Origin of the sequence: Acetobacterium malicum subsp. dehalogenans DSM 11527, from assembly GCF_000472665.1 — a bacterium.
GTDB classification, from domain to species: domain Bacteria; phylum Bacillota; class Clostridia; order Eubacteriales; family Eubacteriaceae; genus Acetobacterium; species Acetobacterium malicum.
Map to the genome: position 1 here is coordinate 1 of NZ_AXAC01000019.1, position 88,447 is coordinate 88,447.

Consider the following 88,447-nt stretch of genomic DNA (forward strand, 5'->3'; position numbering starts at 1 on the left):
GTCACCCGGCTGATGGTACTATCGGACATCTCGATCCCATAGAGATCTTTAATNTGCGTCTCAATATCGCCGGTGGTCATGCCTTTAGCATACATGGAAATGATTTTTGCTTCAATGTCCTGAGTTAGGGTATTTTTGTGTTTCGGCATCAATTGGGGTTCAAACTCCCCATTCCGGTCTCGGGGAACATCAATTTCCATATCACCCAGACTGGTATGGACTGTTTTCTTCGAATAGCCGTTCCGGCTGTTCTCAGTTTCCTTGTTTCGATAATCATAGCGGGTATAACCCAGTTCGTCATCCAATTCAGCGGTGAGACCGCCTTCCAGCACTTGGCGCATCATTTCCTTCATCAGTTCCTGGATGTCATTTGGATCTTTGATGGGATTCTCACTTAAAAAACTTTCCACTAATTTCCGACGATTCTTTTTTTCGTTACTTTCATTTCTTCTTGCCATAATAAAAACCTCCTGGCTAATGTATTTATTCTACATCAACCACGAGGTTTACACAATTTTTGAAACGGTCTCCAGTTTGTGGCCTATGATCCCCAGCTGGTTCTTTTGGATATTTCACTGCCGTTTTTTAACGGTTATCATTGGTGCGGTGAAATCCGCAAGATTTCAAAGGTGCCGATTATTTTTATCTCATCCACCAGCGACAACATGAATATTGTCATGGCCATGAACATGGGTGGGGATGATTTTATTGCCAAGCCCTTCGATCTAACGGTGGTGGTAGCAAAAATTCAAGCTCTGCTGCGGCGGACCTACTCCTTTCAGGGACAGGTCAGCCTGCTGGAACATAAGGGCGCGATTCTGAATCTGAGCGATGCCAGCATACTCTATGCCGATCAAAAAGTAGAACTGAGCAAAAATGAATTCAAGACCTTGCAGATTTTGCTGGAAAACAAGGGCAAGGTGGTATCCCGGGATGTGATCATGAAACGGCTCTGGGACAGCGACTGTTTTGTGGATGACAATACCTTGACGGTCAATATTGCCAGGCTGCGAAAAAAACTGGATGAGGCCGGGCTGATAGATTTTATTGCCACAAAAAAAGGCATTGGCTATTTAATTGGGGATTAATCGAGGTTAATATGAAAACAGTTTATCTATTTAGAGCCTACCTGAAAAGTCGGATCAGAGTAATAGCGGCCTTTGTTTTATTTATGCTGGTGTTTGCGATGGTCTACACCCTCTATCATCTGCCACTGGAGCCGGTTGTTTACAGCGCTGAACTGGTGACCGCGCTGGCAGTGATTTTTACCGGCCTGGATTGGTTGCAGTTTTATCAAAAACATCAGCGTTTGACAGTCGCGATCAATGCGGCGACGGCCGGGGTGGGGGAATTACCCAAGCCCCGGGATTTGCTGGAAAGGGACTATCAAACCCTGATCAGGGTGCTGGCCGAGAACCGGGCCGAGCTGATCTCTCAGTTTGATAATCGGCAAACCGATATGATTGACTACTACACCCTATGGGCCCATCAGATTAAAACCCCCATCTCGGCCATGGGGCTACTGCTCCAGACTGAAGAGGGCGACCGGGAACGCACCCGCGCCTATGGGCAGGAGCTTTTTAAGATCGAACAATACGTGGAGATGGTGCTCCAGTATTTACGGCTGGAAAGCATGTCCTCCGATTTGATTTTGTTCGAATATGATTTGGCTGACATTGTCAGGCAGGCCGTAAAAAAATATGGCATTATTTTTATCAATAAAAAAATATCGCTGGAGTTGGAAGAACTGAATTGCCGGGTTATAACCGACGAAAAATGGCTGGTCTTTGTGCTGGAACAGATTATTTCCAACGCCCTGAAGTACACCAATCAGGGAAGGATTTCCATTTATCTGGATGACCGGTCAGAAAAAACCCTGATTATTGAAGATACCGGCGTCGGCATCCGAGCAGAAGACATTGCCCGGATTTTTGACCGGGGCTTTACTGGCTACAATGGCAGAATGGATAAAAAATCCACTGGCATCGGTCTTTATCTGTGTCAGCAGGTACTTGATAAACTTTCCCACACCATCACCGTAACCTCCCAGGTGGGCCAGGGTACCCGGGTCAGCATTGATCTGGCGACGCGAGGGTTTGAAGCGTTATAAAGCAACCTTACAAAAGTGTAAGATTAACAGCCGAAATGTAAGGCAAAGCGATGGCCGCTGATGCTCTTTTTCGCTATACTTTGGTTATCGATAAAATGAAATTTTAGATCAGGGGAGAAAAATAATGCGATTACTCGAAGTAAAGAATTTAAAGAAAATTTATACCACCCGGTTCGGTGGGAATCAGGTCCAGGCGCTGTCCAACGTCAGCTTTTCGGTGGAGCAGGGCGAATATGTGGCGATCATGGGGGAATCCGGTTCGGGAAAAACAACCCTGCTCAATATTCTGGCCTCCCTGGATAAACCCACCAGCGGCGAAGTGTTTCTGGATGGTAAAAACATCGTCACCATCAAGGACAGTGAGATCTCGGCCTTCCGTCGCGATAATCTGGGCTTTGTTTTTCAGGACTTCAATCTGCTGGATACCTTTTCGATTCAGGATAATATCTTTTTGCCGCTGGTGCTGGCTCAGAAAAATTATCAGGAAATGAACAACCGGCTCCAGTCGCTGTCGGGGCGATTGGAAATCGAAGAGATTTTGCCAAAATTCCCCTATGAGGTTTCCGGTGGGCAAAAACAGCGGGCTGCGGTGGCTCGGGCCTTGATCACCAAGCCCAAACTGGTGCTGGCCGATGAGCCCACCGGCGCCCTGGATTCCAAGGCGGCTATGAATCTGCTGAAGATTTTTGCAAATATTAATAATCTGGGTCAGACGATTTTGATGGTTACCCACTCAGTGGCGGCGGCCAGTCATGCCAACCGGGTCTTGTTTATCAAGGACGGCGAAATTTAGAATCAGATCTATCGGGGTTCGATGAGCAACGACGATATGTATCAGAAGATATCCTTTACCCTGTCGGTGCTGGCTTCCGGAGGTGAGGAACTTGAATAAGTTTTTTTATCCTAAGCTGGCCTTGGTCAACCTCAAGAAAAACGGGAACACCTATATTCCCTATATTCTGACTTGCATCGGATCGATCATTGCTTTTTATACCATGGTTTCGATCCATAGCAACAAGGGGCTGGATCAAATGCCCGGGTCGATAAACTTGAAAACCATTCTTTTTCTGGGTATCATCGTGATTGGTATCTTTGCGGTTATCTTTCTTTTTTACACCAATAGTTTTTTAATCAAGCGCCGTAAAAAGGAACTGGGTTTATACAGCATCCTGGGTCTGGAAAAGAAGCATATTGCCTGGGTGCTATTCTATGAGACCATTTTTGTAACAGTCATCAGCCTGACACTGGGGTTGATCGGGGGGATTCTGATTGGGAAACTGCTGTTCCTGCTGCTACTGAATATCGTTCATTTCAAAAGTCCCTTAAGCTTTCATATTGATTATTGGGGACTGTTAATCACCGCCGGGGTTTTTCTGGCGATCTTTGGCCTGACCCTGCTGACGAACTTTTTACAGTTGAAACTCTCAAACCCCATCGATCTGTTAAAAGGCGGGCAATATGGCGAGAAGGAACCAAAGTCTTCCTGGATTGTCACTCTGATCGGGATTATTTCTCTGGGCACTGGTTATGGGATTGCTCTTTCGGTGGAAACCCCGCTTGCGGCGTTGCTGCTATTCTTTGTGGCGGTGGTGTTTGTCATCATCGGTACCTATGCGTTGTTTATCTCCGGGAGCATTACGCTGCTGAAACAACTGAAAAAGAATAAAAAGTTCTATTATCAGTCCCGGAATTTCATTTCGGTGTCGGGGATGATTTATCGGATGAAACAAAACGCCGTGGGTCTGGCCAATATCTGTATCCTGAGCACCATGGTGCTGGTTACTCTTTCCACCACCGTGTCACTGTATATTGGCCAGGAAGGGATGCGCCGGGATTTTTATCCGTTGGATGTCAGTATTGTTGGCGAAGTGGCCAATACTGATTTCGCTGAAATCAAAACGATTGTTGAATCAGAAAAAGATAAATTAAAGGTGACAAGCAATGATGAAATTTCTTTTGATCTGGCTCATTTTCGAGCTTTTCAGGAAGGCACTCACTTTCTGAAAGATATGGTTGAGGACGAAAGCACCGACGCTATGTATTACGAACGGATCTCAAACATAACCCTGATTCCGCTGGACGACTATAACCGTTTAACCGGTGGTAATAAAAGTCTGGCTGGGAATGAAATGCTGATTTTTTCGGTGGGGGATAATTATGGCGAACCGACCATCGTTTTTGGTGATCAGCAGTATCTAATTACCGAGCAGCTTGAAGCCATTCCGATGGACTTTAAAAAGACCCAGGATATGGGCCATACCTACTACCTGATCGTCAAAGATGCGGGGGTCATGGATGCCATTTACCAGACCATGAAAAACGATGATGATCCTCAGACGACCCTCCATGCCCTGATGTTTAATCTGGATGGGGATGAGGACACCCTCAACGCCTTTTCCGCCAATCTGCGGACAGCGCTAACCCAGAGCAATCCGGACATCAATATCCAAAACCTTTATGAAGCATTGACGGAACTTTATTTCTTCTTTGGTGGTTTCTTGTTTCTGGGCGTATTTTTGGGCTCTCTGTTTATGATGGCCACAGTGTTGATTATTTATTTCAAACAGATATCAGAAGGTTATGAAGACAGCGAACGGTTTGAGATCATGCAGAAGGTGGGGATGGATAAAACCGAGGTTAAAAAAACCATCGGCAAGCAGATCCTGATGGTATTCTTCCTGCCTCTGGCCGGCGCCATCGTTCACGTCGCCTTTGCCTTCCCGGTCATCACCAAAATGCTGGCCGCCTTCCGGCTGACCAACATACCGCTGATTTTTTTATGCACACTGGTCGGCGTCGTCGTATATGCCTTGGTTTATACCGGTGTCTATCTGCTCACCGCCAGATCCTACTATAAGATGATTCATTAAGAACAACTGCGGCAACTAAAAAATCCCCAATTTCAGGGGATTTTTGACTATCAAAAAAGATAACCCAGTACCGACAATTGTTACATCATGTTGTACGCATCAGGGCGGACATGGCAGCGCCTGTCCGATTCTTCGCGAAGGCAGTCGCCAATCACAAGCTTGCTTGTAGTTAGCGACTGCCCGCGACCAAAGCGAAAGTAGCGTAGCGGATTTCGCATGGCGCAGCGAACAACAGATTAACAATTGGTCGGTACGGTAGTTTGTGCATCTTCTATTTTAGGGGATTTTTTTCTAATAGCGCTTCCATGTCTTTGACGCACATCGGCTTGCCAAACATAAAGCCCTGGATGCAATCGCAGTTGTTGGCTTTTAAATAGTCCAGTTGGGTGCTATTTTCAATGCCTTCGGCAACGATATGGGCATCCAGGTTATGACCCAGCGAAATGATATCCCCGACGATGCGGATTGAGGAATCCTGATCAGAGAGATCATCAATAAAGGATTTATCAATTTTCAGAGTGTCGATGGGTAACCGTCTCAAATAGCTCAGGGACGAAAAACCGGTGCCAAAATCGTCCAGGGAAATTCGGACGTTTAACGATTTTATTTCATTGAGCATGTCGATGGTTTCTTCAATGTTGTCAATAAAAAGGGATTCCGTTATTTCTAATTCCAGCTGTTTGGGATCCATGTTGGTTTCGTCAAGAACGTTTTTTACAATGGCGACAAAATTTTTGTCCCGCATTTGCACCGCCGAAACATTCACCGAAATACAAAGATTCTGATCGAAACGATTATCCAATTCCTTGAATTTATGGCAGGCGGTCAACAACACCCATTGGCCAATACCGATGATCAGTCCCATTTCTTCAGCCAGGGGGATAAAGCTCATCGGGGCAACCCGGCCATAGTGGGGGGAGTCCCAGCGAATCAGGGCTTCAAAGCCGCGGATGCGATGATCCTCGGCATTGAACTGAGGTTGATACTCGATAAAGAATTCCTTATTCTCGTAGGCCTTTAAAAGCAGGGATTCCATCTGGATCTTATTGAGAATTTCTTCTTTCATATCCGGTCTAAAAAATTGAATGTTATTCCGTCCCAGTTCTTTCGCCTTATACATTGATGTATCAGCGCTCTTGAGCAGTTCAATGGGATCTTTGCCGTCCTGAGGAAAGACCGAAATACCGAAACTGGCACTGACTTTAAATTCTGAGCAGCTGGTTTTGATTTTATCGCAAAGTTCATTGCGCAGGCTTTCCACATAGTTATAGGCGGCATCTTCTTTAATATTTCGTTGGATGATCAGAGCAAACTCATCCCCACCCAGTCGGCCCAGTAAATCATCTTCATGGACGAGTTCCTGCAGACGTTTGGCAGTGTATTTTAAATAGTCATCACCATAAAGATGACCCATGGTATCGTTAATTTTTTTGAAATTATCCAGATCGATAAAGACAATAAAAAAGGATGACTTTTCATTTTCGGAAAGACTGACGAGTAAATGCAAGCGTTCCAGAATCATTTTGCGATTAGGGAGCTCAGTTAAACCATCGTAATACGCCAGAAAATGAAGGCGCTCTTCGTTTTTTCTTATTTCTTCATTGGAGTTTCGCAACTCTTGATTCTGGGTCGCCAGTGCTTGTTTTGTGTGGTTCAGATTTTTGTACAACTTGGCGATTTTTTCTTTCTGTGCAAGCACCGCGTTCAGCCTCTCCACGGCTTTGTCATAGCGGTTCAGGTTCAGGTAGAAGGTCGCGGTAGCTAGGCTGAATACAAAAAAGAACAGAACATTCTGGATTATAAAATAAACCGGGGTAAAGAGAAATCCATCAGTAGGCAGAAGAAAAGTCACATATAGTCCACAGAAAAAAGTTGTTGCCGCAATATAATATAGCATCGTTATTTTTAGCCGCATCATGGCAAGGATAATCATCACAAAAGCGACCGACCATACCGCCGGACCAATGATGTGGTAGTATCGGACCACGATAAAAGCCAGACAGATGGATTGGGAAAGGGAAAGCAGATGATCGAATAAAGCGCTGTCCAGTTCTTTCCGGGAAATCAGTTCAAAGGTTAAGCCGAGCAGAAAAAATATCCCGCTGTTTACCAGCACTACTGTCAAATCACCGCCCCAGAAAAAATAAACAATCACGATGTTGGCAATAGCCCCGAAAAAAAGCAGCGGCGAAGCAAGCATACAGGCTATAATATTTTGATAATATAATATTCGCGAAGGGTCGTCGGCGGCGTTTAATCGCTCAAACACAGCGGGCATCGTTCGTTTGAATTTAAAGTTATCCATCTCATTACCTCTTTAGTTTAAAGGATTACAGTTATTTTGCTCTATTGTAGCATTTCCCGGGCCTTAATGCGATAGTATTGAAGGGGATGTTTGAAAAATAAATACCCGGTAACCATTCTCAAAAGCCGTTTTTTAGCCTTAAATCATCTAAAAAAACCTGTACATTTATTATATCCATGTTATAATATAAACACAATTAAATAAGAAATGTAAAAAATCATTTAGGATGAGCAATTTTCATTGAGGGAATCTGGTTAGAATCCAGAACGATCCGGTCACTGTAATTAGTTATGTCTCCTTAATATGTCACTGGGCACGTTTTGTCTGGGAAGGCAAGGGGAATAAAAGCTATAAGTCAGGAAACCTACTAAAATGATGTACTAAAGTGTCCTTCCAGGGAAAAGGGAAGTTAGTAACATTAACAAAAGTTGGTTCTTTGGCGTTGAGTTATCGAATTGATGGATACGTGTAATGATGAAACCTTTTTTCCCATAGTAATGTGGGTAAAAGGTTTTTTTTTCGGCAAGTTATAAAAAATGGAAGGTGATAGTAAATATGAAAAAAGCAAAAAGAACCATGACCGTTGCCGGTATTGTGTTTTTTATGGTCGTTCTGGCATCGCAGCCGGTCAACGCCATGCATATTATGGAGGGTTTTCTGCCGATTGGCTGGGCTGTCTTTTGGTGGGTATGTTCCCTGCCGTTTATCGCATTTGGATTATTTCAGATAGGAAAAATATTTAAAGATAAACCCGAACAAAAAGTTCTCTTAGCCATTGCTACAGCTTTCACCTTTGCGCTATCGGCTTTTAAACTGCCTTCGGTAACTGGTAGCTCTTCTCATATGACCGGGATCGGTTTGGGAGCTATTGTTCTGGGACCCTTTGCAACCGTTGTGGTTGGTACCATCGCACTGTTATTTCAGGCGCTGCTGCTGGCTCATGGCGGGCTGACAACTTTAGGAGCCAATGCCTTTTCAATGGCAATTGTGGGATCTTTTGTGGCTTACGGAATTTACAAAGGGCTGTCAAAAATCAATGTGCCCAAAGCGTTAACTGTCTTTTTAGCAGCATTTATAGCCGATTTGGCAACCTATGTAACCACATCCATCCAGCTTGGCCTGGCTTTCCCCGACCCGATCGGCGGGATTGCAGCTTCAATGGTTAAGTTTTTAAGTATCTTTGCGATTACCCAGATACCGCTGGCAATTATCGAAGGCATTTTAACGGTACTGGTGGTCAATGCCATCTACCAATATAAAGAAAAGGGGATTATTTCCAATGAAACTCTCACCGATAACTAAAATTATTCTGGTTTTGCTGATTGGTGCCCTGATTGTTATCCCGCAGATTGTTTTACCGGACGCCGAGTTTTCAGGCGCAGATGATGCTGCCGGAACCGCCATCACCACGATTGATGGAAATTATGTGCCGTGGTTTGAAAGCTTGTTTGATCCCGGCGAAATGGAAGAAAGTCTATTCCATTTCCAACAGCTACTAGGCGTCGGCGGACTGGGAATCTGCTTTTTCTACCTTTATAAAAAATCGAAAAAAAATGAAAAGGCTGATAAATCAGTGTAAATAATGAACAACAGATAAAGCAGTACCGACAATTGTTACATCATGTTGTACGCATCGGAGCGGACACGGCGTAGCCTGTCCGATTCCGCAGCGAACAACAGATTAACAATTGGTCGGTACGGGAGTTTGGCACCAGCCTGAAGTCTGGTGACTTATATAAATACCAACAGCATCTTAGAAGGAGACTAACATGATTGATCGTTTTGCCCATACCAATAAGCTTAGCAATGCCAATCCTACTGTCAAAGTAGTGGTTTCATTAGTCATGCTTCTTTCGGTGTTTTTCATCAACGAACCCCTGTATATGGCAGGGGTTTTTGGTGTTATGGTGGGTTGTACCCTACTGTGGGCAAAAATTCCGGTACGGATTTATCTACATACGCTGATTTTTGATTCCCTTTTTATTATCCCCGGAGCCCTGGCGCTATTGTTTACTATCTCCAGTGGGACTAGTGGTAGTGGCGATTATTTATTTGCATTTGACTTTTTTCAGTTCACCATCGGCATCACCACCACCAATCTGGTGTTGGCCAGCCTGGTTTTCTGCCGCGCGATGTCAGGCGTTTCCTGTATGCTTTTTTTAATTTATACAACCCCAGTGATGCAGATTGCCGGAGTCATGAAAAAAGCCCATATCAGCAATACTTTTTTAGAAATATTTATTTTAACCTACCGCTTCATCTTTGATTACTGGGATAAAATTAAACTCATGGCAACCGCCCAGGAACTGCGGTTTGGCTATCGTAATTTAAGAGTCGCGATCCAATCCATCGCAATGATGTTAAGCAATTTATTTCTCATGGCCATCCAGAGCTACGAGGAGATGACCCAAACCCTGGAATTAAAGCAATATCAGGGAGACTTTCATGTAAGCTATAGGAAAGGTCTTAAAAATGATTAAAACAGAAAATTTGACTTATCAATATCCGGACGGCACCACCGCTCTCAAAAGTGTGTCGATTGACGGAACCAGGGGAAATTGCATCGCCCTTATCGGGGAGAATGGGGCCGGAAAATCGACCTTGATGTCGGCCTTGATTGGGTTGATCAAGCCCACCGCCGGAACCGTTTTTTTTAAGGAAGAGCCCTTATCCTATAAGAAAAAAAATCTCTATGAATTCCGCAAATCGATTGGGCTGGTGATCCAGGAATCCGATAAGCAAGTCTTTTATTCCGGAATCTATGATGATGTGGCCTTTGCCCTGAGAAACATGGGTATGGCCGCGGAGGTCATTGATCAGCGGGTGCAGGCGGCCATGGAAGCTACTGGAATCGCGCTGTTGGCCGACCGACCAGTGCATTATCTCAGCTATGGACAAAAGAAACGGGTGGCCATGGCCGGGGTTTTAGCCGTTGAACCGGAGATCATCCTGATGGATGAACCCACCCTGGGGCTGGACCCCAAAAGTAAGGCCGGGGTCAAAGCCATTATCAAAGGGGCTTTAACCAAAGGCATCAAGATTATTTTATCCAGCCATGATATGGATTTTATTTATGAATTTTGTGATTATACCTATGTGCTCCATCATGGCGGCGTGCTGGTGGAAGGTGAAACCACCGCGGTTTTCAAAAATACTGAAGCCCTGGAAACGGCCAGCCTGGAACAGGCAACGATGACCCGATTGGAACAGTGTCTGGGGATAAAAGGGTTTCGCAGCATTGCCGCCCTGGAAGAAGCGATCAGGAATCAGAAAAAGGAGGTTCAAACGGATGAAACTGGTAGTAGCGGGAATTAATCATAAGGATACACCTTTGGAAATTCGGGAAAAAGGGGCTTTTCTCCATCGCACCCTGAATGAGGCCATCCGGACCCTTTTGAGTGAGCCGGACATTGCCGAGGTGATCATTCTGTCAACCTGTAACCGCAGTGAGATCTACGTATCAACCCGAAATATCGACGCGGCCGAGAAAATTTTAACCGATTTTTATCTCAGTGAAAAATCAGCAGAACTGGCGCCCTATCTTTTTGTCAAAAAAGAGCGGGAAGCGATGGTCCATCTCTATGAGGTGGTTACCGGCCTGGACTCCATGATTCTGGGGGAAGATCAGATTTTGGGCCAGGTCAAGGATGCCCTGGAAAAATCCCAAGCCGTTAAGGGTTGTGGCAAATACCTGACGAAAATGTTTCGCGAAGCGATAACCTTTACCAAAAAAGTGAAAACCGACTATAAAATATCGGAAACCCCCTTATCCTTAAGTTCGACCGCGGTGAAGCATATCAAACGGGAGTATCCTGAAGATTATGGGGATAAAAAAATACTGATCATCGGGTCCGGGAAAATGGGCGTGCTGGCGCTGCGCTATATGAAGGCGGAAGGCTTTCAGAATCCCTATATGACCAACCGGACCTTTCATAATATGCATGAATGCGAAGCGATTCATGAAAATGTCCAGATGATCCACTATGAAGACCGCTATGCGATCATTCCCGAGATGGATGTGATCATTACCGCCACCGCATCGCCTCATGTTATTTTGAAGGCCGATGAAATGAAGCCGCTGGGCAAACCGCTGACGATAATCGATTTAGCACTGCCCCGGGATGTCGAAGAAGCGGTCGGCAATCTGGACAAGGTCGAACTGCTGACCATTGATGATTTTAAAAACATCATGGATGAAAAAATGGCTTATCGGGTCAAGATTGCCGAGAAAATAGCCGCCGAGATTCAGGATGAAATCGATGGACTGCTGTCCTGGGTGACTCACGCCAAGGTCGATAATATGGTCCGGGATTTGAACGAAACCTCCCGGCAACTGGCCGAGGAAACCATTGAAAACCTCTGTGGCCGCTTAAGTCTGACTGAAAAAGAAGAAGTGTATCTGGCCAAGGTGATCCGCTCCAAATTCCGGGAAATGGTGATGCCACCGATTAAACAGCTTAAGTCACTGGAGTGTGAAGAGGAAATTATCGGCATCGAAAAAACCGTGACCTACCTGTTCCCGGGAATCCAGGATAAAAAACCATTGGCAGAACAGAACCATGATGACACCGCTGTTATTTAATTTAAATAATAAAAAAGCCCTGGTGGTCGGCGGCGGCAAGGTTGCTGCCAGACGAATTGTCACCTTATTGGAAAACGGCATGCAGGTGATCGCTGTGAGTCCTGATTTTTCTGAGGCGATCATTAGAACCGAGAATCATCAGCTGACTCTGATCAATGCCTGCTATCACAAGGAACAGCTTGTTGATATCGATCTGGCAGTGGCGGCAACCGATAATCGCGAGTTGAATCAGCAAATCAAAATGGACTGCCAATCCCAAAAAATTTGGTGTAACCGGGTGGATGATCCGGATGATTCGGATTTCATTTTCCCCAGCGTCATTCGCCGGGGCGATTTAACCCTGTCGGTCTGCACCGAAGGGGCCAGTCCTTTTTTAACGAAGTGCATTGTCGATGAACTGGCCGACCGCTATGATGACAGTTACACTGAAAAAACAGCCTTACTGCGATTACTGCGTCAGGCCGTTTTAGCTGGCGATGGGTCGCCGCACGAAAAATCCGCAAAACTTAAAGAATTGTCCCGATGTTCTAATGTGGAACTGAGGTCAAAACTAGGAAATAACTGACAATTGGAGATAAGATAAATGAATATAAAAGTTGGAACAAGGGGCAGTACCCTGGCCCGCACCCAAAGCCAGTGGCTGATTGATGTGCTGGCCAAAGCTCACCCGCAGATAAACTTCGAAATGGTGATTATTAAAACAAAGGGCGATCTGGTTCAGGATAAACCACTTGATAAAATCGGCGACAAGGGCTTGTTTACCAAGGAGCTGGAAGATGCGCTGTTATCCGGTGAGATCGATATGGCCATCCACAGTATGAAGGATATGCCGTCAAAATTGCCGGAAGGCCTGGTATTGACGGTTCCACCCGTTCGCGAAGATCCCCGGGATGTCCTGCTGACACCCCATCAGATTACCACTCTGGATCAGTTGCCTAAGGGTGCAGTGGTAGCAACCGGCAGCAAGCGACGGATCTGTCAGTTGCAAAAACTGAGGCCGGATGTAGAAATCGTGGGGATCCGCGGTAATATCGATACCCGGATTCGCAAAATGCAGGAACAGCAATTGGATGGCATCATTCTGGCTGCTGCCGGCCTGAAACGGATTGGCCGGTTGGCAGACTCAGCCTATCAGACTGTGACTTTGCCGGAGAACACCTTTATCCCGGCGCCCGCCCAGGGAATTCTGGCGGTGGAAGTCCGGGAAGACAATGAAACGGTCAAAGAACTGATGGCCGCCATCAGTGATCCAGACACCATCATCCAGATGAATGCCGAACGGAGTTTTTTAAATGCCTTAAACGGCAGTTGTCATATTCCGGTGGGGGCGTTTTGTGAAATAACTGCAGACACCATTATATTATATGGACTCTATGGTCTGGAAGACGGCAGTCATGTGGTCACCCGATCGATTGAGGGAGCACCCGAGGAGGCAGAAAATTTGGGAAAACAATTAGCAGCAACATGTTATCAAGATGTACATACAAAACCGGGCAAGGTCTATCTGGCCGGCGGCGGTTGCGGGGATCCCGGTCTCTTAACCGTTAAAGCCAAAGATATTTTAACTAAAGCCGATGTGGTGGTTTATGATGCCCTGGTTAATGAAAGTTTTCTAAACGACGCCCGCGCCGATGCCGAAATTGTCTATGTCGGCAAACGGGCCGGCAACCATGCCATGCGTCAGGAAGATATCAATGCCTTACTCGTCCAAAAAGGCCTGGAAGGCAAACTGGTTCTGCGCTTAAAAGGTGGCGACCCCTATGTCTTTGGCCGGGGTGGCGAAGAAGGCGAAGACCTTTACGACGCCGGGGTACCATTTGAAGTGATCCCCGGGATTACCTCGGTTATCGGCGGACTGGCCTATGCCGGGATTCCCATTACCCACCGGGATTGTGTGTCTTCGTTCCATGTCATCACCGGGCATTTAAAATCCAACGCCTACGACGGCGCATCGGATTTGGATTGGCCGGTATTGGGCAAGCTCAAAGGCACCATCGTCTTTTTAATGGGCGTCAAGAATCTGGAAAAGATTTGCGACGAACTGGTTAAAAATGGCATGAATCCAGAAATGCCAGTGGCTGTGGTCCATCGGGCCTCCACCCCTTATCAGCGGGTCGTGACCGGAAACCTGACCACCATCTACGACATTGCCACCGCAGCAAAAATCACCGCTCCCAGCCTGATTGTGGTCGGGGAAGTCGTCAATAAACGTCAAAAATTGCGGTTCTTTGATGAAAAACCTTTGTTTGGAAAAAACATTATCGTCACCCGGTCCCGTGAACAGAGCTCCCAGATGGTTGAAAAAATCAGTGAGTTGGGTGGTAATGCCATCGAATTCCCAACCATCAAAATTGTCCCCATTAACGAAGCAGCCTGTGACGAAAAGGTAAAAGTCCTGAAAGACTACAGCCATATTATATTTACCAGCATCAACGGTGTCGAAATCTTCTTTGACTCCCTGGCCCGCTGCGGCAAAGACGCCCGCGCCTTTGGCAATCTGCATATCACTGCCATTGGGGAAGGTACCAAAAATGCTCTCTTAGCCCGAGGTCTGCAAGCCGATTTTGTACCGGATAAATATGTCGGCGAAGAACTGGTCAGTGGTCTGGCGCCACTGCTTAACAAAGACAGCCGGGTGCTGATCCCCCGGTCAAAAAATGCCCGGATCTATGTGGTCGAAGAACTATCGAAGATCTGCCCGGTCGACGAGGTCCAAAGCTACGAAACCATCCGCGAAGATCACGCCACGGTTGATCCGCTGGAAATGTTAAATAACAAAGAAATTGATTATATTACCTTTACCAGCTCCACCACCGTCGAGTTTTTTGTCGAAAAAATCGGCGCCGCCCACATTGACGCCATTAATATCGCAAAATGCGTCTCGATCGGCCATCAAACCTCAAAAAAATGTCAGGAACTGAGCATTGATGTCGACATCGAAGCTGAAACATATACCATCCAGGGCATGCTGGATGCGATTTTAAAGGATGCTCAGAAATAAGACTTGAGTAAAAGAGCTGAACGAGTACCGATAACAGATTAAAAATTGGTCGGTGCGGGACATGTAATTATCAAGAAGTAAATTAGGAGGTCAGCAATATGTTGCCAACACGATTACGAAAAAATACAGCGGTTCGGAATTTAATCCGGGAAACTTACCTTTCCATGAACGATGTGGTTTATCCGCTGTTTATAGTAGATGGACAGGGAGTGCGCAAAGAAATCGGCTCCATGAAAGATCAGTATCATCTGTCTTTGGATATGCTGGGGGCGGAAACCCTGGCGCTAAAAGAACTGGGCATCCGTTATGTCATTTTGTTTGGCGTTCCCGACGAAAAAGACAGCGAAGCCACGCCCGCCTTTGTGGCCGACGGTCTGATCCAGGAAGGGATTCGGGTGATCAAAAAGGTTGATCCGGAAATGTATGTCATCACCGATGTCTGTTTGTGCGAATATAAAAGTGACGGACATTGTTGTTTCTTTGAAGAAAACGGTGAGATCCGACGGGCTCAGACCCTGGAGACCTTAAGCAGAACGGCGCTCAGCCACGCCGAAGCCGGAGCCGATATGGTCGCCCCTTCCGATATGATGGATGGCCGCATTGACCATATGCGGGAAACCTTGGATCGGGCCGGTTATGAATCGATTCCGATTATGGCCTACTCGGCCAAATTTGCTTCCAGTTTTTATGGCCCCTTCCGGGATGCCGCCAACTCGGCACCATCCTTTGGCGACCGCCGCAGCTATCAGATGGATTCAGCTAATTCCCGGGAAGCGCTAAAGGAAATGGTTCTGGATATCGATGAAGGCGCTGATATTGTGATGGTTAAACCAGCCATGCCTTATCTGGACATTATCGCCAAGGGCAAGGAACTTTCCTACTTGCCAATGGCTGCCTATCAGGTCAGCGGCGAATACGCCATGATTAAAAATGCTGTCGATGCCGATTTGATGGATCGTCGGGCTATTTTTGAAAGCTTGATCAGCATCAAACGGGCCGGAGCCGACATCATCATCACTTATTTTGCCAAAGAACTGCAGGCGATGCTGAAGGATTATCAGTGACAGCAAATCATTTATAAGTCAGGAATCTATTTGTCAAAGCAAACGTAGTACCGACAATTGTTACATCATGTTGTCTGCATCGGAGCGAACAGGTGAATACCTGTCCGATTCTGCGCGATAGTAACGAGCCAATCACAAGCTTGCTTGCAGTTGGCGACTACCCGCGAACCAAAGAGAAAGAAGCGTAGCGGATTTCTCGTGGTTGCAGCAGACAACAGATTAACAATTAGTCGATACGGTAGTGATTGCATACCTGCGTTTTACATGATAGTGAAATAATTATTATTGGAGATATTATGAATCGAGAAAAATCAGAAAAATTATTTATCGAAGCTGAAAAGTATATACCTGGCGGCGTCAACAGTCCGGTGCGGGCCTTTAAATCAGTGGAAATGCCACCGGTCTTTATTGACCATGGCAAAGGCGCCAAGATTTATGATGTGGACGGCAACGAATATACCGACTATATCTGTTCTTGGGGGCCACTGATTTTAGGTCACGCCTCACCGGTTTACTTTGAAGGGATTCAGGAAGCGCTTCAAAAAGGAACTAGCTTTGGAGCTCCGACTGCCATTGAGGTGGAAGTGGCCAAACTGATTACCGAAGCCTATCCCTCCATGGAAATGGTGCGGATGGTCAGTTCTGGAACCGAAGCCACGATGAGTGCGCTGCGGGTCGCCAGAGGCTATACGGGACGGGATAAGATCATCAAATTTGAAGGCTGTTACCACGGCCATGCCGACGGACTGTTGGTTAAATCCGGGTCCGGCACCCTGACCTTCGGGGTCCCGACCAGCTCCGGGGTGACCCCGGGAACGGCCAGGGACACCCTGGTGGCAACTTATAATGATATTGCCAGCGTCAAAGCCCTCTTTGCCGAAAACCCCGGCGAAATTGCCGCCGTCATCGTTGAACCGGTGGCTGGTAACATGGGCGTTGTGCCACCCGATCTGGAGTTCATGAAAGAACTGCGGGCGATTACCGAGGCCGAAGGAACGGTGCTGATTTTTGATGAAGTCATCACCGGTTTTCGCTTAGCCTATGGTGGTGCCCAGGAAGTCCTGGAGATTAAACCAGACATGACTACCTTAGGGAAGATCATCGGCGGTGGGATGCCCGTCGGTGCCTATGGCGGACGTCGGGATATCATGGCAACCGTGGCCCCCTTAGGCGGCGTTTATCAGGCTGGCACCCTGTCCGGGAATCCGATCGCGATGAAAATGGGATTAAACACTCTGACCTACCTGCGGGATCATCCTGAAGTTTACACCGAAATGGAAGAAAACGCCAAGCTGTTAGAAGCCGGTTTTAAGGCCAACATCGAAAAAACCGGGGTCAAAGCCCAGATGGTCCGTTTCAAAGGGATGACCTGCTGCTTCTTTACCGATGTCCCCATCGATGGCTACGCCGCCGTCATGACCTCGGACACCAAGGCTTATACCAAATATTTCAAATCAATGCTGGATGCCGGCAACCTGATGCCGCCAGCCCAATTCGAAGGTATTTTCCTCTCCGCCGCCCATACCAAAGCGGACATCGAAAAAACCATCGCCGATCACTACCAGGCATTATTAAATTTAAAATAATATAATCGCAAAATTAAAAGAAACGAACAATAATTGCTTTGATGTCGGTTTCCGCAAACAATTTAGTAACGTGTAGGCGAACAGTCGGTAGACTGTACGCCGTACAGTGTAGAAATTGTTTCGCGCAAACCGGCAGCGAAGCTCACGGCACTTTAGTAAGGGCCTAAATAACATAAATAGGAGAACCTTTTAATGGAAAAAAAAGCGTTACTGGTCATCAGCTTTGGTACATCTTACCCTGAGACCCGAAAAAAAACCATCGAGGCTACCGAGAACCGCTTAAAAGAAGCATTCCCGGACCATGATTTTTATCGAGCCTTCACATCCCGAATGATCATCAACAAACTGAAGACCCGGGACAACGAAAGCGTGGATACCCCGCAAGAAGTCCTTAAAAAGCTTAAAGCAGCCGGTTATACCCACGTACAGTGTCAAACCACCCATATCATCAATGGCTATGAATACGACATTACGTTAAAAGAACTAAAGGCCTTTGAAAAAGACTTTGTATCCCTGACCCTGGGCCGGCCACTGCTAACCACGGTAGAAGATTACGAAGAAACCGTCGACATCGTGATGAAGCAGATGCCCAAGCTTAAAAAAGGCGAAGCCCTGGTATATATGGGTCACGGCAGCGACCATCATGCCAATTCCACTTATCCCTGCCTGGATTATATGTTTAAAATGAAGGGTTATGAGGATGTTTATGTGGGAACCGTAGAAGGTTTTCCGGAGCTGGAAAACATTGTGCCACTGTTACAGGAAAAGAAATATAAAAAGATTTATCTGGCGCCCTTTATGCTGGTAGCTGGCGATCACGCGATTAATGACATGGCCAGTGATGAAGAAGACTCCTGGCGAACCGTACTTGAAGATGAGCGGTTTAAAGTCGAATGTATCCTGGAAGGCCTGGGTGAATATGCCGGCATTCAGAACATGTTTTTAGATCATTTAAAGAAAGCACAACCCGTTACAGAAATGTAGGAATGGATTCAAAAGTGCTAAAATTAGAAATAAAGTTTAGGAGAAATTATTGATGAATACAGTGTATATGGTGGGTGCAGGCCCAGGAGATCCAGAACTGATTACCGTTAAGGGACAACGAATTGTTAACGAAGCAGATATTATTATTTATGCCGGTTCTCTAGTCAACAAAGCCATTATTGCCGGTCATAAACCGGATGCCGAAATTTTTAATTCCGCATCGATGACCTTGGATGATGTGATTGCCGTGATTAAACGGGGAACTGAAGAAGGCAAAAAAATTGCCCGGGTTCATACCGGTGACCCATCCATTTATGGCGCTATCCGGGAACAGATGGACCGACTGGATGAATTGGGAATTCCCTTTGATGTAATCCCTGGAGTCAGTTCCTTTGTGGCATCAGCGGCAGCCCTTAAAAAAGAATTTACCCTGCCAGATGTATCTCAAACGGTTATTTTAACCCGTTTGGAAGGTCGAACTCCCGTGCCGGAAAAAGAAAAGTTGGAAGATCTGGCCTCCCATCAGGCGTCTATGTGCATTTTCCTGTCGGTCCAAATGATTGACGATGTGGTTAAGCGATTAATGAAACATTATGCTCCAACCACCCCAATCGCCATTATCCAACGGGCAACCTGGGAAGATCAGAAAATTGTTATGGGGACTCTGGAAACCATTGCTCAAAAAGTTAAAGACGAAAATATCACCAAAACTGCTCAAATTTTAGTTGGAGATTTCCTCGGCGATGAATACAGCTTATCCAAGCTTTATGATCCCAGCTTTACCCATGAATACCGTCAAGGGGTTGAATAAAACCGTGAAAACAGAAAAGTGGGCCGTTGTCACCCTGTCCCAGGATGGCATGGTTTTGGCAAACCGGTTGGCAAAACATCTGGATGACCGGGAATGCCACATCTACACCAAAGAAAAATATGCCAACGAAACCACAAAAATCATCACCACCGATATTACTACCTTTATGGGCAGCATCATCGGGGAATACCAGATCATCTGCTGCATTATGGCAACCGGTATTGTGGTCCGGGCGATTGCCCCCCATCTGGAGCATAAATCTTCCGATCCGGGCATTCTCGTCATGGATACCAATGGGGAGTTTGTGATCAGTCTACTGTCCGGCCATTTGGGTGGTGCCAATGACGCGGCCCGGCTGGTCGCCAAACGATTGGGTGCGCAGGCGGTGATTACCACCGGCACCGATGTCAAAGGAACGATGGCCGTGGATGTATTGGCCCAGAAAATTAATTGCACGATAGAAAATTTTACCGATGCTAAAGATGTGACCGCGCTGATTTTAAACGGCGATCCGGTGGCCTTTGTGAATCAGGAAAATTGTGATTTAGATGCGGTTATTTTGCCTAATAACATCGAAGTGGTGACCGATTTAACTGATCTAAATAATTTAAATAATTTAAATAAATATCAGGGTATCATTATGACGACACTGGATACAAAAAAAGCAGATCTGCCAATTCCCAGTGTTAAGCTGATTCCCAGGAAGTTGGTGCTGGGTGTGGGCTGTCGCCGGGACACCCCGGGAGAACGGATCATCCAGGCCATCCAGGAGACTTTAGCGTCCCTGAATCTCAATGTCAAAGGTATTAAAGCCCTGGCTACCATCGGCTTAAAAGCCGAAGAACCGGGAATTATTGAAGCCGGTACATTCTTTAATGCAAAAAAAGTTATTATCCCCAATGAAATGGTGCAAATGGTTCAAAGCCGTTTTGAAGCATCGGAGTTTGTTTTTAAAACAACCGGCCTATACGCCGTTTCCGAACCTTGCGGTTTTGTCGCTTCCGGTTTTGGGAAATGCCTGCTGGAAAAACAAAAACTGGGTGGCATTACCCTGTCGGTGTGGCTGGATGAAAATTAAAAACATGAACAATTGTTGCTTTGCTGTTTGTTTCGTGCAAACAGACAACGATGCTCACGGTAGTATTGTAATAAAATAACCTTGTTAAAAAAGGAGAAAAAATGAGCAAAATTTATGTCACCGGGATTGGTCCCGGACTGTATGAACATATGACCGAGGCGGCCAAAGCCAGCCTGGAAGATGCCGATATTATTGTCGGTTACAAAACCTATATTGATATTATTGCTGATTTAATTGGCGATAAGGAAGTCCTGTCTTCCGGGATGCGCCGGGAAATTGATCGTTGTGAAAAAGCATTGGAACTGGCTGAACAGGGCAAAAAAATCTGTCTGGTCAGCAGCGGCGATGCGGGCGTTTTCGGAATGGCTGGCATTATGCTGGAAATCGTTGAAGCAAAGAACAGTGATGTCGAAGTTGAAATTATTCCCGGGATTTCGGCCGCCAATGCCGCCGCATCAACTCTGGGCGCACCGCTGATGCATGACTATGCCGTCATCAGCCTCAGTGACCTACTGACCGACTGGGCCGTCATCGAAAAACGGCTTCACTGTGCCGGCGAAGGGGATTTTATTATTACCCTCTATAACCCCAAAAGCAAAGGCCGTCCCCACAATATCGAAAGTGCTCAGGAAATTCTGCTGAAATATAAAGCACCGGAAACCCCGGTGGGCATTGTTCGTAATGCCAAACGTAAAGATGAGTCTTATGTGATTACGACCCTGAAAAAAATGAATGAAGCAGACATCGATATGTTTTCGATGGTTATAATCGGCAATTCCAAAACCTATGTGACCCGCGATCAATTAAAAATGATTACTCCGAGAGGTTATCAGCTTTGATTCTGGTATTGGGAGGAACCCTTGACAGCCGATTATTAACCGATCTTCTGCTTGAAGAAGGGAAAGAAGTCTGCTATTCGTCGCTGACCAATATTGCGGCTGATCAGATCTCGGAAAATCCCCTTTTGACAAAGATTTCAGGACAATTGGATGCCGGCACGCTGCGGGAAACAATCACCATTTACAATATCAATCTCTGTATTGATGCCACCCATCCCTATGCCCGGGAAATTTCAGAAAACGCTATTTGGGCCTGCGACGCCATGAATATTGATTATATCCGGCTGGAAAGACCATCGAATATCGATGAAGGAACAGATATTGTCGCTTATAACACCTACGAAGAAGCCCGGGATTATCTGATTGGGGCGATGGGAAAAAGCGACCGCAATATTCTATTGACCACTGGCAGCCGGCAACTAGAAGCCTTTGAAGGACTGCCCAAAGACCGCACCTATATCCGGGTTCTGCCCACGGCAGGGGTGCTAAAAAAATGTGAAAATCTGGGCTACAAGCCCCGACATATCCTGGCCCTGCAGGGGCCCTTCTCAGTGGAAATGAATGTCGCTACCATGAAAGAATACAAGATCGGCTTCGTCGTCACCAAAGATAGCGGTGACGTTGGCGGCATCCGTGAAAAGGTCGAAGCGGCCCGAATGGTCGACGCCAAAATTTTATTCATTCGTCGCCCCGCCGTCGCCTATCCGCGGTCTGTCTGCACGGTCGAAGACGCCGTTGTTTGCGCATTGAAAAATCATTAGAATTTTGACATAAATTTAAAAAGACGAACAAAGTACCGACAATGAATTAACAATTGGTCGGTACGGAGTTTTGATGATCTTAAATGATTCACCACAGAAAGTTAAGAAAAAAAGGAGAAAACATGGCAAAAAATATTATGTTTATGGGTACCGGGTCATCAGTTGGAAAAAGTCTCATCACTGCTGCCATGTGCCGGATACTCGATAACCACGGTTATCATGTGGCACCCTATAAATCCCAGAATATGGCCCTTAATTCGTTTATCACCAAAGATGGCAAGGAAATGGGTCGGGCTCAGGTGGTTCAGGCCGAGTGTGCCCGGATGGAGCCTCAGGTCGAAATGAACCCGGTGCTATTAAAGCCAAACTCTGATGTTGGTTGTCAGGTGATCCTGATGGGCAAAGCCGAATTTAATATGGATGCTATGGATTACCATGCCCATAAACCCAAACTGGTGGAGATCGTGGTTTCGGCCTATGACGCATTGGCTGAGGGCAAAGATGTGATTGTCATCGAAGGGGCCGGCAGCCCGGCCGAAATCAACCTACGGGACAACGATATCGTCAACATGGGACTGGCCGAATTGGTGGATGCGCCGGTGGTACTGATCGGCGATATCGACAAGGGTGGCGTTTTTGCCTCCATTTATGGTACGATTATGCTGCTGCAACCGGAAGAGCGAGCCCGGATTAAAGGCTTTATCATCAATAAATTCCGGGGCGATGTGGAACTGTTAAAGCCCGGCATCAAAATGATCGAAGACATGGTCAATGTGCCCTGTCTCGGTGTTATTCCCTACAAACGCTTTGTCATTGATGATGAAGACAGCGTCAGTGAACGGTTTGATAATAATTCCGAAGGTCTGATTACCATTGGCGTGGTCTATCTGCCCCATCTTTCCAATTTCACCGACTGCACCGCCTTTGAAATGCACCCCGATGTGAAGGTGGAGTATTACCGCAATCAGCGCGATCTGCAGCTGGCCAACCCAGATCTATTGGTTATACCCGGCAGTAAAAATACCATCGACGACACCTGTCATGTCATCAACAGCAAAATGGGTGATGAAATCCGGCGAATCCATGATTGTGGAGTACCGATTGTAGGAATCTGCGGCGGTTATCAACTGCTGGGCAAAGAAATAAAAGATCCCTTCCAGGTGGAATCAACCCGGGGTAGTATTGAAGGGTTGGGACTATTAAACATCGTTACGACCATTGAAGAAGAAAAGCGAACCGTCCGGACTTCCGGCCAGGTTCAGGGAAATTTCATGGGAATGGAACTGGTTGACATGGAAGTGGAAGGCTATGAAATTCACATGGGCACCAGCGAAGCGCTGGACAATGCCAAACCTTTTGCGATACTGGAAGACGGTACCGTGGATGGAGTGATCGCCGAAGATGGCACCGTGATGGGAACCTACCTTCATGGCATCTTTGACAACGATGGCTTACGGGAAAAAATCATTGAAGCCCTGCGGGTCAAAAAGAATCTCGAAGCCGGTCCGACGGCCTTTGATTTTAAGGCCTTTAAAGAAGAACAATATGATCTACTGGCCGAGACCGTGGAAGCGAATCTGGATATGAAAAAAATAATGGAAATCATTGGAGAAATAGAAAATTGAATCTAATTGAAGGACTTCCCCTGGGTTTAGGGGGAGGCTTTTGGTTTTTACTGATACTCATCGGCGTGTTGCTGGATTGGCTGATCGGGGATCCCCCCTGGCTGCCCCATCCGATCATCGCCATGGGGAAAACCATCGGCTTTTTAAATAAAAAACTGAATCATGGCAAGCATCGCAGAGCCAAAGGCTTTTTGCTGTTATTTTTAGTTCTGGGCCTGACTGGGGCCATTGTTTTTGGCCTGCAATGGCTGTTGTACAGTGTCAACATTTATCTGTATATGATCTTTAACCTTTATCTGATTGTAACCGCCCTGGCGGCAAAAACCCTGGCCATTGAAGTACGCAAAGTGATGACCGCCTTAATGGGTGGCGATATTGAAGTCTCCCGGGTTCAAGTCGGTTATCTGGTTGGTCGCGATACCTCAGAACTCAAAGAAAAGGAAATTATCCGGGCGACGGTGGAAACCACGGCCGAAAATACCATTGATGGGGTTCTGGCCCCGATTTTCTATATGCTGCTGGGCGCCTTGATACCGGTACCCTGGCTGAATCCGGTGATGCTGGTAATGCTCTATAAGGCCACTAATACCTTAGATTCGATGGTCGGCTACGTCCAGGAACCTTATAAGGACTTTGGCTATGCCTCAGCAAAATTTGACGATCTCGTCAATTTTATTCCGGCTCGACTGGGGAGCATCTTTATGCTGGTCGCCGGGATGCTTTTGGGATATACCTTTAACGATGGTTGTCGCATTTTCAAACGGGATCGTCACAATCACAAGAGCCCCAATTCGGCCCATCCGGAATCGGTGGTGGCGGGGCTGCTGGGGATACAGTTGGGGGGAACTAACCAGTATTTTGGTGAAATCCTGGAAAAACCCACCATTGGAGACGCCAAATCACCGCTGGAAATATTGGACATCCGCGAAACGATTACCATTATGTATGGCAGCGAGGTGGTCCTGATGGTTTTTGCGACCTTGATGGCAGTGCTTATTTATTCTTTTTAGCAAACAGAAAAATCATTGAATTTGCAAGCATTGAGTTTAAATAAAAGAATTTAAAATAATTGGAGTGTGCTATGAATAAACACGGCGGATATCAGGGTGAAAACAAAGAAATGCTGGATTTCAGCGTCAATATTAATCCCTTGGGGATACCCGCAGGAATCCGGGAAAAGCTGATCGCCGGGATTGATGAATTGGTGAAATATCCGGAGATCACCGGGGTTTCGACGATTGCGAAGATCGCCGACGATCTGGCAGTATTACCGGAAAATATCATTCTCGGTAATGGTGCCATTGAGCTGATCTATCTTTTTGCCCGCAGCATGGGACCGGGGAAGGCCCTGATTATTCAGCCGACTTTTAATGAGTATGAACGGGCCTTAAAGCTATACGGGTGGGATGTGGTCCATCATGTCTTAACAGCGGCGGATAATTTTACCATTAACCCAGAAACATTGGCGACGGTCATAAAAAATGAAAAGCCCCAGGCGGTATTTCTATGCAACCCCAACAACCCCACCGGCCGGGTTTATTCCAAGGACTTTATCAGAGAGATGTTAGAGCATTCGGATCTGGAAATCAGCTGGTTTCTGGATGAATCCTTCATGGATTTTTCTGACGAAAGCGGCAGTCTGGGATTGGTTAAAGACGCAAAACGGAAGGTCTTTATTTTAAAATCCCTGACGAAATTCTATGCCCTGCCAGGGCTGCGAATTGGCTATGGGGTTGGGGTGGCCCCGATTATTGCAAAAATGGAAGGCTTTAAGGAACCATGGACCATCAATGCTCTGGGCCTGATTGCGGCCACTGCGGTTTATGATGAAAAAGATTATGCTGCGAAGACCAAAACCTATATTCAGGGCGAACGTCAGCGGGTATTTGAAGCCTTAAACCAAATCGAAAGCCTGAAGGTTTATCCCAGTGGCGCTGATTTTCATCTTTGTCGGTTGTTACAAGGAACTGTGGCAGAGCTGCAGATGGCCCTGGAAAAAGAAGGCATGTCCCTTAGAACCTGCGAAGATTTTATCGGTCTGGATCGTTCACATTTTCGGATTGCGATAAAAAAAGCAGCCGATAACAACAAGCTTTTGACTTTTCTTAAAAACTGGAGGAATGAGTAATGGGACAGTTAATATTTGTCACCGGCGGGGCCCGCAGCGGTAAGAGTACCTATGCCGAAAATTTAGCCCGGGAATCAGGCAAGCCCGTCGCTTATATTGCCACAGCGATCGCCTTTGACGATGGCATGAAGGACCGGATCGCCAAACATCAGGCGCAACGGCCGGATCATTGGGGCACGATTGAACAATATAAGGATTTTCAGACAATCGCCGAGAACCCCATTTTTGAGCAAGCCGAGATCGTTCTGTTTGATTGTCTGACGGTGATGACCACCAATAATATGCTGGATTTTCCGGTGGATTATGATACTTGTACGATGGAAAAGATCGGCGAAATCGAAGCTGCCATAAAGATCGAAGTGGAGAAACTGCTGGATGTCTGTCAGGATAAAACTCTGATTGTTGTTTCCAATGAGGTGGGTTTAGGTTTAGTGCCGGCCTACAAACTGGGCAGTTATTTCCGGGACATCGCCGGACGGATGAATCAACTGGTGGCTGGCCGGGCCGACGAAGCCTATCTGCTGGTGGCCGGTTTACCGATGAAATTAAAATAAATGACAGCAGGAGCCTATTTGCGGTGGCAATCACGATTGCCGCCGCAAAGGGCTTTTGTTTTGTCTGAAATAACGGGGAGAAAACACAATGAATCAAAATGATTTAAAAGACGAGCTGTTGGCTTTAGCCGATGAAAAATACCGGAAATTTTCCAGCAGTCTGACACCGGGAACCGATACGATCTTAGGGGTACGCCTGCCGGCGCTGCGGAAGATCGCCAAAAGAATGGCCAAAGCGGACTGGCGGCGCTATCTGGAAACAGCCCGGGATGATAGCTTTGAGGAAACCCTGCTCCAGGGAATGGTGATTGGTTATATTGACGTGGAACTGGCTGAACGCCTGGCGCTGATTAAAGCCTATCTCCCCAAGATTGACAACTGGTCAGTCTGTGACAGTTTCTGTACTGGACTGAAGTTCACAAAAAAACATCAAGAGGAGGTATGGCTGTTTTTACAGCCATACCTTCAGTCCGATGAAGTTTATGAGATCCGCTTCGGGGTGGTGATGTTTATTACTTATTTTGTTGAAGATCGTTATCTGGAACCGATGTTTCGGAACTTTAATGCCATTGACTGTGACAACTACTACGTGAAAATGGCCGTAGCCTGGGCGATCACCAGCTGCTTTACGGTTTTTCCGGAAATGACGATGATTTATCTGAAGGCCAATGATCTGGACGATTTTACCTACAATAAAGCCTTGCAGAAAATCACTGAATCGCGACAGGTCAATCCGGAGATGAAGGTACGGATTCGCTGCATGAAACGAAAAAAGAAATGATAGTGAAGCGGGAATTCACAGTGTGCAGACACCGCGCAACATCGTTGTATAAAATGTATGGAACCCCCCATTTTTCGCTGTATATTTTGTAAATCAAATGAGGCCAGGGAGATTCGGGAGAGCATTCTAACCGCCGATAGCTGGCGCCACTTAACGTAAAATTCATGTTATAATGAACAAAATTAAAAGGTCTTTGGGTGAAAATGATGAGGATACATTTAAAATGGATTACGGCAATGATGACCCTGGCAGCTGCAACGGCGATTGGCATCGGTTTTTTTATGGAGATTGAGCTGGTCTGGGGTCTGGGAATCGGTTTAGGACTATTTTATTATCTATTACTTCCGGCACTTTATATCAGGGATAAAAACATGGGGCGTTTTGATCATGATCAAGTTCTGACAAGGTTTAATTATTCCCCAGATGAGACTAAACTGGTGGCGGCAACTATTCTTGACTGGCAGAAGAAACGTAGCCGGTGGATTGCACCATTCGCAGCAGGTTGCCTTGGAATGACGGGGGGTATATTTTTGGTGGTACTCCATGCTCAGTTTCCAGAAATACCTTTGTGGCAGTGGTTTTGGTTGCTCTTACCGGTCTCATTTCCTTTTATTATCCGATTTGTTTACTTTTTTTATTTAAGACGAATCATTTTGAAAGTTCCCTGTATAACTATCGTCGGTCGAAATTTTCTAAAATGGGGAAATATGATGCCTGTTTTTAATGAACGGGAAGACTTAAAAGCCATTGATGCCAGTTTGGTCACAAAAGACGATCGCCATTATGTGGAGGTTCTCTACCGGAGCATCTCACGGTTGCGTTATGGTGGTAAAGTGGAACATTGCGATCGGGTGCTGGTGCTGGTTCCTTTGGGCTTTGAAAGACCTGCTCAGAATTTGGTTGCCCTCATCCGCAGTGTAAAAGAAAAACAGTGAGGTTGATAGTGAGAATATGAAGTCCCGGTGCCAGGCAGTGCGGCCGAGCAAGGTCGTATCATAAAGAAATAATTTTATTCCATCAGAATACCAAAGGAACGAAGCAATGAAAAATTGGAATCACCTGCCCTCAGGCGAAATCGAACTCACCATTGAAAGTGAAGCCTATCTTGAGCTCGCAAAAGACGATCTTTTAATACACCAATACGATGATGCGCGACAGGAGCTTGAAGTTGCCGTCAGGAGCGCCAACCCACAGGCAGAATACCTGCTCGGGGCTCTCTATGAGCATGCGCTTGGTGTTGATAAGGACAAAGAAAAGGCGCTTTTATGGTACCTTCGTGCTTCAGACCATGGCTACGCACCCGCCCAAACTGCCGCCGCAACGTTGTATCTTGCTGAGGACGATGTGATGACGGATTATGGCGAGGCTTATCGTTTGCTTACATTGGCGGTGCAAAAAGAAGACGCTGATGGAAATGATGGGTCGCGGTCTGTGGACTTTCCTGATCCAGCGGAATGCTTCGATGAAGACGAGCGCTGGATGGCAGTGCAAGAAGGCTATGCTGAATACCTGCTGGGATGGCTACACAGATCCGGTCTTGGTGTGGCGATCGATCATGAGAAAGCCATCAGCTGGATCGAAAAGGCAGCAAAAAAAGGATGGCGGGCTGCTGTTTTTGAGCTCGCACAGAGAAGTGACTATGGTATTGATCGCAATGAAGTCTGGGCGAAAAAGGCGGTCGAGTATGGCGAATACGATCCACTTATTAGTGTCGCACTAAGATATCTAGAAGGTCATGGCACTCCGGAGGACAGCGAAAAAGGCCTGTCAATTCTCACAGCGCTTGCTGACAAGGGGATTGGTAGCGCACAGTTTACATTGGCTGAATGCTTGATCAAAGGAAAAAGTATGCCCAAAAATGCTGATAAAGCGCTTCATTATTTATCGCTGGCGGCCCAACATAGCGATGCGAAATTAATTACGGGTCTGGGCATCGCATTGTACAAGTCTGAAAAAACAGAGATAGACCCGGACTTAGCCGTAAAATGCCTGGAGCTGGCGGCTGCGGCGGGAGATGATGAGGCGCTGGTTGAACTCGGTAATTTGTACTTTGACGGTGCGGGGGACATGGCACCGGATCAGGAAAAGGCTTTTCGGTATTATCGCCAGGCCGCCGAGAAAGATGTCCCCAGCGGTTGGGAATTAGTGGGTTACTGTTTGTATGAGGGCAAAGGGGCGCCGCAAAACAGGCAAGAAGCCTTGGGGTGGTATGAAAAAGCGGCCGAGCAGGGTCTTTATAACAGTTATTACATGATGGGCATGATTTACGGTTATGATGAAACATTATTTAATTATGAGAAAGCGGTCAGCTATTTTGAAAAATCGGCAAAATTAGGGCAGACTGATGCGCTCGTACGACTGGGCACCATGCATTTACACGGCGTAGGTACGATACCACCGGATCAGGAAAAGGCTTTTCAGTATTTTAGCCAGGCAGCGCTGGCGGATAATAGCCTCGGATGGGAATGGGCGGCTTACTGCCATTACTGGGGCTGTGGTACTCAACAAAACAGGCAAAAAGCGCTGCAGTGCTATCACGCGGCGGCGAAAAAAGGTTCGTGCCACAGCCAGTATATGCTGGGTTATATTTATGGCTATGATCTCACACCGCCTGATCTTAAAAAGGCGGCCCGCTGGTTTGAAAAAGCAGCCCGGCAGGGCCACAGTGACGCCCAGCTTAAACTGGGCTTTTACTACCACCACGGGCGCGGTGTCAAGCAAAATGACAAAACGGCATTTAAGCTGTTTACCCAAGCCGCAGCTCAAGGCCATGCCACCGCTATGCACAATATTGGTGACGCCTATGAAAACGGGTATGGCGTGGAAAAGGATGAAAAACAGGCGTTTACCTGGTATCAGAAGTCGGCAGAATTGGGTGACAAGTGCGGGATGTTTGGTGTCGGCCGACTGTTGTTTGGTGGCATCGGCACACAACCGAATCGGGTAGAAGGCCGACGCTGGATAAACAAAGCCGCCAAAGCCGGTTTACAGGATGCCATCGAATGGAGACCACAATAGATGGCAGACGCTATTGCTTTAGTAGCCTGGCTCCTTAATTGATAAAAGCTTCATCCATCACTCTAAACCGAGCTTTGGATGAAGCTTTTAAATTTTCAGACATAATTTTGAAAAATATTTAATGCCGGTGAAGGAGTGCGCCTACTCATACCGCAGCGCATCAATCGGATCCAGCTTGGCAGCTTTATTGGCGGGATAAAAGCCAAAGAAGACACCGATCGCCATCGAGAAGCAGAGGGCAATGATCATTGGTAAAAATGGCGGACTGGTGGGAAATTTCATCAGCGTACTGCCCATTATTCCCAGGGCCGAGCCTAGACCGACACCAATGATTCCGCCGATCAGGCAGATAATGATGGCCTCAATGATAAACTGACTGCGGATCGCCGAATTACGAGCCCCTAACGCTTTGCGGATGCCGATTTCCTTGGTTCGTTCGGTGACCGACACCAGCATAATGTTCATCACGCCAATCCCGCCGACTAGCAACGAAATTCCGGCAATAACCGAGATTCCCAGGGATAAGGTAGCGAGCATACCGGTGGCCTCACTGGCCATCGCTTCCAGACTTTCAGCCTGAATGGTGAAGTCCGATAATGCCCCCAACCCCTTAACAAAATACTCCTTGGTGGTTAGCGCGAAGGCAGCTGAGTCGGTATTGGAAGTGGCCATGATGGTAAAGTTCTCATAGCCATTCAGATTGGTCGTATCCGGATTCAGGGATTTGGCAGTGGTGATGGGAATAAAGCACTCGATCCGGGTATCATCACCCATATAGAATAAGGGGTTATCGATCACCAGTTTTTCGTAGACGCCGATAACGGTGTAAGTCTCATTGGTAGATTTGGTATCGACCTGGATTTCTTTACCGATCACATCACCGTCAACACCGACCAGATTGTTTCTCAGGGTGGTATCGATGATGATGACATTTCGGGTTCCATCCATATCGCGGTCACTGATAAAGCGGCCCTGAACCAGGTTGATATTGTTGACCAGACCATAATCGGGGCTGGCGCCGGTGATGCTGACATCTTTATGAATGAAGCCGCTGTTCAGCTGGCCTGAGCCCATCCCGGTAGAAAAGCTGATGGCCTTGATCTGATCAGCATAGGTGCTTCTAAACGCATCAAGTTCATCCTGGGTAATCAGATCTTCTTCCTGAAGGGTCGACTGGGTATCATAATTTTTAGGCGACAGCGAAACCATAATGTTTTTGCCACCGATTTTATCCATAGTTTTGGTAACTGAGCCGGTCATGGCAGAACCGAGGGTAGAGATGGCCATCACCGAAGCAATCCCGATGATGATTCCCAGCATCGTTAACAGGGCCCGCATTTTATTGGCCCGCAAGCCCTCCAGGGCCAGCCGGACATTTTCAAACAGATTCATGGCAGGCCTCCAATTGATAATGACCGTTCATGCGGTTATCGACAATCGAACCATCCCGAAGCCGGATGGTTCGTTCGGTTTCTTCGGCCAGTTCGGCATTATGGGTAATCAGAATAATGGTTTTGCCCTGTTCCTGATGGAGCCGGTGAAAGATATCCATCACCAGGCGGCCGGTATGGGTGTCCAGGGCACCGGTGGGTTCATCAGCCAGAATGATGGCGGGATCGTTGGCCATCGCGCGGGCAATGGCTACCCGCTGTTTTTGTCCGCCGGATAATTCATTGGGGCGGTGATGGGAACGACCGCTCATCTCGACTAATTGGAGCAATTCAGCGGCCCGTCGGGACCGTTCGCTGCGGGGGACCCCGCCGTATAGCATCGGCAGAGCGACGTTTTTTAAGGCCGTGGAACGGGGAATCAGGTTAAAGGTTTGAAAGACAAAGCCGATTTTTTTGTTGCGGATTTGCGATAAGCCATCGTCCCGGACGTTTTCCATCGGCAGATGATCCAGATAATAGTGTCCTTTAGTTGGGCGGTCCAGGGCCCCAAGAATATTCATCAGGGTGGATTTACCGGAACCAGATGCGCCGACAATCGATAAGAATTCGCCTTCGTAAACGTCCAGATCGATACCGTGGAGAATTTCCAGCTCGTTGGGGGTTCCCAAATAATAGGATTTGACGATCCCCCGCATTTCGATAATTTTATTTCTCATCATTTATGCCCCGGCTTCCACAGAAACGACCATTCCCGGTTGAACAGTTTGCGGTTGAGAAATAATTACCAGACCCTCACTGAGCTGATCACCGGAGATTTCAATCAGCGAATCGGTTTCCAGACCCGTAGTTACCGGAATCGATTCGACCGTGAAAGAGCCCTGTTCGACGGGATTTTCTTTGGCCACATATATGCAGGATTGACCGGAATCATCCATCACCAGAGCCTCGAAGGGAACACAGAAAACATCGGCCCGTTCTTCACTGACAATACTCAGGCGGGTGGTCATTCCGATTTTTAACCCGGTGGTATCGGTGGGGAGATCAATTTCAACCTCAAATTCGGCCTTGGTGGCAGCGGCGCTCGCCGTGGTAGCTTCGCTTTTGATGGCTGTCGGGGCGATTTTAGTCAGGTTCCCCGGGAATACCTTATCACCGGTAGCATCGGATTTTACCAGCACTGGCATATTTTCATGGATATGATTCAAATCAGCTTCTTTAACCTTGCCCCGGACTTTAAGATCGTTGGTGTCCTCAATGGTAAAAAGCTCGCCATTGGCGGGGTTTCCTTTGACGGCATTCATCGCGGTGATGGTTCCGTTGGTGGTGGCCTTGACATAGCTGTAGCTGTCATCGGCTTTATTGTAGAGTTGACATAACCAATCGTCTTTGGCTACCCATTGACCAACCGAAACATAAATTTTTTCAATTTTATCATTGCTGGTATCGCTGATTTTGACCTTGTTGTAGCTTTCAATCACACCGGTGGCCGAAATTGTGTTTTGCAGGGTTGACTTTGAAAGTGGAGCGGTTTTAACTGCGACCGCCGGAGTAGGCTGGGAATTGGCATAAACATAGGCACCCCCGCCAACCAATAGGGCTACCCCAATCACAACACATAAAATAATTCCTTTTTTCTTCATAACTTCTCCTCTTTACTCTTTTTGTTTTTGGATTTAAAAAACTAGTTACTTGATGTCGCAACTCGTATTATTGTATTAAGTAATTAATACAATAATACGAGTTGCGGTGATTGTCAAGCACTTTATTTAATTTTACTTATTGTTTTGTGCAAATCGGCAACGACGCCCGCAGCAGTTTCGCCAATCGCCAACATGCATTTATTTATCAAGATGGTTTAAGTATAAGCTTTAATTATGAAGATCAGGTTACTCAAATTCTTAAGAATTTTTGACAATAAAAAAGACTCCGGACTGGAGTCTTAAATAGTATGAGGGCTACTGATGAATGGGCAGAATCAGTTCGACCTTGAATAGCTGGTTCAACTGATAGTAGTCGATGCGACCCTGATGGCGGGTGATGATTTTTCGGCAGGAGTCGAGGCTGGAACCTTCAGCGTCGATGACCTTTTTTCCGGCGCCATCCGGGTTATTAATCGTTTTATTACGAAGAATAATACAGAGTTCGTTTTTATTGAGGATCAGACCAAAATCGATAGGCTTGTCAGGGTCGGCGTACTTAATAATATTGGCCGTCAGATAGTCAAAAATCCGTTGCAGCTGCTCCAGATCAACCCACAGGGAGAAATCCCGTTCGATGCAGTTTTCCTGAACAACATCATATCCGGCTTCTTTTAAAGTCTGGGTGGAAGAATTCAGTAGCTGATGAATCAGGGGTTTTCCGCTATAAACTTTAAACTGGTAGTATCCTTTGCCGTTATCGGTAAAGGCATGTTCAAAAAGATCGTCAATAAAACCGATAACCTGGTAAGCTTTTTTCAGGGAGATCTTCAGGTAAGCTTCTTTTTTTGAAAAATCATGTTCATCAGGGTTCTGAATGCGTTCAAGGTAACCGATGATACCTGATAACGGAGCATGAATTTCATTGGAAACAGAGGTAATAATGTGATGATTTTCCATCTTGGCAAGGGATTCGGCCTTATTCTTAACCTCATATAAATCATGAATCAGATTGATGTTATTGGCAATATCGGTGAGTTCGTTATGGCCCTGAAGAGGGATATAAGATTCAAAGTTTTCAGCGGCGATATGTTCGGATCCTTTTTGAAGCGTTTTGAGATAGCTTAATTTCTGGCGAATTAAATGGGAGATCATAATAAAAACCAATAAATTGGGTATAATTATGAATAGAACACTCAAAAATAGGTTGTTATTAAAAATCGGCAACAGAATGAGATTCAGGGTGGTATTTAAGATAATCGCACCGATTAAAGCAAGACTCAGATATTTTATTAAGACCGAGACCAATTCCTCATCTGGTCGATTCTGGCTATTTTTTATTCCGGTCTGGTCTGGTTTGTTATTTTTCAATTCAATAATCCTTTCTTAATGGTTTTATCATATAATCATTGTAAACGGTAATGCGATTATAATCAACAGGAGCTTTAACTTAAATTTAATCATTCTTAAGTAAAACCGGCCTGGTGCTGTTAAAATAGAATATTCATATTAATAAAAAAAGATTTAAGGAGGAGAAAATGAAAAAAGGAATTAGTTTGGCAGTCGCGGTTATGTTGGTAATGGGGTTGTTTGTTGGCTGTAACAGTAGTGCCAAGCCGAAAACGGATGAACTGGCCGATAGTGTCAGCTTTACGGCAACCATCGATGAAGTCAGTGATACTGAGTTACTGGTAACGGTCCTCGATGATGAGAATTTTAATCAGGCTCGGGTTAACATGCAAGGTTTTGACAGTCTGGATTTTGTGCCAGAGAAAGGTCAGACAATTAAACTGAGCATAAAAAACCAGGTCGGGATGAGCGAACCACCTTTTGTTAATCCAATTACCATTGAACTGGTGAAGTAATTTAAGAGGTTGGTAAGAAAATGGTTTAACTCCCGGTGGTTTTGGGATATAATAAGACTAGATTACTATGAGGAGAAATTGAATGAGTTTATACGATGCGTGGAAAAACTACATAGAAGAGAATTGCAGCACCCAGGAAGAGCAAAATGAATTCTGGGAAAAATACTGTGCTGATGAAAAAGTTCTATACCAGAAAATTCTTGGTGAGAAAATAACCATCATAGAGGGTAAGGTAGAAGATCTGGTTAAAGAATCGAATATGGTTCCACCCCAATACATGGGTTTTCTGGACGGTATCAGTGATAGTCTGATGGCACCCATTGATCTTGAGATGATTGAACTGGATTCCGAAATCAAGCTGGAAATCGATTTTGCCAAGCTTTATAAAAATATGCTGGCAGTTCCGGCGGAATGGCTTTATACCCTGGATGAATGGGATAATTTTTTCACTGAAGACGAACGGATTGAGTTGGAAAAAGATTACAAGCGATCTAAAACCGTTGTGAATGAAGTGAAGGTAGGCCGAAATGATCCATGTCCATGCGGATCCGGCAAAAAATTCAAAAAGTGCTGTGGCCGTTAAACCATTAAAAAAAGAGCGAAAGCTCTTTTTTTAATGGTTTATTATTTCATGAATATAAAAAATAGTAATCATCGCAAGGGCGATATCTGGTGAAAATTTGCTCAAAAAAGTTGACATCCGCTCAGGACTGAGATCGCTCCGGATACTCAAAAATACGATGTAAAAGGTGATAAAATTATACCGCAGGAAATTGTTATTGGATGGGGTTAAAAAGGTTCCAATGATTTTAGGATTGTCCAAGAGGGTGAGGTTTTCATCCAAAAGCCGATTCAGCTCTTTGAGAATGGCCTGAATGAAGAAATCAATGGAATAGTTTTCCAAGCGGAACACACCCATACTTTTCCCCGTAATTTCCAGCATTGAAAGGCCAAGGGGCTGGTTTTTAAAAGCTGTTTTCCTTAACAGATTTTCAAGCGAACTTAATATATCGCTTTGAGTGGCATCGGCCGGTAGATTGAGTAGTGTCAGCATTTTTTGCAATTGTTTCTGATTTGATAGCGGCATCCCCAAGGTATTGATAAATTTCCTGAAAAAGGTATTGCTTTTATGGGTGCTCAGATAAAAATGTTTGCCATCCAGGACTCCAAATACCTTTAGGGCATCCAGATAACCCAACTGAATATTCTGTTCGATTTGTCGGGAATCGAAATTCATGATCCCCCCAAGATACTCGGAATTATTGATAGTAATGATTTCGGCATTTTTATCCCGTACCCATTTTCGCATTCCGGGAGCAGGAAATTCCACTGAAATAATCTGATTAAAATTCTGTTCGAGCATAAAATTTATTGGGACATTATCAAAAAAACCGCCATCGAGATAGGTTTTACCATCGATTTCCTGTTTCTGGAAAATGGGTAAGGCGGCACTGGCCAGTAAATAGTCAATCAACTGGCCTTCAGGGATATTTTCAATCATCAGCTGACGCGGTTTCAGGCTGGTGATATCAACCGTTACCAATCCGAATCGAATCGATGAATTCCGGATGGCTTCTTCAGAGACCAACTGGGTTAGATTGTAGCGCAGCGGCGAAATATCCAAACCGTCTGAAAAAAGAGCCGTTATAAAACCATTTCTGAAAACATCAAAGCTCTCTTTTGACCACTGCTCTACATAGGTGTTGGTCATTTTTTTATTTAAATCAAGAACCTGGTTAATGGTCAGATTGGACCAGAATTCCAGGGCAATTTCATAATCGTCCTGGGCAATCATGGCGGCGTTCAGCGCTCCGACCGAGGTTCCGATAACGGCCCCCAGGGAGTAATCACATTCTCGGAGGGCCTTCCAAACGCCCATTTCAAAGGCACCTTTGGCACCGCCGCCACTGAGGACCAGGCCATACTGTTGCTGTGACATTTAATGTTCACCTCTCTGTTTTAAGAAATGTTTTAAAGAGTCTTTCGAAACAAATTAGTAATACATGCCATTCATCAGACCACCAAGCATTCCCATACCGCCTAATCCGACGCAGGCTACGCAGGCAAAGATCATCAGCACCGTAAAGGCCATCCCGATGATGGAACAAATCAGACCTGCCATGGCCATACCGGTGGGCAGACCCTGAAGTTTTCGTTCCTTCATGGCAATCATCCCAAAAATAAGACCCACCGCACCGGTCAGCAAACCGCTACCGATTAAGGTGATAAAGCTGACAATTGAGAAGATCCCCAATGACAGCGCCAGAATTGATTTGGAATCGTAAGCTTCAGTAATGACTCCTTCTGGGTGACGTTCATCGTAAGCATCGCGATTGCGGATAATAAAGACAAAAATTGGGCCCAGGAAAGGAAAAATAATGCTGAGAACCAGATAAAGCACTCGGTGATCTTTATCATAAATACTGTAGAGCCAGAATTGAGCGGCATAATAGTAGAAGCTCAGCGCCAAAGATAACAAAATTCCCATAAAGGCGCCTAGATAGGGAATGAAGCTAAGAATCATCATGACAATGGATAAGGCCAGACCGATCAGAGGCAGAAAGAGCTTGGCATAGGGAATATGCCAGGTGCTGATGGAAACATCATCGTTGATCAGTTCACCCATCAGATAATTACTGGCCAGGGGAACCCAGGCTAGCCAGGGGTTATCAATATTTCGGTTTTTGGCCATGGTGTAAAGACCAAGGGAATTAAAAACATAACAAATCAGGCCGATAATAAGACTAACGACTAAAATAATGCCAAGAACTGACATAATCACCGGCATAATCGCCATAATACTGTCAGGCTGGGAAGAAATATCTCCCAGATAATCATCATACATATTCATAACAAAAACCTCCTAAAAAATCTAATACCCTAATTATACCCTAAAGTCATCTAAATAACTATTGTTTCAAGTGTTTTTCATAAAGCTGTTGAGGGATTTTCAGGATAAACAGAATCCCCAAACCAATGATCAGCAGGCTGATGAATTGGGATGTGGAGAGAAATCCGATCGCGCCGCGGGGATCGGCGCGAAAAAATTCATTGATAAAGCGAAAGAGACCAGAGGTGATTAAATAGAGCCCGGTGGTAAAACCAGGCGTGTCGCTTCTCCACAACACGGCCATCAGAAGCAGGGTGAGTCCAAAAAGAAAGGCCGATTCAGATAACTGCGCCGGAAACAAACCAATCCCGGATGGCGGATAGGCACCAACCGGATAATGAACAGCGCCGGGCCCCTCATAAGGAATCCCATAGCAGCAGCCGTTGAAAAAACAACCAATCCGCCCAAAGGCCTGGGCCAGGGCTAAGCAAGGGACTGCGATGTCGAAAAATTGGATTGAATCGAGGTGATAAATATGAGTGTAAAAATATCCCCCCAAAATCCCGCCGATCAGGCCGCCATAGAAAACCGCGCCGCCGGTAGCCAAGCGAATCAGGGCGGTTTCGGGGCTGGCGATCAGATTGGGCAAATCGACAATAATATACAGCAGTTTAGCACCACTGATGCCGCCGATGATACCAAAGAGTCCGAAAAACATGGCGTCCATGGTGGAAATGCTGTATTTTCGGGCAGTTTGAACGCCTAATAAAAAAGCGGCTCCAGTTCCCAGTAAAAATAAAACACCAAAGGTCGGGATCGAATAATTAAAAAAATGAATAACTGGATACATAAGACTCCTTTTAGAATAATAGTTGAAGAGTGGCTTTAAACAGGTCATTGACGGTGGTCGCTTAAAAAGTTGACGGTTTGAGGACTTCGGGTAAAAAAAATAGACGATGGGAATCGTCTATTTTAATACACTTGAATCAACTGAACATCGCTGCTGTGCCCAATAGTCCGACACAGGCCACACAAGCGATCAGAACAATTGCACATAGGGCAAGACCAATGATATTAAGGACCAAACCGGCAGTCGCCATACTGTTTGGTTTAAATCCTTCCAGTTCGCCGGCTTTGCGAATCTGGATGGCAAAAATCAAACCTACTATAGCACAGATAATACCAATAATGGTGAAGTAGCTCCATACGATGCTAACCAAGGATACGATTCCCAACACAAGGGAAGCAATGGCCTTATTGTTATACTGTTCCATATAAGCCTCCTAAAGTAAAATTATTTCTGTCTTTAGAATACTCCTGTTGGGAAAAAATGTCAAGATTTATGAATCTCTTTTAACTTATCCACCAAATCGAACGCAACATGATTGATGGTTTGCGAACCAGCCACAAGCACCAGATCATTCGGGCATAAATGGTCAGTCAGATAATTGACAATATCCGTAAAGGCTGAAATGGTAACTGTGGGGATGCCATATTTTGCTTCGATGGCTTTTTGCAGATCTTCGGAATAAATATTCCAGTCATTACCTTCCCGATCCGAATAAATATCGTTGAGAATGACGTAGTCAGCTTTGGCAAAAGCATCGACAAAATCATCAAAGAAAAAGAAAGTCCGTGAATAGGTATGCGGTTGAAAAACAACCCAGAGTTTATGGTGTTCATAATTAAGACAGGCATCCACGACCACCTTTAACTCGGTGGGATGATGGGCATAATCTTCATAAACGTTGATCCCGTTGACTTCGCCCCGGAATTCGAAACGGCGTTTGGCACCGCTGAATTTTGCCATGCCAGTGATCGAGGTTTCCACCGGAATGCTGAGGAAGTCGCCGCAGATAATGGCCGAAAGGGCATTGAGGACATTATGCTGGCCGGGAATAATCAATTGATAATGGCCATAAAGTGCCCCCTTTTTATAGACGTCAAAACTGGGCTTGCCAACCTTATCATAAACAATATTGGCAGGATACCAGTCGTTGGTTTGATCTAAACCATAGGTAGTTACCGGACAGGCCAAATCAGCTACCACATCGAGAACATCCTGGGAGTCACCATAAGCAATCATCAAGCCATCGGCGGGCAGGATTTTACCAAAATTGGTAAAAGATTCCTTGATCTGTTTTAAGCCACCTTTAAAATAATCCAAATGGTCTTCTTCGATATTGGTGATGATGCCGATGGAATGGGAAGTTGTCAGAAAACTATCCACATATTCACAGGCTTCCACGACGAAGAACTCTTTTCCGTCAATCACGGCATTACCGCCAAATTCATCCAGCTTGCCGCCAATGCTCAGGCTGGGCCGCATTTCGGCGTGCTGGAGCAGACAGGCAACCATGGAGGAGGTTGTCGTTTTGCCATGAGTTCCGGCAACGGCAATGGTTTTATCGAAGATGTGGGAAAAAAGACCCAGAAAACTCGAACGTTCGATTTTGGGAAGATTCAAATCCGTGGCTTTAACCATATCCGGGTTATCGTCATGAATGGCAGCAGAATAAACAACACAATCCGTGTCAGCGGGGATGTTTTCGTAGTTGTGGCCGATATGGACCTTGATACCCAGACATTCCAGTTTTTCAGTGTAAGATGAAGCAATCATATCAGAACCTTCAATGGAAAAACCTTGGGATAGAGACATCGTAGCCAGGCCACTCATGCTGCTTCCGCCAATTCCAATGAAGAATAATTTATTGATGGGTCGGTTGAATTTGTTTTCTAGTTGTGCTTTCAAATAATCAGCTCCTTTAATTCGGTAATAAAATCTTAATTATTTCTTAATGATTCAACTGAAAGTGTTTATTTGTTGGTTAAGAATATGCATGAAATAATCAAAATACCATTCAAAATCGGGAAAAACACTTTAAACCGAATTATAACACAGGTCTTTCCGCTGAGTAAAGATTAAAAAAAACTTGCACTTTCATTGAAATATGAATAATATTATAGATATTGAGAATAATGTTCGGATTTTAATCAAATCCTTCACAGGTGGAAAATGAAAAAGAATGAAAGAATCAGTGTGATCACAAAAATATTGTCAGACCATCCCAACGAGGTTTTCAGCTATAATTATTTTACCGATCTACTGGAAGCTGGAAAATCAAGTGTCTGCGAAGATGTGGCGATTGTCAAAAATGCCATTGAACTGACCGGTACCGGCTATGTCGAAACCTTTTCCGGGGCATCCGGGGGGGTGGTCTATCATCCCCAGGTGACCAGCGCAGAAGAAATAAGCATCCTCAAAGAAATTGCCGACCAGCTCCAGTCGCCGGCCCGAAAAATTCAAGGCGGTTTTGTCTATTACAGCGATATCCTCTCGAATCCCCGGTATTCTAAAAATATTGGCCGGATTATTGCGTCAAAATATGGTGAAATGGGGATTGAATATGTTGTCACCACCGAAACCAAGGGAATCCCTGTGGCCATGGAAACAGCTCACTATTTAAATGTGCCGATGGGGTTGATCCGACGTTCCAACCGGGTAACTGAAGGGGCAACCACCAGTGTCAATTATATTTCCGGTTCGTCCAATAAAATTAAAACCATGTACCTGAGCCGACGGATTGATCTGAAAGACAAAAAAGTCCTGGTAATTGATGATTTTATGAAGGGCGGGGGAACCGCTAAAGGCATGACGAATCTGATGGAAGAGGTTGGTGCCGAGGTGATGGGAATCTGCGTTATTTTTGTGACCCGATCCCCGGCGGAAAAACTGGTTGAAAATTTCACCCCGCTGATCTGGATGGATGATGAAAACCTGGAAGCTGGATTGCGGGTTTCGCTCCATTCGGAAGCTGAAAACTGAAATAAGCCCGGCGTCTAAAAACACAATGAGAAAGAATAAAACAGCGCCTTAAACAAAGGAAATTTTTTGTTTTTTTTAAACCCTTTTTGAAAATAATAAGAATGGAAAATATTTAAGGTTTTTGTTTTAATATAGTTGAATTTGTGTTAGTATATACCTAGAATTAGACATGTGACTTTATTTCAAAGGGGAGGCTTACGAGATGGAAATAACAGACGTAAGAGTACGGAAAACGTATCCAGAGGGAAAAATGAGAGCAATTGTCTCAGTTACTTTCGATGATCAATTTGTTGTTCATGATATTAAGGTAATTGAGGGTCAAAGCGGATTTTTTATTGCGATGCCCAGTCGAAAAACGCCGGATGGCGAATTCAAGGATATTGCACATCCCATTAACATGGGTACCCGTCGTGAAATGCAGGAGAGTGTCCTGCGAGCTTACGAGAAGGCCATAGAAGAGGATAATCAAGTAACCAATGAAGAAGAAGCAGCAGTTGAATTAGAAGTAGATTACGAAGAAGAATAAAAAATTTAAAAGTTAAAAGAAAAAGGGGAAGCGCTTCCCTTTTTTTGTTGTTAATAATAATTATAAAGTTGCGGAGATGAAAATGAACCATTCAAAAACCATCATATTAGCAGCCGGTGAAGGGTCCCGAATGCGGTCCCAAAAACCTAAGGTACTCCATCAGGTGTGTGGAGAGAATATTCTGGATTATGTGATTGCGGTTAGTAAGGCTTCGGGAATATCGGAGATCGGCGTTGTTGTGGGGTTTCAGGCCGAGTTGATCAAGGAAAGCCTGTCGCCGCAGATCGCGACCTATTTTCAGCCAGAACAGCTGGGTACTGGCCACGCAGTCCTGCAGGCGTTGCCCTTTTTTGAAGCACTCCAGGGAAATCTGATTGTGCTGGTCGGCGATGCCCCACTGATCCGACCAGAAACGTTGACCGGCCTGATTATGGCTCATGAAACCGGCGGTTATGCCGCAACGGTTTTAACGGCCGAATTTGAAGAACCCACCGGCTATGGCCGGATGATTAAAAACAGAAGCGGTGAGCTGCTTAAAATTGTGGAAGAAAAAGATGCCGCTGCGGCTGAAAAACAAATCAAAGAGATTAATTCCGGGATGTATTGTTTTGATGCCCAGGCTCTTATTGTGGCGCTGGCGGAATTAAAAACGGATAATGTTCAAGGTGAATATTATCTCACCGATGTCATCGAGATTCTGCGAAAAATGGGGAAAACCGCCGGCACCTATGTGACCCCGGATCCGGAAGACATCCAGGCCATCAATTCCCGGGTGCAGCTGGCCGAAGCGGAAGCAGTGATGCGAAAACGGATTAACCATAAACTGATGGATGCCGGTGTGACCATCATCGATCCGGCCACAACCTATGTTGGCGCCCGGGTTCAGGTTGGCCAGGATACGGTTCTCTATCCCGGGGTTATTCTGGAAGGTGCGACCGAGATTGGAAAAGATTGTGTCATTGGCGCAAATAGCCGGTTAGTTGACACAAAAATTGGGAATAATGTTACTATCCAGAGTTCCACAATTCTGGATAGCAGTGTTGACGATTTCACCACCGTCGGGCCTTACGCTTATATCCGCCCGGGGAGCCAGATCGGCAAGCATTGTAAAGTTGGCGATTTTGTGGAAGTTAAGAACTCTACCATGGGCGACGGCGCCAAAGCCTCGCATCTGACCTATATTGGCGATGGCGATGTCGGCGAAAATGTCAATCTTGGCTGTGGCACGGTTTTTGTAAATTACGATGGTAAGAATAAATACCGGACGATTGTCGAAAAAAATGCTTTTGTCGGGTGTAACACCAATCTGATTGCCCCGGTAACCGTTAAGGAAGGGGCGTACATCGCCGCCGGCTCGACCATCACTGACGATGTCCCGGAAGATAGTCTGGCGATTGCCAGAGCCAGACAGGTCAATAAGGTCGGTTATTTAAAAAAGTAACACATCACATCATTAACAAAAAATAGAAAATAGAGAAGATTAAGAAGAGGTATAAAACGCATGGATGGTAAGTATAGTGGAATTAAGATTATTGCTGGGAACTCGAATATTGCTTTGGCACAGGAAATTGCCGAATATTTAGAAGTCCAGCTGTGTAACGCTGAGGTGGTCTCCTTTAGTGACGGGGAAATCGGCGTGAACGTCTTTGAATCGGTTCGTGGTGCAGATGTTTTTGTTATTCAGTCCACCGGAACTCCGGTGAATGAAAATTTAATGGAATTACTGATTCTCATCGATTCCATGAAACGTGCGTCGGCCGGACGAATTAATGCCGTGATCCCTTATTATGGCTATGCCAGACAGGATCGCAAGGCCAAATCCCGGGATCCCATCACCGCCAAACTGGTAGCAAATCTGTTAACCACCGCCGGTGCCGATCGGGTTATCACCATGGATCTCCACTCCAACCAGATTCAGGGTTTCTTTGACATTCCCCTTGATCATTTATCAGGCAGCGCCCTGATTACAGAATACTATAAAGACAAAAAACTCGAAAATATGGTCGTGGTTTCTCCAGATGTGGGCAGCGTCAAGCGTTCACGAAAGCTGGCCAGAAGCCTGAATTGTCCGTTTGCGATCATCGATAAGGAACGGCCCCGTCCCAATGAAACAGCGGTTATGAATGTTATTGGGGATGTTAAAGGAAAAAACTGTATTATGATCGATGATATGATTGATACCGCCGGAACCATAACCTCCGGGGCTAATGCCCTGATTGAACTTGGTGCCAATTCGGTATTTGCGGCCTGTAGCCATGGGGTATTTTCTGGACCAGCGATCCAACGGATTCAGGATTCCGCCATTGAGGAACTGGTAACCCTCAACACTCTGATTATTCCCAAGGAAAAACAAATCGAAAAAATAAAAATTCTGTCCACCGGAACTCTTTTTGGTCGGGCTATTGACTACGTTCATTTTGGTCGATCACTGAGCAAGCTTTTTGTGGGAAGATACGTATAGGATTGCCGATGCATCTGATTGTTGGATTGGGAAACATTGGCAAAGAATACGATGGAACCCGGCATAATATCGGTTTTGAAACCCTTGATTATCTCAGTGGCAAAAAAGGAATCACCATCACCAAGAAAGAGCAACACGGCGTAACCGGCGTCTATCGTGAAGAGGGACAAAAAATTATGCTGGCCAAGCCGACCACCTACATGAATAACAGCGGACTGTGCGTGGCCGGGCTGATGAATTTTTATGATATCCCGCTGGAGAATTTGTTGGTAATTTATGATGATATCGACCTGGCTACCGGAGATGTGCGGGTTCGCCAGCGGGGCAGTGCCGGGACCCATAACGGGATGCGATCGATTATTCAACATTTGGGGAATCCCGAATTTTCCCGCATCCGGATCGGTATTGGCCGACCCCGGCTGGGTTCGGAACTGGTGCACTATGTCCTGGGGCGTTTTCCCAAAAGTGAATTTCCGGCCATGGAAAATGCCGTGATGGAAGCGGCAAAAGGGGTGGATATTTTTGTCAAAGATGGCGTTGATCTGGCGATGAACCGGATAAATGTCAGGAAAAAAGCCGATCAAAAGAAACACGCAGAAAAAAAACCTGATGAAAAAAAGACTGCAGAATCAAATGAACTGGAAAAATCAGAGTAGCAGACCATAAAAGATCACAACTTAGATATGCTAAAAAGAATACAAACAGGTGCCCGGGTTTAAAACCCGGGCTATCCGTGTTTAAAAAATGAAAGAAGAGATCATGGAATTACTTTATCAAAACCTTTTGAAGGTTGAATCGATCCAAACCATCTTGAATAATTTATCCCCGGGAGAGATCATTAATATCTCCAATATGAACACCAGCTTTAAAGAAGTGCTTACCGGGCTGATCTTCAAGCAGCAGATGAGCCGGATTCTTTATGTTACGGCAACCGATTATCAGGCCCAGAAAACGGCCCGGAATCTGCAGAAAATCCTCGGGGATCAGGTTCTTTATTGCCCGGCCGAACCGATTCATGACTATTTCGCCGATGTGCACAGTCAGGAAATCAATCATCAGCGGTTGGTTGTATTCGAACAACTGTTGTCAAATCAGTCCTTTGTGGTGGTGATGGGGGCGGAAACGCTGTTAAAGAAGCAGATGCCCAGAGAAAAATTTCAGGCTCTGGGTTTTTCCCTGGCCGTAGAGGACAGCTGGGATCCCATTATCCTGACCAATCGTCTTTTTGAACTGGGTTATGAACCGGTTTCCCAGGTCGAAGCGAGAGGGCAGTATGCCCATCGGGGCGGGATTATTGACGTTTTTTCTACTACTGGTCAGGAAGCATACCGGATTGAATTTTTTGGCGATACCATCGAATCGTTGCGCACCTTTGATCCCCAAACCCAACTGTCAACCGATTCGGTGGATCAAGTAATCATTCTGCCTGGTCGCGAGATTATTTTAGCAGCAGACGAACGGGCCAAAGCGCTCAAACAAATCGCCAAAAATTATGGCGATATTCCGGGTTATCAGGCGCTGATTGAACGAATCAGTGAAGACCCGGGGGGGCATGATGAAACGCTGTTTGCCTTTATCAGGACCGAGGGGATGCTCACGGATTATCTGGGAAATGCTCTGGTTATCTGGGATGAACCGCCCCGGATCAAAGAAGCGCAGACCGTTTTTATCAATAAGCTGCACAGTGATTTTCAGACCCTGATGGATGAGCAGCTGATGTTTCCGGAAGAAAAAAACAAATTTTATTCCTTTTCAAAAATTGAAAAGGCGCTGGAAAGCCAGACCCAGTTAAGGCTGCATTTATTCACATCCCGGGCTAAAAAAGGGCTCAGCCTGGATTTAGGAGTCAAGGAAAATGACTCGTTTTTAGGCCAGATCCCGCTATTTATTGAATATGTCCAAAAACAGTTGGAACAAGATGCCATCATCCATTTGCGGGCCCGGGATGAAGCGGGGCTGGAAAAACTGAAAAGCTTTTTAACCGATGCGAATATTCACCGCTTTACCAATGAGGCGTTGCCGGGAGTTCAGTTGGTCACTGGCGAAATCAGCGGCGGCTTTGAATTGACTGGAAAAAAGCTGATTTGTCTCAATCAAAGTGAGATCATCAAAGAATCTAGCCGGGGGAAAAAACGTCGTCGCCAAAAAGGACGAAAAATCGATTCCTTTACGCAATTGAACCAGGGCGATTTTGTGGTCCACGATACCCATGGTATCGGAGTCTACCGGGGCATTGAACAATTAAAAATCGATGAGACCATTAAAGACTTACTGGTCATCGAATATGCTAATGATGCCAAGTTCTACTGTCCGGTGGATCAAATGGACGCCATCCAGGTTTATGTCGGAACTGGCGAGAAAAAACCGAAGATCAACCAGTTAGGCACCAATGACTGGAGCAAGTCCAAATCTCGGGTTAAAGCGGCGGTTGAAGAAATGGCCGATGAACTGATTGCCCTTTACGCTAAACGGCAGAATTTAAAAGGTTATGCCTTTGGTCCGGATTCCAGCTGGCAGCAGGAGTTTGAGGACTCTTTTCCCCATGAGGAAACCAACGATCAGCTCCAGGCTGTCGATGAGATTAAGGAAGATATGGAATCGGCCCGACCGATGGATCGGCTGCTCTGCGGCGATGTCGGGTATGGCAAAACCGAGGTCGCCCTGCGGGCTATTTTTAAAGCGGTGATGGAGGGCAAACAGGTAGCCTTTCTGGTGCCCACGACGATATTGGCCCAACAACATTATCAGACCGCCTTGGATCGGTTCAAAAAATATCCGGTCAGCATTGGCTTGCTCAGCCGCTTCCGATCCAAATCCGACCAGGATAAAACCTTAAAGGATCTGGCTGCTGGCCAGGTGGATCTGATCATCGGCACCCATCGGCTGTTATCAAAAGACGTCATCTTCAAAGATCTGGGTCTACTGGTGGTGGACGAGGAACAACGGTTTGGGGTGGGTCACAAGGAACGGATCAAGCAGCTTAAAGAAAATGTCGATGTGTTGACGCTCAGTGCTACCCCGATTCCCCGGACCCTGCACATGTCAATGATCGGGGTCCGGGATATGAGCGTTATCGACGAGCCGCCGGCCGGCCGCCGGCCAGTGCTGACCTACGTCATGGAATACAACGAAGCCATCGTCAAAGATGCCATTCAACGGGAATTGGCCAGACGGGGACAGGTCTATTTTGTCCACAACCGGATCCACGATATTTTTGAAGTGGCCCGAAAAATTCAGAAGTTGGTTCCCGAAGCCCGGATTGTGGTGGCCCATGGCCGGATGACCGGTCAGGAACTGGAAGATATCATGGTCGATTTTTTAGAACGGGAGTATGATGTATTGGTGACCACCACCATCATCGAGTCTGGTCTGGATATTAAAAATGCCAATACCCTGATTATCGACAACGGTGATTATATGGGTCTGTCGCAATTATATCAGCTCCGGGGACGGGTGGGGCGATCCGATGTTCAAGGCTACACCTATGTGACTCATCGGCCCAAGGTGCTCTCAGAAATTTCCCAGAAACGTTTAAAGGCTATCAAAGACTTTACCGCCTTTGGTTCGGGTTTTAAAATTGCCCTTCGGGATCTCGAAATCAGAGGGGCCGGAAATATTCTGGGAGCGGCCCAGTCGGGTAATCTGGCGACCATCGGTTATGAACTCTATTGCCGGATTCTGGATCAGGCCATCCATGAACGGCTCGGTAAAGAAATGGATTTCTCAGCCAGCGAGCTGCTGATCAACCTCAATGTCAGCAGTTATATCCCCGAAAACTATATTTCGGACGAGGAACTTAAATACGATATTTATAAAAAACTGTCCTATGTTAAATCCAAAGACGATTACGACGAGCTGGAGGATGAACTCCTGGATCGCTTTGGGGAAATCCCCGATGGGGTCTATAATCTGATGGCTTTGGCGATGATTAAGCACCTGGGCCGATCACTGGGAATGACTGAAATTCGGGAACGGGGAAACAGTGTTTTATTCACCTTTGACAATACCAGGGAAATTACCATTCCCGATCCGGAATTGATGAAGGAACTGTTTAACACCTACAATATTAAGTTCAACGCCGGAAAGTCAGATCAGATCCGCTGGCGGATTGTTTTGAAACACGATCAGGATCAAGCTTACCTGAGAGCTTTAGGTGAATTCCTGGGACGATTAGTTTCGTCAAAGAATTAAGGTAAAGTCCAGTTGTCGTATGTTAAACTAGGCAAGGTCTTAATTTATATGATATTAATAAAGAAGAGGAGAACAACAAAGATGAAGAAATCTCGTATTCTGGCTTTGATGCTGACAAGCGTTATCTGTGTCAGTCTTTTTGCCGGAGGTTGTAGTTTGGTTAAGGTAAATCCTGAACAGGATAAGAAGGTGGAAATCGCAGTAATTGATGGAACCCCTTTGTTAAAAGAGAGTTTTAATAATTATATGGCATATTATCAGATGTATTTTGATGCCAGCGGCATGACATTCCCCACCGATACAGAGCTGACAGAGCTGAAAAAAGATATTCTGGATGACTTGGTTCGGGTTGAAACGCTCACCGCCAAAGCGAAAAAAGATGGCGTTACCGTGGATGAAACAGGGATCGCCGCCAATGCGACCAGCATGCTGGAATCACTGAAAACAACTCTGGGCGAAGAAAAATATGCCGCAGTTTTAGAAACATACAACACCGACTCTGCATCATTTGAAGCATTCTTGAATATGTTCCTGTTGGATTACAGTTATGCCAACACGATGGAAACAAACTATAACAATACCTTGAAAGCTGATCCCAGCAAAGAGTTAAGCACAGTTGTTGGAACTGTTGGTAAAGATGAGGTTAAAAAAGATGTTTATAATTATCGTCTGGCCAATGAAGAATTGCTAACCTATTACCAAACCCAGCAAGCTTTGGGAACCGATGATGAAACCATGAAAACCACCAATGAAACCATCTTCAATACCATTGCTGAACAAAAAGCGCTGGCCCAATATGCTGAAGAAAAGAAACTCACCGCTGATCAAACAAATATCGACAGCTATGTAACTACCCAGGAAGCATTTGTCAATTATCTGCTACCCGGTGATGAGGCATTACAACAATTCCTCGATGCTAAATTTTTGACGATTGCTCAATTTAAAGAATTTGTCAAACAGGATGCTACTGCATCGGCCATTTCTAAAGCGGTTCAGGCCGATTTGGAAAGCACGATAAAAGTTACCGATGGCGAAATCAAAAAATATTATGATGAAAATAAAGCCTCCTACGATACCAGCACGGTTTCAGCTAAACATATTTTAGCCACCGAGCAGGCACTGGCGGATCAGGTTTACGCCGAAGCTAAGAATGCCAAAACAGTCGAAGAATTTGATGCGATTATGGCAAAATACCAGACCACCGACGGGATTCAGGAAGCTGCTGATCTGGGTGCTTTCACCAAGTCAACCATGGTTACTGAATTTTCAGATGCTGCCTTTGGGATGGATGTGAATACGGTCAGCGAGCCGGTTAAAACCGACTATGGTTACCATGTTATTTATGTTTATGATAAAAAGGCCGGTGAAACACCAAGTCTGGAAGATAAAAAAGAAGAGATTACCACAACCTTAAAAAGCGAAAAAGTTACTGAAGAATTTGATAAGTTAAAAACCAAACTGATGAACAAATTTAAAGTAAAAATCAACGATATCGCAACTCCAGCAGCAACGTATCTGGAAGAATTAAAAACCGAGTTGAATGTTAAAGTTTACGAAAACAAAATCTAAATACAATTCAAACAGCACCGCAAAAAGCACTGAGTTTCAGTGCTTTTTGGTTGTGTATGAATAGTTGATAAGATATAATAAAAAACAATCTGCAAAGCGCCGTTGGGGATTTGCATAAATGCACAAAAGAGGTTTATCTATGTCTGAGCGAACATCAAATTACTTAAAGGGTGCCAGCATCCTGGTCGCAGCGGGGATCTTATCCCGGCTGCTGGGCCTCTTTTTTAAGATTCCCCTGTATCAGATGGTGGGCAGCTACGGAAATGGGATCTATGGAAATGTCACCAGTATCTATAACCTGTTACTGATGGTTTCGACCGTGGGTTTTCCGGTGGCGATCTCAAAAATGGTGTCTGAAAGTATTGCCAAAAATGAATATGCAACCGCCCATCGGGTTTTCAAACTGTCGATCGTCATTCTTGCAGTTCTGGGCACGTTATCCAGTCTATTTTTGTTTTTTGGGGCGGAATGGATCATTGAAACGGCTAACTGGACAGCGGAGAGCTATCCAGCCCTGGTGGCAATAGCCCTGGCACCCTTGTTTATTTCCTTTGTCTCGGCCTTTCGGGGCTTTTTTCAGGGTTTTCAGATCATGACACCGACCGCGGTTTCGCAGATTCTCGAGCAACTGGTCCGGGTTTTTCTGGGCGTCGTGCTCTGTTGGGCCTTTGTCGGTCAATTTGGCATCGGTCTGGGCGTTGGCGGGGCCGTTTTTGGGGCTACTGCCGGTGGCCTGGTGGCCGCCATTTTATTGGCCTATCTCTATTACAACTTTGCCGCTAAAAATAAACGTTTGCTGAAAACAAGAACCAGAAAACGGCAGATCTCCAACCGGGCACTGCTGAAAAGATTGGTGATTATCTCGATTCCGGTCACCTTGACATCAGCCCTGGTGGCGATGTTTTCGACCGTTGACTCGTTTATCTATGTATCCCGGTTGGGGGTAGCCGGCATCGATGAAATAACTGCTACGATGATGTTCGGCGATTTTACCAATGTTGAACAATTAATTAATATACCATTAATCATTAGTGGCAATCTGGCGGTGGCGATGATCCCGGCGATTTCCGAATCATTTTCAATGCGGGACCGGACAGCCATGAATGAAAAGATTGTGCTGGCCATTCGGGTGATCCTACTGGTGGCTTTTCCCTCCTGTATCGGTTTGTCGGTGTTGTCTTACGGCATCTTCGATCTGCTTTTCCCGGGATCGCCCTACGGCGGATTTATTTTAAGCACCTTTTCTTATGCGACAATTTTTATGATGCTTTCCAATACCTTTCAAAGCATCCTCCAATCCATCGACCGGTTTCGCATTCCGCTGATCAATCTGGGGGTGGCCATCATTATCCGCTTTATCACCGGTTGGATATTTTTGTCGATCCCCTTTTTCAACATTCAGGGGATTGTTATCAGCAGTATGATTACCTTTATTTATCTGACCGTGGCCAACTACGCATCGGTTAAGCGCTATACCCACATCAAGGTCGATTTTATCCATACCGCCCTGAAACCGTTGATGGCTGCCACGGTGATGGGAATTGCCGTATTTTTTGCCTATAAAGGGATTGCCGCCCTGCTGGGTGGATTTATGGGAATTATCATGGCGGTCATCATCGGCGTCTTTATTTACTCCTTTGTGCTGGTTTTGATCAAAGGGATAACGGCAGATGAAATAAGGGTGTTACCGGGAAGCCGGACCCTATTAAGTTTTTTTCGCCGGCTTGAGCGACTTGTACCCGGTCGCAAAAAACGGCGGATCAGACACGAGTAGTCAATTCAGAAAGGAAATAAAAGCATGCACCATATCGATATTGTCGGTTTGGGACCGGGCAGTCCAGGCCAGATCACGCTGGAAACATTAGCCTTATTAAAAGATGCGAGTCCCAATTTTTTTAGAACAAAGATCCATCCGGTGATGGATTTTATTGAGAATGAAGCCATCAGTTATCAAAGCTTTGACTGCTATTATGAGCAGGAAGGCTCGTTTGAGGCGGTTTATGATCAAATCGTCACAACGCTTATCGAAACTGCTAAAACAACTGAAAAGTTGGTTTATGCGGTGCCAGGCAACCCTTTGTTTGGTGAAAAAACAGTTGAAAAACTGATTGTTGCCGCAAAAGCGGCCGGCATCAACTACCGGATTTATCCGGGTGTGAGCTTTGTTGATGTGACCCTCAACAGTCTCGAAGAAGACCCGATCAATGGACTAAAAATTATGGATGCCTTTGATTGCGTCAAGAATCCGCCGGATCCCCGGATCGGGGCTTTGATAACCCAGGTTTACGATCAGCATATGGCTTCAGAGCTCAAACTGCAATTAATGGAAATGTATGATCCCGAAAAAAAGGTGGTTCTGCTGATCAATTCAGGAATTCCTGAGGCCGAAAAGTCACTGGAAATCTGTCTTTATGAGTTGGACCGAGTGGAGGATATCAATCACCTGACCAGCCTTTATCTTCCGGCCACAAATGAAGCTTATCAGGGCTTTCAGGGCACCATTGAGATGATGAAAGCCCTACGAGCCGATGAGGGCTGCTCCTGGGATCGGAGTCAGACCCATGAAAGTCTGCGAAATTATCTGCTGGAAGAGAGCTATGAGGTTTTAGAGGCCATCGACAATCAGGACTGGGATAATCTCGCTGAAGAATTGGGCGATGTTCTATTTCAGATTGTTTTTCACGCCGAGATTGCCAGTGAGGCTGGTCGCTTTAATATCAACCAGGTGATTGGCGGGATCAATGAAAAAATGATCAGACGCCATCCCCATGTTTTTATTGACAAGGCCAGCTTTAATCCAGAGCAGGTGGAAACCAACTGGGATGCCATCAAACGGATGGAAAAGGGTGAGTCGGGAGAAGTACAGGAAAGCCCCGGACTGGCAGCAGAAATGAAAAAATTACCGAAAGCTCTGCCGGCTTTGATGGAGGCCTATAAGGTTCAGAAAAAGGCCGCCAAAGTTGGCTTTGACTGGCAGGAGCCAACAGCGGCGCTGGAAAAAATCGATGAGGAAGCCCTTGAATTAAGAGCGGCACTGCGGGAAAATAAGCCGGAACAGGTCGAAGAAGAACTGGGTGACCTACTTTTTTCAGTGGTCAATGTGTCCCGGTTGCTTAAACTTCAGCCGGAGATGGTGTTAAGGAAGGCGACTGAAAAATTCATTGGTCGTTTTGAAAAAATGGAAAAAGTTGCCAGTCAAGAGAAAAAATCTCTAAGTGACTATACTTTTGAGCAATTAGATGAGGCCTGGAATCGGTCGAAAGGGCTTTAAGAGTGGAAAAAACGGAAAAAAGCAAAAAAAACTTGTAATTTGCAGGTGAACACGCTTATAATATTACAATAGAATACTGGAAACTATCAGATGGAGGAAAAAATGAACAAATCAGAATTAATTGCCCAAATGGCAGAAAAGTCGGGTTTATCAAAAAAAGATTCAGAAAAAGCATTAGGTGCTTTTTTAGACACTGTGGTAGATACCTTGAAAAATGGAGACAAGGTGTCATTGGTAGGTTTTGGAACCTTTGAGGTTAGAGAACGTGCAGCACGTACAGGTCTTAACCCACGAACAAAAGAGCCCATCGAAATAGCAGCCTCTAAAGCCCCAGGTTTTAAAGCAGGCAAAGGCTTTAAGGATGAAGTAAATAAGTAAGTAACGTTACAGAAGCCGGGGCAATGCTCTGGCTTTTTGTTTTATTAAGGGTTTTGTTTTAAGCTTTTTGATTTAGAATAACGAGGAATCCATGAGAATTGATAAATTTTTAAAAAATGCCAGAATTATCAAACGTCGAACTGTGGGGAAAGATGCCTGTGATGGGGGTCGTGTTTCCATCAATGACAATGTCGCTAAACCAGGAGACCAGGTCAAGCCGGGAGATATTATAACCATCCGTTATGGTGATGGTGAACAAAAGGTGGAGGTTCTTGAATGTCTGGAACATGCTCCTAAAGATAAAGCAGGAGACATGTATCGGGAATTATAAAACTGCTCCACCGGAAATGAAGAAAAGAAAATGAATGAAAAAACGAAAAGTCTGATCAGGCGTCGAATGATCATTGCCTTGGCAATCGTTGTGACGGTCCTGTTTACCGCCTACATCTATCTGGCCAATGCGATAAAAATCTACGAGCTGGATCAACAGAAGATCCAGATTGCACAAGAAATCGAAAACGAAAAAATAAGAAGCAATCAATTAGACGAACAGGTTAAACAAATGGGCAGCAAGAATTACGTGGAAAATTTTGCGCGTAAATATCTTGGTTTATATTATCCGGATGAAACCATAGTCATTGTGGAAACCCAGGAAAATGCTGCAGAAAGCGATGGGCAAACAGTTGAACAATAAATGTGATCGAAATTTAGATGGGACTGAACTTAATCGGATTGAACTAAAAGAAAAGAAACGACATCTGGCCGTGATTGATATCGGCACCAATTCGACCCGGATGCTGATCTTTCGAAATGATCAGGGGAAACTGGTGCGGGTTAACAAATCCGTGCGCTATACAAGGATGGGCCAGGGTGTTAATCAAACCGGGCGACTTCATCCCGATGCGGAAAAACGAAATATGGAAGCTCTGGAAGAATATAAACAGATCGCTGCTGATTATGAGGTGGAAGAATTTTATTTATTTGGTACCAGTGCCATGCGGGATGCCGATAATACGGCGGCCTATCTTGAGGCTGTCAAAGAAAAGCTGGGTTTTGAAATTGAAGTTATTTCCGGCGAAGCCGAAGCCGAGCTTGGTTTTGTGGGGGTATCCCAGTGCTTTGAAGAAAAGATTCTGATTTTTGATATCGGCGGCGGTAGTACTGAATTGATCTATGGTGAAGACAACGAACTAAAAAGAATGATGAGCATCAATCTGGGCTGTGTTCGCTGTACTGAAGAATTTATTTTTTCCGATCCGCCGACTTTTCAAGAACTGGAACGGATGAATGAAAAAATTTATGCTGAGTTTGAAAAAAGAACCCGGGGCTTTTTGCCAACCAAACCCTATAAACTCATTGGCATCGGTGGCACCGCCACCAGTCTTTCGACCATCAAACAGGAACTTAAGACCTATTGCAGTGAAATGGTACATGAGAGCACTATTACTAAAGACGAGCTGCAACGTATGATTGACAGTTTGGCCAGTAAAACCATCAAAGAACGGCAAAATATGGTGGGCCTGGAAGCAAAACGGGCCGATATTATTCTGGCCGGGGCTTTTTTACTTTTAAATATTTTTAAAATTACCGGCGAAACTATTTTTACAGTCTGTGATTATGATAACCTTGAAGGCGCAGCATACCGCCATTTTGTCATGGAAAAATAAATTAAAATAAATATTTCTAAAAAGCTTGACATTAGGTTTGAATGGGCGTATAATAACACTTGTCCCTTGAGCAAGGGAACAGACGAAAAAGTGCCGGGGTGGCGGAACTGGCAGACGCACAGGACTTAAAATCCTGCGGTCCTAACGACCGTACCGGTTCGATTCCGGTCCTCGGCACCACTTTTTAACTTAACACTTTTTAAAATTGCTCAATTAATTACATCGCGGGATGGAGCAGCTTGGTAGCTCGTCGGGCTCATAACCCGGAGGTCGTAGGTTCAAATCCTGCTCCCGCAACCAATTAAACAAATCCTTTTTTTCATGGCGGCGTAGCTCAGTTGGCTAGAGCATACGGTTCATACCCGTAGTGTCAGCGGTTCGACTCCGTTCGCCGCTACCATAAAAAAAATATACAATCTGTGGCCCCTTGGTCAAGCGGTTAAGACACCGCCCTTTCACGGCGGTAACAGGGGTTCGAGTCCCCTAGGGGTCACCACTTAATTTGTATAGTGACAATCAAATATTTTATCCAGTATTTTGTTCGTGGTCGCATAGCTCAGCTGGGAGAGCACCTGCCTTACAAGCAGGGGGTCACAGGTTCGAGCCCTGTTGCGACCACCATTTTTTTATTTACTGAGTTTTATTAATGAGTAAAAATAGAGAATTTTATTGAAGTGGTGAAACCATGGAGAAAAAAGTAATTGAATATATTGAAGAACAGAGAATTTTAGAGGCTGGCGATCATGTTCTCATCGGCGTATCCGGTGGAGCAGATTCGCTGGCTTTATTGTATTTTTTGGACAAATTTGCCGAACGGTTTCAGATTGCCATTGGCGTTGCCCATCTTCACCACGGTCTCCGGGGCCAAGCCGCCGATGCCGATGAAGAGTTTGTGAAAAACTTCTGTCAGCAGCGCAGCATTCCTTTTTTCTCAAGACAGCGGAACATTCAGGAGATTTCCCGAGCTAAAAAGATTTCCATCGAGGAGGCGGGCCGAAAAGAGCGTTACGACTTTTTTAGGATCATTGCCACGGATCAGGGGTACAATCGGATTGCCATGGGTCATCATATCAACGATCAGGCTGAAACGATGCTGATGCGACTGATTCGGGGGACGGGGGTTAAGGGTGTGTCCGGTATTAAATCCAGCCGCGACAATCTATATATCCGGCCCTTTCTCTGTCTGCAGAAAAAGGAAATCCTCAATTATTGTGAAATCCACAAGTTGGCGTTTCGCACCGATGCCACTAACTTTCAAAGAGACTACACCCGTAATAAAATTCGCCTGGATATTATGCCCATGATTTTAGAGATCAATCCTAGGGCAGAAGTCCATTTTAATGAATTTACCAAAATTGCCAATGAATATGAAGCATTTTTTGAGAAATATGTGGATCTGATTGAAGATCGGATTCTGGCCTTAAAAGATAATCGGGTCGTCATTGACCGTGATTTATGGTTAAGAGAAGAACCGGTCGTTCAGAAAGAAATTTTGCGCCGGTCTATTTTTAAATTTAAGGGTAGTTTAAAGGAAATTGAGTACAATCATATCACTGCTTTTTATAGTTTATTAAAGAGCGATAAAACGATATGGGAAATCCACTTCCCTTATGACATCCGAATAATACGCCGTTATGACCGGGTTATGGTGGCAGAGAAACAAAAAGTGGTGGCTTCGATAATACCGCCCAAACGAATTCTTCCCAATAAAACCTATCTTTTTTCTAAAGAACGTCTGATATTGGAGACAAAGTTCGTTACTCGGGATGAATTTAGAAAAAAAAGGTGCTTTTTTTCCAAAGAAACGGAAAATCATAGTGAAAAATATTTTGATTATGATAAAATAAAGGACATATTGGTTTTACGTAGCCGACAATCCGGAGATTATTTTTATCCCACCGGTCTGGCGGGCAAGAAATCCATTAAAAAGTATTACATCGATAAGAAAATCGACCGCAATCAAAGGGATGAAATTCCGCTTTTGGTGATGGGGGCCGAGGTGTTGTGGATTTTGGGCTATGCCATCAACCAACGATTTCTGGCCGATGATGATACAAAAAATATAATTAGGGTAACATACCTTATGTTAGGAGAAAAGTGTGATAGCCGATATTCAGGAAATTTTGGTTGATGAAAAGGCATTGGAAAAACGTGTCTCAGAACTTGGTGAAAAGATTACCGAAGACTACCGGGGGAAATACCCCATCTTGATTGGTATTTTAAAAGGATCTTCAGTTTTTATGGCCGATCTGATCAGGAAGATCCCGATTCCATTAGAGATTGATTTTTTAAAGGCATCCAGCTATGGTGCTGAAGCTCGTAGCTCTGGAGTAATTGAGCTGGAGGCCGATTTATCGATGGATGTGAAAGGCCGGAGTATTTTACTGGTAGAAGATATTGTCGATACCGGAAATACCCTGAAATATTTGCTGAACCGCTTCGAAAGCCTGGGAGCTGAAGAAGTGAAGGTCTGTTCGCTACTGGATAAACCAGAGCGGCGGGAGCAACGGGTTATTGCCGATTATATCGGCTTTGAAATACCCAACGAATTCGTGGTTGGATACGGCCTGGATTATGCCCAAAAGTATCGAAACCTCCCCTTTATCGGGATTTTAAAACGAGAAGTATATGAATAAGCATAGCAGTGAAAAGAAAAATTGGAACTTGAGAGGAGTGATGTTTTTTGAATAAATACCTTAAGATGATTGGGTTTTATTTAGTAATTCTATTAATCATTATTGTCGCAGTAACCTTTTTAAACCCCATGAAGGAAGAGGTTAAAACGATTGTTTATAGCGAGTTGCTCGTTGAGCTGAATAATAACCAGGTCGCTGAGATTGAAATAAACAACTCAAATGTCACCGGTGTTCTACGAAGTGGCGAAACATTTGAGGCAGTCGTACCGCAATATGTAATAGATGAACAGGTAACACCGTATATTTTAGAGAATGACGTGAAGGTAACCATTACCAAACAGCAGGATTCCTGGTGGATTTCTTTAATTCCGTCGGTGGTGCTGATTGTTTTAATGGTGGTGTTTTTCCTGGTCTTCAGCCAACAGGCTGGTGGTGGTGGCGGTAAGGTGATGTCCTTCGGAAAGAGCCGGGCTAAGCTTCACGTTGAGGGAGAAACCAAGGTTACGTTTAAAAACGTGGCTGGTGCAGATGAAGAAAAAGAAGAACTTGAAGAGGTTGTCGACTTCTTAAAAGCACCGGATCGTTACCGTAAACTGGGCGCCCGGATACCAAAAGGGATTTTATTAGTTGGCCCTCCGGGAACCGGGAAAACCCTTCTGGCCAGAGCCGTGGCTGGGGAAGCGGCAGTGCCGTTTTTCACCATCAGTGGTTCGGATTTTGTCGAGATGTTTGTTGGGGTCGGAGCTTCCCGAGTTCGGGATCTTTTCGAAAATGCCAAGAAAAACGCCCCCTGTATCATTTTCATTGATGAAATTGATGCGGTCGGTCGTCATCGTGGCGCTGGTCTCGGTGGTGGACATGATGAACGGGAACAAACCCTGAATCAGCTGCTGGTGGAAATGGATGGCTTTGGAATCAATGAAGGCATTATCATCATCGCCGCAACCAACCGTCCGGATATTCTGGATCCGGCCTTACTGAGACCGGGACGTTTTGACCGTCAGGTTACAGTTGGCGTACCTGATGTAAAAGGTCGGGAAGAAATTCTCAATGTTCACAAAAAAGACAAACCGTTGGCTCCCGAAGTGGAGTTGGGTACGATTGCCAAAGGAACACCGGGATTCACCGGAGCTGATCTGGAAAACCTGATGAACGAAGCGGCATTGTTGACTGCCAGACATAACGGCAAACTGATCACTATGGTTGAGCTGGAAGAAGCCATTAAACGGGTTATTGCCGGACCGGAAAAGAAAAGCAAGGTTGTCAACGAGGATGATTTGCATATTACCGCCTATCATGAAGCCGGACATGCGATTGTCATGCATCTTTTGCCCAACTGTGACTCGGTTCATGAGATTTCGATTATTCCTCGGGGAATGGCTGCAGGGTACACCCTGTCGCTGCCGGATGATGATCGTCAGCATATGAGTAAAAACAAATTGCTGGAAAACATCTGCGGTTTACTGGGCGGGCGGGCAGCAGAGAAAATTGCCCTGGATGATATCTGTACCGGTGCCAGCAATGACATTGAACGAGCGACCCACATTGCCAGAAGCATGGTAACCGAATGGGGTATGAGTGAACATCTGGGACCGATGACCTTTGGACATCCGGAAAGCGGCGAAGTATTTCTGGGCCGGGATCTGGGTAGATCTCGTAACTACAGTGAAGAAGTGGCGGCCGTTATCGATAAGGAAATCCGGACGATTGTGGAAAATGCCTATGATCGGGCTTGTTCTATTCTCGAAACACATCAGGAAAAGCTTGAAGAAATTGCGACCCGCTTACTCAGAGACAAAACCGTAACGGGTGAAGAATTCAGAGCGTTGTTTGAAGAACAGCCAGAAGCAGAAAAAATGGTTGAAGTTGAGATTGAAACTGAAATAGAATAATGATGATAAAAAAAAGCCGTTTTTATAACGGCTTTTTTTAAGATATTAAATAAAGAAATAGGATAAAATCGAGGTATAAAAAGTTGGAGGAAAAAATGGAAGAATTCAGAATTGGAACTTGTTATGAGAAGAAATTTTTAATTAATACAGAAGATACAGCATTAGCACTGGGCAGTGGTGGGGAAGAAGTTCTGGCGACACCTCGGCTGGTAGCCTGGATGGAGAATACCGCCTTTGAAGGAGTGGACATTATCTTGCCCGAAGAAAATACGACAGTCGGAACCCGAATTGATTTAAAACATATAGCAGCTTCTCCCGTTGGTATGGAAATCAATGTAAGAGCCACATTGGTGACTTATGAAAAAAGAGCCTTGAGTTTTGAAATTGAAGCATGGGATCAGACGGAAAAAATTGGCGAAGCTGTTCATCAACGTTTTATTGTTGATAAAGGCAGATTTCTAAAAAAGGTATTGAAAAAAACAGAAATGAACAACTAAATAAAAAGCTAAATAAAAAATGAATCATATAAAACTTTTTTATATTGGAGGTGCTTTGAATGAAAATCGTATTGGTTGGACAGGCGCTCTTTGGAAAGGACTGCCTGGAAGTTTTATTAGGCCAGGGCGAAAAAATAGTGGGTGTGATTACCATTCCAGATGATTTAAGGGGAAGGCCTAATCCGCTTAAAGATTTTGCACAAGAAAAAAATATACCGGTATTTCAGCCTCCGGGTAAAAGTCCGCGGCGACTTAAAGATCCCCAAGTGTTGGCCATCGCCAAAGATTTAAAGCCGGATCGTTTTGTATTGGCTTTTGTCAGCGATATTATGCCCTATGACGTTATTAAATTGGCGACTTTTGGAGGAATAAATTATCATCCTTCATTATTGCCTAAATATCGCGGGGGTGCAGCGATTAATTGGGCTTTGATCAATGGCGAAAAGGAAACGGGGATAACGATTCATTACGTTGATAAAGGGATTGACACAGGTGATATTATCTTTCAGGAAAAAGTCGAAATTTCTCCAGAAGATACGGTGGGGTCCCTATATTATGACAAACTCTATCCGTTGGGTTTAAAACTGATTGCTCAAGCAGTGGAAGGTATTCGAAAAGGCACCGCCCCCCGAATCCCCCAAGATTCAGACAAAGCGACCTATCAACCGATGATTACAGAAGATGATGTAAAAATTGATTGGAAAAATGGAGCCGCGGAGATTTATAATCTCGTTCGTGGTTCGAACCCTTCACCCGGGGCACTGACGATCTTTAGAGGTGAAAAAATTAAAATTTGGGATGTCCAAATCATCCCATCCGGTCCCGTTTTGGAACCTGGAGCAGTGGTTGAAATAGTGGAAGGCCAGGGTTTCAGCATTGAAACCGGCAGTGGGACGATACTGGTTAAAAAAGTACAGCGGCCAGGAGAAGCCAAGATATCGGCGGACCAATTTGCTAAACAGATTCAATTAAAGCCAGGGGAAAGCATGGCCGGATAAAGGGTGAAACTAACTTAACCTGATAAAATTGACTGAAATTTTATCAGGCGATGTAGAATTGACATAAAAGGTGTAGGAGGAAAGATGATTTTAGGTATTGATGTCGGAAACACAAATACAGAACTGGCAGTGTTGATTGGTGATGAAATCCCGTATTCCTGGCGATTTGTCACCAAAACACCGCGAACCTCAGATGAATATGGGGTGTTGATTAAATCCTTTTTTAGAAACTCGGAAATATCGGTGGAGGAAGTCAGCAGTGTGATCATTGCTTCGGTGGTACCCAACATTATGTACTCACTGACGAACGGCATTAAAAAATATATTGGTGTTGAACCGATGGTGGTGGGCCCGGGAATCAAAACTGGGATGCCAATTAACACCTCGGATCCATCCGAAGTGGGGGCAGATCGGATCGTCGATGCGGTAGCGGCTTACAGCATTTACGGTGGACCGGTGATTGTTACTGACTTTGGAACGGCAACCACCTTTGATTATGTCACTAAAGACGGGGCCTTTGCCGCCGCCGTAACCACCCCTGGGATTCAGATTTCGATTGATGCCTTGTGGAAGAATGCTGCCAAGCTGCCTAATATCGAAATCAAAAAACCGGCCTCGATACTGGCCCGAGACACGGTTACCAGCATGCAGGCTGGTTTGGTTTATGGTTATATCGGCCAGGTGGAGTATATCATTGAACAGATTAAAAAAGAGACCGGAGTCAAGGATATGAAGGTGGTGGCAACTGGTGGGTATGGCCGTCTTTTCTATCAGGAAACAAAATCCATCAACGTTTATGATCCGCAGCTGTCTCTTAAAGGGTTAAAGATTATCCACGACAAAAATTTCAGGTAAACAGGATAAACGATGAACATAAAAGCAGAACAAGTACAAAAAAATAAAGTACTGAAAATTGGGGATGTTTCAATAGAAACCCCTCTTTTTTTGGGACCGATGGCCGGCTATACCAATCTGCCCTTTCGGTTGATTGCCAAAGAGTTTGGGGCTGGGGTGGTTTTTTCAGAAATGATCAGCGGCAAGGGTCTATATTATAAGGATCATAAGACGGCTGATTTAATGCTGACTGGTGAAGCTGAAGCACCGGCAGGGATTCAACTGTTTGGTTCTGATCCGGATATTCTGGCCCAAGTGGTCAGCGAGACGATCAATGCCACCGATTACGCATTTCTGGACTTCAATGCCGGTTGTCCGGCCCCGAAGATTACCAAAAACGGCGAAGGTTCGGCCTTGTTGAAAACGCCGGAGTTGTTTTTTAAGGTGGTCAAAGCATTGGCAGAAGCATCAGCAAAACCGCTGATTGTAAAAACGAGAATCGGTTGGGATGATCAGAGCATTAATATCCGGGCCATCGCAGCCGGGATCGAGGAAGCTGGGGCGGCAGCCCTGACCATCCATGGTCGTACCCGGGAAGCTTATTATTCGGGCCGGGCTGACTGGGAAATTATTGCTGAGGTCAAGAAAAATGCCGGGATTCCGATTATCTTAAACGGCGATATCAACAGTGGTGAAGCGGCGCAAAAGGCCTTCGAATCCACCGGGGTGGACGGCCTGATGGTCGGCCGGGCGGCCATTGGCAATCCCTTTATTTTTCGCGAAATCAACCATTATTTAAAGACCGGCGCCGTCCTTGCAAAACCGACACCGGAAGAACGCGTTCAGGTCGCCATTCGGCACCTCGACTTGCTGGCGCTGCTGAAAAATGAAGACGCCGGGCTTCGGGAAATGCGTAAGCATCTGGCGGCCTATACCAAAGGTCTTCATCATGCCACGGTGATTCGGAACGAGCTCTTTCACGCCCCGGACAAACAAGCGGTAATAAAACTGTTGACCAGTGCGTTGACACAATAAAACAGGAGTGACTTCAAAAAAAGATTGTAGGGGCGATCCGCGATCGCCAGTAACGTTTGCTATGACCAGCTACGTTTACTGGCGATCATGGATCGCCCCTACTTTTTTAATTAACGGTTGTAAATATTTTAAAGCTGTTTTTTAGTTTGATAGTAAATTCTTTCGGATTAGGGTTCGGGCTTCACCGATCATGTACAGTGAGCCCACAAAAACATTCACCTCATCTTTTTTGGATAAGTCTATGCTGTTAACGGCGGCCTCCATGGTATCGTAGAAGTCGACGCTTTTTCCGTAGCTATTGTGAATCAGTGCGGCCATTTTTTCGGCTGGCATCGCCCGATCGCTGTTGGGGGTCAGGGTATGAATGGTGCTGGCAATGGGGACCAGATAAGATAGCGATTCTTCGATGTCCTTATCTTCCAGCATCCCAAAAAACAAGTTGACGGTGCGGTTGGGAAAGTATTGCTTCATATTGTTGACAAAGGCCTGAATGCCGTTGCTGTTGTGGGCCCCATCAATGAGGACCACCGGATTTTCCAGAAAGATTTCAAAACGTCCGGGAAAAACAACGGCAGCCAATGCTTTTTTAATATGCCCGGAGTTGATATCATAGCCTTTGCGATTAAGCAGGGCAATGACTTCCAACGCCGTCAGGCAATTCAGGGACTGATGGTCGCCCAGCAGTTTTAATTCAAAGCCATCAAGATAGAGATGATCACCCAGGTATTTCAGGGTCTGATTGTGGGTGGTGTGGCTTAAAACTGAAATATCATCCGGGTTAACCAAAACCAGATTGGCATTTTTCGTGGCGCCAAAATCAAGAATAACCTTTAAAGCTTCGGGATCTTGGGGATAAACAACCACATCAGAGCCTTCTTTGATGATCGATGCTTTTTCAAAGGCAATTTCAGCCAGGGTGTTGCCCAGGTAATCGGTATGATCATTGCTGATGCCCATGATCACAACCGCCAGTGGATCTTTGATGATATTGGTGGCGTCAAGTCGTCCACCCAAACCAACTTCAAGAACGACAAAATCGACTTGTTTTTGATAAAAATACTGGAGCCCCACCGCGGTGACCATTTCAAATTCAGTGGGATGGGGTTCGCCCTGTTCCATCAGGACTTCAATCCGTTCCTTGACAAAATTGGTGGCGGCAACCAGGCTGTCATCGTCAATCGGTTCGTTGTTTAATTGAATCCGTTCGTTAAAGGCTTCCAGAAAGGGTGAGGTAAACAAACCGGTGTTGTATCCGGCCGATGTTAAGATGGTGGCGATCATGGTGGAGGTGGACCCTTTTCCATTGGTGCCGGCAATGTGGATAAACTTGAGTTTATCCTGGGGGTTATCCATGGCATCCAGTAATAGGCTCATGCTTTCAAGACCTAATCGGGTGCCAAACTTATGGGTTGCTTCAATGTAGCTGATGGCTTCTGTAACGTTCATGTTAAATTAGGCCTCCTGGATGGGACAACAATTGACACATTTTTCGGTCACCATGAACTGGACACTTTTGTCATGTTCTTCCATGGGGATTTTTTCGAAAATAAAGTCTTCCCGAATCAGCGCAACGGTGACACAGTCGTCACTGATGGTTTCCAGAAAGCGGTCGTAATAACCGCCGCCAAAACCCATCCGGTGTCCCGATGGCGAGAATGCACAACCGGGAACCATAACCAGATCAAGTTTTTTAGGGTCGACAATCCGCATGCAATCTTCACGAACTTCGAGAATCCCGTAATGGCCCTCTTCCAGATCGTCGGGGAAATTAATGAGTTCTGACAGAGTAACCGTATGGTCTTCGATGTTACAGATAGGAACGACAATGTGCTTGCCATCGGCTAAGGCGCGCTTGATAAAATCATGGGTGTAAATTTCGGTCCCAAAGCTCACATAGGCCATAATCCAGTCGGCATTTTTATAAAGATCACTATCGAGGAATTGTTCGATAATTTTAGCATCGGTGTCGGCACAGTAAATTTTTTTACGACGTGCCAGAATTTCTTTTCGGAACAAACTTTTATCCATTTTTTTCTCCTAATATTAAGATTAATTGACGATGATATTATAACATAAAGTCGCTTAGCGACGAAAAATTATCGAGGGGAAATTTTATCTGAATTTTTTCTTGAAAACAAAGGATTCTTGGTTATACTTGGTATAGTGCAGAAAAATAGTCCATAAATAATACTCTTGGCAGAGTAAACAGAAAAAAGGTGTAAAAAATAAATGAAGAGATTATTAATCGCCTGTGAAACCATCCGGGATGAGGTTGAAATGGCGTTACAACGAACCGGAGCAGAATTGGAAACCGTCTGGATGTCCAATCTGCTTCATGACTCCCCGGAACGATTGAAAAATGCCCTCCAGGAAGAAATAGACAAAGCCGAAGCTGACTATGATCAGCTCTTGTTTGCCTATGGCAACTGCGGAAATGGGCTTTTGGGTTTAAAAAGTGAAAAAGCGACTCTGATTATTCCCCGCTATGGGGACTGCATTGATATCCTGCTTTCCGAAAAAGAAAACCTCGACCGCATCCGGACTTCTACCTATTTCTTAACCCAGGGTTGGTTAAGGGGCGAAAAGTCCCTTGATAAGGAGTTCCAGCACAATCTCGAAAAATACGGCGAAAGCCGGGCCAGACGGGTTATGGAGATTATGTTCAAAAATTATAAAAATTTGATGCTGATCGATTCCGGAGCCTATCCGGTGGCGGATCATCTGCCCCGGGTCAACGATATCGGTGAACTCATCGGTCTGGAGGTGGTGGTCGATCAAGGCAGCATTACCCCGCTGGAAAAACTGGTAACCGGGGAATGGACGGAAGGCTTTTGCATTATTCCCCCCGGTCAGGTTACTACCCATAATGATTTTGACGGGGTGGCGGTTCGTAAGGTCTAGGCAACTAAAGTATGGTTTAAATAAACACCCGGTTCAGTCAGCAATTGATTTTTCGGGTGTTTTTAGCGCGAAGGAGCGAAGCGGAATCATAGTTGCATCAACTTAGAAAAGTATGGTATAGTGAAAGAAAAGAACGATCCAGTAACAGAAAGGACAAAATATGAATCAGTTTAGAGAACCAATGAATGCTTTAACCCATTTGATTGGTGCGGTTTTATCCGTATTTGGGATCAGTGCGATGCTTGTTTTAATTATTGCAGAAGATAATGTGACCCCGTTGACCCTGGTTTCGGTGTTGGCCTTTGGGGTTGGGTTGATCTGTCTCTATGGCACCAGCTTTACCTATCATGCCTCCCAGGGTGATCAGGAAAAAATTTTACATCTGAAAAAATTGGATCATGCGATGATCTTTATTTTGATTGCCGGAACCTACACGCCGTTTTGTCTGCTATGCCTGACCGGAACCATGCGGGTGGCGATGATGGTGGCAATATGGGGCGTGGCCCTGATCGGGATTATTCTTAAAGTGGCCTGGATCAATATGCCCCGATGGCTGGGAACCGGACTGTATATCTTTCTGGGGTGGTTTGCGCTGTTTGTGTTAGGGCCTCTTTATCAGGCGCTGCCATTGCCGGGCTTTATGCTGCTGGTTGGCGGCGGTGTGATGTATACCATCGGCGGCATCATCTATGCGATCAAAAAACCAAACTTCGGGAAAAATTTTGGTTTTCACGAATTGTTTCATATTTTTGTAATTTTAGGTTCGCTTTGTCATTTTATTTGTGTTTTTTTCTTTATTCTTTAAGAAAAAAATGGTATTATTAAAAAGTTGTTATTCAAAACAAAATTCTTATTGTTTTTTTAAAAAAAACTGTTAAACTAATAGTATTGTTAATTGCATCACTGCAAAAAAAAAACTCATTTTTTGCAGTGATTTTTTTGTTGGAATAATACGAAAATGTAAAAGAAAAAGGAGCCTGTAAATTAATGCAAACAAAGTATATTTTTGTCACTGGTGGTGTGGTATCTTCTTTAGGAAAGGGCATTACAAGTGCTTCATTGGGGCGATTGCTTAAGTCCAGAGGGCTTAAGGTGTCGATCCAGAAATTTGATCCCTATTTAAACTTCGATCCCGGAACCATGAGCCCTTATCAGCATGGAGAGGTTTTTGTGACCGATGACGGCGCAGAGACTGATTTGGATCTGGGTCATTACGAACGATTCACCGACGAAAACCTGTCCAAGTTCAGCAATGTCACCACTGGAAAAGTATATTGGAATGTTATCTCAAAAGAACGCCGGGGCGATTATCTGGGCGGAACTGTTCAGGTTATTCCTCATATTACCGATGAAATAAAGGACGGAATTCTGCGGGTTACCGATTACAGCCATCCGGATGTGGTTATTACTGAAATTGGCGGAACCGTTGGAGATATTGAAAGCCTGCCCTATCTGGAAGCGATCAGACAATTCAAGGGTGATCTGGGAGCTGAAAATGTCTTGTACATTCATGTGACCCTGCTGCCCTACCTGGGAAAGGCCGGCGAACTGAAAACAAAACCGACCCAGCATTCCGTTAAAGAACTGCGCAGTATTGGGATTCAGCCCGATATTATTGTGCTCCGTTCAGAGAAAGAAGTTGAAGAAGGACTGAAGGGAAAAATATCGCTGTTCTGTAATGTGGATAAAAAAGCGGTCGTTGTTAATATGGATGCCGCGGAACTATATGAAGTACCTTTGATGCTGGAAAAAGAAGGATTGGCCGAATTGGTTTGTGAGAAACTCCATATCGATTGCAAAGAACCGGACCTGACCGAATGGAAAGACCTGGTAAAAAAAGCCAAAAGCCTGGAAAACAAGGTCACCATTGGGTTGGTTGGAAAATACGTGGAACTTCATGATGCTTACCTTTCTGTCGCAGAAGCCCTGCGTCATGGTGGCATCGGCAATAATTCCGAAGTCGCGATCAAATGGATTCACTCCGAAGACATCAACGATGAGAATGTTCACCGGGTGCTCAAAGATCTTGATGGCATTATTGTTCCCGGCGGCTTTGGCCATCGTGGTGTGGAAGGTAAGATCCACGCCATTCAATATGCCAGAGAGAATAAGGTACCCTTTTTAGGTCTATGTCTGGGTCTGCAGTTGGCAGTCATCGAGTTTGCCCGAAATGTGGCCGGACTTGCCGGTGCTCATAGTATTGAGCTGGATCCGGAAACGCCTTACCCAGTGATTAACCTGATGGAAGAACAGAAAAAAATCATTGACATGGGTGGCACCATGCGTTTGGGATTATACCCTTGTGAATTGTTGGAAGGCTCTAAAGCCCTGGAAGCCTATGGCGAGAAAAATATCAGCGAACGTCATCGTCATCGTTATGAAGTCAATGATGATTTTATTCCGCAACTTGAAGAAAAAGGGCTGGTTTTTTCAGGAATGTCACCTGACCGGGTTCTTGTTGAAATGATTGAAATAAAAGACCATCCCTGGTTTGTCGCCACTCAGGCTCATCCCGAGTTCAAATCCCGTCCGAATAAACCTCATCCATTGTTTCAAAGCTTTGTCAAAGCAGCTTTAGCGACAAAAAAATAGTGGATAAAAAAATCAAGATCCTAGATCTTGATTTTTTTTATGGGGTGATACACAAGATATACTAACAGGAAAACTGTGGATAACTTAAAAACTGTGGATAGAATTTGTATAAAACTGTGGAGAACATTGGTTTTCCCTGTGGACAATGTGGATAACCTTGTTGATTGAATAGGGAAACCACCAATAGCGCCAATGTAATGGAAAAACAACGAACAGGGCAATTGTTAATAAAAGCGATGTGGTTGAACACAGGCTGTGGAAAATAAAATATGATTGTCTTGGATCATAAATGGGGATATAATGAAAGCCAGTCAATTAAATCAAATGAAAAATAAAAAAAATGTAAGGTGAGTTAAATGCATAAATATGGTTTTTTCAGAACGGCCTGTGCTGTTCCTAAACTAAAACTGGCGGACTGCCAATATAATCTCAGCGAAATCATTGCGCTGGCAGACAAGGCCTGGGATCAGGGTGTGGAGGTGTTATTGTTTCCGGAGTTGGGAATCACCGGATATACTTGTGGCGATCTGTTTTTTCAACGGGAGCTTCAGCAAAATGCAGTAAAGGCTCTGGACAGCCTCTGTCAATGGTCAGAAGGAAAGAAGATGCTGATGGCGGTGGGCCTGCCCCTGGCTATTAACGGGAGTCTGTACAACTGCTCAGCGTTATTAAACGACGGCAAAATATTGGGGATTGTGCCCAAAACCTATATTCCCAATCATCAGGAATTTTATGAAAAACGCTGGTTTGCCTCGTCAAAATCCCTGAATCTGACAGATGTTGTGATTTGTTCGCAAAGGGTACCGATTGGAACCGATCTGCTTTTTCAACATGTTCATCGGGAAGAATTTGTGGTGGCCGTCGAAATTTGCGAAGACTTGTGGGTGCCCATTTCACCGGGCAGCTTTCACGCTTTGGCTGGTGCAACGGTGATTCTAAATCCCTCCGCCAGCAATGAGGTGGTCGGGAAAAGTGATTATCGCCGTGAACTGATTCGCTCCCAATCCGGACGTTGCAATGCGGCCTATCTCTACGCTTCGGCAGGATTTGGTGAATCCACCAGTGATCTGGTTTTCGGCGGCAATGCGATTATCTGTGAACGGGGGATATTATTAAAGGAATTGCCCAAGTTTAACCTCGGGAATGAACTGTTGATTACCGATATCGATGTGGAATCTCTGAACCATGACCGGCAAATGCAGCATGGTTTTGGGGATTCGGTGCATCTGCTTAACGACCATTCCTACCGGACCATTACGTTTGAAACGCCAGGTACCAATGTTTTTGATCGGGAGGTAAATCCCCAGCCCTTTGTTCCAGCCGACCCGAATCGTCGCAGTGAACGGTGTGAAGAAATATTTAACATTCAAACCATCGGTTTGGCCACCCGCCTGGCTCATATCGGCAATGCCCCGATGGTGGTGGGGATATCCGGTGGACTGGACTCGACCATGGCCTTGCTGGTTTGTGTCAGTGTTTGTGACCGCTTCAATATTCCCCGGGAAAAAATTCATGCTGTAACGATGCCCGGTTTTGGTACCACCGACCGCACCTATGATAACGCCGTGGCCCTGATCAAGGGACTGGGTGCCAGCTTCCATGAGATTTCCATTGTGGCCGCCTGTACCGCTCATTTTAACGATATCGGCCACCCCATCGAGCTCCACAATGTTACCTACGAAAATTCCCAGGCCCGGGAACGTACCCAGATTCTCATGGATCTTTCCAATAAACTGGGGGGAATTGTCATCGGCACCGGCGATCTTTCCGAACTGGCGCTGGGCTGGGCCACCTATAATGGCGATCATATGTCGATGTACAGCGTTAACGCCAGTGTCCCTAAAACCCTGATCCGTTACCTGGTGGAGTGGGTGGCGGACCATTCGCCCGAAGCGGACATCCGCAAAATTCTCTATGATGTTCTGGATACCCCGGTTTCTCCGGAACTGCTGCCCCCCGATGCCGATGGAAAAATTGCCCAAAAGACAGAAGAAACCGTGGGTCCCTACGAACTTCACGATTTCTTTATGTATCAAATGGTGCGCCATGGTTTTGCCCCGGAAAAGGTATATTTTCTGGCCTGCAAGGCCTTTGACGGCAACTATGAAAAGACGATTATTTTTAAATGGTTGAAAAGTTTTTACCACCGTTTCTTCAGCCAGCAGTTTAAACGGAACTGCCTACCCGACGGACCAAAGGTCGGTTCGGTCTCCTTTTCACCCCGAGGCGACTGGCGGATGCCCTCCGATGCCCATGCCACCCAATGGCTCAAAAGCCTGGACAAAATGGAACCAATCGTTCAGGATAGTTAAAAATTGATAAAAAAAAGAAGCTGTGCAAAACAGCTTCTTTCAGACTATCAAAAAAGATAACCTAGTACCGACAATTGTTACATCATGTTGTACGCATCGGAGCGGACACGGCAGAGCCTGTCCGATTCCGCAGCGAACAACAGATTAACAATTGGTCGGTACGGTAGTTTAACGACAACCTAAAAGAAGCTGTCCGAAAACAGCTTCTTTTTGACTATTCTTTTTTAGCGTAGTGTTGGATCAGGACTTCATGTTTGAAGTTGATGAAATCGAGAATTTCTTTTTTACCCTCTTCACTGGTCATGGCATATCCGAACAGCCCCAACAGGTCTTTCATATCCAGCGGTTTAACTAATTGTTCGGCTGAGTTCAATGAACCCTCGGATTTGAGCTTGGCATCATTGAGTGAGGTAGAGTTGTCAGTTCGACAGAGTAGGTAGTCGACCGATACATCAAAATAATCGGCAATTTCAACCAGTAATTGGTTTTCAGGAAGGTTTTTATCCTTCTCATACTTGGAAATCGAGCTCTTGTTTAAATCAAAATGTTCAGCAAAATCCTGCTGTGTCATATCCTTATTAATTCGCAGTCGTTTTAATCGTGTTCCAAAAGTAGACATGGTGTTTCCTCCAAAAATTATTCATAATCTCAGTATGAATGAATAAGATAAACACATGATATGTGTATAACCCGATTATACACCATCTGTATATTTGATGGCCAGAAATTTTATATAAAGGTGCCAAACCGGAAATAATTTAGGTCGGACATGAGCTAGAAGCATTATTTCTTAATGACGATTAAAACAAACTTGCTTTATTCTTTAACTTGGTTTAAAATTAGGTGTTATATATTCGAGAAAGGATACTAAATGAAATTTACAGAATTAGAAATTAATGAACAACTGCTGCAAGGCATCGAAGACATGGGCTTTGTAGAAATGACCGAAATCCAGGAGCGAGCGATACCACAACTGATGATGGGAGGAGACCTCATTGGAAAATCGCAAACAGGAACCGGTAAAACGGTAGCGTTTGCTATTCCAGCCATTACAAAGCTTGACCCTTCTATAAAGAAAGTACAAGTTTTAGTTCTATGCCCAACCCGAGAGTTGGCAGTACAGGTCTCAGACGAATTTAAAAAAGTACTTAAATATCAAAAAGGCATCAAAGTACTACCAATTTTTGGTGGTGCATCCATTGAAGCTCAGATCCGCGATCTTAAATCCGGGGTTCAGATCGTCGTTGGCACGCCCGGCCGCGTGATGGACCATATGCGCCGAAAAACATTAAAATTAAGTGACGTTTCGATGGTGGTTTTAGATGAAGCTGACGAAATGTTAAACATGGGATTCCGGGAAGATATTGAATTGATTCTTGACGAAATTGCCCATGAAATTCAGACTGTGTTATTCTCGGCAACGATGCCAAAGCCGATTCTGAAAATCGCCGAAACCTACCAGAAAAATCCGGTTCTGGTGGAGATTTCACCCAAAAACATGGTGGCGACCAGCATTGAACAAAAATACTTCAATATCAACGATCACCATAAATTTGAAGCGCTAACCCGTTTGCTGGATGTGTACAAACCGCAGCGTTCGCTGATTTTCTGCAACACCAAAAAATATGTTGATGAAATCACCGATGATCTCAAGAAACTGGGCTATTCGGTTGATAAAATCCATGGCGATATGCGTCAGATGTCCCGAATGGCGGTTTTAAAAGACTTCAGTCGTGGTAATCTGAATATCCTGGTGGCAACCGATGTGGCCGCCCGAGGGATTGATGTGGATGACGTGGATATTGTTTTTAATTACGATGTACCGGATAATGAAGAATATTATGTTCATCGGATTGGTCGAACCGGACGGGCCGGGAAAAGCGGAATTTCCCTGACTCTGGCACGGTCCAGAGATCAGTTCAGACTGAAAAAAATCACCGACTATACCAAGAAAAGTATTGAACGGGATTTAATCCCCACCAGCGCCGTTATTAATGATATCAAGATCGCTCATTTCCACGAACGCTTCAAGATTCGTGCTGATAAGGGTGCCGAAAAGGGGACCTTAGAGACCTATGTAAAAATTATTGATGAGCTGGTGGAAAAAGGCTACACCGCTGAAACCATAGCAGCGGTATTGCTGCAGGCCCAATTGCCACTGTCAGAAGCCGAAGACCTTAACACCATTGAACGACGGCCAAGACGTACGGATTCAGCACCACGGCGCGATGGTCGGGATGGCCGAGATGGCCGCGGTCGTCGAGATGGCGGTTCCAGAGACGGCGGTGCCCGTCGAGCTGGTCCAGAAAAAACAAAACGTCTTTTCATCAGTGTCGGCGAAAAGGATCATGCCCAAAAGCGGGATATCCTGGGAGCCATCTGTGGAGAGTGTGGGATACCATCTTCAGCAGTCGGCAACATCGACATGTACGACAAATTTACCTTTGTTGATGTCGATGAAGAACAGGCTAAAAAAGTAGAAAAGAAATTAAACGGAAAAATAATCAAAGAACGCAAAGTTAAAGTTGAAATTTCTAAAAAGAAGAAATAATTAACGTATCAATAGAACCTGGGTTTGAGGCTGACTTTGTCCTTGGATCCAGGTTTTTTATTAGTGCATTATCGGTGCATTTATTTAGTACATTTAATTAAAATCAAGAGGAGGTGCCGTATGAAAGACACTCAAACAGAAAAAAAGAATAAATTGGGCGTCGTTCCAATTCCGAAGCTACTCTTTTCAATGTCAATACCGGCAATTATTTCGATGATGATTCAGGCCATGTATAACATCGTCGACAGTATCTTTGTGGCCCAAATCGGGGAAGAAGCCCTGACTGCCGTTTCCCTCGCGTTTCCGATTCAGATGATCATCATCTCCTGTTTTGTCGGCATGGGAATCGGAATAAATTCAGCCATATCAAGGCGCCTGGGTCAGAATAAAAAGAGCGAAGCTGCCAACGTAGCTGAGCATGGTTTCTTACTGGCGATGCTGATTGCGATCGTGTTGGGTATTTTGGGATTTTTTACAGCGGAAGCATTTATCAGTTTGTTTACTGATAATGCCAACATCATTGCCCAGGGCCGATCTTATTTAATAATCGTGACCGTGTTCTGTTTTGGTAGTTTCATTACTCAGGCGGCTTATTCCACGCTGCAGGGGAGTGGTGAAATGATCCAGCCGATGGTGGGACAAATTATTGGCGCGGTTACCAATATCATTCTCGATCCGATCATGATCTTCGGGTGGCTGGGATTCCCGGCATTGGGAGTAGCCGGTGCCGCTATCGCCACCGTGATCGGTCAGTTTTTTGGGATGGCCTATATGTTGCTGGTTATTTTCAAAAGCAGTAAGAATTATCTGAAATTGGATTATAAGGTCTTTCACTACGAGACTGAAATCGTCAAAGACATCTTTAAGGTTGGCTTGCCGGCGGCGATTATGCAGGGGCTGGCGTCACTGATGATCACCGGATACAATCTGATTCTGGCTGGATTTGGGATGTCGGCCGTGGCTGTTTTCGGCGTTTACTTTAAAATTCAATCGGTCATCTTTATGCCGATCTTTGGCCTGGGTCAGGGTGCGATGCCGATCTTCGGCTTCAATTTTGGAGCGAAAAACCGAGAACGCTTTAATGAAACGCTGAAGGTGGCCGTTACTGCGGCCCTGACGATTATGACCATTGGCACCCTGTTGTTCTGGATTTTCCCGGCCCAGATTATGATGGCCTTTAACCCCTCGCCAGAAATGATGGAAATCGGCATCAATTGTCTGCGCAGTATCAGTCTGGCCTTTCCTCTGGCGGGGATCTCAATTATGATTGGGGTCAGCTTTCAGGCTATTGGTAAAGCCTATGTCAGCATGATTGCATCGTTTATCCGACAGATGGTGGTGCTATTGCCGGTTACTTATCTGTTGGCTCAACTCGGTGGTCTGGACTGGGTCTGGTATGGGTTTATCATTTCCGAAATTTTCTGTCTGGCTTACGAACTGTTTATGTTCCGCTGGTATCAGCGAACCATCTTCGACACCTGGGAGGCTTCCCCAGTGGTGCAAAATTAATCCCCGCGTTGAAACTGGAGTAATTAATAAAACTAAAACAAAAAGATCTTCAAAAGCATTTAGCTTTTGAAGATCTTTTTTTACTTTACATCCAGCTGATTAATGACATCAATGCTCTGATAAATCAGGGTTTTCATGCGCTCGGTTTCACCACAGAGGAACAGGTAGCCAATCAGGGTTTCAAACCCGGTGGCATAGCGGTAGTCTGAGGGGTTGGCATTTTTGGGGACCTGGGAGGCGGTGTTTCGACCCCGCTTAACCATTCGCTCCTCGGCTTCGGAAAGCTGCGGTAGCAGTGCCCGGATGATTTGAGCCTGGGCACTGGCCCGGACATAGCTGATCGAGGTTTTGGTCATCAAATTGACGTTCTGGTGACCACAGCCGAGCAGGTATTTCCGGATCAGATCGGAGAAGATCCCATCACCGATATAGGCCAGGGCCAGGGGATTCATGGCGGCGGCCTGTTCGATGGTATAACTTTTTTCGATGGTGGCTTTGATGCTGTTGAGATTATCGGGATTTGGGGTCAGGCTTTTTTCCATTTAACACCTTCCCGGGTATCCTCCAGGACAATGCCTTTGGCCAGCAGTTCATCACGGATCTCATCAGCCCGTTTGAAATCTTTGGCTTTGCGGGCGGCTTGTCGCTGGGCGATCAGGTCTTCCACAGCCTCATCAAGATTGGTTTCCTTATCTTTTACCGCCAGTCCTAAAACGGTGGTGAGTTCGGCAAAAAGGTTTTGACCGGCGATGATTGCCGGTTGGGAAGAAGTGGCATCCAGATTGGAGTTGAGATCCCGAACCAGCTCAAAAATTACGGCAATCGCATCAGCGGTGTTAATATCATCGTCCATCGCGGCGACAAAATCGTTTTTGTATTTAACCAGGGAGTCAATCCAGGCCTGTTCTTTTTCGGTGGCTATCTCAGCGGAGGCGTTTTCCAGCAAAAAGGCCATTTGGAATTTGGCGGTATACAAACGTTCCAGGGCACTGGCGGCTTGTTGCAGCAACGGTTCGCTAAAGTTAACCGGACTGCGGTAATGCGCCATCAGTAAAAACATCCGGACCGCTTCGAGATCAAAGGTCTTGGCAATATCCCGGACGGTGAAGAAGTTGCCCTTGGACTTGGACATTTTCTCGTTGTCGATATTAATGTAGCCGTTGTGCACCCAATAGTTGGCAAAGGGCTTGCCGCAGCAGCCTTCCGATTGGGCAATTTCATTTTCGTGGTGGGGGAAGATCAGATCCTGACCGCCGCCGTGAATATCAATGGTTTCGCCGAGGTGTTTTTTGGACATCGCCGAACATTCGATGTGCCAGCCCGGCCGTCCCTGGCCCCAGGGACTTTCCCAATAGGGTTCGCCGTCTTTTTTCTTTTTCCACAGGGCAAAATCCAGGGGACTGTGTTTTTCATCATTGACATCAATCCGGGCGCCGGATTTTAAATCATCGATGGACTGTTTGGATAATTTACCGTAGTCTTTAAAGGCATCGACATGATAGTAGACATTACCGTCGACGTTATAGGCCAGTCCTTTTTCTTCCAGCGTTTTGATCATCGCAATAATTTCCGGCATGTGTTCGCTGACTTTGGGATGGACCGAGGCCCGTTTGATGCCCAGGGCATCGGCGTCGGTGAAGTATTCCTGAATGTATTTTTCCGAAACATCGCCCGGCGAAATCCCTTCTTCATGGCTGCGGTTGATGATTTTGTCATCGACGTCGGTAAAATTCTGGATAAAGGTGACCTCGTAACCGGTATATTCCAAAAAACGGCGCAACACGTCAAAAACGATGAAGGGACGGGCGTTACCGATGTGAAAATAGTTGTAAACAGTCGGTCCGCAGGAATACATCCGGACCTTGCCCGTTTCAATGGGGACAAAGGTTTCTTTCTTCTGGGTCAGGGTATTATATAATTTCATAAAGTTCAACCTTTCAATTTATTTCTTTACAGCAATGTGTTATGATAACATATTATACACTAAAGATAAGATTAAGTGTCAATGGATAAAATTTTTTAGGAAGAAAATTTCTGTTATCATCAAAAACGAATGACCAGAAATGAATGAGGAATCTCCATGGAAGCAAATACAAAGAGAAAAGTCCTGGCCCAGGCGATTTTAGCCCTTGAAACCGAAGAGGATTGTAATCTGTTACTCGAAGACTTGTGTACCATCAAAGAAATCGAAGACATGGCCCACCGGTTTGAGATTGCCTACTTGCTGTCCCAGGGAAAAACCTTTATTGATGTCGAAAAACTGACCGGGGCCAGTTCGGCCACCATCAGCCGCGTCAACCGCTGCCTCAAACACGGCAAAGGCTACCGCAACATCATCGAAAAAATGAAAAAGGACCATACATTGGAGTAATCTTGAGACTGTAAACAAACTCAGAAGCAGTACCGACAATTTTTATATCATGTTGTACGCATCGGAGCGGACACGGCGATAGCCTGTCCGATTCCGCGGCGAACAACAGATTAACAATTGGTCGGTACGAGAGTTTGCAGGATCCTGAATCTTATCTAAAATTTAATATTAAAGGAGTTGAGTGTAGTGATGAAAGCTGTGAAAAAGTCGAAGAAGTTGGACAACGTTTGTTATGATATTAGAGGACCGGTGGTCGAAGAGGCGGACCGCATGGAGCGGGACGGCATTGACATTATTATGCTCAATACAGGGAATACCGCCCCCTTTAATTTAAATGCCCCGGATGAAATTATTCAGGATATTAAATATAACATGAAAACCGCCGAAGGCTATTGTAATTCCCAGGGTATTTTTTCAGCCCGGAAGGCCGTGGTTCAGCATTATCAGACCAAGGGTCTGATGGATCTGAAAGTCGATGATGTTTTTCTCGGCAACGGTGTCAGTGAACTGATTCTTTTTTGTATGCAGGCACTGCTGGATGATGGCGACGAAATTCTGGTTCCGGCACCGGATTACCCACTGTGGTCGGCTGCGGTCAACTTATCGGGTGGTACCGCCGTATACTATACTTGTAATGAAGAAGATGACTGGAACCCTGATCTTGCTGATATCGCCAGCAAGATTACCCCTAACACCAAGGGGATTGTGGTGATCAATCCCAATAACCCCACTGGCGCCCTTTATCCCCGTGAGATCTTAGAAGGGATCGTCGATCTGGCCGTGGAAAATAATCTGATTATCTTTGCTGATGAAATCTATGATCGAATTCTCTATGATGATGCGGTTCATATCCCGATGGCGACCCTCACTGAGGAAGTACTGGTGGTGACCCTTAACGGCTTGTCAAAATCCCATCGGATTCCCGGCTATCGGGTTGGTTGGATGATTCTGACCGGCAACAAGGAAGGGGCTAAGGACTATATTGATGGCATCAAAATGCTTTCCAATATGCGGATGTGTTCCAATGTTCCCGGCCAGCATGCGATCCAGACCTCATTGGGCGGCTACCAGAGTATGAATGATCTGCTCAAACCGGGGGGACGGCTGTACGAACAGCGGGAGATTGTATGTAAGCGGATTAATGCGATTCCGGGTCTGTCCTGCGTCAAACCCAAAGCGGGATTTTATGTCTTTCCCAAAATTGATACGGAACTATTTAATATCACCAGCGATGTCCAGTTTGCTCTGGATTTCCTGAAAGAAGAACATGTCCTGATGGTTCAGGGAACCGGTTTTAACTGGCCAAATCAGGATCATTTTAGAATTGTGTTTTTGCCTCATCCCGAAGATCTGATCGAAACCATGGATCGGCTGGAACGGTTTATGGCCAGCTATCAGCAAAAATAAGTTTATAAGAACGGAAGAATAATGAAAAAACAATTAGTGAAAAGTAAAAAAAGGGCCATTCTGGCTGGCGTTTGTGCCGGTCTTGGCGAATACTGCAACATTTCGCCCTGGGTCTTTAGAGGTCTGTTCCTGTTGCCCTTTGTGCTTCGGTTTGTACCGGGTATCCTCAGTATTATTGTCTATATCCTCCTGGCGGTGGTACTCCCCGGCAATAAACGGCTTGCGGACCAGGATGTGGTGGAAGTGGATTACGAAATTATTGATGACAATAATGAGGAAGAGATCATTGATTTCAGTGACGAAAAGACAGGATCTGAAGAAAAGGTTGACTAAGATGCTGGAAAAAAGAATCATTACAAAATCAAGTCAGGAAACCTTTGATTTTGGGAAATATCTGGGGGAAGCCATCGACTTCCCCCTGATTATTTTTTTACAAGGTGAAATGGGGGCTGGAAAAACGCTCTTTTCAAAAGGCTTTGTGGCCGGAATGGGATTAGATGATGAGGTCACCAGTCCCACCTATACGATTGTCAACGAATACGGCAATCCGCCCCGGATTTTTCATTTTGATTTATACCGGCTCCAGGATCCGGATGAGCTTTATGAGATGGGTTTTGAAGATTACCTCAGTCAGGGCTGTACCCTGTTGCTGGAGTGGCCGGATCTGGTGCTGGAAGATCAGTTTGAGCCCAAGCTGGAAATCAGCCTGGTATCCCATCTGGAGACGCCTGAGCAGCGGGAAATTATTTTAAAAACAGACAATCAAAAAGTGGCACAGATCTTAAATTCGCTGTAGTCGCAAAACGCAAAGCAATATTTGGCAAGAGCAGGGATCAAGGCTCGTTGATCATCTGCGTTCCACGATATTAATAATTAATAATGAGGTGGCAAACATGGAAAAATCGCTAACCAGCGTGATCATCCCCGCTGCCGGATTAGGTCGGCGGATGAACGCATCGATCAGCAAACAGTATCTGCAGTTAAACGGAAAACCGATTTTAGCCTATACCCTGGATGCGTTTGAAAATTGTCCGCTGATTGACGAAATTATCTTGGTTATTAATCCGGATGAACTCGAACTTTGCGAGGAGCAGGTCATTGGCACCTATCCTTATACCAAGGTCAAATTGGTGGCTGGCGGCAACACCCGGCAAGAGTCGGTTTATGCCGGATTGAAGGCGGCGAATCCGCAAACCCGGATTGTCCTGATCCACGACGGCGCCAGACCTCTGATCAGGGAATCGGTAATCCGCCGGAGCATTGAGGAAACCATTAAACATCGGGCCACAGTGGTGGGGGTGCCGGCCAAAAATACCATCAAGGTGATTAATGAAGATGGTTTTGTCGAACATACCCCGGATCGCAATTATCTGGTCGAAATACAAACCCCTCAAACATTTGATTATGATCTGATCAGGGAAGCTCATCAAAAAGCGCTGGCATCGGGAGTGGCCGGGACCGATGACGCCTTTCTGGTGGAATGGCTGAAGATCCCGGTTAAAATCGTGGTTGGCGACTATACCAATATTAAAATCACGACCCCGGAGGATTTGACCATCGCTGAGTCGATCATCAGCCAAATGGCCGAAAATGAGGGCTTGGACTGAAAAAATTAAAAGATTATTAATAGAAATAAAGAATGAAGTGAAAAAAGCTGTTATTTTATGCAGTTTTTCGCTTCATTCTTTATTTATTGGGGAATAAAAGATATAATGGAAATACACGAAACAAAAAGCTAAGGGTTATTCACCTTTTTAAAAATAAATTGTGAAAATGTGGAGGAAACCATGATTGAATTATCTGAAGAACTTCTATTAAGAATGTATTATAAAATGAACCAGGCCCGATACTTTGAAGAAAAACTGGATGATCTTGTTGCAAAGGGACAGGTCCATGGAACCGTTCATCTGGCTATTGGTCAGGAGGCCTCAGGGGTCATGGCCTGTCTGGCGTTGGAAGAGGGCGATCTGGTATCATTGAGTCATCGCGGTCATGCTCAGGCGATTGGCTTTGGGCTGGATGTTAATCTAATGATGGCCGAATGTCTGGGAAAATATACCGGCTATTGTAAGGGCAAAGGCGGCTCGATGCACATTGCCGATTTGGAAAACGGAAATCTCGGGGCCAATGGCGTGGTCGGCGGGGGCTTTAATCTTTCCTGCGGCGCCGCGTTGACCCAGAAATACCATCAAACCGGAAAGGTCGTTTTGTGCTTTGCCGGGGATGGTGCCACCAACGAGGGCAGCTTTCATGAATCCTTGAATCTGGCCTCGGTCTGGAAACTACCGGTGGTTTTTTTCATTGAAAACAATCAATATGGGATGTCGAATCCGATTGAGAATCACATGAATATCGAAAACATTTCCGACCGCAGTGAGGCCTATAACATGCCGGGCCTTACCATTGACGGTAATGATTTTCTCGATGTTTACAATACTGTCACTAAAGCTTTGCGCTATGCCAGAGCCGGGAAGGGTCCAGTCCTGATTGAAGCCAAAACGTATCGTTACAGTGGCCATTCCAAAAGTGATAAGCAGGTTTATCGGGATAAACGGGAGGTTCAGGAATGGCGAAAAAAAGACCCGGTTTTGAAGATGAAAGAATATCTGCGGGAGAATCGGATCTTTACCGAAAAGCAGATCCTGAAGATGGAAGAAGAAGCCAGCCTTTCCATTGAGCAGGCGGTGGAATTTGCTAAAAAAAGCCCGCAACCACAGTTGAACACAATTTTAGAAGATGTATACGCGTGAGAGGTTGAATGATGAAAACAAGTGATATGACAAAAATGACCTACCGCGATGCCATCCGTCTGGGAATAACAGAAGAAATGCGTTTGGACCGGGATGTCATTTTTTTAGGTGAAGATATTGGTGTCTACGGTGGGGCCTTTGGAGTGTCGAAGGGATTGCTGGAAGAGTTTGGCGAGGAACGGATTCTGGATACCCCAATTTCTGAAGGGGCCATCGTTGGAACTGCAGTGGGGGCCGCAACTACGGGCTTGCGTCCGGTTTGCGAAATTATGTTTATGGACTTTATTACCCTCGGGTTGGATGCGCTGGTGAATCAGGGTGCTAAAATGCGCTACATGTTTGGCGGCCAGTGCCGGGTACCAATGGTTCTGCGGTTGCCGGCTGGTTCCGGTACCGGTGCAGCGGCTCAACACAGTCAGAGTCTGGAAGCCTGGTTATGTCATGTACCGGGACTAAAGGTGGTGACCCCATCCACTCCGGCTCAGGCCAAAGGACTGATAAAAGCGGCCATCCGGGATAATAACCCGGTCTGTTTTATTGAACATAAGATGCTCTATGATACAGTCGGTCTGGTTCCGCTTGATGACGAATATACGCTGGAAATTGGAAAAACCATTGTCGAACGGCCCGGTAAGGACGTCACCATCGTCGCTTACGGTACTACCCTGGCAAAAGCCATTGAAGCCGCCGAATTTTTAGATGAAGAAGGGATCCGGGTAGAAATCCTCAATCCCCTGACCCTGTATCCGATGGATATGAAACCGATCATTGAATCGGTTATCAAAACCGGCTGTCTGATTGTCGCCCATGAGGCCGTTAAAACTGGCGGTGTTGGCGGCGAAATCGTCGCCCGGGTGGTTGAAAGCGAAGCCTTCGACTATCTCACCGCGCCGATCATTCGATTAGGCGGGTTGGATGTCCCGATTCCCTTTAACCAGGAATTAGAGGCAGCAGCGGTACCCCAGCGGAACGACTTTGTTCATGGCGTTTATCGTCTCCTTAACCGGGAATAGGGAGTTGGCACAATGATGGAAAATGAAATAATATTACCGAAAGAGAAATTGGATATGGTAGCAGAAAACTTGACAAATACCGCCGCGGCAGGGTTGACGGGAACGATTAAAGAAGAGGCGGTTCTTCAGGATGATAAATCGGAAGCTGATCTCCAGGAAGCGGCTGTTGATATCAGTGCTGAGACAGTCGCAGCGATTCCGTCAGAAGCAGCAGTAGAGCGAACTGAACCAGGGGGAGACATCGCTGTTGAAGACCCGGCAGATGAATACCTTCAGGAGGAAAATCTGGAAGAAAAACTGACCGCGGCCATTGAGGCACTGGAACGTAATCTGGAACAAACGATCAAAGAAGGGAACAAAGAGCAGCCCTCAAAAGTCCTTCGGGAAATTATTAAGGATGAAGTGATTGAAGAACCGCAGGAAAATCCGCTTGAGCCTGATCCCCGCGCCGGCAAGGTCAGAGCAACCCCGGCAGCCCGACGAATTGCCCGGGAATTTAAGGTGGAAATTGACAAGGCGACTGGCACCGGACCAAACGGACGAATTGAAGTCGATGATGTCAAAAAACTGGTGGTCATTCAGCCCGGAACCTTCGACTACAAATCAAAAGAACCGGTGGTGATTAAAACCAGTTTGGACAAAATCGCCGGGAATCCCAGCAATCTTTTTTCGACTCCGGTAAAACTGGAAGAAATTCCCGATAAAAAAACAGTGACCCGAAAGAAACTGAAAGATATGAATCAGAAAATCGAGAAGGTGCCAAATCCAGAGCTGGACTTTGTTCCCTTTGTGGATGAGAACGATGAAAAACCGGAAACGAAAGATGCCGATGTGGTGACAAAAATCTCAGCACTGGATTTTGTGCCCTTTGTTGATTTAAAAGCGGAGCCGCTGCGGGAAGAAATTATTGTTAAACCAACCCCCATGCATTTGCTTTATGAAAGCGAATCGGAAGATCAGGGGCTAAAAAATAGAAAATCCCGGGGTCTGCCCAGAAAAAATCAGGCTCAGGATAAAAATAAAAATGACATCAAAGCAGCAACCAGTGTTCCAACAGTCACAGAAGCAGTAGTCAGCGATAGCAATGAAGTAACCGAAGTAAATGAAGTAAATGAAGTAAATGAAGTAAATGAAGTAAATGAAGTTAAAAAAGAGATAATCATCGATACAGTCCGTGAACCCCTTCGGGAGACGGAGATCACGGAAAATACGGAGATCACGGAAAATAATGAAGAAAACCATGAAGAAAAAATTGTGACCCGGACGGTTCGACCCAAAGCGATCAGAAAATACCTGATAAAAAAGAAAGTTGAAACGGCTGTTATCAGCCTAACCACGGAAATTGACATGACTGAAATCAAGGATCTCCGTAAGAAGATCACCAAAAAAATTGAGGAACAGGCCCGATACCGTTGTACCTATACGGATTTTCTGCTTTTGGCAACCTCCCGGGCACTGGTGAAACACCCCCTGATTAATGCCCGACGGGAAGATGATACGGTGGTTGCCCATGCCCACGTAAATATGGGTTTAACGGTCGAATCCGACCATGGCTTTATTGTTCCGGTGATCCCAAACGCCCAGACGATGAACTTTGTCGAAATCGTCAAAAGTCGGGGCGATCTTTTAAAGGCGGTTAAAAACAAACATCTGTCCCAAGATCAGTTAGAGGGCAGCACCTTTACCATCACCAACTTGGGGATGTATGGAATCCGGGAATTTACCGCCATCATCAACCAGACCAACAGCGCTATCCTCAGTGTCGGCGAAGTGGTTCAGCGGATCCGTATTCATCAGGGTGAACCGGTGGTTCGATCGGTGATGAAAATCAGCCTCAATTTGGATCAACGGGTGGCCAATGGGGTGGACGGAGCAAAATTTTTGCAGGATATTAAGGCTGACATGGAGAATCCATCACTTTTATTGTTTTAGCCTTAAAATTTGTCAAAATCAAGAAAAGATAACGTTACCAAAAAAATAATGATTGTCACATTTAAGCAAATTGTGTTAGACTAAACAGCATAATATAAGATTACAGAACATACATGAAGCAGATGAAAAGCAATGGCCAATTGTCTGCTTTTTTTGTATCTAAGCGAGAGTTGAATTCGAAAGGAGTACAAGGTTGGAGAAGATATTAAAGGAAGGCATTACCTTTGATGATGTATTGTTAATCCCAGGAAAATCAGAAGTGTTGCCAGGGGACGTCAACACTGGCACCCGTCTGACAAAGAAAATTGCCCTGAATATTCCCATTATGAGTGCCGGTATGGATACGGTCACCGAAGGACGGCTGGCAATTGCTATGGCAAGAGAAGGCGGCATTGGGATTATTCATAAGAATATGACCATTGAAGAACAGGCTTTTGAAATTGACAAGGTTAAACGCTCAGAGAACGGGGTTATCGTGGATCCGTTTTTCTTATCACCCGATCATAATATCGGGGATGCACTGGAGCTGATGTCCCGCTATCGTATTTCCGGGGTTCCGATTACCATTGACGGGAAATTGGTGGGAATCATCACCAACCGGGATTTGCGTTTTGAAAGTGATCCTAAAAAGAAAATCAAAGACGCCATGACAAAAGAAAACCTGGTTACCGCTGAAGAGGGCACCACCCTGGAAAAGGCGGAAGCCATTTTGAAACAATACAAGATCGAAAAGCTTCCCATTGTGGATTCGGAAAATAATCTAAAAGGTTTGATCACCATTAAAGATATTGAAAAGAGCATTAAATATCCCAACGCCGCTAAAGATTATCGGGGTCGGCTGATTGTTGGCGGTGCCGTCGGTATCAGCAGCAACACCTTCGAACGGGTTGATGCCCTGGTAGAAGCCCAGGCTGATGTCATCGTTGTGGATACCGCCCATGGTCACTCCATCGGGGTGGTTAAAACGGTTAAAGCGATCAAAGAAAAATATCCCGATGTTCAGCTCATCGTCGGAAACATTGCCACCGGCGCAGCCGCCAAAGATTTAATTGAAGCTGGTGTAGATGCCCTTAAGGTCGGGATTGGCCCCGGCTCCATTTGTACAACCCGGGTTGTGGCCGGGATTGGGGTGCCTCAAGTTACCGCTATTTTAGATGTAGTTGAAGTCGCTAAAGAGTACGATATCCCCGTTATTGCTGACGGTGGGATCAAGTATTCCGGTGATGTGGTAAAAGCCATTGGCGCCGGTGCGGATGTGGTTATGATCGGGAGTCTTTTTGCCGGTACGGACGAAAGCCCGGGCGAAACGATTATCTACCAGGGCCGCAGCTTTAAAACCTACCGCGGGATGGGCTCTTTAGGGGCTATGAAAGATGGCAGCTCGGACCGTTACTTCCAGGAGGGCCAGAAAAAACTGGTTCCTGAAGGGGTTGAAGGAAAGGTTCCCTACAAAGGACCACTGGCCGATACGGTTTATCAGTTAGTTGGCGGGCTCCGTTCAGGTATGGGTTATTGCGGGACCCCAACCATCAAGGATTTAAGAGAAAAATCACAGTTTATGAAAATAACCAGTGCGGGTCTGATCGAAAGTCACCCTCATGATATTTCCATCACCAAAGAATCACCTAACTACAATAGCGCTCAATTTTAGGAGAATTTATGATAAAAAAGCATTACCAAGATGAAATTATTCTCATTGTGGATTTTGGAGCACAATACAATCAGCTGATCGCCCGACGGGTCCGTGAAGCCAGAGTGTATTCTGAGGTTGTTCCCTATGATATTACCCCTGATGAGATTCGCCAGAAAAATCCCAAGGGCATTATCTTCACCGGTGGGCCTTCCAGTGTCCATGAAGAGGGAGCACCACAATGTGATCCGGAAATTTACACCATGGGGATTCCGATTTTAGGGATCTGCTACGGTGCTCAGCTGATGGCTGAGCAGCTAAAAGGTGTTACTGATTCTGCCGATATTCGGGAGTACGGAAAAAAAGCGCTGAATTTTGAAAAAGATTCGGTGCTGTTTAAAGATATTCCTGACGGATCAACCTGCTGGATGAGTCACACCAATTATATCCAGACCATTCCGGAAGGATTCTGCATCACCGCCACAACTGACTCCTGTCCGACTGGCGCGATGGAATGTCATGAACGCAAGCTCTATGCAGTTCAATTCCATCCCGAAGTGGAACACACCCAATACGGCAAAGAAGTTTTAAATAACTTTATTTATAATGTCTGCGGTTGTGAAGGTTTATGGACCATGCATAACTTTGCCCAGGAACAGATTGAAGCCATTAAAGAACAGGTTGGCGACCGTCGGGTGTTATGCGCCCTCAGTGGCGGGGTTGACTCTTCGGTTGCAGCGACCCTGGTGCACCAGGCCATTGGCGACAAGCTGACCTGTATTTTTGTCGATCATGGTCTGCTGCGAAAAGATGAAGGCGACCAGGTCGAAGCGATCTTTAAGAACCGCTTTAACATGAACTTTATCCGGGTGAACTGCGAAGATCGTTTCCTTGGTAAATTGGCAGGTGTCAGTGATCCGGAGCAAAAACGAAAAATCATCGGCACGGAGTTTATCCGTGTCTTTGAGGAAGAGTCCAGTAAACTCAACGACATCGATTTTCTGCTGCAGGGAACCATCTATCCCGACGTTATCGAAAGTGGCACTAAAAATGCGGCCGTCATTAAAAGCCATCACAATGTTGGCGGACTACCGGATGATGTCAATTTCGAACTGATTGAACCGCTGCGAAACCTGTTTAAAGACGAGGTTCGGGCAGTGGGCGAAGAAATTGGACTGGATCACGATCTGGTCTGGCGGCAACCCTTCCCGGGACCAGGCCTGGCCATTCGGGTGATGGGCGATGTCACCAAAGAAAAACTGGATATCTTAAAAGAAGCCGATTTTGTCTTCCGGGACGAGATTGCCAAAGCCGGGCTGGATGAAGAAATCTGGCAATACTTTGCGGTCCTGCCAGGAAACCGCAGTGTCGGGGTTATGGGTGATGAACGAACCTATGACTACACCATCGGTCTGCGAGCCGTCACCTCAGTTGACGGAATGACTTCCGACTGGGCCCGTATTCCCTTTGATGTGTTAGAAAGCATCTCCACCCGAATTGTGAATGAAGTGAAGCATGTTAGCCGGATTGTTTATGACATTACGAGCAAGCCACCTTCGACAATTGAGTGGGAATAGGTTTTTTTGTTAAAAGACAAAGTGATTTATCCTGTTTGGGGCAAAATCATTTAGCCTTACCAACAAAATAAAGTATGATAAATGACCTTGAAATGAGTCGTCCAACTTCTCATTCCGAGGTCATTTTTTATTCTTCATAATGTGGCTCAAAGCCTTGTAATTACCACAATTCTTTAAAGAGAGATTACTATTAAGAAAGCAAATATTACTTATTAATAAAACGCTATTATTGATTCCACAGGAATTGGGTTACAGGATAAAGCACTTTGCCCTTTTGAGGATAAACGTGTTTGCCCCGTAA

At 45.5% G+C, this 88,447-nt stretch carries 77 protein-coding genes, 5 tRNA genes, 2 pseudogenes and 1 riboswitch; of the genes and pseudogenes, 68 read left to right on the forward strand and 16 right to left on the reverse strand.

The window, feature by feature from the left end; genetic code table 11:
- Positions 1 to 458: IS256 family transposase (locus A3KS_RS0108830; RefSeq protein WP_026394627.1), on the reverse strand; the 458-nt coding region annotated here is incomplete at its 3' end.
- A 75-nt stretch (positions 459 to 533) separates the two neighbouring features.
- On the opposite strand from A3KS_RS0108830, the pseudogene A3KS_RS20625 reads away from it, so the two are divergent.
- The 4 genes and pseudogenes from A3KS_RS20625 to A3KS_RS0108850 all read left to right on the forward strand — a co-directional run.
- Positions 534 to 1,088 (forward strand): annotated as a pseudogene (locus tag A3KS_RS20625) (response regulator transcription factor); the annotation flags it as partial.
- A gap of 11 nt (positions 1,089 to 1,099) precedes the next feature.
- Positions 1,100 to 2,110: a sensor histidine kinase gene (locus A3KS_RS0108840; RefSeq protein ID WP_026394628.1), complete on the forward strand. Its 1,011-nt coding sequence runs from the start codon at positions 1,100 to 1,102 to the stop codon at positions 2,108 to 2,110.
- Between the two features lie 124 nt (positions 2,111 to 2,234).
- Positions 2,235 to 3,002: pseudogene (locus tag A3KS_RS20630) on the forward strand (ABC transporter ATP-binding protein).
- On the forward strand, positions 2,995 to 4,980 hold the full coding sequence (locus A3KS_RS0108850; protein WP_026394629.1) for an FtsX-like permease family protein: 1,986 nt from the start codon (positions 2,995 to 2,997) through the stop codon (positions 4,978 to 4,980). The pseudogene A3KS_RS20630 and the gene A3KS_RS0108850 overlap by 8 nt, the downstream one beginning before the upstream one ends.
- Positions 4,981 to 5,251: 271 nt before the next feature.
- On the opposite strand, the gene A3KS_RS20635 is transcribed toward A3KS_RS0108850, so the two are convergent.
- The gene (locus tag A3KS_RS20635; RefSeq protein ID WP_051355762.1) at positions 5,252 to 7,285 is read right to left on the reverse strand and encodes a putative bifunctional diguanylate cyclase/phosphodiesterase; all 2,034 of its coding nucleotides are present in this window, start codon (positions 7,283 to 7,285) and stop codon (positions 5,252 to 5,254) included.
- 206 nt (positions 7,286 to 7,491) lie between these two features.
- Positions 7,492 to 7,671: riboswitch (cobalamin riboswitch) on the forward strand.
- A 169-nt stretch (positions 7,672 to 7,840) separates the two neighbouring features.
- Here A3KS_RS20635 and A3KS_RS0108860 point away from each other — a divergent pair.
- The 21 genes from A3KS_RS0108860 to A3KS_RS0108960 all read left to right on the forward strand — a co-directional run bounded on the left by A3KS_RS0108860 (position 7,841) and on the right by A3KS_RS0108960 (position 30,097).
- Positions 7,841 to 8,587, forward strand: a complete 747-nt coding sequence (locus A3KS_RS0108860) for an energy-coupling factor ABC transporter permease (RefSeq protein ID WP_026394630.1) — start codon at positions 7,841 to 7,843, stop codon at positions 8,585 to 8,587.
- Positions 8,565 to 8,864 carry an energy-coupling factor ABC transporter substrate-binding protein gene (locus tag A3KS_RS0108865; protein ID WP_026394631.1) on the forward strand — a complete coding sequence of 100 codons (300 nt, stop codon included), beginning with the start codon at positions 8,565 to 8,567 and terminating at the stop codon, positions 8,862 to 8,864. The genes A3KS_RS0108860 and A3KS_RS0108865 overlap by 23 nt, the downstream gene beginning before the upstream one ends.
- 190 nt (positions 8,865 to 9,054) lie before the next feature.
- Positions 9,055 to 9,765 carry a cobalt ECF transporter T component CbiQ gene (cbiQ, locus tag A3KS_RS0108870; protein ID WP_026394632.1) on the forward strand — a complete coding sequence of 237 codons (711 nt, stop codon included), beginning with the start codon at positions 9,055 to 9,057 and terminating at the stop codon, positions 9,763 to 9,765.
- The gene (locus A3KS_RS0108875; protein WP_026394633.1) at positions 9,758 to 10,600 is read left to right on the forward strand and encodes an energy-coupling factor ABC transporter ATP-binding protein; all 843 of its coding nucleotides are present in this window, start codon (positions 9,758 to 9,760) and stop codon (positions 10,598 to 10,600) included. Before cbiQ ends, A3KS_RS0108875 begins: the two co-directional genes overlap by 8 nt.
- Entirely contained in the window at positions 10,575 to 11,867 is a 1,293-nt protein-coding gene (gene hemA / locus A3KS_RS0108880) for a glutamyl-tRNA reductase (protein ID WP_026394634.1), read from the forward strand. The genes A3KS_RS0108875 and hemA overlap by 26 nt, the downstream gene beginning before the upstream one ends.
- On the forward strand, positions 11,845 to 12,432 hold the full coding sequence (locus A3KS_RS20640) for a precorrin-2 dehydrogenase/sirohydrochlorin ferrochelatase family protein (protein ID WP_051355763.1): 588 nt from the start codon (positions 11,845 to 11,847) through the stop codon (positions 12,430 to 12,432). The genes hemA and A3KS_RS20640 overlap by 23 nt, the downstream gene beginning before the upstream one ends.
- A gap of 18 nt (positions 12,433 to 12,450) precedes the next feature.
- A complete protein-coding gene (hemC, locus tag A3KS_RS23140) occupies positions 12,451 to 14,868 on the forward strand; it encodes a hydroxymethylbilane synthase (protein WP_026394635.1) in 2,418 nt (805 codons plus the stop codon).
- A gap of 98 nt (positions 14,869 to 14,966) precedes the next feature.
- Positions 14,967 to 15,932: a porphobilinogen synthase gene (hemB, locus tag A3KS_RS0108895; RefSeq protein WP_026394636.1), complete on the forward strand. Its 966-nt coding sequence runs from the start codon at positions 14,967 to 14,969 to the stop codon at positions 15,930 to 15,932.
- A 296-nt stretch (positions 15,933 to 16,228) separates the two neighbouring features.
- Entirely contained in the window at positions 16,229 to 17,518 is a 1,290-nt protein-coding gene (hemL, locus tag A3KS_RS0108900; RefSeq protein ID WP_026394637.1) for a glutamate-1-semialdehyde 2,1-aminomutase, read from the forward strand.
- A gap of 192 nt (positions 17,519 to 17,710) precedes the next feature.
- Positions 17,711 to 18,502: a sirohydrochlorin cobaltochelatase gene (locus tag A3KS_RS0108905; RefSeq protein WP_026394638.1), complete on the forward strand. Its 792-nt coding sequence runs from the start codon at positions 17,711 to 17,713 to the stop codon at positions 18,500 to 18,502.
- 49 nt (positions 18,503 to 18,551) lie between these two features.
- Complete coding sequence (cobM, locus tag A3KS_RS0108910; RefSeq protein WP_207637750.1) at positions 18,552 to 19,313, forward strand: precorrin-4 C(11)-methyltransferase; 762 nt, start codon at positions 18,552 to 18,554, stop codon at positions 19,311 to 19,313.
- Entirely contained in the window at positions 19,246 to 20,391 is a 1,146-nt protein-coding gene (locus A3KS_RS0108915; RefSeq protein WP_242834751.1) for a cobalt-precorrin 5A hydrolase, read from the forward strand. Before cobM ends, A3KS_RS0108915 begins: the two co-directional genes overlap by 68 nt.
- A gap of 101 nt (positions 20,392 to 20,492) precedes the next feature.
- On the forward strand, positions 20,493 to 21,230 hold the full coding sequence (cobJ, locus tag A3KS_RS0108920) for a precorrin-3B C(17)-methyltransferase (RefSeq protein ID WP_026394641.1): 738 nt from the start codon (positions 20,493 to 20,495) through the stop codon (positions 21,228 to 21,230).
- Positions 21,227 to 21,991, forward strand: coding sequence for a precorrin-6A reductase (cobK, locus tag A3KS_RS0108925; RefSeq protein WP_026394642.1), 765 nt, complete (start codon positions 21,227 to 21,229; stop codon positions 21,989 to 21,991). The genes cobJ and cobK overlap by 4 nt, the downstream gene beginning before the upstream one ends.
- Positions 21,992 to 22,113: 122 nt before the next feature.
- Positions 22,114 to 23,616: a cobyric acid synthase gene (locus A3KS_RS0108930; protein WP_026394643.1), complete on the forward strand. Its 1,503-nt coding sequence runs from the start codon at positions 22,114 to 22,116 to the stop codon at positions 23,614 to 23,616.
- A complete protein-coding gene (gene cbiB / locus A3KS_RS0108935) occupies positions 23,613 to 24,626 on the forward strand; it encodes an adenosylcobinamide-phosphate synthase CbiB (protein ID WP_278247309.1) in 1,014 nt (337 codons plus the stop codon). Before A3KS_RS0108930 ends, cbiB begins: the two co-directional genes overlap by 4 nt.
- A gap of 71 nt (positions 24,627 to 24,697) precedes the next feature.
- A complete protein-coding gene (locus A3KS_RS0108940; RefSeq protein ID WP_026394645.1) occupies positions 24,698 to 25,744 on the forward strand; it encodes a pyridoxal phosphate-dependent aminotransferase in 1,047 nt (348 codons plus the stop codon).
- Entirely contained in the window at positions 25,744 to 26,298 is a 555-nt protein-coding gene (cobU, locus tag A3KS_RS0108945; RefSeq protein WP_026394646.1) for a bifunctional adenosylcobinamide kinase/adenosylcobinamide-phosphate guanylyltransferase, read from the forward strand. The genes A3KS_RS0108940 and cobU overlap by 1 nt, the downstream gene beginning before the upstream one ends.
- Before the next feature lie 88 nt (positions 26,299 to 26,386).
- Positions 26,387 to 27,079, forward strand: coding sequence for a DNA alkylation repair protein (locus tag A3KS_RS0108950; RefSeq protein ID WP_026394647.1), 693 nt, complete (start codon positions 26,387 to 26,389; stop codon positions 27,077 to 27,079).
- Between the two features lie 236 nt (positions 27,080 to 27,315).
- Complete coding sequence (locus tag A3KS_RS0108955) at positions 27,316 to 28,014, forward strand: hypothetical protein (RefSeq protein WP_026394648.1); 699 nt, start codon at positions 27,316 to 27,318, stop codon at positions 28,012 to 28,014.
- A 106-nt stretch (positions 28,015 to 28,120) separates the two neighbouring features.
- Complete coding sequence (locus A3KS_RS0108960) at positions 28,121 to 30,097, forward strand: tetratricopeptide repeat protein (protein WP_026394649.1); 1,977 nt, start codon at positions 28,121 to 28,123, stop codon at positions 30,095 to 30,097.
- Between the two features lie 141 nt (positions 30,098 to 30,238).
- On the opposite strand, the gene A3KS_RS0108965 is transcribed toward A3KS_RS0108960, so the two are convergent.
- The 4 genes from A3KS_RS0108965 to A3KS_RS0108980 all read right to left on the reverse strand — a co-directional run bounded on the left by A3KS_RS0108965 (position 30,239) and on the right by A3KS_RS0108980 (position 34,496).
- Positions 30,239 to 31,489, reverse strand: a complete 1,251-nt coding sequence (locus A3KS_RS0108965; RefSeq protein ID WP_026394650.1) for an ABC transporter permease — start codon at positions 31,487 to 31,489, stop codon at positions 30,239 to 30,241.
- Positions 31,476 to 32,207, reverse strand: coding sequence for an ABC transporter ATP-binding protein (locus A3KS_RS0108970; RefSeq protein WP_026394651.1), 732 nt, complete (start codon positions 32,205 to 32,207; stop codon positions 31,476 to 31,478). The genes A3KS_RS0108965 and A3KS_RS0108970 overlap by 14 nt, the downstream gene beginning before the upstream one ends.
- Positions 32,208 to 33,128, reverse strand: coding sequence for an efflux RND transporter periplasmic adaptor subunit (locus A3KS_RS0108975; protein WP_026394652.1), 921 nt, complete (start codon positions 33,126 to 33,128; stop codon positions 32,208 to 32,210).
- Positions 33,129 to 33,443: 315 nt separating this feature from the next.
- On the reverse strand, positions 33,444 to 34,496 hold the full coding sequence (locus A3KS_RS0108980) for a sensor histidine kinase (protein ID WP_026394653.1): 1,053 nt from the start codon (positions 34,494 to 34,496) through the stop codon (positions 33,444 to 33,446).
- Positions 34,497 to 34,663: 167 nt separating this feature from the next.
- Here A3KS_RS0108980 and A3KS_RS0108985 point away from each other — a divergent pair, with 167 nt between their 5' ends.
- Entirely contained in the window at positions 34,664 to 34,990 is a 327-nt protein-coding gene (locus tag A3KS_RS0108985; RefSeq protein WP_026394654.1) for a hypothetical protein, read from the forward strand.
- 82 nt (positions 34,991 to 35,072) lie between these two features.
- Positions 35,073 to 35,573: an SEC-C metal-binding domain-containing protein gene (locus tag A3KS_RS0108990; protein WP_026394655.1), complete on the forward strand. Its 501-nt coding sequence runs from the start codon at positions 35,073 to 35,075 to the stop codon at positions 35,571 to 35,573.
- A 30-nt stretch (positions 35,574 to 35,603) separates the two neighbouring features.
- Here the strand turns inward: A3KS_RS0108990 and A3KS_RS0108995 are convergent, their stop codons facing one another.
- The 5 genes from A3KS_RS0108995 to murC form a co-directional block, all read right to left on the reverse strand.
- Positions 35,604 to 36,929: a patatin-like phospholipase family protein gene (locus A3KS_RS0108995; RefSeq protein ID WP_026394656.1), complete on the reverse strand. Its 1,326-nt coding sequence runs from the start codon at positions 36,927 to 36,929 to the stop codon at positions 35,604 to 35,606.
- 54 nt (positions 36,930 to 36,983) lie between these two features.
- On the reverse strand, positions 36,984 to 37,841 hold the full coding sequence (locus A3KS_RS22540) for a DUF4190 domain-containing protein (protein WP_051355764.1): 858 nt from the start codon (positions 37,839 to 37,841) through the stop codon (positions 36,984 to 36,986).
- A gap of 58 nt (positions 37,842 to 37,899) precedes the next feature.
- The gene (locus A3KS_RS0109005) at positions 37,900 to 38,670 is read right to left on the reverse strand and encodes a prolipoprotein diacylglyceryl transferase (RefSeq protein ID WP_026394657.1); all 771 of its coding nucleotides are present in this window, start codon (positions 38,668 to 38,670) and stop codon (positions 37,900 to 37,902) included.
- Between the two features lie 136 nt (positions 38,671 to 38,806).
- Positions 38,807 to 39,094 (reverse strand): hypothetical protein, encoded by a 288-nt coding sequence (locus tag A3KS_RS0109010; protein WP_026394658.1) that lies wholly within the window; start codon positions 39,092 to 39,094, stop codon positions 38,807 to 38,809.
- Positions 39,095 to 39,153: 59 nt separating this feature from the next.
- Positions 39,154 to 40,572, reverse strand: a complete 1,419-nt coding sequence (murC, locus tag A3KS_RS0109015; RefSeq protein WP_026394659.1) for a UDP-N-acetylmuramate--L-alanine ligase — start codon at positions 40,570 to 40,572, stop codon at positions 39,154 to 39,156.
- A gap of 264 nt (positions 40,573 to 40,836) precedes the next feature.
- Between murC and purR the strand changes: the two genes are divergently transcribed.
- The 25 genes from purR (at position 40,837) to dusB (ending at position 63,601) form a co-directional block, all read left to right on the forward strand.
- Positions 40,837 to 41,646: a pur operon repressor gene (purR, locus tag A3KS_RS0109020; protein WP_026394660.1), complete on the forward strand. Its 810-nt coding sequence runs from the start codon at positions 40,837 to 40,839 to the stop codon at positions 41,644 to 41,646.
- A gap of 202 nt (positions 41,647 to 41,848) precedes the next feature.
- Positions 41,849 to 42,172, forward strand: a complete 324-nt coding sequence (gene spoVG / locus A3KS_RS0109025) for a septation regulator SpoVG (RefSeq protein WP_026394661.1) — start codon at positions 41,849 to 41,851, stop codon at positions 42,170 to 42,172.
- An 82-nt stretch (positions 42,173 to 42,254) separates the two neighbouring features.
- The gene (glmU, locus tag A3KS_RS0109030) at positions 42,255 to 43,613 is read left to right on the forward strand and encodes a bifunctional UDP-N-acetylglucosamine diphosphorylase/glucosamine-1-phosphate N-acetyltransferase GlmU (protein WP_026394662.1); all 1,359 of its coding nucleotides are present in this window, start codon (positions 42,255 to 42,257) and stop codon (positions 43,611 to 43,613) included.
- Between the two features lie 60 nt (positions 43,614 to 43,673).
- Positions 43,674 to 44,633, forward strand: coding sequence for a ribose-phosphate diphosphokinase (locus A3KS_RS0109035; protein ID WP_026394663.1), 960 nt, complete (start codon positions 43,674 to 43,676; stop codon positions 44,631 to 44,633).
- 8 nt (positions 44,634 to 44,641) lie between these two features.
- The gene (pth, locus tag A3KS_RS20650) at positions 44,642 to 45,289 is read left to right on the forward strand and encodes an aminoacyl-tRNA hydrolase (RefSeq protein ID WP_051355765.1); all 648 of its coding nucleotides are present in this window, start codon (positions 44,642 to 44,644) and stop codon (positions 45,287 to 45,289) included.
- Between the two features lie 103 nt (positions 45,290 to 45,392).
- Positions 45,393 to 48,824: a transcription-repair coupling factor gene (mfd, locus tag A3KS_RS0109045; protein WP_242834752.1), complete on the forward strand. Its 3,432-nt coding sequence runs from the start codon at positions 45,393 to 45,395 to the stop codon at positions 48,822 to 48,824.
- 81 nt (positions 48,825 to 48,905) lie between these two features.
- Positions 48,906 to 50,393, forward strand: coding sequence for a peptidyl-prolyl cis-trans isomerase (locus tag A3KS_RS0109050; protein ID WP_026394665.1), 1,488 nt, complete (start codon positions 48,906 to 48,908; stop codon positions 50,391 to 50,393).
- Positions 50,394 to 50,532: 139 nt separating this feature from the next.
- Positions 50,533 to 52,167, forward strand: a complete 1,635-nt coding sequence (locus A3KS_RS0109055) for a putative polysaccharide biosynthesis protein (protein ID WP_026394666.1) — start codon at positions 50,533 to 50,535, stop codon at positions 52,165 to 52,167.
- Positions 52,168 to 52,191: 24 nt separating this feature from the next.
- Positions 52,192 to 53,664 carry a bifunctional methyltransferase/pyrophosphohydrolase YabN gene (gene yabN, locus A3KS_RS0109060; protein ID WP_026394667.1) on the forward strand — a complete coding sequence of 491 codons (1,473 nt, stop codon included), beginning with the start codon at positions 52,192 to 52,194 and terminating at the stop codon, positions 53,662 to 53,664.
- A 90-nt stretch (positions 53,665 to 53,754) separates the two neighbouring features.
- Complete coding sequence (locus A3KS_RS0109065; RefSeq protein WP_014357319.1) at positions 53,755 to 54,042, forward strand: HU family DNA-binding protein; 288 nt, start codon at positions 53,755 to 53,757, stop codon at positions 54,040 to 54,042.
- A gap of 91 nt (positions 54,043 to 54,133) precedes the next feature.
- Positions 54,134 to 54,373 carry an RNA-binding S4 domain-containing protein gene (locus A3KS_RS0109070; RefSeq protein ID WP_026394669.1) on the forward strand — a complete coding sequence of 80 codons (240 nt, stop codon included), beginning with the start codon at positions 54,134 to 54,136 and terminating at the stop codon, positions 54,371 to 54,373.
- A gap of 30 nt (positions 54,374 to 54,403) precedes the next feature.
- The gene (locus tag A3KS_RS0109075; protein ID WP_026394670.1) at positions 54,404 to 54,736 is read left to right on the forward strand and encodes an FtsB family cell division protein; all 333 of its coding nucleotides are present in this window, start codon (positions 54,404 to 54,406) and stop codon (positions 54,734 to 54,736) included.
- Positions 54,699 to 55,709 carry a Ppx/GppA phosphatase family protein gene (locus A3KS_RS0109080; protein ID WP_242834753.1) on the forward strand — a complete coding sequence of 337 codons (1,011 nt, stop codon included), beginning with the start codon at positions 54,699 to 54,701 and terminating at the stop codon, positions 55,707 to 55,709. Before A3KS_RS0109075 ends, A3KS_RS0109080 begins: the two co-directional genes overlap by 38 nt.
- A gap of 92 nt (positions 55,710 to 55,801) precedes the next feature.
- Positions 55,802 to 55,889 (forward strand) — tRNA-Leu (locus A3KS_RS0109085).
- Between the two features lie 43 nt (positions 55,890 to 55,932).
- Positions 55,933 to 56,009: transfer RNA gene (locus tag A3KS_RS0109090), tRNA-Met, on the forward strand.
- Between the two features lie 23 nt (positions 56,010 to 56,032).
- Positions 56,033 to 56,109, forward strand: a tRNA-Met gene (locus tag A3KS_RS0109095).
- Between the two features lie 21 nt (positions 56,110 to 56,130).
- Positions 56,131 to 56,205: transfer RNA gene (locus A3KS_RS0109100), tRNA-Glu, on the forward strand.
- 49 nt (positions 56,206 to 56,254) lie between these two features.
- Positions 56,255 to 56,330 (forward strand) — tRNA-Val (locus A3KS_RS0109105).
- Positions 56,331 to 56,394: 64 nt separating this feature from the next.
- Entirely contained in the window at positions 56,395 to 57,840 is a 1,446-nt protein-coding gene (gene tilS, locus A3KS_RS0109110; protein ID WP_026394672.1) for a tRNA lysidine(34) synthetase TilS, read from the forward strand.
- Positions 57,809 to 58,345 (forward strand): hypoxanthine phosphoribosyltransferase, encoded by a 537-nt coding sequence (hpt, locus tag A3KS_RS0109115; RefSeq protein ID WP_026394673.1) that lies wholly within the window; start codon positions 57,809 to 57,811, stop codon positions 58,343 to 58,345. The genes tilS and hpt overlap by 32 nt, the downstream gene beginning before the upstream one ends.
- A gap of 47 nt (positions 58,346 to 58,392) precedes the next feature.
- On the forward strand, positions 58,393 to 60,237 hold the full coding sequence (gene ftsH / locus A3KS_RS20655; protein ID WP_487249269.1) for an ATP-dependent zinc metalloprotease FtsH: 1,845 nt from the start codon (positions 58,393 to 58,395) through the stop codon (positions 60,235 to 60,237).
- A gap of 95 nt (positions 60,238 to 60,332) precedes the next feature.
- Positions 60,333 to 60,734, forward strand: coding sequence for a thioesterase family protein (locus tag A3KS_RS0109125; protein WP_026394674.1), 402 nt, complete (start codon positions 60,333 to 60,335; stop codon positions 60,732 to 60,734).
- Between the two features lie 59 nt (positions 60,735 to 60,793).
- Positions 60,794 to 61,732, forward strand: a complete 939-nt coding sequence (gene fmt, locus A3KS_RS0109130; RefSeq protein WP_026394675.1) for a methionyl-tRNA formyltransferase — start codon at positions 60,794 to 60,796, stop codon at positions 61,730 to 61,732.
- Positions 61,733 to 61,816: 84 nt separating this feature from the next.
- Positions 61,817 to 62,587: a type III pantothenate kinase gene (locus A3KS_RS0109135; RefSeq protein ID WP_026394676.1), complete on the forward strand. Its 771-nt coding sequence runs from the start codon at positions 61,817 to 61,819 to the stop codon at positions 62,585 to 62,587.
- A gap of 12 nt (positions 62,588 to 62,599) precedes the next feature.
- Complete coding sequence (gene dusB / locus A3KS_RS0109140; protein ID WP_051355766.1) at positions 62,600 to 63,601, forward strand: tRNA dihydrouridine synthase DusB; 1,002 nt, start codon at positions 62,600 to 62,602, stop codon at positions 63,599 to 63,601.
- Positions 63,602 to 63,742: 141 nt separating this feature from the next.
- Here dusB and A3KS_RS0109145 read toward each other — a convergent pair whose 3' ends face one another.
- Together A3KS_RS0109145 and A3KS_RS0109150 are read right to left on the reverse strand one after the other, a co-directional pair.
- Complete coding sequence (locus A3KS_RS0109145) at positions 63,743 to 65,047, reverse strand: bifunctional folylpolyglutamate synthase/dihydrofolate synthase (protein WP_026394678.1); 1,305 nt, start codon at positions 65,045 to 65,047, stop codon at positions 63,743 to 63,745.
- Between the two features lie 6 nt (positions 65,048 to 65,053).
- Positions 65,054 to 65,629: a 5-formyltetrahydrofolate cyclo-ligase gene (locus A3KS_RS0109150; protein ID WP_026394679.1), complete on the reverse strand. Its 576-nt coding sequence runs from the start codon at positions 65,627 to 65,629 to the stop codon at positions 65,054 to 65,056.
- A 201-nt stretch (positions 65,630 to 65,830) separates the two neighbouring features.
- Between A3KS_RS0109150 and A3KS_RS0109155 the strand changes: the two genes are divergently transcribed.
- From A3KS_RS0109155 to A3KS_RS0109170, 4 genes are all read left to right on the forward strand, one after another.
- On the forward strand, positions 65,831 to 66,502 hold the full coding sequence (locus tag A3KS_RS0109155) for a DUF1638 domain-containing protein (RefSeq protein ID WP_026394680.1): 672 nt from the start codon (positions 65,831 to 65,833) through the stop codon (positions 66,500 to 66,502).
- A gap of 160 nt (positions 66,503 to 66,662) precedes the next feature.
- Positions 66,663 to 67,307, forward strand: a complete 645-nt coding sequence (trhA, locus tag A3KS_RS0109160) for a PAQR family membrane homeostasis protein TrhA (RefSeq protein ID WP_026394681.1) — start codon at positions 66,663 to 66,665, stop codon at positions 67,305 to 67,307.
- Positions 67,308 to 67,489: 182 nt separating this feature from the next.
- Entirely contained in the window at positions 67,490 to 69,094 is a 1,605-nt protein-coding gene (pyrG, locus tag A3KS_RS0109165) for a CTP synthase (protein WP_026394682.1), read from the forward strand.
- Between the two features lie 356 nt (positions 69,095 to 69,450).
- Positions 69,451 to 71,406, forward strand: a complete 1,956-nt coding sequence (locus A3KS_RS0109170) for an NAD(+) synthase (RefSeq protein WP_026394683.1) — start codon at positions 69,451 to 69,453, stop codon at positions 71,404 to 71,406.
- Between the two features lie 214 nt (positions 71,407 to 71,620).
- On the opposite strand, the gene A3KS_RS23145 is transcribed toward A3KS_RS0109170, so the two are convergent.
- Complete coding sequence (locus tag A3KS_RS23145) at positions 71,621 to 72,025, reverse strand: helix-turn-helix domain-containing protein (RefSeq protein WP_084504941.1); 405 nt, start codon at positions 72,023 to 72,025, stop codon at positions 71,621 to 71,623.
- A 252-nt stretch (positions 72,026 to 72,277) separates the two neighbouring features.
- On the opposite strand from A3KS_RS23145, the gene A3KS_RS0109180 reads away from it, so the two are divergent.
- Together A3KS_RS0109180 and A3KS_RS0109185 are read left to right on the forward strand one after the other, a co-directional pair.
- Positions 72,278 to 73,957, forward strand: coding sequence for a DEAD/DEAH box helicase (locus A3KS_RS0109180; protein ID WP_026394684.1), 1,680 nt, complete (start codon positions 72,278 to 72,280; stop codon positions 73,955 to 73,957).
- A 120-nt stretch (positions 73,958 to 74,077) separates the two neighbouring features.
- Entirely contained in the window at positions 74,078 to 75,466 is a 1,389-nt protein-coding gene (locus A3KS_RS0109185; RefSeq protein WP_026394685.1) for an MATE family efflux transporter, read from the forward strand.
- Positions 75,467 to 75,546: 80 nt separating this feature from the next.
- Here the strand turns inward: A3KS_RS0109185 and A3KS_RS0109190 are convergent, their stop codons facing one another.
- Positions 75,547 to 76,008, reverse strand: coding sequence for a Mini-ribonuclease 3 (locus A3KS_RS0109190; RefSeq protein ID WP_035355772.1), 462 nt, complete (start codon positions 76,006 to 76,008; stop codon positions 75,547 to 75,549).
- Positions 75,993 to 77,390: a cysteine--tRNA ligase gene (cysS, locus tag A3KS_RS0109195; protein ID WP_026394687.1), complete on the reverse strand. Its 1,398-nt coding sequence runs from the start codon at positions 77,388 to 77,390 to the stop codon at positions 75,993 to 75,995. The genes A3KS_RS0109190 and cysS overlap by 16 nt, the downstream gene beginning before the upstream one ends.
- A gap of 156 nt (positions 77,391 to 77,546) precedes the next feature.
- Between cysS and A3KS_RS0109200 the strand changes: the two genes are divergently transcribed.
- The 10 genes from A3KS_RS0109200 to guaA all read left to right on the forward strand — a co-directional run bounded on the left by A3KS_RS0109200 (position 77,547) and on the right by guaA (position 88,146).
- Positions 77,547 to 77,837: a YerC/YecD family TrpR-related protein gene (locus A3KS_RS0109200; protein WP_026394688.1), complete on the forward strand. Its 291-nt coding sequence runs from the start codon at positions 77,547 to 77,549 to the stop codon at positions 77,835 to 77,837.
- A gap of 189 nt (positions 77,838 to 78,026) precedes the next feature.
- Complete coding sequence (locus tag A3KS_RS0109205; protein WP_026394689.1) at positions 78,027 to 79,244, forward strand: pyridoxal phosphate-dependent aminotransferase; 1,218 nt, start codon at positions 78,027 to 78,029, stop codon at positions 79,242 to 79,244.
- Positions 79,245 to 79,265: 21 nt separating this feature from the next.
- Positions 79,266 to 79,577 carry a PspC domain-containing protein gene (locus A3KS_RS20665; RefSeq protein ID WP_035355780.1) on the forward strand — a complete coding sequence of 104 codons (312 nt, stop codon included), beginning with the start codon at positions 79,266 to 79,268 and terminating at the stop codon, positions 79,575 to 79,577.
- A gap of 1 nt (position 79,578) precedes the next feature.
- Positions 79,579 to 80,040, forward strand: coding sequence for a tRNA (adenosine(37)-N6)-threonylcarbamoyltransferase complex ATPase subunit type 1 TsaE (gene tsaE / locus A3KS_RS20670; RefSeq protein ID WP_035355783.1), 462 nt, complete (start codon positions 79,579 to 79,581; stop codon positions 80,038 to 80,040).
- Between the two features lie 97 nt (positions 80,041 to 80,137).
- Positions 80,138 to 80,851, forward strand: coding sequence for a 2-C-methyl-D-erythritol 4-phosphate cytidylyltransferase (gene ispD, locus A3KS_RS0109220; protein WP_035355787.1), 714 nt, complete (start codon positions 80,138 to 80,140; stop codon positions 80,849 to 80,851).
- Between the two features lie 180 nt (positions 80,852 to 81,031).
- Positions 81,032 to 81,994, forward strand: a complete 963-nt coding sequence (locus A3KS_RS0109225; protein ID WP_035355789.1) for a thiamine pyrophosphate-dependent dehydrogenase E1 component subunit alpha — start codon at positions 81,032 to 81,034, stop codon at positions 81,992 to 81,994.
- Between the two features lie 8 nt (positions 81,995 to 82,002).
- A complete protein-coding gene (locus tag A3KS_RS0109230) occupies positions 82,003 to 83,007 on the forward strand; it encodes an alpha-ketoacid dehydrogenase subunit beta (protein WP_156913235.1) in 1,005 nt (334 codons plus the stop codon).
- A gap of 12 nt (positions 83,008 to 83,019) precedes the next feature.
- Complete coding sequence (locus A3KS_RS22545) at positions 83,020 to 84,939, forward strand: 2-oxo acid dehydrogenase subunit E2 (RefSeq protein WP_051355768.1); 1,920 nt, start codon at positions 83,020 to 83,022, stop codon at positions 84,937 to 84,939.
- 193 nt (positions 84,940 to 85,132) lie between these two features.
- The gene (gene guaB / locus A3KS_RS0109240) at positions 85,133 to 86,590 is read left to right on the forward strand and encodes an IMP dehydrogenase (protein ID WP_026394693.1); all 1,458 of its coding nucleotides are present in this window, start codon (positions 85,133 to 85,135) and stop codon (positions 86,588 to 86,590) included.
- Between the two features lie 8 nt (positions 86,591 to 86,598).
- The gene (gene guaA / locus A3KS_RS0109245) at positions 86,599 to 88,146 is read left to right on the forward strand and encodes a glutamine-hydrolyzing GMP synthase (RefSeq protein WP_026394694.1); all 1,548 of its coding nucleotides are present in this window, start codon (positions 86,599 to 86,601) and stop codon (positions 88,144 to 88,146) included.
- Positions 88,147 to 88,447: the final 301 nt, after the last annotated feature.

Bases quoted from the DNA above. Each gene is read 5' to 3' on its own strand.
- A3KS_RS0108840 (WP_026394628.1), top strand. From the start codon at position 1,100: ATGAAAACAGTTTATCTATTTAGAGCCTACCTGAAAAGTCGGATCAGA.
- A3KS_RS20635 (WP_051355762.1), bottom strand. From the start codon at position 7,285: ATGGATAACTTTAAATTCAAACGAACGATGCCCGCTGTGTTTGAGCGA.
- A3KS_RS0108860 (WP_026394630.1), top strand. From the start codon at position 7,841: ATGAAAAAAGCAAAAAGAACCATGACCGTTGCCGGTATTGTGTTTTTT.
- A3KS_RS0108865 (WP_026394631.1), top strand. From the start codon at position 8,565: ATGAAACTCTCACCGATAACTAAAATTATTCTGGTTTTGCTGATTGGT.
- cbiQ (WP_026394632.1), top strand. From the start codon at position 9,055: ATGATTGATCGTTTTGCCCATACCAATAAGCTTAGCAATGCCAATCCT.
- A3KS_RS0108875 (WP_026394633.1), top strand. From the start codon at position 9,758: ATGATTAAAACAGAAAATTTGACTTATCAATATCCGGACGGCACCACC.
- hemA (WP_026394634.1), top strand. From the start codon at position 10,575: ATGAAACTGGTAGTAGCGGGAATTAATCATAAGGATACACCTTTGGAA.
- A3KS_RS20640 (WP_051355763.1), top strand. From the start codon at position 11,845: ATGATGACACCGCTGTTATTTAATTTAAATAATAAAAAAGCCCTGGTG.
- hemC (WP_026394635.1), top strand. From the start codon at position 12,451: ATGAATATAAAAGTTGGAACAAGGGGCAGTACCCTGGCCCGCACCCAA.
- hemB (WP_026394636.1), top strand. From the start codon at position 14,967: ATGTTGCCAACACGATTACGAAAAAATACAGCGGTTCGGAATTTAATC.
- hemL (WP_026394637.1), top strand. From the start codon at position 16,229: ATGAATCGAGAAAAATCAGAAAAATTATTTATCGAAGCTGAAAAGTAT.
- A3KS_RS0108905 (WP_026394638.1), top strand. From the start codon at position 17,711: ATGGAAAAAAAAGCGTTACTGGTCATCAGCTTTGGTACATCTTACCCT.
- A3KS_RS0108915 (WP_242834751.1), top strand. From the start codon at position 19,246: ATGAATACAGCTTATCCAAGCTTTATGATCCCAGCTTTACCCATGAAT.
- cobJ (WP_026394641.1), top strand. From the start codon at position 20,493: ATGAGCAAAATTTATGTCACCGGGATTGGTCCCGGACTGTATGAACAT.
- A3KS_RS0108930 (WP_026394643.1), top strand. From the start codon at position 22,114: ATGGCAAAAAATATTATGTTTATGGGTACCGGGTCATCAGTTGGAAAA.
- A3KS_RS0108940 (WP_026394645.1), top strand. From the start codon at position 24,698: ATGAATAAACACGGCGGATATCAGGGTGAAAACAAAGAAATGCTGGAT.
- cobU (WP_026394646.1), top strand. From the start codon at position 25,744: ATGGGACAGTTAATATTTGTCACCGGCGGGGCCCGCAGCGGTAAGAGT.
- A3KS_RS0108950 (WP_026394647.1), top strand. From the start codon at position 26,387: ATGAATCAAAATGATTTAAAAGACGAGCTGTTGGCTTTAGCCGATGAA.
- A3KS_RS0108955 (WP_026394648.1), top strand. From the start codon at position 27,316: ATGATGACCCTGGCAGCTGCAACGGCGATTGGCATCGGTTTTTTTATG.
- A3KS_RS0108960 (WP_026394649.1), top strand. From the start codon at position 28,121: ATGAAAAATTGGAATCACCTGCCCTCAGGCGAAATCGAACTCACCATT.
- A3KS_RS0108965 (WP_026394650.1), bottom strand. From the start codon at position 31,489: ATGAATCTGTTTGAAAATGTCCGGCTGGCCCTGGAGGGCTTGCGGGCC.
- A3KS_RS0108970 (WP_026394651.1), bottom strand. From the start codon at position 32,207: ATGATGAGAAATAAAATTATCGAAATGCGGGGGATCGTCAAATCCTAT.
- A3KS_RS0108975 (WP_026394652.1), bottom strand. From the start codon at position 33,128: ATGAAGAAAAAAGGAATTATTTTATGTGTTGTGATTGGGGTAGCCCTA.
- A3KS_RS0108985 (WP_026394654.1), top strand. From the start codon at position 34,664: ATGAAAAAAGGAATTAGTTTGGCAGTCGCGGTTATGTTGGTAATGGGG.
- A3KS_RS0108990 (WP_026394655.1), top strand. From the start codon at position 35,073: ATGAGTTTATACGATGCGTGGAAAAACTACATAGAAGAGAATTGCAGC.
- A3KS_RS0108995 (WP_026394656.1), bottom strand. From the start codon at position 36,929: ATGTCACAGCAACAGTATGGCCTGGTCCTCAGTGGCGGCGGTGCCAAA.
- A3KS_RS22540 (WP_051355764.1), bottom strand. From the start codon at position 37,841: ATGAATATGTATGATGATTATCTGGGAGATATTTCTTCCCAGCCTGAC.
- A3KS_RS0109005 (WP_026394657.1), bottom strand. From the start codon at position 38,670: ATGTATCCAGTTATTCATTTTTTTAATTATTCGATCCCGACCTTTGGT.
- A3KS_RS0109010 (WP_026394658.1), bottom strand. From the start codon at position 39,094: ATGGAACAGTATAACAATAAGGCCATTGCTTCCCTTGTGTTGGGAATC.
- purR (WP_026394660.1), top strand. From the start codon at position 40,837: ATGAAAAAGAATGAAAGAATCAGTGTGATCACAAAAATATTGTCAGAC.
- spoVG (WP_026394661.1), top strand. From the start codon at position 41,849: ATGGAAATAACAGACGTAAGAGTACGGAAAACGTATCCAGAGGGAAAA.
- glmU (WP_026394662.1), top strand. From the start codon at position 42,255: ATGAACCATTCAAAAACCATCATATTAGCAGCCGGTGAAGGGTCCCGA.
- A3KS_RS0109035 (WP_026394663.1), top strand. From the start codon at position 43,674: ATGGATGGTAAGTATAGTGGAATTAAGATTATTGCTGGGAACTCGAAT.
- pth (WP_051355765.1), top strand. From the start codon at position 44,642: ATGCATCTGATTGTTGGATTGGGAAACATTGGCAAAGAATACGATGGA.
- mfd (WP_242834752.1), top strand. From the start codon at position 45,393: ATGGAATTACTTTATCAAAACCTTTTGAAGGTTGAATCGATCCAAACC.
- A3KS_RS0109050 (WP_026394665.1), top strand. From the start codon at position 48,906: ATGAAGAAATCTCGTATTCTGGCTTTGATGCTGACAAGCGTTATCTGT.
- A3KS_RS0109055 (WP_026394666.1), top strand. From the start codon at position 50,533: ATGTCTGAGCGAACATCAAATTACTTAAAGGGTGCCAGCATCCTGGTC.
- yabN (WP_026394667.1), top strand. From the start codon at position 52,192: ATGCACCATATCGATATTGTCGGTTTGGGACCGGGCAGTCCAGGCCAG.
- A3KS_RS0109065 (WP_014357319.1), top strand. From the start codon at position 53,755: ATGGAGGAAAAAATGAACAAATCAGAATTAATTGCCCAAATGGCAGAA.
- A3KS_RS0109070 (WP_026394669.1), top strand. From the start codon at position 54,134: ATGAGAATTGATAAATTTTTAAAAAATGCCAGAATTATCAAACGTCGA.
- A3KS_RS0109075 (WP_026394670.1), top strand. From the start codon at position 54,404: ATGAATGAAAAAACGAAAAGTCTGATCAGGCGTCGAATGATCATTGCC.
- A3KS_RS0109080 (WP_242834753.1), top strand. From the start codon at position 54,699: ATGCTGCAGAAAGCGATGGGCAAACAGTTGAACAATAAATGTGATCGA.
- tilS (WP_026394672.1), top strand. From the start codon at position 56,395: ATGGAGAAAAAAGTAATTGAATATATTGAAGAACAGAGAATTTTAGAG.
- A3KS_RS0109125 (WP_026394674.1), top strand. From the start codon at position 60,333: ATGGAAGAATTCAGAATTGGAACTTGTTATGAGAAGAAATTTTTAATT.
- fmt (WP_026394675.1), top strand. From the start codon at position 60,794: ATGAAAATCGTATTGGTTGGACAGGCGCTCTTTGGAAAGGACTGCCTG.
- A3KS_RS0109135 (WP_026394676.1), top strand. From the start codon at position 61,817: ATGATTTTAGGTATTGATGTCGGAAACACAAATACAGAACTGGCAGTG.
- dusB (WP_051355766.1), top strand. From the start codon at position 62,600: ATGAACATAAAAGCAGAACAAGTACAAAAAAATAAAGTACTGAAAATT.
- A3KS_RS0109145 (WP_026394678.1), bottom strand. From the start codon at position 65,047: ATGAACGTTACAGAAGCCATCAGCTACATTGAAGCAACCCATAAGTTT.
- A3KS_RS0109150 (WP_026394679.1), bottom strand. From the start codon at position 65,629: ATGGATAAAAGTTTGTTCCGAAAAGAAATTCTGGCACGTCGTAAAAAA.
- A3KS_RS0109155 (WP_026394680.1), top strand. From the start codon at position 65,831: ATGAAGAGATTATTAATCGCCTGTGAAACCATCCGGGATGAGGTTGAA.
- trhA (WP_026394681.1), top strand. From the start codon at position 66,663: ATGAATCAGTTTAGAGAACCAATGAATGCTTTAACCCATTTGATTGGT.
- pyrG (WP_026394682.1), top strand. From the start codon at position 67,490: ATGCAAACAAAGTATATTTTTGTCACTGGTGGTGTGGTATCTTCTTTA.
- A3KS_RS0109170 (WP_026394683.1), top strand. From the start codon at position 69,451: ATGCATAAATATGGTTTTTTCAGAACGGCCTGTGCTGTTCCTAAACTA.
- A3KS_RS23145 (WP_084504941.1), bottom strand. From the start codon at position 72,025: ATGTCTACTTTTGGAACACGATTAAAACGACTGCGAATTAATAAGGAT.
- A3KS_RS0109180 (WP_026394684.1), top strand. From the start codon at position 72,278: ATGAAATTTACAGAATTAGAAATTAATGAACAACTGCTGCAAGGCATC.
- A3KS_RS0109185 (WP_026394685.1), top strand. From the start codon at position 74,078: ATGAAAGACACTCAAACAGAAAAAAAGAATAAATTGGGCGTCGTTCCA.
- A3KS_RS0109190 (WP_035355772.1), bottom strand. From the start codon at position 76,008: ATGGAAAAAAGCCTGACCCCAAATCCCGATAATCTCAACAGCATCAAA.
- cysS (WP_026394687.1), bottom strand. From the start codon at position 77,390: ATGAAATTATATAATACCCTGACCCAGAAGAAAGAAACCTTTGTCCCC.
- A3KS_RS0109200 (WP_026394688.1), top strand. From the start codon at position 77,547: ATGGAAGCAAATACAAAGAGAAAAGTCCTGGCCCAGGCGATTTTAGCC.
- A3KS_RS0109205 (WP_026394689.1), top strand. From the start codon at position 78,027: ATGAAAGCTGTGAAAAAGTCGAAGAAGTTGGACAACGTTTGTTATGAT.
- A3KS_RS20665 (WP_035355780.1), top strand. From the start codon at position 79,266: ATGAAAAAACAATTAGTGAAAAGTAAAAAAAGGGCCATTCTGGCTGGC.
- tsaE (WP_035355783.1), top strand. From the start codon at position 79,579: ATGCTGGAAAAAAGAATCATTACAAAATCAAGTCAGGAAACCTTTGAT.
- ispD (WP_035355787.1), top strand. From the start codon at position 80,138: ATGGAAAAATCGCTAACCAGCGTGATCATCCCCGCTGCCGGATTAGGT.
- A3KS_RS0109225 (WP_035355789.1), top strand. From the start codon at position 81,032: ATGATTGAATTATCTGAAGAACTTCTATTAAGAATGTATTATAAAATG.
- A3KS_RS0109230 (WP_156913235.1), top strand. From the start codon at position 82,003: ATGATGAAAACAAGTGATATGACAAAAATGACCTACCGCGATGCCATC.
- A3KS_RS22545 (WP_051355768.1), top strand. From the start codon at position 83,020: ATGATGGAAAATGAAATAATATTACCGAAAGAGAAATTGGATATGGTA.
- guaA (WP_026394694.1), top strand. From the start codon at position 86,599: ATGATAAAAAAGCATTACCAAGATGAAATTATTCTCATTGTGGATTTT.